At 62.2% G+C, this 115,343-nt stretch carries 94 protein-coding genes and 1 pseudogene (1 of these 95 running past the window's edge); 70 read left to right on the forward strand and 25 right to left on the reverse strand.

The features are described 5' to 3' along the window. The 4 genes and pseudogenes from ACYVL5_RS10735 to ACYVL5_RS10750 all read left to right on the forward strand — a co-directional run. Window positions 1-119: pseudogene (locus ACYVL5_RS10735) on the forward strand (IS30 family transposase); the annotation flags it as partial. A 411-nt stretch (window positions 120-530) separates the two neighbouring features. Continuing rightward, on the forward strand, window positions 531-980 hold the full coding sequence (locus ACYVL5_RS10740) for a hypothetical protein (protein ID WP_460595569.1): 450 nt from the start codon (window positions 531-533) through the stop codon (window positions 978-980). Window positions 981-1,263: 283 nt separating this feature from the next. Next, a complete protein-coding gene (locus ACYVL5_RS10745; protein WP_460595570.1) occupies window positions 1,264-1,692 on the forward strand; it encodes a hypothetical protein in 429 nt (142 codons plus the stop codon). A gap of 128 nt (window positions 1,693-1,820) precedes the next feature. Further along, window positions 1,821-2,723 carry a DUF4384 domain-containing protein gene (locus ACYVL5_RS10750; RefSeq protein WP_460595571.1) on the forward strand — a complete coding sequence of 301 codons (903 nt, stop codon included), beginning with the start codon at window positions 1,821-1,823 and terminating at the stop codon, window positions 2,721-2,723. A gap of 72 nt (window positions 2,724-2,795) precedes the next feature. On the opposite strand, the gene ACYVL5_RS10755 is transcribed toward ACYVL5_RS10750, so the two are convergent. After that, the gene (locus ACYVL5_RS10755) at window positions 2,796-4,427 is read right to left on the reverse strand and encodes a SecDF P1 head subdomain-containing protein (RefSeq protein ID WP_460595572.1); all 1,632 of its coding nucleotides are present in this window, start codon (window positions 4,425-4,427) and stop codon (window positions 2,796-2,798) included. A gap of 248 nt (window positions 4,428-4,675) precedes the next feature. Here ACYVL5_RS10755 and ACYVL5_RS10760 point away from each other — a divergent pair, with 248 nt between their 5' ends. From ACYVL5_RS10760 to ACYVL5_RS10795, 8 genes are all read left to right on the forward strand, one after another. Next, a complete protein-coding gene (locus ACYVL5_RS10760; protein ID WP_460595573.1) occupies window positions 4,676-6,694 on the forward strand; it encodes a sensor histidine kinase in 2,019 nt (672 codons plus the stop codon). Further along, window positions 6,684-8,036 (forward strand): sigma-54-dependent transcriptional regulator, encoded by a 1,353-nt coding sequence (locus tag ACYVL5_RS10765; RefSeq protein WP_460595574.1) that lies wholly within the window; start codon window positions 6,684-6,686, stop codon window positions 8,034-8,036. Before ACYVL5_RS10760 ends, ACYVL5_RS10765 begins: the two co-directional genes overlap by 11 nt. 178 nt (window positions 8,037-8,214) lie before the next feature. Further along, window positions 8,215-8,418 (forward strand): hypothetical protein, encoded by a 204-nt coding sequence (locus ACYVL5_RS10770; RefSeq protein WP_460595575.1) that lies wholly within the window; start codon window positions 8,215-8,217, stop codon window positions 8,416-8,418. Between the two features lie 49 nt (window positions 8,419-8,467). Further along, window positions 8,468-8,653, forward strand: a complete 186-nt coding sequence (locus ACYVL5_RS10775) for a hypothetical protein (protein ID WP_460595576.1) — start codon at window positions 8,468-8,470, stop codon at window positions 8,651-8,653. Then, the gene (locus ACYVL5_RS10780; protein WP_460595577.1) at window positions 8,643-10,058 is read left to right on the forward strand and encodes a class I SAM-dependent methyltransferase; all 1,416 of its coding nucleotides are present in this window, start codon (window positions 8,643-8,645) and stop codon (window positions 10,056-10,058) included. The genes ACYVL5_RS10775 and ACYVL5_RS10780 overlap by 11 nt, the downstream gene beginning before the upstream one ends. After that, on the forward strand, window positions 10,030-11,622 hold the full coding sequence (locus ACYVL5_RS10785; RefSeq protein WP_460595578.1) for an alkaline phosphatase family protein: 1,593 nt from the start codon (window positions 10,030-10,032) through the stop codon (window positions 11,620-11,622). Before ACYVL5_RS10780 ends, ACYVL5_RS10785 begins: the two co-directional genes overlap by 29 nt. Window positions 11,623-11,718: 96 nt before the next feature. Continuing rightward, window positions 11,719-12,177, forward strand: a complete 459-nt coding sequence (locus tag ACYVL5_RS10790; protein WP_460595579.1) for a ferritin family protein — start codon at window positions 11,719-11,721, stop codon at window positions 12,175-12,177. Next, window positions 12,167-12,961 (forward strand): inositol monophosphatase family protein, encoded by a 795-nt coding sequence (locus ACYVL5_RS10795; RefSeq protein ID WP_460595580.1) that lies wholly within the window; start codon window positions 12,167-12,169, stop codon window positions 12,959-12,961. Before ACYVL5_RS10790 ends, ACYVL5_RS10795 begins: the two co-directional genes overlap by 11 nt. Before the next feature lie 281 nt (window positions 12,962-13,242). On the opposite strand, the gene ald is transcribed toward ACYVL5_RS10795, so the two are convergent. Continuing rightward, a complete protein-coding gene (gene ald / locus ACYVL5_RS10800; protein WP_460595581.1) occupies window positions 13,243-14,367 on the reverse strand; it encodes an alanine dehydrogenase in 1,125 nt (374 codons plus the stop codon). A gap of 247 nt (window positions 14,368-14,614) precedes the next feature. Between ald and ACYVL5_RS10805 the strand changes: the two genes are divergently transcribed. After that, window positions 14,615-15,070 carry a universal stress protein gene (locus ACYVL5_RS10805; RefSeq protein WP_460595582.1) on the forward strand — a complete coding sequence of 152 codons (456 nt, stop codon included), beginning with the start codon at window positions 14,615-14,617 and terminating at the stop codon, window positions 15,068-15,070. On the opposite strand, the gene ACYVL5_RS10810 is transcribed toward ACYVL5_RS10805, so the two are convergent. The 12 genes from ACYVL5_RS10810 to ACYVL5_RS10865 form a co-directional block, all read right to left on the reverse strand. Then, on the reverse strand, window positions 15,060-15,854 hold the full coding sequence (locus ACYVL5_RS10810) for a sugar phosphate isomerase/epimerase family protein (protein ID WP_460595583.1): 795 nt from the start codon (window positions 15,852-15,854) through the stop codon (window positions 15,060-15,062). The two genes, ACYVL5_RS10805 and ACYVL5_RS10810, sit on opposite strands and share 11 nt — an antisense overlap. Before the next feature lie 3 nt (window positions 15,855-15,857). Further along, the gene (locus ACYVL5_RS10815) at window positions 15,858-17,105 is read right to left on the reverse strand and encodes a putative nucleotidyltransferase substrate binding domain-containing protein (RefSeq protein ID WP_460595584.1); all 1,248 of its coding nucleotides are present in this window, start codon (window positions 17,103-17,105) and stop codon (window positions 15,858-15,860) included. Window positions 17,106-17,253: 148 nt separating this feature from the next. Then, window positions 17,254-18,765 carry an SLC5/6 family protein gene (locus ACYVL5_RS10820; protein ID WP_460595585.1) on the reverse strand — a complete coding sequence of 504 codons (1,512 nt, stop codon included), beginning with the start codon at window positions 18,763-18,765 and terminating at the stop codon, window positions 17,254-17,256. Continuing rightward, a complete protein-coding gene (locus ACYVL5_RS10825) occupies window positions 18,758-19,078 on the reverse strand; it encodes a DUF4212 domain-containing protein (RefSeq protein ID WP_460595586.1) in 321 nt (106 codons plus the stop codon). Before ACYVL5_RS10825 ends, ACYVL5_RS10820 begins: the two co-directional genes overlap by 8 nt. Before the next feature lie 38 nt (window positions 19,079-19,116). Beyond that, entirely contained in the window at window positions 19,117-20,331 is a 1,215-nt protein-coding gene (locus tag ACYVL5_RS10830) for a putative nucleotidyltransferase substrate binding domain-containing protein (RefSeq protein ID WP_460595587.1), read from the reverse strand. A gap of 180 nt (window positions 20,332-20,511) precedes the next feature. Then, complete coding sequence (locus ACYVL5_RS10835) at window positions 20,512-22,503, reverse strand: solute symporter family protein (RefSeq protein ID WP_460595588.1); 1,992 nt, start codon at window positions 22,501-22,503, stop codon at window positions 20,512-20,514. A 23-nt stretch (window positions 22,504-22,526) separates the two neighbouring features. Then, window positions 22,527-22,838 (reverse strand): DUF485 domain-containing protein, encoded by a 312-nt coding sequence (locus ACYVL5_RS10840; protein WP_250680279.1) that lies wholly within the window; start codon window positions 22,836-22,838, stop codon window positions 22,527-22,529. Window positions 22,839-23,702: 864 nt separating this feature from the next. Beyond that, window positions 23,703-24,752 (reverse strand): hypothetical protein, encoded by a 1,050-nt coding sequence (locus tag ACYVL5_RS10845; protein ID WP_460595589.1) that lies wholly within the window; start codon window positions 24,750-24,752, stop codon window positions 23,703-23,705. Window positions 24,753-24,812: 60 nt separating this feature from the next. Further along, window positions 24,813-25,064, reverse strand: coding sequence for a hypothetical protein (locus tag ACYVL5_RS10850; protein WP_250680277.1), 252 nt, complete (start codon window positions 25,062-25,064; stop codon window positions 24,813-24,815). A gap of 67 nt (window positions 25,065-25,131) precedes the next feature. Beyond that, complete coding sequence (locus ACYVL5_RS10855; protein ID WP_460595590.1) at window positions 25,132-25,332, reverse strand: hypothetical protein; 201 nt, start codon at window positions 25,330-25,332, stop codon at window positions 25,132-25,134. A gap of 468 nt (window positions 25,333-25,800) precedes the next feature. Then, complete coding sequence (locus ACYVL5_RS10860; RefSeq protein WP_460595591.1) at window positions 25,801-27,189, reverse strand: sigma-54-dependent transcriptional regulator; 1,389 nt, start codon at window positions 27,187-27,189, stop codon at window positions 25,801-25,803. A 110-nt stretch (window positions 27,190-27,299) separates the two neighbouring features. Next, the gene (locus tag ACYVL5_RS10865; protein ID WP_460595592.1) at window positions 27,300-29,276 is read right to left on the reverse strand and encodes a cache domain-containing protein; all 1,977 of its coding nucleotides are present in this window, start codon (window positions 29,274-29,276) and stop codon (window positions 27,300-27,302) included. A 322-nt stretch (window positions 29,277-29,598) separates the two neighbouring features. Here ACYVL5_RS10865 and ACYVL5_RS10870 point away from each other — a divergent pair, with 322 nt between their 5' ends. Next, the gene (locus ACYVL5_RS10870; protein ID WP_460595593.1) at window positions 29,599-30,477 is read left to right on the forward strand and encodes a DUF2156 domain-containing protein; all 879 of its coding nucleotides are present in this window, start codon (window positions 29,599-29,601) and stop codon (window positions 30,475-30,477) included. 242 nt (window positions 30,478-30,719) lie between these two features. Here ACYVL5_RS10870 and mnmH read toward each other — a convergent pair whose 3' ends face one another. Beyond that, complete coding sequence (gene mnmH / locus ACYVL5_RS10875) at window positions 30,720-31,763, reverse strand: tRNA 2-selenouridine(34) synthase MnmH (protein WP_460595594.1); 1,044 nt, start codon at window positions 31,761-31,763, stop codon at window positions 30,720-30,722. Window positions 31,764-32,005: 242 nt separating this feature from the next. Here mnmH and secA point away from each other — a divergent pair, with 242 nt between their 5' ends. From secA to ACYVL5_RS11075, 40 genes are all read left to right on the forward strand, one after another. Further along, window positions 32,006-34,888 carry a preprotein translocase subunit SecA gene (gene secA, locus ACYVL5_RS10880; RefSeq protein ID WP_460595595.1) on the forward strand — a complete coding sequence of 961 codons (2,883 nt, stop codon included), beginning with the start codon at window positions 32,006-32,008 and terminating at the stop codon, window positions 34,886-34,888. 255 nt (window positions 34,889-35,143) lie between these two features. Next, on the forward strand, window positions 35,144-36,325 hold the full coding sequence (argJ, locus tag ACYVL5_RS10885; protein ID WP_460595596.1) for a bifunctional ornithine acetyltransferase/N-acetylglutamate synthase: 1,182 nt from the start codon (window positions 35,144-35,146) through the stop codon (window positions 36,323-36,325). 31 nt (window positions 36,326-36,356) lie between these two features. Continuing rightward, window positions 36,357-36,764, forward strand: a complete 408-nt coding sequence (locus ACYVL5_RS10890) for a DUF2914 domain-containing protein (RefSeq protein ID WP_460595597.1) — start codon at window positions 36,357-36,359, stop codon at window positions 36,762-36,764. A gap of 19 nt (window positions 36,765-36,783) precedes the next feature. Further along, window positions 36,784-37,953: a serine hydrolase domain-containing protein gene (locus ACYVL5_RS10895; RefSeq protein WP_460595598.1), complete on the forward strand. Its 1,170-nt coding sequence runs from the start codon at window positions 36,784-36,786 to the stop codon at window positions 37,951-37,953. A 228-nt stretch (window positions 37,954-38,181) separates the two neighbouring features. After that, window positions 38,182-39,516 (forward strand): response regulator, encoded by a 1,335-nt coding sequence (locus ACYVL5_RS10900; RefSeq protein ID WP_460595599.1) that lies wholly within the window; start codon window positions 38,182-38,184, stop codon window positions 39,514-39,516. A 145-nt stretch (window positions 39,517-39,661) separates the two neighbouring features. After that, on the forward strand, window positions 39,662-42,325 hold the full coding sequence (locus ACYVL5_RS10905; protein ID WP_460595600.1) for a valine--tRNA ligase: 2,664 nt from the start codon (window positions 39,662-39,664) through the stop codon (window positions 42,323-42,325). 914 nt (window positions 42,326-43,239) lie between these two features. Next, entirely contained in the window at window positions 43,240-44,043 is an 804-nt protein-coding gene (locus ACYVL5_RS10910; protein ID WP_460595601.1) for a prepilin peptidase, read from the forward strand. Window positions 44,044-44,155: 112 nt separating this feature from the next. Then, window positions 44,156-45,592, forward strand: coding sequence for a sensor histidine kinase (locus ACYVL5_RS10915; RefSeq protein ID WP_460595602.1), 1,437 nt, complete (start codon window positions 44,156-44,158; stop codon window positions 45,590-45,592). A gap of 148 nt (window positions 45,593-45,740) precedes the next feature. After that, a complete protein-coding gene (locus tag ACYVL5_RS10920; protein ID WP_460595603.1) occupies window positions 45,741-47,114 on the forward strand; it encodes a sigma-54-dependent transcriptional regulator in 1,374 nt (457 codons plus the stop codon). Window positions 47,115-47,320: 206 nt separating this feature from the next. Continuing rightward, window positions 47,321-48,094, forward strand: a complete 774-nt coding sequence (locus ACYVL5_RS10925; RefSeq protein WP_460595604.1) for a DsbC family protein — start codon at window positions 47,321-47,323, stop codon at window positions 48,092-48,094. A gap of 110 nt (window positions 48,095-48,204) precedes the next feature. Then, a complete protein-coding gene (locus tag ACYVL5_RS10930) occupies window positions 48,205-48,945 on the forward strand; it encodes a DsbC family protein (RefSeq protein WP_460595605.1) in 741 nt (246 codons plus the stop codon). Between the two features lie 45 nt (window positions 48,946-48,990). Further along, on the forward strand, window positions 48,991-56,745 hold the full coding sequence (locus ACYVL5_RS10935) for a hypothetical protein (RefSeq protein ID WP_460595606.1): 7,755 nt from the start codon (window positions 48,991-48,993) through the stop codon (window positions 56,743-56,745). An 8-nt stretch (window positions 56,746-56,753) separates the two neighbouring features. Then, window positions 56,754-57,284 (forward strand): prepilin-type N-terminal cleavage/methylation domain-containing protein, encoded by a 531-nt coding sequence (locus ACYVL5_RS10940; RefSeq protein ID WP_460595607.1) that lies wholly within the window; start codon window positions 56,754-56,756, stop codon window positions 57,282-57,284. Further along, on the forward strand, window positions 57,271-57,669 hold the full coding sequence (locus ACYVL5_RS10945; RefSeq protein ID WP_460595608.1) for a type IV pilus modification PilV family protein: 399 nt from the start codon (window positions 57,271-57,273) through the stop codon (window positions 57,667-57,669). Before ACYVL5_RS10940 ends, ACYVL5_RS10945 begins: the two co-directional genes overlap by 14 nt. A 41-nt stretch (window positions 57,670-57,710) precedes the next feature. Next, entirely contained in the window at window positions 57,711-59,009 is a 1,299-nt protein-coding gene (locus tag ACYVL5_RS10950; RefSeq protein ID WP_460595609.1) for a PilW family protein, read from the forward strand. 40 nt (window positions 59,010-59,049) lie between these two features. Then, window positions 59,050-59,805 carry a hypothetical protein gene (locus ACYVL5_RS10955; protein WP_460595610.1) on the forward strand — a complete coding sequence of 252 codons (756 nt, stop codon included), beginning with the start codon at window positions 59,050-59,052 and terminating at the stop codon, window positions 59,803-59,805. A 41-nt stretch (window positions 59,806-59,846) separates the two neighbouring features. Continuing rightward, complete coding sequence (locus tag ACYVL5_RS10960) at window positions 59,847-60,272, forward strand: hypothetical protein (protein WP_460595611.1); 426 nt, start codon at window positions 59,847-59,849, stop codon at window positions 60,270-60,272. Window positions 60,273-60,606: 334 nt separating this feature from the next. After that, window positions 60,607-61,086, forward strand: a complete 480-nt coding sequence (locus ACYVL5_RS10965) for a pilus assembly FimT family protein (RefSeq protein WP_460595612.1) — start codon at window positions 60,607-60,609, stop codon at window positions 61,084-61,086. Continuing rightward, complete coding sequence (locus ACYVL5_RS10970; protein ID WP_460595613.1) at window positions 61,061-61,441, forward strand: type IV pilus modification PilV family protein; 381 nt, start codon at window positions 61,061-61,063, stop codon at window positions 61,439-61,441. The genes ACYVL5_RS10965 and ACYVL5_RS10970 overlap by 26 nt, the downstream gene beginning before the upstream one ends. 4 nt (window positions 61,442-61,445) lie before the next feature. Further along, window positions 61,446-62,681, forward strand: coding sequence for a PulJ/GspJ family protein (locus ACYVL5_RS10975; RefSeq protein WP_460595614.1), 1,236 nt, complete (start codon window positions 61,446-61,448; stop codon window positions 62,679-62,681). Window positions 62,682-62,690: 9 nt separating this feature from the next. Beyond that, window positions 62,691-63,314: a pilus assembly protein PilX gene (locus ACYVL5_RS10980; RefSeq protein ID WP_460595615.1), complete on the forward strand. Its 624-nt coding sequence runs from the start codon at window positions 62,691-62,693 to the stop codon at window positions 63,312-63,314. 178 nt (window positions 63,315-63,492) lie between these two features. Continuing rightward, complete coding sequence (locus ACYVL5_RS10985) at window positions 63,493-63,690, forward strand: helix-turn-helix transcriptional regulator (RefSeq protein ID WP_460595616.1); 198 nt, start codon at window positions 63,493-63,495, stop codon at window positions 63,688-63,690. A 19-nt stretch (window positions 63,691-63,709) separates the two neighbouring features. Then, on the forward strand, window positions 63,710-64,762 hold the full coding sequence (gene pilM, locus ACYVL5_RS10990) for a type IV pilus biogenesis protein PilM (RefSeq protein WP_460595617.1): 1,053 nt from the start codon (window positions 63,710-63,712) through the stop codon (window positions 64,760-64,762). Then, on the forward strand, window positions 64,759-65,370 hold the full coding sequence (locus ACYVL5_RS10995; protein WP_460595618.1) for a PilN domain-containing protein: 612 nt from the start codon (window positions 64,759-64,761) through the stop codon (window positions 65,368-65,370). The genes pilM and ACYVL5_RS10995 overlap by 4 nt, the downstream gene beginning before the upstream one ends. 17 nt (window positions 65,371-65,387) lie before the next feature. Then, window positions 65,388-65,984: a type IV pilus inner membrane component PilO gene (locus ACYVL5_RS11000; protein ID WP_460595619.1), complete on the forward strand. Its 597-nt coding sequence runs from the start codon at window positions 65,388-65,390 to the stop codon at window positions 65,982-65,984. Then, on the forward strand, window positions 65,968-66,519 hold the full coding sequence (locus ACYVL5_RS11005) for a pilus assembly protein PilP (RefSeq protein ID WP_460595620.1): 552 nt from the start codon (window positions 65,968-65,970) through the stop codon (window positions 66,517-66,519). Before ACYVL5_RS11000 ends, ACYVL5_RS11005 begins: the two co-directional genes overlap by 17 nt. Before the next feature lie 10 nt (window positions 66,520-66,529). Next, entirely contained in the window at window positions 66,530-69,652 is a 3,123-nt protein-coding gene (pilQ, locus tag ACYVL5_RS11010) for a type IV pilus secretin PilQ (protein WP_460595621.1), read from the forward strand. A 9-nt stretch (window positions 69,653-69,661) separates the two neighbouring features. Continuing rightward, window positions 69,662-70,285 (forward strand): hypothetical protein, encoded by a 624-nt coding sequence (locus tag ACYVL5_RS11015; protein WP_460595622.1) that lies wholly within the window; start codon window positions 69,662-69,664, stop codon window positions 70,283-70,285. Between the two features lie 158 nt (window positions 70,286-70,443). Continuing rightward, window positions 70,444-75,660 (forward strand): beta strand repeat-containing protein, encoded by a 5,217-nt coding sequence (locus ACYVL5_RS11020; RefSeq protein ID WP_460595623.1) that lies wholly within the window; start codon window positions 70,444-70,446, stop codon window positions 75,658-75,660. A 96-nt stretch (window positions 75,661-75,756) separates the two neighbouring features. Beyond that, window positions 75,757-76,065 (forward strand): disulfide isomerase DsbC N-terminal domain-containing protein, encoded by a 309-nt coding sequence (locus ACYVL5_RS11025; RefSeq protein WP_460595624.1) that lies wholly within the window; start codon window positions 75,757-75,759, stop codon window positions 76,063-76,065. A 232-nt stretch (window positions 76,066-76,297) separates the two neighbouring features. Next, entirely contained in the window at window positions 76,298-77,479 is a 1,182-nt protein-coding gene (gene aroC, locus ACYVL5_RS11030) for a chorismate synthase (RefSeq protein ID WP_460595625.1), read from the forward strand. 111 nt (window positions 77,480-77,590) lie between these two features. Next, complete coding sequence (gene aroB / locus ACYVL5_RS11035) at window positions 77,591-78,679, forward strand: 3-dehydroquinate synthase family protein (RefSeq protein ID WP_460595626.1); 1,089 nt, start codon at window positions 77,591-77,593, stop codon at window positions 78,677-78,679. A 1-nt stretch (window position 78,680) separates the two neighbouring features. After that, window positions 78,681-79,838 (forward strand): tetratricopeptide repeat protein, encoded by a 1,158-nt coding sequence (locus tag ACYVL5_RS11040; RefSeq protein ID WP_460595627.1) that lies wholly within the window; start codon window positions 78,681-78,683, stop codon window positions 79,836-79,838. Beyond that, entirely contained in the window at window positions 79,828-80,190 is a 363-nt protein-coding gene (locus ACYVL5_RS11045) for a roadblock/LC7 domain-containing protein (RefSeq protein WP_460595628.1), read from the forward strand. The genes ACYVL5_RS11040 and ACYVL5_RS11045 overlap by 11 nt, the downstream gene beginning before the upstream one ends. A gap of 2 nt (window positions 80,191-80,192) precedes the next feature. Further along, complete coding sequence (aroQ, locus tag ACYVL5_RS11050; RefSeq protein WP_460595682.1) at window positions 80,193-80,633, forward strand: type II 3-dehydroquinate dehydratase; 441 nt, start codon at window positions 80,193-80,195, stop codon at window positions 80,631-80,633. A gap of 19 nt (window positions 80,634-80,652) precedes the next feature. Further along, window positions 80,653-81,726: an aminopeptidase P family protein gene (locus ACYVL5_RS11055; RefSeq protein ID WP_460595629.1), complete on the forward strand. Its 1,074-nt coding sequence runs from the start codon at window positions 80,653-80,655 to the stop codon at window positions 81,724-81,726. A gap of 152 nt (window positions 81,727-81,878) precedes the next feature. Further along, a complete protein-coding gene (gene accB, locus ACYVL5_RS11060; RefSeq protein WP_460595630.1) occupies window positions 81,879-82,355 on the forward strand; it encodes an acetyl-CoA carboxylase biotin carboxyl carrier protein in 477 nt (158 codons plus the stop codon). 4 nt (window positions 82,356-82,359) lie between these two features. Continuing rightward, window positions 82,360-83,700 carry an acetyl-CoA carboxylase biotin carboxylase subunit gene (accC, locus tag ACYVL5_RS11065; RefSeq protein WP_460595631.1) on the forward strand — a complete coding sequence of 447 codons (1,341 nt, stop codon included), beginning with the start codon at window positions 82,360-82,362 and terminating at the stop codon, window positions 83,698-83,700. Window positions 83,701-83,703: 3 nt separating this feature from the next. Continuing rightward, a complete protein-coding gene (gene gcvH, locus ACYVL5_RS11070; protein WP_460595632.1) occupies window positions 83,704-84,102 on the forward strand; it encodes a glycine cleavage system protein H in 399 nt (132 codons plus the stop codon). A 205-nt stretch (window positions 84,103-84,307) separates the two neighbouring features. Next, entirely contained in the window at window positions 84,308-85,138 is an 831-nt protein-coding gene (locus ACYVL5_RS11075) for a menaquinone biosynthetic enzyme MqnA/MqnD family protein (protein ID WP_460595633.1), read from the forward strand. A gap of 107 nt (window positions 85,139-85,245) precedes the next feature. Here the strand turns inward: ACYVL5_RS11075 and ACYVL5_RS11080 are convergent, their stop codons facing one another. Then, on the reverse strand, window positions 85,246-85,698 hold the full coding sequence (locus ACYVL5_RS11080) for an NUDIX hydrolase (RefSeq protein WP_460595634.1): 453 nt from the start codon (window positions 85,696-85,698) through the stop codon (window positions 85,246-85,248). A gap of 216 nt (window positions 85,699-85,914) precedes the next feature. Further along, entirely contained in the window at window positions 85,915-86,208 is a 294-nt protein-coding gene (locus ACYVL5_RS11085; protein WP_460595635.1) for a PxxKW family cysteine-rich protein, read from the reverse strand. A gap of 217 nt (window positions 86,209-86,425) precedes the next feature. On the opposite strand from ACYVL5_RS11085, the gene ACYVL5_RS11090 reads away from it, so the two are divergent. The 4 genes from ACYVL5_RS11090 (at window position 86,426) to ACYVL5_RS11105 (ending at window position 91,003) form a co-directional block, all read left to right on the forward strand. Beyond that, window positions 86,426-87,844, forward strand: coding sequence for a phosphoglucomutase/phosphomannomutase family protein (locus ACYVL5_RS11090; protein ID WP_460595636.1), 1,419 nt, complete (start codon window positions 86,426-86,428; stop codon window positions 87,842-87,844). 377 nt (window positions 87,845-88,221) lie between these two features. Beyond that, window positions 88,222-89,085: a Fe-S cluster assembly protein NifU gene (gene nifU, locus ACYVL5_RS11095; RefSeq protein WP_460595637.1), complete on the forward strand. Its 864-nt coding sequence runs from the start codon at window positions 88,222-88,224 to the stop codon at window positions 89,083-89,085. After that, window positions 89,082-90,254, forward strand: coding sequence for a cysteine desulfurase (gene nifS / locus ACYVL5_RS11100; protein ID WP_460595638.1), 1,173 nt, complete (start codon window positions 89,082-89,084; stop codon window positions 90,252-90,254). The genes nifU and nifS overlap by 4 nt, the downstream gene beginning before the upstream one ends. Before the next feature lie 476 nt (window positions 90,255-90,730). Then, a complete protein-coding gene (locus tag ACYVL5_RS11105) occupies window positions 90,731-91,003 on the forward strand; it encodes a hypothetical protein (RefSeq protein ID WP_460595639.1) in 273 nt (90 codons plus the stop codon). Window positions 91,004-91,105: 102 nt separating this feature from the next. On the opposite strand, the gene ACYVL5_RS11110 is transcribed toward ACYVL5_RS11105, so the two are convergent. Continuing rightward, window positions 91,106-91,726, reverse strand: a complete 621-nt coding sequence (locus ACYVL5_RS11110; protein ID WP_460595640.1) for an HdeD family acid-resistance protein — start codon at window positions 91,724-91,726, stop codon at window positions 91,106-91,108. A 45-nt stretch (window positions 91,727-91,771) separates the two neighbouring features. Further along, on the reverse strand, window positions 91,772-96,250 hold the full coding sequence (locus ACYVL5_RS11115) for a DEAD/DEAH box helicase (protein ID WP_460595641.1): 4,479 nt from the start codon (window positions 96,248-96,250) through the stop codon (window positions 91,772-91,774). A gap of 453 nt (window positions 96,251-96,703) precedes the next feature. Between ACYVL5_RS11115 and ACYVL5_RS11120 the strand changes: the two genes are divergently transcribed. Continuing rightward, complete coding sequence (locus ACYVL5_RS11120; protein WP_460595642.1) at window positions 96,704-98,017, forward strand: aminotransferase class I/II-fold pyridoxal phosphate-dependent enzyme; 1,314 nt, start codon at window positions 96,704-96,706, stop codon at window positions 98,015-98,017. A 289-nt stretch (window positions 98,018-98,306) separates the two neighbouring features. Here ACYVL5_RS11120 and lepB read toward each other — a convergent pair whose 3' ends face one another. Further along, window positions 98,307-98,987 carry a S26 family signal peptidase gene (gene lepB / locus ACYVL5_RS11125; RefSeq protein ID WP_460595643.1) on the reverse strand — a complete coding sequence of 227 codons (681 nt, stop codon included), beginning with the start codon at window positions 98,985-98,987 and terminating at the stop codon, window positions 98,307-98,309. Between the two features lie 49 nt (window positions 98,988-99,036). Then, window positions 99,037-100,836, reverse strand: coding sequence for an elongation factor 4 (gene lepA / locus ACYVL5_RS11130; protein ID WP_460595644.1), 1,800 nt, complete (start codon window positions 100,834-100,836; stop codon window positions 99,037-99,039). 217 nt (window positions 100,837-101,053) lie between these two features. On the opposite strand from lepA, the gene ACYVL5_RS11135 reads away from it, so the two are divergent. The 4 genes from ACYVL5_RS11135 to ACYVL5_RS11150 all read left to right on the forward strand — a co-directional run bounded on the left by ACYVL5_RS11135 (window position 101,054) and on the right by ACYVL5_RS11150 (window position 103,827). Then, window positions 101,054-102,181 carry a putative NPN-dependent ornithine cyclodeaminase gene (locus tag ACYVL5_RS11135; RefSeq protein WP_460595645.1) on the forward strand — a complete coding sequence of 376 codons (1,128 nt, stop codon included), beginning with the start codon at window positions 101,054-101,056 and terminating at the stop codon, window positions 102,179-102,181. A 143-nt stretch (window positions 102,182-102,324) separates the two neighbouring features. Continuing rightward, entirely contained in the window at window positions 102,325-103,215 is an 891-nt protein-coding gene (rocF, locus tag ACYVL5_RS11140) for an arginase (RefSeq protein ID WP_460595646.1), read from the forward strand. Window positions 103,216-103,321: 106 nt separating this feature from the next. Further along, a complete protein-coding gene (locus ACYVL5_RS11145) occupies window positions 103,322-103,576 on the forward strand; it encodes a type II toxin-antitoxin system Phd/YefM family antitoxin (protein WP_460595647.1) in 255 nt (84 codons plus the stop codon). Continuing rightward, window positions 103,573-103,827 (forward strand): Txe/YoeB family addiction module toxin, encoded by a 255-nt coding sequence (locus ACYVL5_RS11150; protein WP_460595648.1) that lies wholly within the window; start codon window positions 103,573-103,575, stop codon window positions 103,825-103,827. Before ACYVL5_RS11145 ends, ACYVL5_RS11150 begins: the two co-directional genes overlap by 4 nt. A gap of 10 nt (window positions 103,828-103,837) precedes the next feature. On the opposite strand, the gene ACYVL5_RS11155 is transcribed toward ACYVL5_RS11150, so the two are convergent. From ACYVL5_RS11155 to rsmD, 3 genes are all read right to left on the reverse strand, one after another. Further along, complete coding sequence (locus tag ACYVL5_RS11155; RefSeq protein WP_460595649.1) at window positions 103,838-104,032, reverse strand: DUF1858 domain-containing protein; 195 nt, start codon at window positions 104,030-104,032, stop codon at window positions 103,838-103,840. A 161-nt stretch (window positions 104,033-104,193) separates the two neighbouring features. Next, a complete protein-coding gene (gene coaD / locus ACYVL5_RS11160; RefSeq protein WP_460595650.1) occupies window positions 104,194-104,679 on the reverse strand; it encodes a pantetheine-phosphate adenylyltransferase in 486 nt (161 codons plus the stop codon). After that, window positions 104,670-105,251, reverse strand: coding sequence for an RsmD family RNA methyltransferase (gene rsmD / locus ACYVL5_RS11165; RefSeq protein ID WP_460595651.1), 582 nt, complete (start codon window positions 105,249-105,251; stop codon window positions 104,670-104,672). Before rsmD ends, coaD begins: the two co-directional genes overlap by 10 nt. Window positions 105,252-105,539: 288 nt before the next feature. On the opposite strand from rsmD, the gene ACYVL5_RS11170 reads away from it, so the two are divergent. Beyond that, on the forward strand, window positions 105,540-106,688 hold the full coding sequence (locus tag ACYVL5_RS11170; protein WP_460595652.1) for a deoxyguanosinetriphosphate triphosphohydrolase family protein: 1,149 nt from the start codon (window positions 105,540-105,542) through the stop codon (window positions 106,686-106,688). A gap of 103 nt (window positions 106,689-106,791) precedes the next feature. On the opposite strand, the gene yhbY is transcribed toward ACYVL5_RS11170, so the two are convergent. Then, entirely contained in the window at window positions 106,792-107,085 is a 294-nt protein-coding gene (yhbY, locus tag ACYVL5_RS11175; RefSeq protein WP_460595653.1) for a ribosome assembly RNA-binding protein YhbY, read from the reverse strand. A 437-nt stretch (window positions 107,086-107,522) separates the two neighbouring features. On the opposite strand from yhbY, the gene pyrR reads away from it, so the two are divergent. The 6 genes from pyrR to carB form a co-directional block, all read left to right on the forward strand. Next, window positions 107,523-108,056 carry a bifunctional pyr operon transcriptional regulator/uracil phosphoribosyltransferase gene (pyrR, locus tag ACYVL5_RS11180; protein ID WP_460595654.1) on the forward strand — a complete coding sequence of 178 codons (534 nt, stop codon included), beginning with the start codon at window positions 107,523-107,525 and terminating at the stop codon, window positions 108,054-108,056. 60 nt (window positions 108,057-108,116) lie between these two features. Next, complete coding sequence (locus ACYVL5_RS11185; protein ID WP_460595655.1) at window positions 108,117-109,052, forward strand: aspartate carbamoyltransferase catalytic subunit; 936 nt, start codon at window positions 108,117-108,119, stop codon at window positions 109,050-109,052. Window positions 109,053-109,218: 166 nt separating this feature from the next. Beyond that, entirely contained in the window at window positions 109,219-110,493 is a 1,275-nt protein-coding gene (locus tag ACYVL5_RS11190; protein ID WP_460595656.1) for a dihydroorotase, read from the forward strand. Between the two features lie 81 nt (window positions 110,494-110,574). Further along, window positions 110,575-111,699: a carbamoyl-phosphate synthase small subunit gene (gene carA / locus ACYVL5_RS11195; RefSeq protein ID WP_460595657.1), complete on the forward strand. Its 1,125-nt coding sequence runs from the start codon at window positions 110,575-110,577 to the stop codon at window positions 111,697-111,699. A gap of 174 nt (window positions 111,700-111,873) precedes the next feature. After that, entirely contained in the window at window positions 111,874-112,788 is a 915-nt protein-coding gene (locus ACYVL5_RS11200) for a radical SAM protein (RefSeq protein WP_460595683.1), read from the forward strand. 219 nt (window positions 112,789-113,007) lie between these two features. Further along, on the forward strand, window positions 113,008-115,343 hold the 5' portion of the coding sequence (gene carB / locus ACYVL5_RS11205; protein ID WP_460595658.1) for a carbamoyl phosphate synthase large subunit. Its footprint extends 913 nt past the window's final position; the window shows 2,336 of its 3,249 coding nt (coding positions 1-2,336); its start codon is at window positions 113,008-113,010; its stop codon lies beyond the right edge, outside the window.

Here is a 115,343-nt window from a genome sequence, read left to right on the forward strand (position 1 = left end):
AAGAAGAGGCGGTACAGAAGGCAGTCGATCGGCTAAATAACCGCCCCCGCAAGTGTTTAGACTACCGGACGCCCGCTGAGGTCTTTGCTACTGCCCTCGCTGGTGCATTTGCAACTTGAATTGACAGGGGGCGGCAATGGGACATGTATTCATAAATTGATAATATCGGAAGAAAGAAGTCCCAACCAACGCGTGGACCAGGTCTCCGCGGTTTATGAAAGCCAGTGAAAGCTTGAAGGAGCCAGGCGCTCCGCCGGTCACGCTGGCGTTGCATAAGGCGCTGGCGTGGCAGTAGTGAACCATTTAAGGGCGGTCTCTCCGCAGGAGGCCGCCTTTTGATTGCCCGGGCCTGCTCTTTCCTTGGCGCCATTAAGAGGGCCGACCGGGGTAACCCCAAGAAAAGAAAATGCGCCATGGCGCTTGCATTCCCTACGGCACTCAGTAGGCTTGTGAATATTGGTGGTTGCTAATGTCACGGGCGCCAAGCGGCACCCCACCCACTTCGATGGCCGAGGTGAAGGAGGCGAGCCATGGTTACGCAGAGCCGTAGAATCTTGCGCAATTACCGTTATTGGAAGTGCAGCAAGCTCCACGGGTTGACCCAGAGGGTCAGGAAAGCCCTGACCGACAACCCGAACATCCCGTTGTCGGTGTGGCTGAATCACCCGGAACTGTTGGGGCTGTTTTTCGCGGCAGCAGACAAGCTGGACACCGTGTACCACGAAGCCCTTATGCGCGGGATTCTCTCGATTGCCGCCCGCGAGGCGCTCGAGAGGGAGGTGGTCGGCTACCTGGATCTGATCGCGTCCCTTCTTGAGGCGGCGGCGGTCCTCACTCCGGACATCCTTCTTTCCTCCGGGTTCGATGTTGCCAGGGAACGCCGGACCAGCGGTCGGGCCAAGCCGGCTCCGGCTGCACTGCAGCTGAATGCCAAGAGTGCCAACGAAGAGGTCCAAACCGAAGAACCGAACCCGGCGTAAAAGGCCGGCTCGAAAGATTTGTCAGCGGCACCGGCACATAGCGAGACTGTGGGGTTACCTTCAGGGTAACCCCTTTTTTTGTCCCTTGTATCTCAGCAAACCATGCCTCCTTCCGCCAAGCCCCCCCCGGTATCAATTATCCTGTCATATCGGCGCAAGCCCTCCCCATGCGAGCCATAACCTACCCCTTCCACGCGTTGCCTTGCCCCCATCGGCCGAAAAGTAAGGAAAATGGCTCAAAGTAACTTACTCCGAGCACGAAGTAAGTTACTCCGAGCATGAAGTGATTTACTTCACGCAAGAAGTAACTTACTTCGAGCAAAAAGTAATTTACACCGAGCGCGAAGTAACTTACTTCGAGCATGAAGTGATTTACTCCGAGCGTGATGTAATTTACTTCGAGCACGAAGTAACTTACTCGGAGCACGAAGTAATTTACATCGAGCGAGAAGTAATTAACATCGAGCATGAAGTAATTAACATCGAGCGAAAAGTAATTTACTCCGAGCGTGAAGTAAGTTACTCCGACCGCTGCCGGGCGCCGGTCCCGCTCCCCCCCGGCGCTATTTTCGCCGGTACCGCAATCGCTGCCCCGGCGGGAGGAGTCGAGAGCCGCATGGGCTTGGGGAGCGCCCACCCCGCGAGCCGGCGGGCATTAGGCCGGCGGAACTGGGATATATTTGAATTGATATGCGCTAACTGCGCATGCTAATCTGCACCGCCCGGAGGTGGCGGCGGTAACCGCTGAGGTGGCCGGCTTCAGGCTGGACGCGGCAGGGTAGGCAATGGGGGGGAGGCCCGGGGAGCATGTGGGGAGGGGTGAATAATCGGGAGGTGCCGGTGCACACGGTCAACAACACGGGGCGCTTCGGCAAACCGGCAGCCCTTTGGGGCAGGGGTATCATCACCGGCATATGTTTCTGGTCGGTTTTTTCCTTGGCGTCACCGCGAGCGACCAGTGCCGCCCAGGCCGCCGACCAGGCCGCCGACCAACCGGTCGTGGTCGAAGCGGTGGGGGAAGCGGTCGGCAGCGACCTGGAGGCTCCCGTCGAGGTATTCCAACGGGCCAAGGTGGAAGCGGAACGGGCTGCCGTGGAGAGTGCGACCGGAGTCTTTCTCCGCTCTCACACCCTGGTCAGTAACGGTCAGCTCGCCGAAGACCTGATCTTCGCCAGGGTCCGGGGCTGGATCGAGAAGGTCGAGGTGCTTGAACAGGAGCGTGACCGAATCGACCCGAACCGGTACCGTGTCAAGATCAGGGCCCTCATCAGGCCGTTCTATCCCGAAGGCTCCGAAGGAATACGCATCAAGGGGGCGCTCTCCCGTGAAAGCCTGCAGGAAGGCGAAGCGGTCGAAATCCATTACCAGGTCAGCAGGGACAGTTATGTCTACCTTTTCGTGGTCGGAGCCGACAACTCGGTAACGCAGTTGTTGCCCAACTCGAAAATCCGCGACAATTTCATCCGCGCCAACCAACTGGCGACCTTTCCGCCACCGGAGACGGGGATCCGGCTCAAAGCGATGCTTTTGCCCGCATTCAAGCGCACCGGGGCAGTGGAGAGGATCAAGATCATCGCGACCAGGGAGGAAGAGCCCCTGCTGGACAGCGGGTTTCAGGAGGGATTCAGGGTGTACGACGCGAAATCCACCGGCCTGGTGAGCGACCTGCTGAAACGTCTCATGCAGATAGATCCCGCCGACTGGGGAGAATACACACTGAACTACCAGATCATGCCCCGGTGACACGCCCCACCACCGCTTGCCGCCCGGGGGAATCGGTGGGAGCATCTCCCATCGGACGGCTCTCGGAAGCGGTCAGCGCAGGCGCAGGTTCCCTATTTCCTTGAGGTTTGCCAAAGACGGCGTGATGACCGGTGTCTGTTCGACGTTCTGCAACCGGGCTCTCTTTTCTACCCGGGGAAGAAGGTACCGGTACAGCCCTTCCACGGTGATGGACCCCTCCTTTCCCGCCGCGGCTTCTCCCTTCAACCCTTTGAGCAGATAGTAGGTGAATAGTCCATGGCTGCCCTTGTCGTACGAGGTGCTGATCTGGCTCCCGCCGGCGGCGGCCAGCACCACCATGTTCTCCTTCAAGGCGAAAGGAGCCTCTGCCGACATGACCAGCGGGCGCGCACCTTTGGCCAGCACCGACCGGCCTCCGGAGCCGGAGAAGCATGAATCGAGCACGACCACAATCTGCTTGGCCGAAAGCTTGGCAAGCCCTGCATAGAGGGTTTTCAGCGGGTAGGCGGTGGTTTCCAGATAGTTGGGGTCGCCGTCATAGGGGACCAGGTACGGTTCTCCGCTGGCCGGATTGGGGGCGCCGTGACCTGCGTAATAGATGAAAACGGTGCTCTGCGGGGTGACCCGGTTCTTAAGCCAGGCGCCCAGGTATTTTTCCAGATCCGACTTGGTGGCCCTTTCGTTGGGGAGAAAGGCGACGTTCTCCTCCGGATAACCCATGAGTCTCGTCAGGTACAGTTGCACCGTCTTCGCGTCGTGCACGGCAAAATCGACCCCTTTGATATCCCGATAGGTTTCGATCCCGATCACGACCGCAAAGTTGTCGGTGCGGGGCGCTACCCGGGCATCGGCTACCTCGTCCACATTGATTTCGGCGCCGGTCGGGGGCTCTTCGCCCGATCCGGCCTCGCGCCGGTCCGCCACGCGGATCGATGCCGGCAGCACCCCCGATTTGATGGCCTTGGCGAGATCGCTGGCCTCCTCGGCGGTGAAACCGCCGGTTACCTGCAGCCTCCCCCCGGTAATCGGTGCGCGGATCACGGGGGCGGAGACCACGTTGCCGTCGACGACGATGGCAATTTTCTCCCCGACCGATGCCTCGGTCACCTGGGCAAAAAGGTCGCTCCCCTTCTTGTTCAAAGCGAGATCGATGACCGGTATTCCTGCGCCGGCGATCTCGGTGAAGGTCACCTCGGCACTCTCCACGACGTCTCCGGACAAAAGCGGCTTTTTCTCCACGAGATAAGGGACTTCCTCCACCTTCCCCTCTCCATCCAGTCTTGACTCGTAAAGGGTTTCCGTACCGTCTGCCGCACCCTCCCCGGCGTTGGCGTCCTTGACCTGCCTGAATTCCAGCCGGGACGGTCTGATGAGAAACCCGATGATGGAGTCCAGTTCGGAACCGGTCCGTCCCACGCGGAGGGTGATCCATCGCTCCCCCCTCTGCTCGACGGAGCCGTCGGTAATGCCGATCGATTCCAGACGGTTTTTCATCACCTCAACGGAGCGGCGGGTGATCTCCTTGTCGATCAACCCTTTCCCCGTGGAAGAGATCTCCAGGGTGATGACGCTCTGCTTGCCAGCTGCTGCTGCGCCCGATGGTTGTACTGTCATGACCACCAGCAGTACCAGGAGTGCCATCGGGCAAAGATGCCAACAACGTAACGACTGTCCCGTCAGGACCTTGAAAAGCCTCGCTATCATCTGCCAATCTCCCTTGGGCGCCACCTTCAGCTGCGGATTGCCGTTACCTTAATCTGCTTGAACTGGAATAGCAATAGCTGCATCTGGGCCAAAGAAAAATCATTGTGTGAGTCCGTTACACCGGGCGGGACATGGACAGTAGTTCCTCCCCCTTCGCCCAGGACAAGCGGACGGGGAGTGCGAAAAGAATTGGCAAAACCGCCGGGAGATATTAGACTGCCGCTGTCCCCTTGCTTAAGAGACGCCGCATGATCGACTCCTTCTACAGGTTTTTCCTTTCCCGCTCACTCAGGACGCACCTCGTGCTGATGGTGCTCCTTTTGTCGCTGCCCGCCGTCGCCCTCATCCTGTATTCCGGCTGGCAGCAGCGCCGGGCGTCCCTCAACGAGGGGCTCACCGAGGCCAATCTCCTGGCCCGCGGCATCCTTTCCGAACAGTACAACCTGACCGGCGACGCCGAACAGCTCGCCATGGCGCTCGCCCAGCTCTCGGACGTGAAGCTGCACCGTGCCGATGCGGTCAACCGCGTCCTCGCCGACATCATGCGGGTTACCCACGAGTACAGCAACATCGTCATCACCGACCGTTCCGGAGAGATCTGGGCTTCCGCGCTCCCCTTCACCAAGACCGTCTCGCTCCGGGGCAACCGGGCTTTCGAAAGCGCCTGCCAAAGCCGCCGCTTCTCGTCCGGAGAAGCGGGGCTCGGCAGGATCTCCGGCAAGCCCAACATCGGCTTCGGCTACCCCGTGCTGGGCACGGGAGGAGAGGTGGATGCCGTCATCATCATCAGCATCGACTTCGGCCATCTCAACCAGCTCCTCCTCGACTCCGGGCTTCCCGCCGGAACCTCGTTCCTGTTGGCCGACCATCGGGGGGTGGTGATCTACCGTAACCGCGAGGCCGGACTCCCGCTGGGGAGCCCACTTCCGAAGCGGGAATTCGCCATGCTGCAGGGGGAGGCCGGCGGAACCATCCGCACCGAGGACGACACCCTCGTTTCCCACGGCAACCTTAAGCTGCGCTGGGAGCGGACCCCGTATCTTTACCTGAGGACGGTGGTCCCGATCCAGCAGACCCTGGCGAATGCCCGCCGGGCCGAGCTCGCCAGCGTTGCGATCCTCTCCCCGGTGCTCCTGGTGGCGGTGATCCTGGCCATCCTGATCGGGAAGTTCGGCCTGGTCAATCGGATCAGGTCGCTGCAGCAGGCCTCCCACCGGCTGGCGGGAGGCGATCTCGGAGCCCGGGTCTCGCAATCGGTCAGGGGGGGCGAACTCGGCGAGCTGGGGCAGGCGTTCGATGACATGGCGTCGCGATTGGCCGCCCGTGACCGCGAACTGGTGGCGCTTAACCAGGGGCTTTCCCAGCGGGTCGAGGAGGAGACCGAGCGCCGCCTGCAGCACGAGCGCCTGCTCGCCCGCCACGCCCGGCTGGCGGCCATGGGGGAGATGATCGGAGCGATAGCGCATCAGTGGCGCCAGCCGCTGGCCACCCTGGGGGCGGTGATCCAGAGCCTGCGGATGGCGTCCGAGCGCGGCATGCTCGACGAGCGCTTCCTCGAGCGGGCCGAGGCCGACGCCCAGAAGCAGCTCTACTACATGTCCGACACCATCGAGGACTTCAGGAACTTCTTTTCGCCGGACAAGGTGGAGGAGAACTTCGACGTGAGGGAGAAGATCCAGGAGGTCATGCTGCTGGTCTCGGCCCAGTTCGCCAACTCCGGGATCGCCCTGAGGCTTAGGGACCGGGCCGAAGGGAGGCCGCTCGTCATCCGCGGCTACCACAACGAGTTCAAGCAATCGGTGCTGAACCTGGTCAGTAACGCCTTCGACGCGGTGGCGGCCAGGTGGGGGAGGGGAGACTCCTCCTCGGGAGAGGGGACGGTCGTGATTTCGCTGGATTGGGGCGAGGAGGTGGCGGTCATCGAGGTGGCCGACAACGGCTGCGGCATTCCCCCCGAGATTGCGGACAAGGTCTGGGAGCCATACTTCACCAGCAAGCCGGAAGGGACGGGGACCGGTATCGGCCTCTACATGGCCAAGCTGATCGTCGAGGAGAGCATGGGGGGAGAGATCTCCTTCCGCTGCGGCGAGGACGGCACCGTGTTTCGGGTGCTGCTCCCTAAACAGTCGCAAAGGACAATCGGGGGCGGTGGCGCTGCGGAGGGGGCTCCGGAGGGGGCTCCGGAGGGGGAGGGGGGAGGCGGCGGGGTGATGCGACGTGCGGTCCGGGTAGTGCCGGAAGGAGAGAGGAGTGGAGATGGCCAGTGAAACCAACGAAAAGAGCGCCTTGAAGATCCTCTACGTGGAGGACGAGCCGGACCTGCGGGGGCGGATCGGCATCGTCTTGGAGATGTACTTCGACCGGGTGCTCACCGCCGCCAACGGCGCCGAGGCGGTCGACCTTTTCACCAGCCAGCGCCCCGACGTCGTGGTCTCCGACATCATGATGCCGGTCATGGACGGGCTGGAACTCGCCCGGCGCCTGCGCGAAATCGCCCCGGGGCTCCCGATCATCTTCAGCACCGCCTTCACCGAGACCGGCTACCTCTTGAAGGCCATCGAGCTCGGCATCGCCGCCTACGTCAGGAAACCTCTCGACTGCCGCGAGCTGGTCGCCGCCATCAACCGGGCGGGCGCCCCCATCCTCCAGGAGCGCGAGCTTTCCCGCCTGCGGAGCCGGGAGCAGGCCGCCCTGGAGCTCTTCCTGGGGGAGAGCCCCGCCATGCAGGAGGTGGTCGCCAAGGCCCGCCGCATCGCCGGCACCGGCTTCTCCCTGGTCATCCAGGGGGAGACCGGGGTGGGGAAGTCACACCTCGCCTCGCTGATCCACTCGCTGAGCGAGCGGCGCCACCACCCCTTCGTCCCGGTCACCGTCAGCTCCCTCGCCGATACCCTGGTGGAAAGCCAGCTCTTCGGGCACGTGAAGGGGGCCTTCACCGGCGCCGGCACCGCCCGCAGCGGCCTCTTCGAGGAGGGGAGCGGGGGGACCATCTTCCTCGACGACATCGACTGCGCCTCCCCCTCCCTGCAGGCGAAGATCCTCCAGGTGGTGGAACAGAAGTGGTTCTTCCCGGTCGGGGGGACCAAGCCGGTGACGGCGGACGTCCGCATCATCGCCGCCACCAACCGGGACCTCTTGGCCGAGGTCAGGGAGGGACGCTTCCGCGAGGACCTCTACTACCGGCTGGCCGACCTGGTCATCGTCGTTCCCCCGCTCCGGGAGAGGGGAGGGGACATCCCCGTTCTCGGGCGCACCTTCTTGAACGAGATCTGCTCGGAGTTGCGGCGGGTCCCACCCCGCCTCGCCCCCGAGGCGCTCCTGATGCTGACCCGCCACTCCTGGCCGGGAAACGTCCGGGAGTTGAAGAGCGTCATGAAGCGCGCCGCCCTCTTCGCCGGGGAGACCCTCGCCCCCGAGGAACTCTCCCGCCTGCTCTCCACCGCCCCCGATGCCGCGCCCGGCTCTCCTCTCCAGACCCTGGAGGAGATCAAGCGGCAGGCCGTTCGCCAGGCGCTGGAAGCGACCGGGGGTAAAAAGATGGAGGCCGCCCGCCTGTTGGACGTCGAGTACGGGAGCTTCAAACGGATGCTGGAGCGTTACGGCCTCTAGCACTCCTCATTTTGCCCACCCCGGGGAGTCCGCCACTCCTCACTTTGCCTACCCCCTCCTCCCCGGCAACCCGCCGAAAACCAGTCATTGCGGCCTCTTGAAGCGCTGGCACCCTGTTTGCTAACCATTTTGCATCACCAGCAACGGGGTTTCCCCTTTCGCCGAGGCTCAACCGGACATGACCACCGCCGAACAGACTCTTCCCAGGATCGACACCGCCAGGACCCGCATGGTCTGCGACTACCTTCCCAGGCCCTTTCCCGACTGTTACTGCATGAACATCTCCAGCTCCACCATCGGCAAGATGCTCACTTACTGTATTGGCAACTTCCCTTCCTGCCCCGTGTACCAGGAGCACCGGCAGCCGGAGGGGAAGCCGTGATGATTGTGGCGGCCGTCGAGGCCCATTCCTTTATCCCAAGGAGTATCCCGTGAAGCGTTTACTTGCCGTACTGTACCTCTGCCTGCTTTTTCCCAGCTATGCCCATGCCTATTCCGATCCCGGCTCGGGCCTCATGCTCTGGCAGCTCATCGTCTCCTTCTTCATCGGGGCCATGTTCTACTTCAGAAGGATATGGGGCTTCCTCGTCAAGGCCGTGAAACGGAATGAAGAGTAGAGCCCGCTCGTTCCGCGACCCCGCCGGGCGTCTCCATTTCGTGGGGGACTCGCCGGTCCGCCAGGTCTACGCCGAAGCGGCCGAGGAGTGCCGGGCGCTGGTGGGAGGGGAGTTCTTCCAGGGGATGATGAAAACGGGTGAGCTGGTGCGCACCCGCGTCCTCGACAAGCCTCCCGGGCAGCTCGCCTCGGTCACCCGGCCGGGAGAGCTCCTTTTGGCCCACGAGTCGATCCCGTTTCCTTCCTTCCCCGCCGAGTGGTGCGGGGAGATGCTGAAGGCCGCCGCGCTGCTTACCCTGGAGATGGCGGAACGGGGGCTCTCCCGGGGGGTGGGACTCAAGGACGCCACCCCCTACAACGTCCTTTTCAAGGGGAGCCGCCCGATCTTCGTGGACGTTCTCTCCTTCGAGAGGCGGGACCCATGCGACCCGGTCTGGCTCGCCCACGGGCAGTTCATGCGCACCTTCCTGCTCCCGCTTTTGGCCGCCTCGCACCTGGGGCTCCCGCTCTCCTCGCTCTTCATTATCCGTCGCGACGGGGTGGAGCCCGAGCAGCTGTACCGGATGCTCGGCCCCCTCGACAGGGTCCGCCCCCGTTTCCTCTCCCCGGTCTCCCTTCCGGTCTGGCTCTCCGGCCGGGCCGAGCGGGAGGGGGAAGCGGTCTACCGCCCGCGCCGGCTCAAGAGTGGAGAGCAGGCGGAGTTCGTGCTGAGAACCCAGCTCAAGGGGCTCCGTCGCCAGGTGGAACGCTCCTGGCGCCCCCCGGCACGCTCCACCTGGAGCGACTACTCGAAGAGCTGCAGCTACGAGAAAGAGGCCTTCGATCAGAAGAGCTCCTTCGTGGAGGAGTTTCTCCGCCAGACGCGCCCCGGCCGGGTGCTGGACATCGGGTGCAACTCGGGGCACTTCTCCCGGCTGGCGGCCGTGGCCGGCTCCGAGGTGGTGGCCCTCGACCAGGATCCCGTGGTGGTGGGAGAGCTCTACCAAAAGAGCGCGGAAAAAGGGATGAATATCCTCCCCCTGGTGGTCGACTTCGCCCGTCCCACCCCGTCCGCCGGGTGGAACAACGAGGAGACCCCCTCCTTCCTGGCAAGGGCCCGCGGGCGCTTCGACGCGCTCTTCATGCTGGCTCTCGTCCATCACCTGTCGGTCACCGACCAGATCCCCCTCGAGGAGGTGCTGGCCCTGGCCGCCCGGATCACTAACCGGCACCTGGTGATCGAGTATGTCCCCCCGGAGGACCCCCAGTTCAAAAGGCTGACGCGGGGGCGCGATTCCCTGTATCGCCACCTGACCCGGGAGCACTTCGAGCGGACCGCCGCCCAACACTTCACCATCCGCAAAAGGACCCAGGTGATCGACCAGGAGCGCTGGCTGTATGTCATGGAAAAAAATCCTCTGGTCTAAGGGGAGCCGCCGCGAGGTGATCGCCTCCCTCTCGGTGGCCAACCTCTGGCTGGTCAGGCTGTGGCTGAAGATCCTCCCCTACCACCGGGGGAGCGGCTTCTTCCTGGCCGCCTCCCCGCTCAACAGCTACCTGGCCGCCATGGCCAACGTCCTTTTGGTTGGCGGTCTCCTCTACCTCCTCATCCGGCTGGTGAAGGGGGAGCGGCGCCTCTTCCCCTGGCTGGTGCTGGCGGTCATCTGCGCGACTACGGTCATCGTCGCCTACGGCATCGGGGTCGCCTTCATCTCGTTCGCCCGCTTCGTCTTCCTCTTCGGAGTGCGGGGCGCCTTCTGGTTCTCGGTCGCCTGCTGGGGGGGAGGCGCTCTCCTCTTGGGGCTCCTGGTCCGCTACCGGGGGTGGCTCGCCCGGCACTACACCGTGCTCCCCCTGCTGTTCTCCCCCTATCTCCTCATCACCTTCGGCGAGTCCCTGCAGGCGGTGTACCTGGTGGAGCCCTCCGCCCATTTCCGTCCCCATGCGATCGATCCTTCCCGGCCGCTGGTCAATCCCCTGAAGAGGCGGGTGGTCTGGGTCATCTTCGACGAGACCGACTACCGGCTGGCCTTTGCCAAGCGACCGGCATCGCTGTCGCTTCCTGCCTTCGACCGGCTGAAAAGGGAGGCCTTCTTCGCCACCCGCGCCTACTCGCCCAACGACAACACCCAGACCTCCCTTCCCTCCCTCATCACCGGGATCCCGCTGGTGAGGACGGTGCCGCAGGGGGCCGCGAGCCTGGAGCTGGAGCGGCAGGGTGGCCTTCCCCCCTGCGACTTTGCCGCCCAGGAGAGCGTCTTCAGCGAGGTGAAGAGGCGAGGGGGGAGCACCGCGCTTCTCGGGTGGTACATCCCCTACGCGAGGACCATGAAGGGGGTCGATTTCTGCCGCGACTACCCCCGGTTCAATTTCTACACCTCGGAAAGCTTCCTCGATGTCCTCGTGCACCAGTGGCGGGAGGTGGTGGATTTCCGCTTCCTGCCCGGTAGCAGCACCATGCTGGCCGACAACCAGATCGGGATGGTGACCTCGATGGGGCGGGACGTGGCGGCGGCCATCCGCACCCAGGACCCGACCCTCACCTTCCTCCACTTCTCGGTGCCGCACTCCCCCAACGTCTACGACCGAACGAGCGGGCGGCTGGCGTTCAACCGCAACAAGCGGGAGGGGTACCTCGACAACCTGGCCCTGGCCGACCGCTGCCTCGGGGAGCTCCGCCGCTCGCTCGAGGAAAAAGGGATCTGGGACTCGACCCTGCTGGTGGTCTCCTCCGACCACCACTGGCGGACCAACACCTACGACCAGGTCCTCGACCGCCAGCACGTCCCCTACCTGGTGAAGCTTCCGGGGGAGCGCGCGGGCTTTACCTACGGCGGCCGCTTCAACACCATCCTCACCAAGGAGATGGTCCTGAGCGTGCTGGACGGTAAGGTGGGGACCCCGGCCGAGCTCGCCTCCTGGCTGGACGCCCAGACGGCCGGCGGCTCGCTGCCGGTCAGGATCTCGAAAGAAGAGCCCGATGCGGACTGATTATCGGCAAAAAGCCAGGGATTTTGCCCCCCTTTGCTATTTCCCCATTTTCTGCTACTGTTTTCCAGCTGGCAGCCTACAGAAACGGAGGGGGAAATGACGCCGAAGGACGTGGTACTCAGCAAGGAGGAGGTCGGGAAGGGGCGGTACGAGCGCTTCAGCGCGCTGTCTCCCAACCCGGACGTGAGCAGGATCTTCACCATGATTTCCGAGGACGAGGCACGGCACGCCGAGGCCCTGCGGGCCCTCGAGGCTGCGGGGAAGGTGGATCTTCCCACCTCCGCCACCCTCGAATGGGCTCGCCCGCTGCTCCACAGCCTGAGGAGCGGCAAACGCCAGCGGTTCCGCTACGAGACGGCGGAGTACCTGGCGGCCCTCGACTTCGAGGCCTCGAGCGCCCGGCATCTCTGGGAGCTGGCCCGCGAAGCGACCCATCTCTGGGAGCGGGAGCTTTTGATGAGGATGGCCGAGGAAGACGAGGTCCATTTCACCCTGCTGGAGCAGCTCGGCGAAATCCTGGCTCAGCCCGAGAACGGGGTACGCGATGTCCAGTGAGCGGGAAATCGCGCGCTACCTGGAAGAGGCGACCGCCGCCGCCCGCGAGGCGGGAAGCGTGCAGCGTGAGGAACTCTACCGGGAGCACGACGTGACCTTGAAGGGGGCGGTGGACCTGGTGACCGAGGTCGACCGCCGCTGTGAAGAACTCATCGTAGCGAGACTCAAGAAGGCCTTTCCCGATCACCGCTTCCTGGCCGAGGAGAACACCTACCGGACCGGTTCGGCCCCCTTCACCTGGGTGATCGATCCTCTCGACGGCACCACCAACTACGCCCACGGTTTTCCCTGGTTCTGCGTATCCATCGGGCTCGAGCACGACGGCCAGGTCATCCTCGGCGTGGTCTACCACACCATGATGGACGAGCTCTTCACCGCCGTGAAAGGGAAGGGGGCCTTCCTCAACGGCCAGTCGATCCACGTCTCCGATAAGGCCCCCCTGGGCGGGACCCTGCTCGCCACCGGGTTTCCCTACGACCGGACCCGCGACAACGAGAACAATTTCCGGCACTTCATCGATTTCCACCTGGAGTGCCGCGGCGTGCGCCGGGCCGGGGCCGCCGCCCTCGACCTCGCCTACGTGGCGGCCGGGCGCCTGGACGGCTACTGGGAATGCAAGCTCAAACCGTGGGACGTGGCGGCCGGCTCGCTCATCGTGGCCGAGGCCGGAGGGACCGTGACCGACTATGCCGGCCACCCCTACTCGATCCACGACCACCGTATCCTTGCCTCCAACGGAGCGATCCACCAGGAGATGATCGAGGTATTGAAGCGGGGGGAGTAGCGAGGGCGGGCGGAGGAAGCCGTACTGCAGCAAAAAGTAAGGGGGGCCGAACAGCCCCCCTTTTTTGTACCCTCGCGCCTTCTTCAGAAGGCATCACTAAATATACCCTCGCCCCCTTGGGGGAGAGGGTGGCCGAAGGCCGGGTGAGGGAAGATTTTAAAACCTCCCTCACCCCTGCCCCTCTCCCCTAAAGGGGCGAGGGAATAGGGAAGTGCTGCCCCTCTCCCCTAAAGGGGCGAGGGAATAGGGAAGTGCTGCCCCTTTCCGCGACGGCGAAGGGGTTATGGAATCGAGATCAGCAGGTTCTCCACCGGGGTGTATTCCAGGCCGAAGGCCTCCGCCACTCCCCGGTAGGTGACCTTGCCGAGCGCCACGTTGATGCCGGCGCGGATGCCCGGGTCCTTCCGGGCCACCTCCCGCCAGTCCTCGCCCGCGAGCGCGACCGCGTAGGGGAGGGTGGCGTTGGTCAAGGCCACCGTGGAGGTGAGCGGGACCGCACCCGGCATGTTGGTCACGCAGTAGTGCAGGATTCCCTCCTCCTCGAAGGTGGGGGCCTTGTGGGTGGTGGGGCGCGAGCTCTCGAAACAGCCCCCCTGGTCGATGGCGACGTCCACCAGCACCGCCCCTTTCTTCATGCTCTTCAGCATCTCCCGGGTCACCAGCCGGGGCGCCTTGGCTCCCCTCACCAGTACCGCCCCGATCACCACGTCCGCCGCCTTGACGAGCTCCCGGATGGTGGCCGGCGACGACATCAGCGGGAAACAGTTCTTGGGCATCACCTCGGAGAGGTGCCGCAGCCGGTTGAGATCGGCCTCCACCAGGTAGACCTTGGCCCCCAGCCCGCAGGCCATCTGGGCCGCGTGGGTCCCGACCACCCCGCCCCCCAAGACCACCACGGTGGCGGGCGGGACCCCCGGAACACCTCCCAGGAGGATCCCGCGCCCTCCCTGGGCCCGTTCCGAGTACTTGGCCGCCTCCTGGGCCGCCATGCGGCCGGCCACCTCGCTCATCGGGGTGAGTAGCGGGAGGTTGTTGCTGGCGTCGGTGATGGTCTCGTAGGCGATGGCGACCGCCCGGGAGCTCATCATGGCCGCGGTCAGCTCGCGGGAGGCCGCGAAATGGAAGTAGGTGAAGATGAGCTGCCCCTCGCGGATCAGCTCGTACTCGGAGGGCTGGGGCTCCTTCACGTGCATCACCAGCTGGGCGCGCCGGTAGACCTCCTGGGCGGTGGTCACCACGGTGGCTCCCGCGTCGCGATAGGCGTCGTCGCTAAAGCCGCTCCCCACCCCGGCCAGGCTCTCCACCAGCACCTGGTGGCCGTGGCCGGTCATCACCTCCACCCCGGCCGGCGTCATGGAAACCCGGTTCTCCTCGGTCTTGATCTCCTTCAAAACGCCGACGATCATGCCGCACCCCCTGGAATTGTCATGGCAGCGCCCCATCAATGACTGAACGTTGCCCCTACCGCTACTGATATTCTCACGGGGGGAGCCGGTGCTGTCAACCAGCACACCCTGATTGTGTCGGCAGGGGGGAGGAAAGGGTGAGCCGGCCGGCGGTTAACCCCCTAAAATAGCTTTTGAAAAACCTCAATCAATGAATTATAGTTGCACAACCGTTCCCGACTGGATGACGGCAAATCGGAGGAAGTATATGCTCAACCTGCGCAAGAAGATCCTGGTGGCCATCGATGGCTCTCCCCTTTCCGACAAGGCTGCCGAGGAGGCGGTGAGACTGGCGGCCGGCAACCCGAGCCAGTTCAAGAGCAAGGTGTACGGCCTCCTGGTGCTCCCCAACACCACCCGCAACACCTTTACCGATTTCGTCCCCACCAAGCCGGTCACCGAGCAGGACGGCTGGGCCGAGTTAAAGGAGCGGATCTTCTACGTGATCGAGAAGAACGCGGCCGAGATGGAGGTGCCGCTCGAGATCGCGGTGGTCTACGGCGACCCGGCCGAGGAGCTTTTACGCTATGCCGACAAGGAAGAGATCGACGTCATCGTGATCGGGAGTACCGGGAAAGGATTTCTGAAGAGGAAGCTTTTGGGGAGCGTCTCCCACAAGGTGGTGAAAGACGCCAAGTGCTCGGTGTACGTGGTCAGGGGGTAGTCTTGGCGGTCTCCCGCCTCAGGTAGTCGAGGATCTCCTTGAGGCTTTGCACGATGATCTTCTCGTCGCGCGGGAATTCGTGCGGGGAGAGCTCCAGGGTGACGATGTCGTTGTAGGCGGTGTTTCGCAGGTGGTTCAAGAAACGGGTGAGCGGCAGGATGCCGTGGCCGGGCAACAGGTGCTGGCGGCCGTGCCCGTAGTCGGAGAAGTGGATGTTCCTGATCCTTCCCGAGTTGTAGCAGAGGTAGAAGTCGTTGATGAAGTTGGCCTTGCCGCTCCCCATGTGGGTGCAGTCGAAGGTCAGGTAGAGGTTTCTCTCCTTCAGGAAGTCGATCATCTTCTGGGTTTCCGACAGGATGTAGCCGTTGATCCGGTACTTCCCGGTCCACGGCATGTTCTCCAGGGTGAGCGCCACCTTGTCCCCGCCGATCTCCCGCTGGAAGTCGTTGATCTTGTACAGCCAGCGCCAGTAGCCGATCTCGCAGCCGAGCCAGGAAGGGGGGTGAAAGTTCACCAGCCCGATCCCGCAGTCCCCGGCGATCTCCACGCACCTCTTGACCGAGTCGATCTGGTTCCCCCAGCCGTCCAGCGCCATGAACGGGGCGTGGATGGAGAGGACCGGGATGCTCTCGGCGAGCTTATTGATCAGCCGGCGCGAGTTCACCTTCTGGAACTCCTGGTTGATCACCAGCTCGACGCCGTCGAAACCGACCTCGGCGGCGATCTCGAAGACCCTCTCCAGCGGGAAGATGTACAGCGTGCCTGCCGAGATGGAGATCCGCATCCGCTACGCCATCCCCACCAGGCGCTGGTAGGAGATCTTCTGCAGGCTGAGCACCGTATCCAGCACCCCCCGCAGCCGTTCGTCCTCCTCGCTTCCCAGTTCTTCGGTGTTGAGGTACGCCCCCCTTTCGCCGGTGGTCACTTCCCACTGGATCTTCATCTGCATGAGGAGCTGGTAGGCCTTCAACAGCCGGTCCGATAGATCCACGCTGAGCGCCCCCCGCTCCAGGAGCGCCTGGACCCGCTCCACCGTCCCCCCCGGTGCGATCCCCGCCTGCACCGCCAAAACCCGCACCGTCATGACCAGCGGCGAAAGCGCCAGCTGCTGCAGGTCGAGCTCGCCGCGATGGTCCCCCTCCTTCTCCAGCCGCCACCTCCCGAAACGCCCCAGGGCGAGCGGGAGGGTGATGATCCGCCGGGCGAGCTGCATGAACGCGGCCCGGTAGCGCTCCTCGAGAAGGGCGGCGCGGGCGGCCTCCAGGGCGGTGGCGGCAAGCTTCTGGTCGCCGCCGGCGAAGGCCAGGTCGCAGATCGCCTCCAGACGCCACTCCCATTCCGGGAACTCGTGGGGGGCGTCCACCAGCGGGGAGCGGGGGAAGTCGTCGTCGGAGATGGAAGGGGAGCTTCCCTCCACGATGACCCGCCAGCGGGAGAGGGGGCCGTGCCAGAAGAGGTGGTCGCCGGTCAGGATCCCGGACTCCTTGAGCGCCTCGGTCAGTTGCCGGCTGAAAAGCAGGGCGCGGGGGGAGTCCTCCTGGTAGAGGAGGAGGTAGCGGTTGTCGCTCACCAGGGTTTGCTCGCAGCGGCCGCGGTCGCCGGAGACCAGCAGCGCGTAGGTGGGAGGCTCCCCCTGCCCGAGCGAGGCCATCCGGCTGCGGGCCAGCGCGGTCGCGCGGGCGAGGACGCGGTCGTGGAACCGGTTGCAGCTCCCGGTCATGGCCAAAACGGAACCACGGCGGCGGAAGTAGGCGGAGACCAGTTCCTGGTGGCGCCGCAGGAGCGCGCGCAGTTCCGGGGACCCTGGTGCGTCGTCGGCGGCATCGTTGAGGGCGGCGAGCTCCCGGGCGAACTCCTCCTCGAAGGCGAGCTCCCCGTCCAAGAGGGCGAGGTATTCCCTGATCACCCCCTCGGCCTTGCGGGTCGAACTCCTCCCCCACCGGCGCTCCAGGCTCTCCCTGATCCCGTCGATCAGCTCGTTGCTGGCGCGCCATTCCAGGATGTCTTTTCCCTTAGTTCCCAACAGCAAAGGCATGGGCTGCTCCTGACGAGGCCTCTTAAGCCGTTAACCTAGAACGTAGAACATAGAACGTAGAACCGCAGTTAGAGCATGGGCTGCTCCTGACGAGGCCTCTTAAGCCGTTAACCTAGAACGTAGAACATAGAACGTAGAACCGTTGTTTTTAGTCCAGATGCCCGTGCACCTCTTTCTCCAGGAACCGTCGCATCTCCTCGGGCGGGGGAGGGGTGATCAGCGAAACCACGATCATCACGCAGATCACCAGCGGGGCTCCGAACAGCGACGAGGAGGTGAGCGGGAACCAGACGGCGGCCTGGGGGAAGACGGTGCCGAAGAACGGCTCGGCGAAGGTGCAGACCACCCCGGCCAGCATCCCGGCGATGGCCCCTTCGCCGTTGGCCCGCTCCCACCAGATCCCGAGCAGAAAGAGCGGGAAGATGGTGTTCCCCGCCAGGGCGAAGGCGATCGCGGTGATCTCGGCGATCATGCCGGAAGTGTTGAGGGCGATCAAAAGGACCAGCCCGGCCAAGGCCAGCGTTCCACCCTTGGCTACCCGCATGCGGGAGCTCGCGCTCGCGCCGGGATGGAGGATGGAATAGAAGATGTCGTAGGAGATGGAGGCCGCGCCGGTCATCAGGAGTCCCGCCACCGTGAAGAAGGCGGCGCAGAGCGGCCCGGCGGCCAAAACGCCGATCACCCAACCCGGGAGCCCCGCCACCACCGCGGTCTTGAGGACCACCAGGTCGGCCATCGCCTTGATCGGCTGGGTCTGCCCGCCGTTTGCCTCGATGAGCCTCCCGAATACCGCGTAGGCGGGGGCCGACCAGTAGATGAGCGCGATGAAAAAGAGCCCCCACACCACGCTCCAGCGCGCCTCCCTCAGGTTGGGGACCGTGTAGAAGCGGGAGAGGACGTGGGGAAGCCCGGCGGTGCCGACCATCAATGTGAAGCAGAGGGCGCACCATTGAAAGAGGGTCCCCTGGGCGAAGGGGGTGGACATGTCGATCCCGAAGCGGGTGGCGAGGTCCCCCATGGCGTCGCCGTAGCCGAACTGGGGGAGGAGCCAGAAGTAGCCGAGCTTCCTGGCGAGCCACATGAGCGGCAGGATGAAGGAGACGATGATCACGAAGTACTGCAGCTGCTGGTTGCGGGGGACCCCGAGGATGCCGCACAGCACCAGGTAGGAGACCACCGCGGCCGCGCCGTAGATCACCCCGTGGGCGTAGTCGATCCCCAGCATGAAGGAGAAGATCAGGCCGATCCCCTTGAACTGGGCAACACAGTAGATGATGGAGATCATCACCGAGATCCCCGCCGCCATCAGGCGCGCGGCCGGGGAGGCGTAGCGCTCGCCGACGAAGTCGGGGGCGGTGAACTTGCCGAAACGGCGGATCTGGCCGGCCAGAAGCACCAGCAGCAGCACGTAGCCGCCGGTCCAGCCGATCACGTAGGCGAGCGCCTGGTACCCCTTGAGGTAGATGAGGCCGGCGAGCCCCATGAGGCTTGCCGCGCTCATCCAGTTGCTCGCGATGGCGGCCCCGCCGCCGATGCGGCCGGTGAAACGTCCGCCGAAGCCGTACTCGATGCTTTCCCGCGACTTCTGCTTGAGCCCCACCACGATGAAGGAGAGGAGGGCGATGGTGGCGACCACCAGGGTCCAGGAGGCGTCAGTCATAGTTGCGGTCTCTCCTGCGGCTGTGGAATTCGGAGATGCGGTCGATGTAGAGGTTGAAGAAGATGCAGAGGACGATGAACCATAGCGGGAGGAACTGCCCGGTGAACCAGAAATGGAGCGGGAGCCCGAAGAGCGACAGGCGGGTCAAGAGGCTCCCGAGCCCGGTGCCGCTGCTCACCGCCAATACGATCTGGAAGCCGAAGGTGCAGACGGCCCAGCCGAAGAGGATGGCGCAGATGATGATCACCTCGTCCCGCATGTGGCCGGTCTTCGGGCGGAACAGGTTGACCTGGTAGCGTTGCTGGCGGTTCATGGCGGACTCCCGAGCCCCCTGGTAAAGAAGGGCTAACGTTACATGATCGAGAAATTGGTGTGGATGATCTTTTGCAGATCCTCGATCAATAAAAGCGCGTGCCTCATCTGCTCCCGCTCGTCGCTTGCCAGCGAGTACGGGTTCAGGTAGTAGGCGTCGCTCTGGATCCCCTTGATCACCTTGATCTGCAGCAGGATGCGGTGCTTGGTGAGGATGCGGTACGCCTCGATCAGCCCGCGCGCGGTGTTGGGTGAGAAGCTCCGCTCCTTCTCCAAAAGCTCGATCCGCCGCACGGTCGAGGTGGCCGGGATCCCCTGGTTGATGGCGAGGATCCTGACGTTCATCACCAGCGGCGCCCAGGCGAGAAGCTTCAAGTTGAACTCACCCTTGTGCTCGCCGCTCCCCTCGGTCCAGAAACGTTTCAGAAAACCGAGCGCGAGCTTCATCTCGGTGGCCGCCTTGGCCATCCCCCAAAGGGCCTGGAAATAGTCCTGTTCGAGCGCCCTGATGCGGGTCACCAGCTCCCCGGCCAGTTCCCGGTCCCCGGCCACGTAGCGCGCGTCGGAGATGACGATCAGGTCCATCAGGTTCTTGCCGTAGTCCTCGCATTCGTAGCGGGCGATGGAGAGGAGCCGGCGCATCCACTGCGACAGCGACCCGCGCCACTTCTCGTTGGAGGGCATGATGTCGCCGGTGCATTTCTTGAAGCCCGCCTCGGCCAGCCGCTCGACCAGGATCAGCGAGAGCTCCCGGAAGTAGTGGTCGGCCTCCTCGGCGCCGCCGTCCGCGTAGACGATCAGGTAGTCCTGGTCGGTGATGAGGGTCTGTTCCTCCCGGCCGTCGCTCCCCATGCTGATGAGCGCGAAGGGGAGGGGAGGGGGCGTGGGCATCTCGTCCTGCACGAGCTCCAGGGCCCGGCGGGCCAGGGCGTCACGGTAATCGGTGCAGTTTTCGTGCAGGGCGGGAACGGAGTAGAACTTGAGGAAGCGCTCCATCTCCACCTGGTTCAGGAGCTGGTGAAGATGGTTGAGACCTTCGTAATCGGCGGCGGGGATGGAGTCGAGCAGTTCCTGCTGGCGGCGGGTGAAGCGCGAGAGCTCGTCGAGCTCCTCCTGGGCGGAGAGTTTGAGCCCCCTCAACATGGCCGGGATCTCGTCCCCCTCCAGAAGCGGCAAAAAGCTCTGCACCCGCCCCATCAATTCTTTCAGGAGCTCCTCGTCGGTCATTTCGGCGGGGTAGATCTGGTGGGGCATTGCAGCTTTTCCGTTCTTGAGAGTGGATGGGGACTGCTTGAATGATTCTACAGAAAAATTGCGTTTTGTAAAACTCTTTGTATAACCGTGCCGTTATTGCTGATCGGCATCGAGGACACTAATAAAAAAAATGGGGAAGGTTTCCCTTCCCCATTTTCCTGTTACTTAGCCGGCCAGATCCTAGTGGTCGATGGCCTTTGCCATGCCTATACCGGTGTTCTGACGTACGTAGACCTCGTCGAACATCTCCTCGGAGCGGCGGTTCGGGAAGGCCAGGGCGCCGATGATGGCGGCCAGGAAGCCGAGCGGGATGGAGACGATGCCCGGGTTCTTCAGGGTGAAGAGCGGCTTGTCGAGGCCGACGATGGAGGTGCCGTCCTGCTTGGCATCCTCACGGGCCTTGGCGAGAGCCTTGGCGTCTTTCTCGGAGAGGGTTGCGCCTGCCGGCAGGGCAGCCTGCTTCTTCTCCATGGCGGCGACCACCTTCTTGGCACCGGCGGCGGTCACCTTCGGGTAGGTCATGTTCGGGGAGACCAGCACCAGCGCGATGGAGCAGACGGTGCCGACCACGAGGCCGGAGATGACGCCGGCGGTGTTGAACTTCCTCCAGAAGAGCGAGAGGACGACGACCGGGAGGTTGCCGGAGGAGGCGACCGCGAAGGCCAGTGCCACCAGGTGGGCAACGTTCTGCTTCTCGGCGGCGATACCGATCAGGATGCCGCAGGCGCCGACCACGAAGGAGGTGACGCGGGCAGCGAAGACCTGCTCGTGCTGGTCGGCGTGGCCGTCCTTGATCACGTTCACGTAGATGTCGTGGGCGATGGCGGCGGAGGCGGCGAGCACCAGGCCGGAGACCACGGCGAGGATGGTGGCGAAGGCGACGGCGCAGAGGAAGGCCAGGAAGAGGTCGCCGATGACCGGAGCGATGTCGGCACCCATGACCTGGGCCAGCATCAGGGTAGCCATGTTGCCGCCGGCGTCGACCGCGGTGATCGCCTGCGGGGTCAGGTTGATGGCGGCGCCGAAGCCCAGGAGGGTGGTCAGCACGTAGAAGCCGCCGATGATGAACATGGCGATGATGACCGACTTACGGGCGGCCTGGGCGGTCGGGACGGTGAAGAAGCGCATGAGGATGTGCGGCATGCCGGCGGTACCGAACACGAGGGCCATACCGAGCGAGATCTGGTCAAGCGGGTTCTTCATGTAGAGGCCGGGCTCGAGGAAGCGCTGGCCGGCATCGATACCGGAGAGGATGACGCCGTCTTTCAGGACCAGCTTGGAGACGTGATCCTGGATGTTCGGGTTGTTGACGATGATGTCGAAGAAGCCGATCGGGTTGAAGCCTGCCTTGGCCATGACCAGGATGGAGAGGAGGATCGCGCCGGACATGAGGAGGCCTGCCTTGATGATCTGGACCCAGGTGGTGGCGGTCATGCCGCCGAAGACGACGTAGCCGACCATCAGGATGCCGACGCCGATGATGGACATCTTGTAGGGGATGCCGACCAAAAGGGCCATCAGCTTACCGGCACCGACCATCTGGGCGGTGAGGTAGAAGGTGGAGACCGATACGGTGGAGATGGCGGCGAAGGCGCGGACCGGCTTGGGGGAGGTACGGAAGGAGAGGATGTCCCCCAGGGTGTACTTGCCGGCGTTACGGCAGGGCTCGGCGACGATCAGGAGCACGGTGATGTAAGCCACCAGCCAGCCGACCGAGTACATGAACCCGTCATAGCCGTAAAGCGAGATGAGGCCGGAGATACCTAAGAAGGAGGCTGCCGACATGTAGTCGCCGGCGATCGCCCAACCGTTCTGGGTACCGGTGATGCCGCCGCCTGCGGCGTAGAAGTCTGCCGCGGTCTTGGTCTGCTTGGCGGCCCAAACGACGACGCCCATGGTGATGGCGATGATGATAGCGAACAGGCCGATGGTGATGGTCCTGTTGGTCTTGAGCTCGTGCTTCTTCTCGGGCTGGGCCGGAGCGGGTGCGGCTACCGCGGATTTCTCGACGGCGGCCCCGGGGGCGGCGGCGGTGGCGGCCGGAGCGGCTCCCTGGGCAGCGGGAGCGGTTGCTGCGGCGGGGGCGGCTGCGGGTGCCTTGGCGGGCTCTTCAGCAAAGGCGGCACCGGCGATAGAGAGTGCCAGCGTGGCGGCGATGAATATCTTCTTCATGGTCATGTGTCGTTCCTCCTTTCCTAAAGATGCAGTTCGTCGATCAGTTCCCTGGTCAGCCGGTCGAAGTCCTTGTTGGCGACGTGGGAGTAGTAGAGCGCGATCCCCCAGGATACGAAGAACTGGGAAAGAGCGAACATGTACCCGAAGTTGATGACGCCGATGATCTTCACCTTGAAGATGCCGGGGGTGTAGGCTGCACCCAGGGGGAGCAGGAAGTAGTACACGCAGCTGAAGATCCACCAGCCGAACAGGAAGGCGGTCTTTTTGTGGTGAAGTTCCACGAATTTTGGATTCTTTGCGATTGCGGCCCAGTCGTACTTTTTCTCTGCCATGGTTGTCACTCCTTTCTTGATAAATGCACTGTTGTGGTGGCGGCGTCCCGCCCCGTGTTCGTCAGGTTTCGATAACTCCTCCTTTTTTGAAAAATTTTGTGATCCCGTTTCAGCTAAGCGCTGCTTCTATTCTGGAGCCAAAAATGTTCAGCCGTTTTACTCGCGTTGCCTGTTGCTAACTTGTTGAAAAACCGACCGTTCCAATGTTGTTGAGATGCCGGGAGGTTGGTGTTGGTTCTGAAACACCGTCTCATTTTCCAACCCTTTGCGTCACTTTTACCACATGATTTTAAAATGTACAATAAAAATAAACGCCGTTTTAAATCTTGCAAGTAACAAAAATGAAGGGGCTGAAGCCCCTGGTTCGCACTAAATATTCAAAATCACGACAGTAAATGAAAAAATTGGGGGTAAATTATTTTTTATTTTTGTTGGGGGCCATCCCGGTGCGTCGTTGTGACGCCGTTTCCTTGGGGTGCCGCTGCGATTCCTGAAACGGTGTCGCATTTTATTTCCGGCTTTTGCCCGCATGCTTTCTCGCCTCGGCAGGGTAGCGAAGATTGACTATCTGCCTGGGTGTACGCTCTCACTATGCTGGAATTTAACCGGATATCGCGTCTTTGGCGACCAAGGTTTCCGCCTTTTAAAGAGAGCGCGGATGGCCTGTGCGAGTATCGCACTGTCATAGCCAAGTACGGGCCATCATCAATAACAGCAACTTAATTTTCTTATGATGCCAGCTCCCTTAATGACCAAGGATAGGTTGTTTCATTAGGATGTCAACGGCGTGAAGTAATAAAAAAAGGGAGGGCCTTTTTCGGCCCTCCCTTTTACAGGAGTCTCTCATATTTCGGTTAAAACTGTTCAGCGTTTGAGCATACCCAGTGACTTCGACGGTCCATTCATCCGGATGGCCGCCGAAAATTCCATCCAGAAGATGAGATAGATTGAAATCATCAGCGACAGTCCGATGTTGGCGTTTTCCGGACCCAGTGTATTCGAAAGGATGGGGGAGGCGAAGCCGGCTCCCAGGGTGCCGGTGGCCCGCTCGAGGAGGTAGAATACCGGCAGCGTGAAGAGGGTGCCGGCCACCATGATGCCGATCCCGCGTCCCCGTTTGACCCAGTACTTCGGGGAGAAGCCGTACATCCGCATGAAGATCACCACCAGGATGATCCAGACCGAGTAATCGACGGCGGCGTCGGGGAGGGCGAGCTTGTTCTTGACCAGCGCCACCTCGAGGATGGTCACCGCGAAGAGGAGTACGAACATCCAGTTGAACTTCTCGTTGGCCTGGGTCTGCCAGTTCCTGCTGTCCGGCGCCGCGGTCTCGCGGGCGCTGTGGTTGGGGGTCCCCAGGGCGGAGAAGAGGATGGCGAACCAGATGCCGGCGTTATGGAACAGCAGCGAGGCGTGGTTTCCGGCCACGTTGGCGATCCGGGACATGGGATCGCGGGCGAAGTCGGCGGCGATCCGCATCAGGAAGAGATTGACGATGATCGAGCACATGGCGATCACCGCCAGGGTGAAGATCCTTCTGGGGAGGAGGTAGGGATCGATCCGGTCCGGGAAGCCCAGGATGAAGGCCAGCCAGATCAGGTACATGATGAGGGGGATGCCGAGGCAGATCCCGTACACGGAGTTCCCGGCGAAGTCCCCGGCCTGGGCGTAGATCAGGTACTTCTCCCGGGCGTTGGGATCGGTGTTGACCGCCTTGACGATCTCTTTGGAAACCTTGTTCACGTGGGGCAAAAGCCCCATGGCGTACCAGCCGTTGTCCCCCTTGGTGGTGTCGACCACCCAGTACTGGTCTCCCATCATTTCGTCCAGACCCTGGAAGACCCTGAGTGAGAAGGTCGCGCAGATGACAACCACCACGAGAAGGAGTATGGCGTTCGATATTTTCATCGGCATCTCGTGATCCTCCCGAACATGCGGGCGGCGCCCCCGGGGGAGCGCCGTCTGAAGTCCCTGCTATTCCTTGTGAGTGGTCCAGAACATCGAAACGGCGTTGGCGGCGAACAGGCCATAGAGCCACATGGTGTTCCAGGCGGGGCCGGACCAGTGGCTCCCGCGCCCGCCTCCCACTACACCGGAGGCGATCACGATACCGATCATTGCGGTGAAGGCAACCATGGCCACTGCGCGAAGGATGGCGCTGTTGCGCCAGGTATGCCGCTCAAGTTCCTCGATCCTTGAAAGCAGTTCCAGTTCTCTTTCGCTCATTGCCTTGCTCCTTTTCAGGTTGATACCGGCGCGGTCCGTCGACCTGCCGTACAAGCGGAGTGGGTGCCTAAACGGCGCAGAGGCCGCCGTCCAGAAGCTCGGCCGGGACCCGTTCGGAGAGTTCCCGGTACTTGAGGCATTCCTGGTAGCGGCAGCTGCAGAAGCGGATGATCTGGTTGACGTCATAGGGCGAAATGTAATCGCACCCGACGTCGCAGTAATCATCGTTCTTGCCGTAGAAAGGGCACACGCTGTTTTGCTGCTGCATAGATCCTCGAATGCCTGACACATGGTGACAGATCAAGAAAGGTGACATCGCTGATTAAGCAACCACCGTACCAAGTGGCCGCTTGGGAACGGTACTTTTAAAAACAACGTAATTACGGGTAATTGCCGCGGCGGGTTGCCGCTTACCCTTCCGTGAGCGTCAAGTGTGCATTTGCAAAAGCGCAAACAATATTAAAGTGTTCTATCGACAAGGGGGCGGGGAGCCGGTCGCGTGTATACACGGCGGTGAGGTGAAATGTTCAACGGTTACAGGTTGTTATCGTGAAAAACGAGGAGGGAATTGCTGGTTTTTGCAGAAGTGCAAACGGCGACGCCCCCTTTTGCATCGGTGCAAAAGGGGGCGTCGCATTTTAAAGGCTGCCCTCACCCGGCCTTCGGCCACCCTCTCCCCCATGGGGGAGAGGGGATTTATATGGCCAGGTTATTGGGAGGGCGGTATGAGAGGGAATCAGGCGTTGTACTCGTCCTTGCGGATGCCGTACTTCTTTATCTTGCGGTAAATGGTGGCCATGTTGGTGCCCGCCTCGCGGGCGGCGGCCTCCACGTTGCCGTGATTCTTCCTCAAAAGGCCACGCAGGTATTCGGTCTCGAAGCGGGTGAGCGCCTTGTTGTATTCCCCCTCCTCGACGGGCCCCTCGGCTTCCACCGGCTCGGCGGGGGCGAGCTCGACGAACTGGGAGAGCACGGGGAGGGTGATGTAGTCGCTGTCCTCCAGGGCGATGCAGGCCTCGATGACGTTCTTTAACTGGCGGATATTGCCGGGCCAGGTGAATTCCACCGCCGCCTCCAGGGCGTCGTGGGCGAGCCCCTTGATGTGGGTGCCGAACTTCTTGTTCTGGAGGCGGATGAAATGGGCCGCCAGCAGGGCGATGTCCCCCTTGCGCTCCCTCAAGGGAGGGAGGTGGAGGTTGATCACGTTGAGGCGGTAATAGAGGTCCTCCCGGAATTCGCCTGCCTTGATGCCCGCCTTCATGTCGGCGTTGGTCGCGGATATGATCCGCACGTCCACCTTGATCGGGTTTGGGTCCCCGATGCGGTGGAATTCCTGTTCCTGGAGGAAGCGCAGCAGGGTCTTCTGCACCTCCATGGGAAGGTTCCCTGCCTCGTCGAGGAAGAGGGTGCCGCCGTCGGCGGTCTCCAAGAGGCCGCGCCGGTTTTCGGTGGCTCCCGTGAAGGCCCCTTTCTTGTAGCCGAAGAGTTCGCTCTCCAAAAGCGAGGCGGGGAGGGCGCCGCAGTTGATGGCGACGAACTTCTTGTCTTTTCGCGGGGAGTTGTAGTGGATAGCCTGGGCGATCAGCTCCTTGCCGGTTCCCGACTCGCCGGTAATGAGGACCGAGGTGTCGCGGACGGCGAGCTTTTCCACCTTCTCCAGCACTTCTTTCAGCGAAGAGGAGGCCCCGATGATGTGGTCGAACTGGAAGCGTCCCACCAGCTCCTCCCTAAGCTCCCGGTTCTCCTCGAGGAGTTTGGTATGGGAGAGGGCGTTTTTGACCCGGTAGAGGAGCTCCTCCGGTTCGAACGGCTTGGTGAGCATGTCGTAGGCCCCCTTTCTCAGGGCCTGGATGGACATCTCGACGGTGGCGTAGGCGGTCACCATGATCACCGGGATGGCGGGATCCTTCTGTTTCACCTTCTGGAGGAGCTCCAGGCCGTCCATGCCCGGCATCTTGATATCGGTGACGACCAGGTCCCACTGCCCGGGCTGGAAGGTTTCCGCCGCCTCGAAGGAGCGGGTATAGGCGGTCACCGCGTAGCCGTTGTCGGAGAGGACCGCCTCCATCATGCGGCAAAGCCCCTCCTCGTTATCGACCAACATGATCCTTTTTTCCGCAGTCACGGGTTACACCTCTATCGGTACATTTTCTCCCGAGCCCCTTGGGGGGGGAGGGTGGTGAAGGCGGTGCCCAATATACCCTCGCCTAAAGGGGAGAGGGAACATGAATTTACTTAGAGTGCGTCGTACTCGTCCCGGTTGACCGGGAGGCGCACCTCGACGGTGGTGCCGATGCCGAGCTCGCTGTCGATGCCGATCTTGCCGTGATGCTGCTCCACGATCTGCTTGGTGATGGCGAGCCCCAGGCCGGTACCCTTCACCTTGGTGGTAAAGAACGGTTCGAAGATCTTCTCGATATTCTCCTGCGGTATACCGGCGCCGTTGTCGCTGAACTTGAGAGATACCGATCCATCCTCGGTCATCCCGGTGGAAACCACCAGCCTTCCTCCCTTCTGCATGGCGGCGCCGGCATTGAGGATCAGGTTGATGGCCACCTGCCGCAACTGGTCGCCGTCCACCATGACCTCGGGGAGGGAGAGATCGAACTCCTTCTGGACCGTCACATGGTGCATGTCGGTGTGGTTGGCGGCGAAATCGACGATCTGCCCCAAAAGGGCGTTGATGTCGGTCTGTTCGAGGACCGGTTTCGGGGTGCGGGCGTAACTCAGGAGGTCCTGGACGATCTTCTTGCAGCGTTTGCTCTCCCGCTTGATCTCGTGGATGTACTTGTAGTTGGGGTCCTCGGGGGTGAGTTTCCCTTCGAGATAGGCGGCGTAGCCGAGGATGACGCCGAGCGGGTTGTTGATCTCGTGGGCGACGCCGGAGGAGAGCACCCCCAGCGAGGCCATCTTTCCCTGCTGGGCGAGGTTCGCCTCCAACTCCTTGTTGTGCTTGATGATCTGGGTCATCCGGTTGAAGGCGGCCGCCAGTTCGCCGAGCTCGTCGTTGCTCTCCACCGCGATCCGCTCGTCCAGGCGCCCCTGCTTGACCTTGCGGATCACCGACATCATCCGGCTGATGGGATCGGTCATCACCCGCGCCGCCACGAAGACCAGCAGCACCGAGATGATGCTGACCAGGATGGTGAGCACGACCATGCTCTCCATGATGCGTCCCTTGATGGCGTTGGCCTCCTGGTAGAACTCGTCCTCGTAGGAGCCGACCGCCACGATCCAGTTCCACGGTTTGAAGTACTCGTAGCGGACGATCTTCATCCGCGGTTCCTTGTCCCCGGCGTTTTTCCACGGATAGCGGATCCAGCCGCTTTTTCGCTCGCACATCTCGCGGATGAAATGCTCGCCGCTGGAGTCGGTGGCATCGATGAAGTTCTTTCCCTCGCCGGTCGGGTGGATCATGAAGTTCCCGGAGCCGTCCAGGCAGAAGACGTAGCCGGTCTTCCCCACCTTCTTGCTCTTGATCTTCTCCTTGAGGGCGGCAAAGGAGCGGCGCTCGAAGTCGACGTCGTCGTAGGTCTCCTCCAGGTAGCCGCCGGCGGCGATGATCCAGTCCCAGTCCTTGAAGTAGCGGTAGGCGACCACCTTTTTCCTGAGCTTCTTGTCGCCCAGGGTGGCGTTTTTCCAGGGATAGACGATATAGAGGACCTCGCCCGGCTTGGATTTGACCGCCTTCTCGCACATCTCCCGGATGAAGTAGTGCCCCTTCTCGTCCCGGCTGTTGAAGACGTTGGCGCCTTCCTGGGCGACGTGGACCTTGAGCTCCCCTTTGCTGGTCATCACGTAGATGTAGCCGGTCTTGCCGACGTTCACCTTGGAGAGGGCGTTGTGGGCTTCGCGTTTGGCGGTGACCAGGTCGATCTTTCCCAGCAGGTATTGGCGCTGCTGGGTCCGGACCACGTTGTAGGCGAGCTCGGTGAGGGTCGCGAGGTCCTTGTTGAAGCTGTTCTCTTTGTCTTCCTTGTAGACCTGGAACTGCTGGTAGTGGGAGTTGAGGAGGTCGACCGTGTAGGCCGCCATGTGCTCCAGGTCGTCCTTGCTGGTCTGGGTGATGCCGAGGTAGGCCTGTTTGGTGGAGATGTAGCCGATGACCCCGCCGACGATGAAAATCGGGATGATCACCAGCGGGAGCACCAGCACCACCATCTTCCAGCGGAGCTTCAGGTTGTTTATGAATGCGAAGATGTATTTCTGCATGTTCTCGCCTGGAATGAGTCGAAACAGGGTTTTGCGGATATTAGCGTATACGGTAAGAGAAAGGCCAGAAATTTTTGCAGAATTGCGAAAAAAGGAAAAGCCAAAGGCGAACCGGGAACGCGGATGACGCGGATTGGACGGATTAACGCGGATTAAACTCAAAAGCTGTCGCAGTAACCTTTTTAAAAGTTTACAGACTTTGAAGTATCCGCGGCAATCCGCTCAATCCGCGTTCCCGGTTTTTGTATTGTCTCTTAATGCGCCAGACGACCTGTGCTATACTTCCCCTTCGCCGCTATACTAGTTACCCATGGAGCCCATCTTGGAAATACCCTCCTACCCGGAGTCCCGGCCGATCGCCCTCGAGGACAAGCCGCATCTGGACGCGCTTTTCTCCGCACTTAAGCCCCGCATCTCGGAGCTTACCTTCGCAAACCTCTTCCTCTTCAGGAAGGTGCACAACTACCGTCTCTCCATGGTGCGGGACTCGGTGGTCGCCTTGGGGTGCGGCTATGACCGCCGGCCCTATTTTCTCCCACCGTTCTCGGGTGACGTGATCTCCTCTGCGGTGGAACTGATCGGCCAGGGGCTCACCCTCTACGGTGCCGACGATCCCTTCCTCGAGCGGCTGGGCTCCCTCGACGGCCTGGAGGTGACCCCGGACCGCGACAACTTCGACTATCTCCACGTGAAGGAAGAGATGGCCCAGCTAAACGGCAAGGCCTACCACCGGAAGAAAAACCGGGTGAATTACTTCATGGTCCGTCACCGCCACCAGGTCGAGATGTACGGCGAGGAGCACCGGGAAGGGGCGCTGGCCCTTTTGGAGGAGTGGCGGAGGATCCGGAGCGAGCAGGGGCCGGGGTCGGCAGACCAGGAGGCCGCCGGGGCGGCGGAGGCGCTCACCCTGTACAAGGAGTTGGGGCTGTCGGGGCTGGTGATCCTGGTGGAAGGGGTGGTGAAGGGATTCGCCCTGGGCGAGTGCCTGAACGACACCACCGCGGTCTGTCACTTCGAAAAAGGGGACCTCTTCATGGAGGGGCTCTACCAGCTATTGGACCGGGAGTTCAGCAGGCTCCTCTTCACCGGCTGTACCTATCTCAACCGGGAACAGGATCTCGGGGTGGAATCGCTCAGGCAGGCGAAGCTCTCGTACCGGCCGTTGGAACTCATAAAGAAGTACCGGATCAGGAAGGGGTAACGAGTGCCTATTGCACAGGGTTCCTTCTCCTTCAAGGAGAGGGTAGGTCGCGTTGAACAGCCTCACTGTGAAACGCGACAATCATCTTCGCCACCTGCCGGGGATGTCGCGTTTCGTTCCTCAACACGACCTACTGTTGCTACCCTCGGATATTGCCAAATGAATTTAGGATGCTGTGGAAGTGTGGTTCCCCCCTTTCCGAAGGGGGGACAGGGGGGGGTGAGGTGGCGGTGGGAAGATGGTTACCGACAGATCGGCGACACCTTGAGCCGCTCTTCCAGGTATCCGCAGAGGGTGTCGGCGGCCTGGCCGAAATCTTCCATGCTTAAATCGAAGTCGGCCACCCACTCGCGGTTTTTGTAGTAGACCTTGTCGTAGTAGTCCTTGATGAGCCCTTCCATGAACGGCTCCATCTCCCAGCGCTCCAGGTTGCCCGCCAACTCGTCGCACCGCTTGCCGCCGAGCTTCTTCCTGATCCGTTCGAGGGCCTGGCCCATATCCAGCTTGTACTCCGGCCGCCCGTACTCGTCGATCAGCCGTTTCACGCGGGTCTCGATGGACGCCGAGCACCAGACCCTGATGCCGGCGGCCATCTTCTGGTAGAAGTCCCCCGGGAGACGGACCTTCCCGATCCGTTCGCTTTCCCCTTCGAGGATCACCGGCACCCCCTTCGGCGCGGTCCGCATAGCGTCCCACAACAGGGTCTCGAAGCGCTTCTGGCTGAGGGTCTGGTTAAGCCCCAGCTGCCCGAACGCCGAGCCGCGGTGGCAGGCGAGCCCCTCCAGGTCGACCACCGAGCACCCCTTATCCTTTAAGTGGGTGAGCAGGGTGGTTTTGCCGATGCCGGTCATCCCGTGCAGGACCACCAGCGGAAGCTCGGAGGTGTACGGCTCGAAGAACTCCGATACCCTGGCGCGAAAATCCTTGTATCCCCCGACGAGCTGCACGGCCTCGTGCCCGGTCAGGTCGAGGATCGAGGTCACCGTCTTGCTGCGAAGCCCCCCGCGCCAGCAGTAGACGAGCAGCGGTCTGCCGCCGGCTTTGCCGGCGATCTCCTCGACCATGGCGGGGAAGCGGTGGGCGGTAAGGGCGAGCCCGCGCTGGCGGGCGGGGTAGGGCCCCTGCTCTTTGTACATGGTCCCGATCTCCACCCGCTCCTCGTTGGTCAAAAGCGGAACGTTGATGGCGCCGGGAAGGTGGTCCTCCTCGAACTCGAGAGGGGTGCGGACATCCACCGGGAGGTGGGTGTCGAGAAGGCTTTCCGTGAAGTGAATCGTCTGAGGCAAGGCTTGCTCCGTATCTGTATACCGATTCTGCCGGCTTTTCCGGCCGGTGCCGGGGCCTCCCGGTGAGGTGCCGGACTGCCGCAACCGGTGCATTATAGGGAGATGGGGAGCGCATTGCAAGGCGGTCGTCAGGGGAGGGGAGAGAGGGGCTAAGGCGCCTTTTCTGTTGAGACCTTCTCACTAATATGGTAGCGTAACCTGTTTTTACATCCCTTTATGCAGATAGCAAGGAGATCCCATAGATGTTTGGAGCGCTGATCAAGAAGTTTGTTGGGAGTAAGAACGAGCGGGAACTCAAGCGCATGTGGCCCGTCGTAGAACGCATAAATCAGCTGGAAAACGAGATGGTCAAGCTGAGCGACGAACAGCTCAGGGCTAAGACTTTTGAATTCAAGGAGCGCTACGGCAAAGGCGAGAGCCTCGACAACATGCTCCCCGAGGCCTTCGCCGTCTGCCGCGAGGCGGGCAAGCGCGTCCTCGGCATGCGTCACTTCGACGTGCAGCTGATCGGCGGCATGGTCCTTCACTCCGGCAAGATCGCCGAGATGAAGACCGGTGAAGGTAAGACACTGGTGGCCACCCTTCCTTCCTACCTGAACGGCATCAGCGGCAAGGGTGTCCACGTGGTCACCGTCAACGATTACCTGGCCCGCCGCGACGCCGACTGGATGGGGCGCATCCACAAGTTCCTGGGGCTCTCCGTAGGGGTCATCGTGCACGGGCTGGACGACGACGAGCGCCGTGAGGCCTACGCCGCCGACATCACCTACGGCACCAACAACGAATTCGGCTTCGACTACCTCAGGGACAACATGAAGTTCGACCTGGCCGACTACGTCCAGCGCCCCTTCAACTTCGCGGTCGTCGACGAGGTCGACTCCATCCTCATCGACGAGGCGAGGACTCCGCTCATCATCTCCGGGCCGACCGAGGACTCCACCGACAAGTACTACATCATCGACCGCATCATCCCGCTCCTTAAGAAGGGGGAGATGATCGAGGTCGAGGCCAATACCCTCTCCGGCAAGAGGAAGACCTACACCGGCGACTACACCGTCGACGAGAAATCCAAGCAGGCCACCCTGACCGAGGAAGGGGTCCTGAAGGTCGAGAAGCTCTTGAAGATCGAGAACCTCTACGATCCCCGCAACATGGAGATCCTCCATCACACCCAGCAGGCGCTGCGCGCCCACGCCCTCTTCAAGCGGGACGTCGATTACGTGGTGCGCGAGAACGAGGTCATCATCGTCGACGAGTTCACCGGCCGCCTCATGCCGGGGCGCCGCTGGTCCGACGGCCTGCACCAGGCCATCGAGGCGAAGGAAGGGGTGAAGATCGAGAACGAGAACCAGACGCTCGCCACCATCACCTTCCAGAACTACTTCAGGATGTACGACAGGCTCTCCGGCATGACCGGTACCGCCGACACCGAGGCGGAGGAGTTCCACAAGATCTACAAGCTCGACGTCGTGGTCATCCCGACCAACCGCCCGCTTCTGCGCCCGGACTTCCCGGACGTCATCTACAAGACCGAGCGCGAGAAGTTCGGCGCGGTCATCGCCGAGATCAAGGAGCTGCACGAGAAGGGGCAGCCGGTGCTGGTCGGTACCATCTCCATCGAGAAGTCCGAGCAGCTCTCCGAGCTTTTGAAGAAGGAGCGGATCCCGCACTTCGTCCTCAACGCCAAGCAGCACGACCGCGAGGCGGAGATCGTCGCCCAGGCGGGGCGCAAGGGGATGGTCACCATCGCCACCAACATGGCAGGCCGCGGTACCGACATCCTCCTGGGCGGTAACCCCGACGGCATGGCCCGCCAGGAGTTCGGCGGCACCCCCGAGTCGCGGATGCGCGAGTTCATGGAAGCCTTCGACGCCGCGACCGACCAGGATCTCGCCGAGGACGAGCTGATCGCCACCCTCGCCCAGTCCTTCCCGGCCCTGGAAAAGGTGGTGGCCGGCTACGTGAGGGGGCGCGACACCTACGAGTTCGACGTGCTGGAGGAGCTGGTGCTGGCCGAGTACCAGAAACAGTTCGACCAGCTGGTGGAGAAGTTCAAGCCGATCTGCGCGGCCGAGCACGACGAGGTCATCAAGCTGGGCGGCCTCCACATCCTCGGCACCGAGCGCCACGAATCCCGCCGTATCGACAACCAGCTGCGTGGCCGTTCCGGCCGCCAGGGTGACCCCGGCTCCTCGCGCTTCTACCTGTCGCTGCAGGACGACCTCCTGCGCATCTTCGGCTCCGAGCGCGTCTCCATGATCATGGACAAGCTCGGCATCGAGGAAGGGGAGGCGATCACCCACGGGCTCATCACCAAGGCCATCGAGAACGCCCAGAAGAAGGTCGAGGCCCACAACTTCGAGATCCGCAAGCACCTGATCGAGTACGACGACGTCATGAACAAGCAGCGCGAGGTGATCTACACCCAGCGCAAGGAGATCCTGGCCGGTAACGAGATCCGCGAGAGCTTCATGGGGATGGTCGACGAGACGGTGCGCGACATCATCGCCGTCTACGCCATCGACAAGGTCCCCGCCCGCGAGTGGGACTGGAGCGGGGTCCAGGACACCATCTTCAAGGTCTTCGGCTACCAGCTCGACCTTCCCCCCGAGACCATCGAGCGTCTCACGGTGGTGAACTTCGAGGAGTTCCTGAGAAACGAGGCCCGTACCCGTTTCACCGCCCGTCTGGAGGAGTTCGGCGAGGAGCTTATGGACCACCTGATCAAGGTGATCATGCTCCAGGTCATCGACGCCCAGTGGAAGGACCACCTCCTCGGCATCGACCACTTGAAGGAGGGGATCGGCCTCAGGGGCTACGGCCAGAAGGATCCCAAGCAGGAGTACAAGCGCGAGGCCTACCAGCTCTTCATGGACATGATGGCCAGGATTCGCGAAGAGGTGGTGGAGAAGATCTTCTGGGTCCAGGTGGCCCGCGAAGAGGATCTCGTGCCGGACGAGGAGGGGGATGTCGCCCCGGTCGAGGTCCCGCAGCGGAGGACCTTCAACCTCGCCGAGGAGCGCACCGTCCTCCAGGTTCCCGCCAAGGGGGCCAAGACCGCCGGCAGAAACGATCCCTGCCCCTGCGGCAGCGGGAAGAAGTACAAGAAGTGCTGCGGGAAATAATCGCGGCAGCTTATATAATTAATTAAAGGATAGGCGGATAAGAGCCGATCCCAGTAAAAGCATCAGCCGTCTTCTCCATCCGCTCTCCCCCTCCCCTTGAGGAAGGGGCAGGGGGGGGGAGTTGGTGCGATCAAATCATAATCCCCCCTAGCCCCCCTTTTACCAAGGGGGGAACAGTTGCTGCCCGGCGAGCTACCTTCCACAAGGGGGGAAGCTCGGTTCGAGTCGAGGCGTGGGGGGAGGCAAGGGGTACACATGAAGCTCAAAGGTTTCAAGTTTTCCGCCGTCGAGGCGGCCATCAAGAAGCCGGGGCGGCTCGACCTCGCCCTGATCTTCTCCGAACTTCCGGCCCAGGTCTCGGCGGTCTTCACCACCAACAAGGTGGTGGCGGCCCCGGTGGTCATCTCCCGCGACCGGGTGAAAAGCGGCAGCTGCCGGGCCCTGCTGGTCAACAGCGGCAACGCCAACGCCTGTACCGGCGAGCAGGGGATGGCCGACGCGCTTTCCTGCGGCCGCAGGACCTCCGAGGCGCTCGGTATCTCCGACGAGGAGCTCCTCATCGCCTCCACCGGCGTCATCGGGCAGCCGCTCCCCATGGATCGCTTCAAGAAAGGGATCCAGCCCCTGGTGGACGGGCTCTCCATGGGGACCCTCGAGCAGGTCTCCGAGGCCATCATGACCACCGACACCTTCCCGAAACTCGAGAGAAGGAGCGGGGAGGCCGGTGGCGTTTCCTACGAGCTGCAGGGGGTGGCCAAGGGGGCCGGCATGATCGAGCCCAACATGGCCACCATGCTCTCCTTCCTGGTCACCGACGCCGCCGTCGATCCCGCCTTCCTGCGTGAGGCCTTCGTCGGCGCGGTGGACGGCTCCTTCAACGCCATCACCGTCGACGGCGACACCTCCACCAACGATACCGCGCTCATCATGGCCAACGGCGCCGCCGGCAACCCGGTCATCAAGGCGGGAACCCCCGAAGCGGCCGCCTTCAAGGCGCTCCTTGACGAGATCCTCCTCTCCCTGGCCAAGCAGATCGTCAAGGACGGGGAGGGGGCGACCAAGTTCGTCCAGATCAGGGTCAAGGGGGCCAAGAGCCAGGCCGAGGCCAAGAAGGCCGCCAAGTCGGTGGCCAACTCGCTGCTGGTCAAGACCGCCTTCTTCGGGCAGGACGCCAACTGGGGGAGGATCATCGCGGCGGTCGGCTACTCCGGCGTGGAGGTCGATCCCAACCGGGTCGGGATCCTCTTCGACGACGTGGTCATGGTCGCCAACGGGGTCTTTAGCGGCGGCGACGCCGAGGCGGCCGGCAGCGAAGTATTGAAGCAGAAGGAATTCAACGTCACCATCGATCTGCGGCTGGGGAGCGGGGAGGCGGTGGTCTATACCAGCGATCTCTCCTACGACTACGTCCGCATCAACGCGGATTACCGGACCTGATATTCAATAGCGTTTTTCCCGCGGAGGCATAATGACTCTCAACAGGTTTTTGGGCACCGTGGCTGCGGCCTTGCTGTTTTCCCTCTCCTTTTGGGCCCCGTCGGAGGCGAGCGACCTCAAGATCACCGAGATGACGGTGACCACCAAGATCGTCAGGGGAAACCCCATCGACTCCGTCTGGCGGATCTCCTCCTCCTCGGTGAAGGCGCTCTACTGCTTCACCCGCATCGTCGCCCCCAAGGGGACCGATACCACCATCAAGCATGTCTGGTACCGGGACGACGAGTCGGTGAGCGAGGACGAGATGCCGGTCAAAGGCTCGCACTGGCGCACCTACAGCAGGATCAGCGTCGAGAAGGGCGAGTCGGGGCAGTGGCGCTGCGAGGCCCAGGACAGCGAAGGAAACGTGATCAAGTCGGTCAGCTTCAAAATGAACTAGCGGAGAACCCAACGAGATTATGCGATCGTTCAGACCACTGCGGGTGGTCCTCCTCCTGACAGCACTGATCCTTTGGACGGTACTGCTCCTTGCCTCCAACGCCTCGGCGGCCCAACCGTCGGCCCGCATCGACGCCCTCGTCCAGGATGCCATCTCCAGGAACCTGATCGCCGGCGGCGTGGTGCTGATCGGCAGCCACGACCGGGTCCTCTTCGAAGGGGCCTACGGCCGGGTATCGCCGCTTCCCCAGGCGCGGCCGATGACCGCCGACACGGTCTTCGACCTGGCCTCCCTCACCAAGGTGATCGCCACCACCCCGGCGGTCCTCAAGCTCGCGGAGGAAGGACGACTATCCCTGCTGGATCCGGTGGTCAAGTGGTTCCCGGAACTGGCCCACCACGGCAAGGATGCCATCCTCATCTTCAACCTCCTCACCCACACCTCGGGTCTCGACGACCTCCCCCTCGCCAACGAAAATGCCCTGAAAAGCGCCATCGATGGTGCCGCCAACCAGCGCCTCAAGGGTGACGTCGGCTACCGCTTCAAGTATGCCGACCTGAACTTCATCCTGCTGGCCGAGCTGGTCCGGCGGGTCACCGGTGAGACGCTCGACGTCTACACGCGGGAGGCCTTCTACCAGCCGCTGGGGATGAACGACACGGCCTTCAATCCCAAAAACCGTGAGCGCTGCTCCGCCACCATCTACGACGACCGGCTCATGCAGGGAGACGCCCAGGATCACCTGTGCCGTCAGCTGGGCGGCGTGGCCGGCCATGCCGGGCTCTTCTCCACCGCCTTCGATCTGGCCAGGTTCTGCCAGATGATGCTCTACGGCGGAACGCTGGATGGCAAGACCGTGCTGGCACGAAGGACGGTGGAGCAGATGACCGCTCCCTACTTCGCCCGGGGAGGGGACGTGGTCCGCGGTCTCGGGTGGGACATCTCCTCGCCGTACTCCGCCCCCCGCGGTGGCTTCTCGCCGGTTTCCTTCGGGCACACCGGCTACTCGGGCTCCTCGGTCTGGATCGATCCGGTCTCCGATACCTTCGTGATCTTTCTCACCGCACGGCTCGACTACAAGAAGGTGCACGAGTTCAACAAGTTGCGGGGTGATCTCTCCACGCTCGCCTCCCGGATCTTCGGTCTTCCACCCCAGGGAGGGAAGTTCGCCGGTTTGCATGATCGGTGATTAATCAGAAAGGGCAAAAACCTTGACACTCGGCGGCCCTTTGTGCTAGTTTTTTTTACCTTTTTTCCTCCCTAAACCGGCCAATGCAGAGACATTTTCAGCCGGCAGGGGATAGTAGCTGGGACATCCATCCGTACCGTAGGGTGGGCACCCCGTGCCCATGCGGCCCTTTGGATCGCTCCGCTCCCACCCGCATCCAGATTACCGTTAGCAGTAGAGGGGGACTAGATGGGCAACAGATTGCTCCTCGCCGATGACAGCATCACCATCCAGAAAGTCGTGGCGATCATCTTTGCCAACGAGGAGTTCGAGCTGACCGTGGTTGACAACGGTAACGCCGCCCTCGAGAAGGCCAAGGAGATCCGGCCCGACCTGATGCTGGTCGACGCCCTGATGCCCGGGAGGAACGGCTACGAGGTCTGTGCGGAAATCCGCCGCGACCCGAAGCTCAACTCGGTGCCGTTGCTGCTTTTGATCGGTGCCTTCGAGCCGCTCGACGAGGAGAAGGCCCGCAGCTGTGGGGCCGACGCCACCATCACCAAGCCGTTCGAGTCCCAGCAACTGATCGACAAGGTCAAGGAACTGCTGGTCCTTGGCAAGACCAGGGCTGCGGCCCCCGCGCCGCAGCCGGCAGCTGCCGCCGTGCCGGAGCCGGCCTTCTCCAACGCCGAAGACGTCTGGGGGGATCTCTCCGACCTCGATACCATGGCTGAGCCCGCTCCCCAGCTTGCGCCCGTGTTCCAGGCTCCCCCGGCCGCTCCCGCCGCACCGGCTGCCCAACCTGCTCCCCAACCGGCCGCGGCCCAGCCGGCACCGGCTTCCTTCGCCGCTCCGGCGGCCCCGGCCGCACCTGCCGCACCGGCTGCCCCTGAGGAGATCATGGAGGCGACCCTGGAGGATGATCTGTGGGGAGCTTTCGAGATGGAGGCTCCCGGCGCCCCTGCCGTTGCCGAGACCTTCGGAGTGGTCGAGGAGGACGTCGAGTACGAGGCCGAGGAGTTCTTCACGTTCGAAGAGGAGGGCGAAGACGTCGAGGAGACCGGACCCGCTCTCGAACTGGTGGAAGAGCCGTACCAGCCTGCCGCCGAGGAGGTCTTTGGCTTCGACGAAGTGGCAGTTGCTGCCGAGCCCGAGGTTGCTGCCGAGGCCGTGATCGAGCCGATGCCGCTTCCTGAGTACGAGCCGTTTTCCCTTGAAGAGGAGAACGTCACCCCGGTTGAGCCGGAACCTGCCCCGTCCTTCTTCGAGCAGCCTGCCTCCGCTGCCACCTTCTTCGAGGAGGCCGCGCTGGAGCCGCAGGCGCCCCCGGTCTTCGAGGCACCGCCCGTCCAGCCGCCGCCTGCCTCCGCTGCCCAAGCGCCGGTTGCCGCGCCTGTTCCCGCCGCTCCCCTGGCCCCGGCCCAGCCGGTCGTGACCGGGATCACCGAGGCGGATATCCAGGCCGCGATCGCCCGCATCTCCCGGGAGGTCATCGAAAGGATCGTCTGGGAAGTGGTCCCCGATCTGGCCGAGGTGCTGATAAAGGAAGAGATCAAGAAACTCAGGGCGGGCGTCAAGGGATAACCACCCCGGCCGCCCGGATCAATCACCCGCACGTACCGCAAGAGGGGATTTCACGATCCCCTTTTTGCATGTTAAACGGCGATATAAAAACTCGTCACCAATAGCCATGTCAATTTGCAGTGAATTACATACGAGGTAGCGTAGAATGGCAAAACGAGAGCTGGAAAAGGTATACGAGCCGCAGAGCGTAGAACAGAGATGGTACCAGGAGTGGGAAGGGAAGGGATACTTCCATGCCACCGTTCCTTCCGACAAACCGGGCTACAGCATCGTCATACCTCCCCCGAACATCACCGGTGTCCTCCACATGGGGCACGCGCTGAACAACACCCTGCAGGACATCCTCTGCCGCTGGAAGCGGATGAGCGGCTACAACGTCCTCTGGATGCCGGGGACCGACCACGCCGGTATCGCCACCCAGAACGTGGTGGAGCGCCAGCTGGCCGCCGAAGGGAAGGACCGCTTCGAGCTCGGGCGCGAAGGGTTCATCGAGCGGGTCTGGAAGTGGAAGGGGGAGTCCGGCGGGCAGATCATCGGCCAGCTCAAAAGGCTCGGCGCCTCCTGCGACTGGGATCGCGAGCGGTTCACCATGGACGCCGGGCTTTCCAAGGCCGTGCGCGAGGTCTTCGTCCGCCTCTACGACGAGGGGCTCATCTACCGCGACAACCGGCTGATCAACTGGTGCCCGCGCTGCCACACCGCGCTTTCCGACATCGAGGTCGAGCACGAGGATAAGGCCGGGAACCTCTGGCACCTCCGCTACCCGGTGGTGGGGAGCGACGAGTACGTGGTGGTGGCCACCACCCGTCCGGAGACCATGCTGGGCGACACCGCGGTGGCCGTCAACCCGGCCGACGACCGCTACAAGCACCTCATCGGGAAGAAGGTGCTCCTGCCGCTCGTGAACCGCGAGATCCCGGTGGTGGCCGACGACTACGTCGACATGGAGTTCGGGACCGGCGTGGTGAAGATCACCCCGGCCCACGACTTCAACGACTTCGAGGTGGGCTTGAGGCACAACCTCGACAAGATCAACGTCTTCGACGAGTCCGGCGTCGTCAACGCCGCCGGCAAGCAGTACGAAGGGATGGACCGTTTCGCCGCCCGCAAGCAGGTGGTGGCCGACCTCGAGGCCGGCGGCCTGCTCGAGAAGATCCAGGACCATGCGCTGTCGGTGGGGGGGTGCTACCGTTGCAAAACGGTCGTCGAGCCGTACCTCTCCCTGCAGTGGTACGTGAAGGTGGGGCCCCTGGCCGAGCGTGCGCTCGCCGCGGTCAAGGAAGGAAAGACCAAGATCGTCCCGCAGCAGTGGGAGAACACCTACTACGACTGGATGGAGAACATCCGCGACTGGTGCATCTCCCGCCAGATCTGGTGGGGGCACCGGATCCCCGCCTGGTTCTGCGACCACTGCGGCCACGTCACCGTCGCCAAGGAGGATCCGGCCTGCTGCTCGAAGTGCGGCTCCGATGAGATCCGCCAGGAGACCGACGTCCTCGATACCTGGTTCTCCTCGGCCCTCTGGCCGTTCTCGACCATGGGATGGCCGGAGAAGACCCCGGAGCTCTCGGCCTTCTACCCGACCTCCACGCTGGTCACCGGCTTCGACATCCTCTTCTTCTGGGTGGCCCGCATGATGATGATGGGGCTTCACTTCATGGACGAGGTCCCCTTCAAGGACGTCTACATCCACGCCCTGGTGCGCGATGCCCAGGGGCAGAAGATGAGCAAGTCCAAGGGGAACGTGATCGATCCCTTGACCGTGATCGACGCCTACGGCACCGACGCCTTCCGCTTCACCCTGGCCGCCTTCGCCGCCCAGGGGCGCGACATCAAGCTCGCCGAGGAGCGCATCGCCGGCTACCGCAACTTCGCCAACAAGATCTGGAACGCCTCCCGCTTCGCCCTCATGAACCTGGAAGGGTTCGACCCGAAGGCGATCGATCCGGCCACGCTGGAGCTCACCAACGCCGACAAGTGGATCCTCTTCCGGCTGAACGAGGCGGCCGCCTCGGTCGACGACGCGCTCACCAACTTCCGCTTCAACGAGGCGGCGAACGAGCTGTACCGCTTCACCTGGAGTGAGTTCTGCGACTGGTACATCGAGCTCGCCAAGGACGACCTCTACAAGGGCGATCCCGCCCGCCAGGCCACCGCCAAGTACGTACTTTGGATGGTGCTGGAGAACCTCCTCCGTCTGCTCCACCCGTTCATGCCGTTCATCACCGAGGAGATCTGGCAGGCCCTTCCGAGGACCTCGGAGGAGGAGAGCGTGATGATCGCGAGCTACCCGACGCCGCGCGAAGAGTGGAAAGCGTTTGCCGCCGCCGCAGGCGAGATGGAGCTGGTGATGGACGTCATCAAGGGGATCAGGAACATCAGGGGCGAAATGGAGGTGGCGCCGAGCAAGCAGATCGCGGCGCTGCTCGACTGCAAGTCCGCCGAGAGCCTCGCCCTCTTGAAGCGCAACGAGGTCTACGTGATGAGCCTCGCCCGTCTCTCCGATCTCGCCATCGGGCAGGGTGTCGAGCGTCCGGCCGAGGCCTCTCTGCAGGTGGCCGGAGACGTGGAGATCATCGTGCCGCTCAAGGGGCTGGTGAACGTCGAGGAGGAGGAGAAGCGTCTCAACAAGGAGATCGCCAAGATCGAGAAGGACATCGAGTTCCTCTCGAAGAAGCTCGAGAACCCGAGCTTCGTGGAGCGCGCCCCCGCCGACGTGGTCGAGAAGGAGCGCGAGAAGGTCACCGAGTTCGCCAACAAGAAGAAGCTCCTCGAAGAGAACCTGGTCAAGATCCAGCGCCTCAAGTAACGCCGCAACTCTACCGTGCGGTGGGCACTCGGTGCCCACCGTATCGGTGGTTCCATCAATCCCCTTGACCAGCCGGTGATGACGGTGCAAAGACCGCGCATGCACAGGGCGCCCCCCTACCGAACGAGCGGCAAGACCACGCTGTTGCGTATTTGGTCTTGCGAAGGCGACGGTTAGTCCTGCGAAAGCGATGGGCAGTCTTGCGAAGGCGATGGTCAGTCCTGCGAAAGCGATGGGCAGTCTTGCGAAGGCGATGGTCAGTCTTGTGAAGGCGATGGCTAGTCTTATGAAGGCCATAGTTGGTCTTGTGAAAGGTACCTAGCGTCTCACCTGCTTTGCCCCTCACCGAAATGTCGACCATCTTCACCTTCACCATCGCAATCGGCAAACCTGAGATTGCCATTGGTGGAGGCCACCGCCCCCATCGCAGGACTAAGTGCCCACCTCAAAGTACCAAAGATCCCCTTGCCCGCACGAAAATGTCGTCTTCGGACGACCAACGATCCCTTTCACGGGACCGAGCACGCCTTTGAATGACCGAAGCGTCTACTTCGCAAGCCCCAAGAAGCCCTTCGTAGGACCAACCATCCCCTTCGTAGGACCAACCATCGCTTTCGCAGGACCAACCATCGCTTTCGCAGGACCAACCATCGCTTTCGCAGGACCAACCATCCTGTTGGCAGGCGGAACCATTCCGACCGCAGGCTTAACGATGCCGTTCGCAGGTCCAGACATCCTCTTCGCAGGACCGAGGATGCCTTTGCCGCGGCCGAGCATCTCCTGCCCAAGACCAGGTATCCCGTCCGTAGGACGATGAGTCCTCTCCCGCGGAACGACAAGCATTTTCTTTGAAACCGACAGCTCTTTCTGTCATACTACGCGAGTTTTCTCATTTGAATGCCAAGAGGTCTTCTTTGCAACTTCCCCTTGCCCTGTTAGCCAGCTCGCAGTTTGCCGTCGGTGCCACTATTGCGTTTGTCCTCGGCGCGGTGGTTGGATCCTTTCTCAACGTTTGCATCTATCGTCTTCCCAACCACGAGTCGGTGGTTTTTCCCCCCTCCCACTGCCCCAACTGCGACTACCAGATCCGCTGGTACGATAACGTTCCCATCGTGAGTTATCTCCTCTTGAGGGGGCGCTGCCGCGGATGCGGGGAGCATATCTCGCTCCAGTACCCGATCGTCGAGTTGCTGAACGGCCTTTTGACGGTGGCTCTTTTCTGGAAGTTCGGGCTGGGGCTGATCTTCGCCATTTTCTTCGTATATACCTGCACGATGGTGGTGCTGACCTTCATAGACCTCGAGCACCAGATCCTTCCCGACATCATTACCCTTCCCGGCATCGTCGCCGGATTCGGCATCTCTTTCCTCTTCCCGGGGTTTGGCTGGCTCAACTCGCTGATCGGCATCCTGGCCGGGGGAGGGAGCCTGCTGCTCATCGCCTTTGGCTACCAGCTGATCACCAAAAAGGATGGCATGGGGGGAGGGGACATCAAGTTGCTGGCCATGATGGGCGCCTTCTTCGGCTGGCAGGGGGTACTCTTCATCATCTTCGTGGCCTCCCTTCTCGGTTCGGTCATCGGCATCAGCGTAATGCTGGCCCAGAAGAAGGATTCCAATCTGGCCATACCCTTCGGCCCGTTCCTGGCCGGGGCGTCGCTCATTTTCGTCTTCTTTGGGAAAAGGATCATCTACTGGTACCTGCACATAGGCAGCTAGTCTGCCGATGGATCGTCTCCGGTGCTGACCAGGCACCGGCACAACGGGCTCAATGAAACCTTTTCGCTTTACCCTCACGTTTCACATCCTTGCCTCTTTGAGTGCCCTTTTGGTGCTCACCTGGATACTTCTCTCCCTTATCTCGTTCAAGACCGCGGAGAACGACCTTTACCTCATGAAAGGGGAGGAGGGTAAGTCCCTGCTCGCCTCGGTAGGCGATCTTCTCCCCCGCCCGTTGACGGCCCCTCCTCCCGGTTCGGCGGCGGACCGCTACCTGGCCCAGCTCACCAAGTGGAAAGGGTACGACGGGCTGCTGGTCGTGCGCGACAACGGAGAGACGGTGCTCTCCATCAAGGATAAGCGCGGCGGGGATCCGCAGCTTTACAGTGTCCTCCAGGGCGGGCGCCCCGGCTTCCAGGTCTCCCGGGACGGGCGCTACGGCCGCTGCTATGCGGCGATCATCGACGGAGGAAAGATCGTCGGGGCCGGCCGGCTTACCTTTTCCCTGGCGACCGAACAGCAGCGGTTGAAGGAGCAGCGCCAACTGCTCCTGACCTATTTCGCGCTCGACTTCCTGTTGTTGCTGCTGTTCGGCAGCTACCTCTTATCACGCAGCGTGGTGGTCCCCATCCGCAGGCTGCTTTCCGCTACCGGCCGGATCGCCGCCGGGGACCTCCAGGGAACGGTCAATGTCCCCGGGAGCTCCGAGGTGGCCGAACTCTCCAGTTCCTTCAACCTGATGGTCATGGCCCTGAGGGAAAAGCAGGAGGAGGTCGAGGAAAAGGTCACCTCCCTCAACCGGGCCAACGCGGAACTGCTGGAGGCCCGCAACGAAACGATTCGCTCCGAAAAGATGGCCTCGGTCGGCCTATTGGCAGCGGGGATGGCCCACGAAATCGGGACTCCCCTTGCCGCTGTGATGGGATACACCGACATCTTGGCGGAGGAGCTCTCAGGCGATGAGGAGAAGTCGGATTACCTGAGGCGGATAGGGGAGGAGGCCAGGAGGATCGACCGCATCGTGCGAGGCCTTCTCGATTTCTCGCGGCCGCGCCCGGCCGTGCACGAAGAGGTTGAGGTCCGGCCGCTTTTTGAGAACATCGTCGAGCTGTTGGAAAACCAGGGGGTGCTCAAGCAGCTCGAGGTGAACGTCGAGGCGGGAGCGGCACTCCCTGCCATCCGGGCCGATCGCCACCAGTTGGAGCAACTGCTCATCAACCTGATCATGAACGCGAGAGACGCCATGCCGCAGGGGGGGACGCTTTCGCTGGTTGGTCGTAACGAGGGGGACGAAGTCCTCATGGAGGTGCGTGACACCGGAGTGGGGATGCCGCCGGAGCATTTGCCGCTGGTATTCGATCCCTTCTTCACCACCAAGGAACCGGGGAAGGGGACCGGGCTCGGGTTGGCCATTGCCGCCCGCATCGCCGAGTCGTGCGGTGGGAGGATCACCGTGCATAGCGAGCTCGGCAAAGGGAGCAGCTTCGTTTTGAGGATACCGGTGAACCAATGGAACACGGATAAATCTTTTCAGAGACATAAAAACTAGAACGCGGATCAAATCTGATTGAGCGGATTTACGCGGATAAATCTTTTAAGAGACAATGTCTTTAACCTTAAGTGTTTTTGCCTGATCCGCCTTTATCCGCGTCATCCGTCTTCCATTGTTTGGGTTCATTATCATCGGAGTACAAGAAATGCCTGATAAGAAGAGAATACTCGTCGTGGATGACGAGGAGAACCTTCGCCATATGCTTCAGGTGATGCTGAAGAAGCAGGGTTACCTGGTCGATACTGCCGCCAACGGGGCCGACGCCCTCGAGAGGCTGCGGGAGACCGCGTACGATTTCACCCTCTGCGATATCAAGATGCCGGTCATGGACGGCCGACGCTTTCTCACCTCCTGCGCTGAGGCGGACCTCGCCGGAACCACGATCATCATGATGTCCGCCTACGGCTCAATCGACGACGCCATCGAATGCATGAAGCTCGGCGCCTACGATTACATCTCCAAACCGTTCAACAGCGACGAGATCTCTCTGGTTTTGAAGAAGGCCGAAGAGCGCGAGCGCCTGAAGGCGGAGAACCGGCGCCTGCGTGAGCAGGTGGAGGCAGGGAAGGGCTTCAACGGCTTGATCAGCCGTAACGACGAGATGGCCGAGGTCTTCCAACTGATTCAAAAGCTGGCCAGCCACAAGACCACCGTCCTCATCGAGGGGGAGTCCGGCACCGGGAAGGAACTGGTGGCGCGTGCCCTGCACTATCATGGCGCCCGCTGCGACGGGCCCTTCGTCGCGGTCAACTGCGGCGCCATTCCCGCCGCTCTTTTGGAAAGTGAACTCTTCGGCCACGTGAAGGGCGCCTTCACCGACGCCTCCCATGACCAGTCCGGACTCTTCGAGCAGGCCGACGGCGGAACCCTCTTCTTGGACGAGATCGCCGAGATGCCGCTTCCTTTGCAGGTCAAACTCCTGCGCGTCCTCCAGGAGGAGGAGATCCGGCGGGTGGGCGCCTCGACCTCTCAGCGGGTGAACGTGCGGGTGGTCTCGGCCACGTCGCGGAACATGGCCGATGAGGTCGCCGAGGGGCGCTTCCGCGAGGACCTCTTTTTCAGGCTGAACGTCTTCACCATCTCCATCCCTCCCCTGAGGGAGCGGATCGAGGACGTGGAGCTGCTGGTCGAGCATTTCCTCAACAAGTACGGTACCGCCATGAACCGGCCCGGCGTCCGTCCCTCCGATGAGGCGCTCCAGGCGCTGAAGCGGTACCAGTGGCCGGGTAACGTGCGGGAGCTCGAGAACTGCATCGAACGCGGCCTCGTGCTTTGCGAGTCAAAGGAGCTGGGTCTTTCCTGTCTCCCCGAAAGCGTCCGCCGCTCGGCCGGCATGGGGCGGCGGACCACCGACTACGTGAGTTCTCTCTCCATCAAGAAAGGTGCCGAGGCACTGGAGCGGGATCTCATTGCGAAGGCCTTGGAGCAGACGGGAGGTAACCGCACCCACGCGGCGAGGCTTTTGGAAATCAGCCACCGCGCGTTGCTGTACAAGCTTAAAGAGTACGGCATGGGGTAGGTCACCACTTTTTGCGTAACGCGTCACCTGTTGTGAAAAGATTTCATAGTAATATTTCCTCCCGCTGTGGTACCCTTTTGCCACAACTATCTGTTTCTACGATCATTACCCCTCGATAAAACTCGGAGTTTTAGGTGGCATAGAAGTTGCTGCCAAACTGACAGCCCGAAAAACGGCACCTTTATGCCGTAAGGAGAACGCATCACATGTTGTTTCGGTTTCGTCTCGTCATTTTAGCCGCCCTCGCTCTTGTCGCCCTCGCTTCCCCGTCCTTTGCCATGTCGCAAGGATGCAGTGGAGATTGCGCATCCTGCCATTCCATTACCCTCGACGAGGCCAAAGGGGTCATGAAGGGGATCGCCACGGTCAAGGAAGTCAAGCCTTCCGCCGTAAGGGGTCTCTATGAACTGACCCTGGAGAAGGACGGTACCACCGGCGTTGCCTACCTCGACTACTCCAAGAAATACCTGATTGGCGGGCAGATCTATGACATCGCAGCCCGCCAGCTCGTCAGCGGAGCTCCCCCGGCCAAGAAACCGGCGGAGCACCTCGATCCCTCCACGCTGACTACCGACCATACCGTCATCCTGGGAAATCCCAAAGGGTCCAAGAAGCTCTTCGTCTTCACCGATCCCGAGTGCCCCTTCTGCTCCAAGATGCACGAGGAGCTCAAGAAGCTGGTGACGATAGAGCCGGACCTCACCATCTATATCAAGCTCCTCCCGCTCAAGATCCATCCGCACGCCTACGACAAGGCGAGGCTGATTATCGCGAAGAGATCCCTGAAGCTCCTCGAGCTGTCCTATGCCGGCAAGAGCCTGCCCACCCCCGGCGCCCATGAGGGAAAGGCCGCGGTGGATGAGAACATCCGCTATGCCGAATCGGTTGGCATCTTCGCCACCCCGACCCTGGTATTCGCCGACGGTCGCGTGAAGCCCGGCGTTTTGGACGCCAAGAGCATCAAGGCCCTGTTGCAGTAAGTCGACCCCCTGTTGCCAACTCCCCTCCCCTTCAAGGGAGGAACTGGGTGAGGATGGGATGGGGAGTTTGATTCGTACACAAGGCGCCGGCGGCGCCTGAGGAGGCAGTGTTGAAGTATCTGGTGGGCCTGATGGCTCTTTTGCTGTTTTCAGCTTCGGTCACCCTGGCGGGAGCCGAGACCCTCGCAGTGAGCGAGGCGAATACTCTTCTGTCCGGGCTTGGCGTGAGCGTCAAGGAAGTTCACGATGCTCCGGTCTCCGGCATGTGGGAGCTCATCCTGGAAAAGGGTGGAGAGCGCTCGGTGGCCTACCTCGATCACGCGAAGAAGCACCTGATGCCGGGACCGGTTTTCGATCTCACCACGAGATCGCTCGTGGGGGCGCAGGTCAGGCGGCCCCCCTTGAGCCCGACCAAGGTCGATGTCTCGTCGCTTCCCAAGGAAGATTCCATCGTCCTCGGCAACCCGGCAGGTGCGAAAAAGATGTTCGTCTTCACCGACCCAGATTGCCCCTACTGCAAGCAGTTGCACTGGGAATTGGTCAAGCTGGTCGGGATGGAGCCGGACCTCGCCATCTACGTAAAGATGTTCCCGCTCAAGATGCACCCGAAGGCGTACGACAAGGCGCGGGTGATCCTGGCCAAGAACTCCCCGAAGCTGCTCGACAAGGCTTTTGCCGGCGAAGCGATCCCGGCCCCCGGGGCGAACGATCCGAGCGCTCCGGTGGACGCTTCGCTTGAATTGGGCGAGAAGCTCGGCGTAAGCGGGACCCCGACCATGGTGCTCCCCGACGGGCGGGTGCTGACCGGGGTAAAGAGCGCGGTAGAGTTGAAGAAACTAATTTCCCTGTAGCTTTCACGAGTGGGTTGGATTGCTGAAGTCAAGGCGAGGACTGATATGAAGAATACGATAAGGTTGCTGGTAACGATGGTTCTGGTGGCGGTTGCCCTGGGCATTCTTGGAACCGCACCGGCTGAGGCGACAACCTACAACTTTACCTATTCCATAGATCCCGGAAGCGATTACGGTTCAAGCCAGATCGCTGGTACCGCCAGCTACTCGGGTAATCACACCGCGTCCGTCAACGTGGTCATTGCCAAGGGGTACGCAATTTACGACATAAAGTTGAACGGGACCTCCATGTTCAACAGTACGAAAATCACCAACAACAGCGACGGTTCTTCCTCCTATACCGATGCCTACACGGCTTCGGTCACCGACAACACCGTCGTCGCCTACATCAAGCCCACCACCGTGACGGTCAATGCCGTTGTGGCATCGGGGGCGCCGTCCGGGGCGGGAATCTCTCCCACCTCCAAGACCATCAACTACAACACGACCACCACCTTTACCGTCAACCCGATCACCAATTACATTGTTTCCTTCTCGGGGTCGTACGGCTGTGGAAGCGGCACCTTCGCCTCCAACACCTACACTACCGGCAACATCACCGGCACCTGTACCGTCACCGCGACCTACGTCAGGGTCTATACCATCTCCGCCCAGACGGACGGTTCGTCGGGGAGCTCCGTCAGCCCGACGTCGGTGCAGATTCCAACTACCGGCTCCCAGACCTTCACCGCCTCGACCACAAATGCCTGCTACACCTTCAACAACTTCACCGAAGGGGGCAACGTCCTGACCACCGGCGGCAACTACACGGTCAGCGGTAACTCGGTCACGGTCGCCAACCCCACCTCCGACCACACCGTTCAGGCCAACTTTTCCCAGAACCACTACGCGGTCACTGAGAACACCTCCGCGGGGACCAGCGGCTGCTCCGCGACCTTCAACAATACCCCGGCCTCCTTCTCCTCCATCGCCTGCGGGACCAGCGGCACCTTCACGGTCACCCCTTCCACCGGGTGCCAGGTGAACTCTGTTACCCAGAGTACCGGCTGCGGGCTGACCGGCCCCACGGGCGGGGCCTACAGCGTTACGCCGACCCAGAACTGCACGGTGACCGCCAACCTCGGGGTGCAGACCTTCACGGTCAGCTCCGCCCTCGGGGCCGGGGCTCCCACCGGAGCGAGCATCTCGGCGACTAAGACCAACGTGGCCTACAACTCGACCGTTTCGTTCACCTCCCCGGTGGTGTCCGGTTACACGGTAACCTTTACCGGGACCGCCGGCGGGTGCGACGCCGGCACCACCTCCGGACCGACCAGCGGCAACTACACTTACACGACCGGGAAAATTACCGGGGCCTGTACGGTGACAGCCTTATACTCCCACGGTACCAACACGGTTACCATCAACCAGGTCGGCGGGACCGGCACCGTCACCTGCTGCGGCTCTGGGTGCACGAACACCTGGCCGGACAGCGGGATCGCCTCCTACACCATCACCCCTCCCAACGGGCAGGTGCTTTCCTCCGTCTCCCTTTCCCCCGGTACGTTTACGACCAACAACAGCTCGTCGACCGGGGCCGCCTGCGGGGCGATCACCTTCCCGATGAACTCCGCGAACCAGACGCTGACGGTGAACTGGGGACATGGTACCACGGTCACCCAGACCACCTACACCAACGGCGTCGCCGATAACCCAGCCGGTTCCGGCGGGGGGACCATTTCCGCCTGCCCGGCCGGAAGCAGCAGCGACACCTGGCCGGATAACGCCACCGCCCAATATGCCATCACCCCCGCCAGCGGCTATGCGCTCACCACCGTCTCGGCAGGTCCGACCGGCGGCCCGTACACCTCGATGCTGAACCCGTCAGCAGGCGGCTACACCTGCGCCAGTCCGTACACCTTCAGCGTGGGGACGAGCGCCCAGTCGCTGACCGCCTACTTCGCCTCCGCGCTGACCGTCACCCCCAGGATATGGACCAACGGCGTGTTCACCCCCACGGGGGGGACGGTGACCAGCTGCAACGGCTCGAATACCTGGGGGCAGAATACCACCGCCTCCTACGCCGTCACCCCGGCTTCCGGCTATACGGTCCAGTGGCTGGGGGTCAATCCCTCCACAAGCTACACTCCCCTCAACCCTGGTGGGTATTCCTGCACAGGTGTTTCCTACCAATTCCCGATGGGGAGCAGCAACCAGACCTTGGTGGTCAGCTTCATACCGGCTAACAGCGTGCGGATCGTCGGCTCCACGGTGGGGGGGGGCGACATCACCGTAGGCGCCTACAACGGCCAGAGTATCGTGTCGACCAGCTTCAACGCCGGGTTTAACACCTCACAGACCTTCTATTTCATCCCACCCTCCGGAAAGGGGATCAGTTCGGTTTCATTCGACGGCAATGTTGTCACCGGAAGCGTGGCCTGCCCCAACGGCGACTTCACCGTCAGCGGTAACTCCAACACCAACGCCTGCACCTACACGGTTCCCAATGTCGGGACCACCGGGCACACCCTTTCGGTCACCTACGACACCGTCTATCAAGTAACCGTCAATACCTCCACGAGCGGGTGCAACCAGAGTTCGGGGGGCGGGTTCATCGGCACCTCCGCTCCCGGGGTGACCCAGCAGGTGATCAACGTGGTCAACGGAAAGCCGGTCTCCTTCACCGTTTCACCCAACTCAGGCTTCGTGGTCAACGGGCTCGACTTCGGCGGGGTGGCCGAAATATCCACTCCGCAGTTCACGAGCTACACCTTCACCAGTCCTCCGATCCGCGCGAACGTGACGGCGATGGCCACCTTCACCCCGTTCTACACGATCTCGTCCCAGATCGTCAGCGCTACCGGGACCACGGCCACCGGCACGGTCACTCCGCCGACCGCACAGGTGGTTTGCGGCAACAGCAGCCCGACCTTCACCTTCACTCCGACCGCTCCCGCTTCCATAAGCGACGTCTCGGTCACCGTCGGAAGCAACGGCGCGCAGTCCCAGGGGGTGATAAGCAGCTATACGTTCTCCAACGTGACGTCGAATGCGTCGGTGACGGTTACCTTCACCCAGGAGGTTTTCCAGCTCAGCAACTACTCGATCATTCCCCCCTTCGTCCAGTCGCCGGTGCTCCCCAACCTGCTGCTGATGATCGACAACTCCGCCAGCCAGTACGATCTCCAGTACGACTCGACCGGGCAGTGCTACGACAACAACGCCTACAACGACACGGTGACCTATTACGGATATTTCTCCAAGGACACCTACTACAGCTACAACACGGCCAGCGGCCGGTTCGAGGCCATTCCTGCCGGCGATACCATGCCGTCGAGCTGCACGTTCAGGACCCCCTTCTTCTGCGTACAGATGTCCGGCGGGGCAGGGGCCACTCCGGTCAGCCAGGGCGGGACCAGGACCATCGCCTCGGTCACCCTTGGCGACGGGACAGTGGTCAACGGATTCATCGCCCGGGGTAATTTCGTCAACTACCTGGTAACCTCCAAGTTCGACCTCCAGAAGATGATCCTCACCGGGGGCAAGTTCGACGTCCCCTCCAACAGCCTGGTGGCGGAATCGCGCGGCTGCATGGGCAAGCGCTTCGTGAAGGTCCTCTCCAGCACCCAGGGGCAAAACACTCTCGAGTCGGTGGCCAACATCACCTTCGTTGTCCGCGGCCCCAACGCCTCCGATCCCGACTACGTCAACCCGGTCGTGCAAAACGGAACCAGCCGGATCGATATCTACGACGGCGCTTACAACATCACCGCCTGCACGTCGGCCTTCACCAACTCGAGCTCGGTTGACACCTGTCTTGCCGCTCCGGTGGGTGGGACCAACCTCAAGGCCAACTCGGTCATCCATGCCCTGCATGTCTGTATCAAGGGGTCCGGTAACGGCAACATGAACTCCCTCGAGATGGACTGCAATAGCGACTGGACCACCAACTACGGCTCCAACCCCTCCATCGCCTCCACGCTGATTGTCAACGACCAGGGAGGGGATGCCATCTGCTCCTCGGTCATCAAACATCCGCTCATCAACGGCAGGGATACCGGTTACCTCGGATTCTGCTGCAACCCCGGGGTGACCGACTGCTCCAAGTCAAGGAACTGGGATGCCACCTGCGAGGCCAACCAGATGGCTGACTTCTGCGGACAGATGCAGAGCCAGCAGGTTGTCGACCCGAGCGGGACCACCTCGACCACCGGCTCCAACTATCTTCCCTCCTTCGTCATCGATGCCGGCGTCGACGCCCTTGGCCCGGCGGTCGCCGATTATCTCGCCAAGGCTTACCAGCAGCAGGCGCCCACCGGCCTCATCCAGGAGTTCCAGAACTACATCGGCTTCGGTGTACTCGCGTTCAACTACGACGGGGCCGGAAGCGAGTGTAACGACGGGGTCACCAACACCTCGAGTCCCATCCCCTGCACCAAGGTCTGCTCCGACACCGGCAAGGCCTGCTACATCAACTCGGACTGCGCCTCCAACTCCTGCAACGTGATCGTGAAGACCGACGGCGGGAAGATCCCCGCAGGGGGCTACATCGGCGACCCGATAGGCGACCATTCCACCGGTCTTATCAACGTGATCGACAACCTCCAGGGGACTTCCTGGACTCCGTTTGCGGAGACCTTCTACGAGGGGCTCGCCTACCTGATCAACAGCACCAACACCTCGCTGGCCGACACCAAGCCGACCCGGCTCCAGACCAACGACTTCGACGCCACCAGGCAGCCGCCGTCCGCGAGCTGCTACCTCAACAACGTCCTGATCATCACTGACGGTGCTTCCACCGCCGACCAGAACGCACACGTGAACACCCTGGCCACCAACAGTACGCTCAACCCGACCGGCTCGAGGTACGCGAGCTTCTGTTCCAACTTCAAGGGGAGCACCAACGTGGCCGCCCTGGCCTCCATGGCCTACAACCGCAACATCTGGGATCTCACCAAGGCTGCCGACCACAGCATCAACAACGAGTACGTCACCACCTACGTCACCTACAGCGGGCCCGACTCGACCTCGACCAGCGCCTGCGATCCGAAAAACCTGATGTTGAACACGGCCAACTATGGCAGCGGCGGAAAGATCCCGATGTACTGGGCGTCTGATTATCCGTCGATGGTCTCCAACATGCGCGACGCCTTCAAGAAGATCGCGACCTCGTCGGCCTCCGGTACCGCGGCCTCCATCCTCAACAACAGCCAGGGTAGCGGGGCGAACCTCTTGCAGGCGGTGTTCTTCCCGAAGAAGATCTATACCTGGAAAGACAGTAACAATCAGGAACAGCAGGACGTGGCCTCCTGGATCGGCGAGTTGCAGAACCTCTGGTTCTACGTGGACCCGTACCTGGGGAACAGTACGGTCAGGGAAGACACCAACCAAGACTACAAGCTCTCGCTCACCCAGGACTACGTGGTGAACTTCGGGTACACCCAGAACCAGGCGACGGTAACGCTGCTGCAAGACGTCCTCGGCAACGGCTCAAGCCTCCTGACCCAGTCGAGCAACGCATCGCTCGACACCCTGAACAGCCTCTGGAAAGCCGGACGCAAGCTGTGGGACCGGAACCTGACCACGGACCCCCGCCAGATCTTTACCTTGATCGGCACGGCAAACACCGATGGCGTCGTGGTAGGCAGCGGAGTCGATTCGGTCAACGGCAAGGCATTCTCCAGGTTCATCAGCGGCGGCACCTTCACCAACGACGCCACCGTCCAAAAGTATCTGCAGGTGTCGTCGCAGGGGGACGCCAACACCCTCGTGGACTACATCTCCGGTATCGACCAGACCAACTACCGCAGCCGCAAAGTGACCATCCCCGGTTGCCTCTGGACCGATGCGGAAGGGTGCAAGCGTGAATGGAAGCTCGGGGACATCGTGAGCTCCACCCCGAAACTCGACTCCAACCTCGCGCTCAACACCTACGCCGCCTCCTGGCCCCAGGGGTTCAACGACTCATCGTACGCGCTATTTACCGGGTCCCAGAACTATCTCAACCGCGGGATGGTCTTCGTGGGGGGCAACGACGGGATGCTCCACGCCTTCCGGCTGGGGGTACTCGACGTCTCCAACCAGTTCACCGCGACCGGTGCGATCGACAACGACAAGAAGGCGCGGATGCTGTACAACGGGTCGCTGGCGACCTACCCCTCCGGCGGCAGCCTCGGGAGCGACCTCGGCCGTGAGGAGTGGGCCTACATCCCGATGAACGCCCTGCCGTACCTGAGGTACCTGGGTGATCCCAACTACATCCATATTTACTACGTCGACAACACGGTAAGCCTCTTCGACGCGAGCATCGGTGTATCCAGCACCAGCAGTTCGACCTGCAGCTCGACCAACTACGAGCAGTGCCAGAAGATGACCACCCTGGATGGCTCGGGGAACCTGGACATGGACAAGACGAGCTGGCGGACCGTCCTCATCGGCGGTATGGGGCTTGGGGGCGCTTCGCGTGACCAGACCGCCACCTGCACCGACAACGTCGCCACCGGCACCTGCGTCAAGACCCCGGTCTCCGGGATCGGCTACTCCTCCTACTTCGCTCTCGATGTCACCAACCCCGCCATACCGCCGGGGAGCAGCGACCCCGGGGCCGTCAAACCTCTCTGGGAGTTCAATGCCGGCGGGGAGCTCGGCTACTCGCTCACCGGGCCGGCGGTGGTCAGGATCGGCGTTGCGGGAGACACCCGGGCGACCAAGAATGGGAAGTGGTTCGCCGTCTTTGGCTCCGGCCCCACCGGTCCGATCGAATCGACCACCCACACCTTCTATGGCAAGTCCGACCAGAACCTTACCCTCTTCGTGGTGGATATCGGGACCGGGCAACTGGCGGGCAAGATCGTCACCAATGTTCCGTATGCCTTCGCGGGGACGCTGACCACCGCCGTCATCGATACCGACCGTAACTACAGCGACGATGCCTTCTATGTCGGCTACGTCCAGGCCGATAGCACCCAGACCAACTGGAACAAGGGTGGGGTGCTGCGCGTTTTGACCCACCAGGACCCCAACCCCAGCCACTGGACGGTCAGCGACCTGGTCACCGGGATCGGGCCGGTGACCACCTCGGTGACCAAGCTGCAGGATACCGCCGCGCGCTGGGGTGCCAACGGTACCGGCGCGGTCGGTAAGCTCTGGCTGTACTTCGGGTCCGGCCGTTTCTTCTACAAGAACGACATGGCCTCGGTGTCGGAGCCGTTCAGGATCTACGGGGTGACCGATCCCTGCTACTCCGCGCACACGGCGGGCCCCGACTTCACCCCGACCGGGCCGTCCAACGCCTTCCTTTCGACCTGCACCGCCTCGGTCGACCTCTCGACCTTGCAGAACCAGACCGGGGACGCGTCGACGGCTCCGGCCTCCACGCTGGGATCGACCAAGACTGGGTGGTACGTCAACCTGGCCACCACCGAGAACGTGGTGCAGAACAACTCGACCATCACCTACAACGCGGAGAGGGTCATCACCAACCCGAACGCGAACACCAACGGAACGGTCTTCTTCAGTACCCTGATGCCGACTGCCGATCCGTGCGGGGTGGGAGGCCAGACCTACATCTGGGCCTTTAAGTACGACACGGGCGCCCAGCCGCTGGCGGCCACCATGAAGGGGAGCATCCTCTTGCAGGTCTCCACCGGGGACCTTAAGCAGATCCAGCTCGCCACCGCGTTCCAGAACCCGACCAACCAGGGGTACAACATGCGCAGGCTGGCCAGCCCGATCTCGGGCGTCCCGCCGACCGGCTCCGGCATGGTCGGTATGAACCGCCCCGGGCCGACCAAAAAACTGTTGCACATGCAGGAGAAGTGATGTTTCTTATGAGATCGCCCAGAGTTCTCCATCGCAGCGACGGCTTCACGCTCTTGGAACTGGTGATTGTCATCACCATCGCCGGCATCCTTTTGGCGATCGTCACCATGAACTTCAACAGCATGAACAAGAAGTACCAGATCGAGTCGCAGGTGAAACAGATGCAGGCGGACGTGGATAACATCCGCATCAAGGCGGTGACCACCAAGAAGAGATACACGGTCACCGTCAACCCCACCGGCTATGCCTTCAGGTGCTACAGCTCCGACGCCGACCTGGTGGGGGTCGTCCAGGAGAGCAAGACCGTGAAGTTCCCCATGCAGCAGTACCTCTCCGGCGGTTCGGGATCGTACAACGCGCTGAGCGACTACGTGCTCAGCATCGACCAGCGGGGCTGCATGAGCTGCCTGGCATCGCCTTCGCCTTTCTATCTCGCGGTGTCGCCGGACGTGAACGGTCCCTCGGTCAACGTGGTCGCCGTCCAGGCCGCCAAGACTAATATCGGGGTAATCCAGGGAGGGACCTGTGTCCTCAAGTGAAAAAGGGTTCACCATGATCGAGCTGCTGGTCGCGGTCCTCATCCTTTCCGTGGGGCTCCTCGGCCTGTTCCAGTCGGTGTACGTGGCCATCGGCAACGGCATGAAGGATAACCTCCGGGCCGAGGGGATGACCTTCGGCGATGAGCTGATGGCCCACGAGGTGAACCAGCCATTCACGAACATCTCTGTCAGCCAGACCCAGCCCTGGAGCCGGAGCGGTAGCCAGTCCCGCTCTATCAACAACGGGATGGCGCAGGCCACCTATTCCTTTGTACGCACCCATGTCTACGTATCCCCCAGTTCCACCGATCTCCAAATCCAGGTCAGTTGGTGGTACAAAGGGGCACAATACAGCCAGAACCTGGCCACCATGGTGAGCAAATGATGGGAAACCGGAGCCAGCTGTTGAAAACGAGGTTTTTGCGGATGAGGCTTAGCTCGGAAAAGGGCTTTTCGCTGATCGAGATGGTGATGACCATGGCCATCTTCTCGGTGGTCATCATGATCGTGGGGAACTCCTTCGCCACCTTGCTGAAGTTCTCTTCCAAGTTGATGAAGAGCGAGGAGAGCAACATTTCGGGGATCGTCGGGCTGGAGATGATGCGGCACGATCTCTCGGCGGCCGGGTTCGGCCTACCCACTTCCTACAACATCAGCGGAACCCCGATCTATACGGAGGTTGACGGCGCCCACGCCCTCGCCGCCGCCCTCAACGACAGCGCAACGGCAAGCAAGATCCCCCGCGCGCTGGTGGGGACCGCCAACGCCGGGATCGCCACCGATCTGGGCAGCGACAATGTCAGTTACCAGACCCTTGGCAACAGCGACTACCTCGCCCTCAAGGGGACCTCCCTCGGTACCCAACCGGCAGCGCAGAACTGGTCGTATCTCAACTACACCTCGGCTCCGCCCAAAGCCCCCAAGATGTGGCCCACGGTCGGAAGCAACCTCAACGCCGGCGACGCTGTCATCGCACTGGACCGTTCGATCAGCTCGACCACGGGGGGCTACGACCTCCTGAAGGATTCCACCGGAAAGTTCTGGACCACCTATTCCCCCAGCGGTCTTTCGGCTTCCTTCAGCCCGATGACCCCCCAGGACGTCGTCTATATCTACGGTCTGGCCGGCGGCGGCACCATCCCCCGCATGCCTTTCAACCGGGTCGACTACGTGGTGGCGACTCCGACCACCGCCGGCAAGCTTCCCGCCTACTGCGCCCCCAATACCGGTATCCTCTACCGTGGCCTGGTGCGGCACGATCCGCAGGGGGGGAATCTGGAATACCAGCCGGTCCTCGACTGCGTGGCGGCCATGCGGGTGGTGCTCGGCTGGAACATGCTCGATTCCTCGGGAACGGTGGTGACCGATCCTACCAAGACCGGTTCCGGCATGGTAGACACCTGGACGAACCTGGCGGGGAGCAACATCAGCAGCTCCGGCTCGACGGCCCCCACCTCCCTCCAGATGCAGGCCGCGGTCGGCGACCCGGCGCAGATCCGGACCAAGCTCAAGGTGATAAAGGTCTACATCCTCGCCCAGGACGGCAACAAGGACCAGGGCTACACCAGTCCCTCGACCCCCATCAACCTTTACTCAAGCGAGGAGGGGGCTACGCCGCTTGGTTCGGCGCTGGCGACCTATACGCTCCCCCCCGAGATGATTCATTACCGCTGGAAGGTTTACAAGCTTGTCGTCCGTCCGAAGAACCTGGTCTCCAACCAGTAAACCCTTTCGATACGTCCGTGGTCTTGCAAGAGGGAACACCATGAAGGCTGTGAAGAAACTACAAGAGGAGCAGGGCATCGCCCTCGTCACGTCGCTCATGCTCACCTTCCTGGCGCTGGTGGTGATCCTGTGCGCCCTCTACATCATGACGGTCGCCACCAAACAAAGTGGCATGGTCAAGAGTTACAAGTCCGCCCTCCAGGCCTCCTACGGCGGGAGTGACATGATCATGAAGGACCTGATCCCTCAGATGCTCATGAGCGGCGACGTCATCAACCAGGCAATCGCCAGCGGGAGCACCGCCACCATCGCCCAGACCTTCCAGACCATCGCCTCCAATTTCAGCGGTCTGAACGACCTCACCTTCGGCCCCGGCTACGGTTCGGCGACGGTCGCTGCTCAGTGTCTGAGTGCCAAGCTGACCAGTTCGCCCAGCGGGCAGCTGGTCACCGGGGGGATGGGGAGCGGTTACGGGCCGGCCTGGAGCACCGTCTGTCCCAGCCCGGGAGGTTCGGTGAGCGCGACCTCGCTCAAGCCGAAGGATCTTCCCGACTTCAAGTTCACGGTACCGGGGGCCACCGGTGCTCCCGCCTTCACCGTCTTCTCCAAGATCGTGGACACCGTCCCCGGGAACTCAGACATGAGCGGGACGAGCCTCATGGGCTCCGGGGTGGCGGAGACCCAGAGCAACATCGCACCCCAGCATATCCCGTATGTCTTCAGGATCGAAGTCCAGGCGGAACGGTCGAACAACCCCAGCGAGACCGCCAACCTCTCCTTCCTCTACGCGTACTGAGGTGGCGCCACTTCGTCCTTTCTCAAGGAGCATCACCCTTTTTGGCCCTTCTTCCGTTCGACAAAAATCTGCGTGAATTCCTCGTCTGGTCGCTGATCTTTCACGCAGCCGTCGGTGCCTATTTCTGGCGGCACCGTAACGACAATCCGCCCTACCATGACATGGTCATCGAGGCCGGGAGCTACACTCTCGGTCCTCCCGGGGCAGTCGGCCCGGCCAACATGCAGCAGGCGGCTCCTCCTCCCCCGGCGCCCGTGCCGGTTCCCACCCCTCTACCGGTACCGGCTCCCACCCCGAGGCCTGCGCCGCGGTACATCTACCGCCAAAGCGTGCAGTCGTTCGGTGCCTCGAACGGGTCGGGCAGCGCAGGGATTGGCTCCGGCGGGGGAGGAATGGCGGCCCCCCTGCCGGCGCCTTATCCGCAGAAAAGAAGGTTGGGGTGGGGTGCCTACAGCAGCTCGCAGTAACGTAGGGCGCCCCTCACCGCCCTCTGGGATCTCGCCTCACCCAGCTGGCCTCTCGCTGAATCTGCCACCAATCCCCGGCAAAGTTTCCCTCACCCCGGCTCCTTTCCCCTGAAATGGGGAGGCGCCCCCTCCTTTCGTCCTCGCGGCTTCGTGGTATTATTAGTCATTGTTAACCTTTCGATCTCTCCTATTCATTTCCTGTTTCGTCAAATCAGCCGGCGACCCGAGCCGCCCACTTTCTTTCGGGAAGGGGAGGGGAGGGGGGGCGCCTTTAACACGGTACGGCACCTGCCGCGGTCGGCCAGCAGGTGTGGTGCGCAGTCGGGGTGTCGGTATGGACCATCGCGGCTATTCGCTGGTCGAGATGACGGCGGTGATCGGCATCATGGCGATTCTCCTCGCGGTGGGGACCCTCCGGTTCAGGGACTACTTTCGAAACTACCAGGTCGAATCGCAGGCGAGGGGGATCCAGGCGGACATCATGCGGGGCAAGGCCGCCGCCATCTACCAGCGCCGGCCGGTCCGGGTCAAGGTTTACCCGACGCGACTGGAGACCTACTCGACCACCACCGACCGCGACGGCGGCGCCGAGCCGGTCGCGGCCAGGGTGCTTAGCTATCCGGTGGTGCAGAGCAAGAGCGGCAACGTGGTCGATTTCGACGAGACCGGCACCACCGAGAACGAACGGACCATCTGCACGACGGGAGGGGAGGGGGCGGCGGTGGACAGCGTGGTGGTGGGAAACATCAGGGTGAGGATCGGCAAACTCGCTTCGGGAAGTGACTGCCATGGCGAAAACGTCACCTCGCGCTGACCGGGGCTTCACCCTGGTGGAGCTGATGATGGCCATCCTGATCCTGACGGTCGGGCTTTTGGGGCTGTTGCAGTCCATCGTGGTGGCCTTCCAGCACAACACCCGTAACCGGCTGCGGGAAGAGGCCATGATGGTGGCGGAGGAGCAGATGAACACCATCAAGGCCAGCAGCGGATTTTCTTCCATGACGGTGGCCAGAAAGAGCGTGAACGGCGTCGGCCACCCCTTCACCGTGCTGAGGGACCAGACCCCGATGAACGGCACGAGTGACGACTACCGCCTGACGGTGACGGTGACCTGGGGGTTCCATAACGTGAGCAGTTCCCACCAGATCTACTCCTTCCAGAAACGGTGACGGCATGAAAGCCGACGGGCGCGGATACACGCTGGTGGAGCTGGTGGTGGCCATGCTGATCTTTTCGGTGGTCATGACCGTCATCTCGGTCTCCTTCAACCGGATCGTCACCAGCTCGGCGCAGGCCACCAAGAGTGCGGAGACCGACATCGGCGGGTTGATCGGCCTGGAAGTGCTCCGCACCGACCTGGAAACCGCAGGGATGGGGCTTCCCTGGTCGCTTCCCGACGGGATCGCCTACCGCGAGACCTGCCTCGGGAAGGTCATGGTGGACGGCTGCCCGGGCACCAAGGTCGACATTTACGAGGACGCCGATCCGGTGACCAAGGTACCGAGGCCGCCGCGGGCGGTGGCAAGCGGCGATAACGTCGGGACGAACGGATCGGACTACCTGGTCCTGAAGGGTAGTGCCCTCGGCATGTCGACCGCCTCGCAGGGGTGGAGTTACCTGACCTGGGGAGCGGGCGGGGCGGTGGTGAAGCCGAGCAAGTCCCCCATCGAGCTGGTACCTGGAAACGGCGACCGGGCGGTGGTCTTGAGAAGCGAGGTGACCACCCGGGGCCCCACCCGGACGCTGGTCGCCACCAGCGTCTCTACCGGGGGAGCTACCTCTTCGAGCGCCTCCCCGTCGGCCTTCACCCTCCACTTCAACAACCCGATCCCGCAGGATTTCACCCCCGCCACCCCGGAGGAGCGCTTTCTCGTCTACGGCATCGCCAGACGGGACGACTCGGGAAAGCTCGTTCCCCTGAGCTATCCGTACAACCGGGCCGATTACTTCATCAAACGCTCGTCTTTGAGCGAGGGGGGCTCCCCGGTCTGCGCAAGCGGTACCGGCACCCTCTACAAGGCCGTCATCAGCCAGAACAGCGACCGCCCGGTCTATTACCCGCTGCTCGACTGCGTGGCCGACCTCCAGGTTATCTACCTGCTCGATACCGGCTACCACGTAAGCGACCTCGGCCAGGGGCTGCAGGATGCGACCTCGGCGGAGGAGGTCCGGGACAGGGTGAAGGAGATCCGCCTCTATCTCCTCGCCCAGCAGGGGAAAAAGGAGTCGGGGTACCTCTACCCGCTGGGGGATCTTCCCGTGGTGGTAGGGGACCCGGCGCTCGACCGCGGCGTGGGGAAGGTGATGGGAAGCCGCTGGGGGCAAACGGCCTTCACCGCCCTCACTGCCGACTGGCGCCACTACCACTGGAAGGTCTACTCCATCGTGGTCCAGCCCAAGAACTTCTAAGGAGGCACCATGTCCCTCTCCCGCCCGACATCCCAGCGGGGGGCCGCCCTGGTGACGGCGCTCATGCTGACCACCCTCGCGCTGGTGATCTCCCTCTCGCTTCTCTACGTGGTCATCACCGGGACGAGGCTTTCGGCCGGGCAGAAGCGGTACCGGACCGCGCTGGCGGCGGCGAGGGGAGGGGTAAGCCTGATGACCGAGGAGCTCATCCCGCGGCTTTTCAACTCCGCCTCGGCCGGGGATCTGGAGACTGAGTTCGCCCTGGTCGACCTGAAGGTCCCCCAGTTCGACTGCCTCAGGCAGAAGATAGACCACGCAAGCGACCGGTGGAACTTATGCACCCCCGCCCAGGTCTCCGCCGACCCGGAAGAGTACCCCGACGCAGTCTTCCGCCTCAAAGGGGGGCTCGACACCACCGGGTTCCGGGTCTCCTCCAAGATCGTCGACACCGTGGTCGGCAACACCGACCAAAGCGGCATCGACTTCCTCGACACCGGAGGAGCGGCGAGCTCCAAGGACGACATCGTCCACCCGCGCCACGTCCCCATCCTCTACTCGATCGCCGTTTCGGGCACCCGTTCGGGCGGCCCGGTCCGGGAGAAGGCGAAACTTTCCCTGCTTTACGCCTACTGACTTTCACCACTACATGTTGTGTTCGATATTACTCTGATGCACTATTTCCGATTATTTCTCTTTAACCGGGCTCAATAAGGCACATAATTATGCATAATTTGAAGTAATTTCTTGACATTCTTTGTAATTAGGCTTAAATGGCACGAAAATCGTGCAAACTCTCTAGCGGGTCCCATCTATGATCATGAACAGTGTCAAGAAGTTGCGTGAAGAGCGGCTGATGAGCAAGGCCGAGTTGGCGCGTATCGCCGGGGTGTCGCCGATCACCATCGACCGGATCGAGCGGGGCGAGGACTGCCGGATGGAGACCAAGCGCAAGATCCTCCTTGCCCTGGGCTTTTCCCTGGCCGAAAAAGAGAAGGTATTTCAGGACTAACCGTCCATAGGACCAAGCCATGCTTTTCGCCAAGAAGAAGGACATAGTCGGTGTCGATATCGGGTCTAACTCGGTGAAGCTCGTGCAACTGCGCGAGTCGAAGGGGAGCTACCAGCTCATGAGCGTGGGGATCCTCCCGCTTCCTCCCGAGGCGATCGTCGACAACACCCTCATGGACAGCTCCTCCATCGTGGAGACCATCCGCACCCTTTTGGCCAACCTGGACATCAAGGCCAAGGAGGCGACCTGCTCCATTTCCGGCAATGCGGTCATCATCAGGAAGATCTCGCTGCCGGTGATGCCGGTCGAGGAGCTCGAGGACCAGATTCACTGGGAGGCCGAACAGTACATCCCGTTCGACATAAACGACGTCAACGTCGACTTCCAGATCCTCTCCCCCGACGAGCAGGACCCCTCCAAGATGAACGTCCTTTTGGTTGCCAGCAAGAAGGACATCATCAACGACTACCTGGCGGTCTTCGCCGAGTCGGGGCTCAAGCTGATCGTGGTGGACGTGGACGCCTTCGCCGTCCAGACCGCCTTCGAGGTCAACTACAACATCGATCCCAACGACGTGGTGGCCCTCATCAATATCGGCGCCAACATCATGAACCTCAACGTGGTGAGAGACGGGATCTCCCTTTTCACCCGCGACGTCCAGATGGGGGGGAACCTCTACACCGAGGAGATCCAGAAACAGTTCGGTCTCGACAGCAAGAGCGCGGAGATGAAGAAGCTGACCGCGGCCGCCAACGACGATGCGAGGCTCCAGGAGATCCTGCAGCGGGTCAACGACACCATCGCGCTGGAGATGCGCCGCTCGCTCGATTTCTACAACACGACGGCCGGAGAAGGGAAGATCTCCCGGGCCCTGTTGAGCGGCGGGGGGGCGAGGACGCCGCAGCTGGTCGAAGCGGTCCAGCAGCGGCTCCAGATCCCGACGGAGGTCCTCAACCCGCTTTTGAACGTGGCGGTGAGCGAGAAGGAGTTCGACAAGGAGTACCTTGACGAGGTCGCTCCCTCGCTGGCGGTCGCCGTGGGGCTCGCGACCAGGAGGTTAGGCGACAAATGATACGGATAAACCTCCTTCCCGTCAGGGCCTCCAAGAAGAAAGAGACCATCAGGCAGCAGATCTCGGTGCTGGTCATCTCCATGGTCGGCGTGCTGCTGGTCGGGATCACCATGTACTTCATCATGCTCGGCAAGGTCAACGTGGCCAAGAACCGGATCGACTCCGCCGACGCCGAGCTCAAGTCCCTCAAGGCCAAGATCGGCGCCATCGACAACATCAAGAAGCTGCAGGCCGACGTCAAGAAGAAGCTCGACGTGCTGGCCCAACTGCGGCGCGGCAAGACCGGCCCCTCCTCCCGCTGGGCCGCGCTTTCCGCCGCGGTCCCCGACCAGCTCTGGGTGACCAAGTACACCGAGAGCGGTTCGGCGGTGGCCCTGGGGGGCTACGCCATGAGCGAGGACCTGATCGCCCAGTTCATGAGAAACCTCCAGGCCTCGGGCTCCTTCACCAACGTGGAGCTCCAGGTCTCTGAGCAGGCCGACCAGGGCGGGCTCAAGGCCAAGCGCTTCGACCTCACCTTCCAGATCAAGGACAAACCCGACCAGGTACCTCCCGGCACGCCGGGTAAACCCGCGCCCACGCCCGCACCGCCTGCCGGTAAGCCGTAACGCCCAAAGGGACAACCATGGATCCTCGCGTAGAAAAGATACTCAAGCTCCCAACCAGGCAGAAGATTGCCGTCCTGGCGCTGATCCTGCTCCTGGAAGGGGCGGCCCTGTTCAATTTCCTGTACCGGCCCCAGATGGTCGCCCTCAAGGAACTGCAGACGAAGGTCGACGACATGGAGCGGCAGATCCATGAGAACCGCTCCATCGCCAACAACCTTCCCCGCTATAAGGCGGAGTACGAGCAGTTGAAGAAGGATCTCGACACGGCGCTAACCGAGCTTCCCAACCAGAAGGAGATTCCCTCCCTTTTGACCAGCATCTCCTCGGCCGGCAAGAACGCGGGGCTCGACTTCCTCCTCTTCCGCCCCCGGTCGGAGGTTCCCAAGGAGTTTTACGCGGAGGTCCCGGTCGACATCGCGGTCTCGGGAACCTACAACAACGTGGCCGATTTCTTTGTCGCGGTGGGGAACCTCCCCCGTATCGTCAATATCAACAACGTCAACGTGAGTGACATCAAAAACGCCAACGGGCGGATAACCCTCAAGGTGACCTGTCTCGCCACTACCTTCCGGTTCCTCGAGAAAAACGAGATCAAGAATGATAAGAAAAAATAGCCTCGCGCTCTGCCTGCTCCTGTCAGTGGCCCTGGCCGCCGGGTGCAAGAAAAAGGAAGAGGGGCCGCCTCCCCCGAAGGCGCCCGCCCTCCCCAGGCCCAAAGCTCAGCCGGTCGCCCCGGTGCAAAAGCCGATCTCCAGCGCCACGGTGAAGCAGACCCCCCAGCTGGACTTCAACTCCCGGCGCGACCCGTTCCGCCCCTATGCCCCTCCTGCACCCCAGGCGCCGGTGGTCGCCTCCCCCGCCTCTCCCCAGGCCCCCGTGGCGGCGAACCCCGACCTCCTTCCGATCCAGAGCTTCGAGGTCGCCAAGTTCAAGGTGGTCGGCATCGTGGCCGGACTCAGGGAGAACCGGGCGCTGGTGGTGGACCCCAACGGCAAGGGATACGTGGTCTCGCCGGGTATGGAGATCGGGAACAGGAATGGTCGGATCACGAGGATCACCTCGTCGGCCGTCGAGGTGGTGGAGCGATACAAGGAAGGGCGGCAGATGCGGCAGAAGAAGACCGTGCTGACCCTGGCCAAGAAAAGGTAAGGAGCAATCGATGAGAATACGCACAAGCCGCATCCTCTGTCATTTGATGGCGTTCGCCGCCCTGATGACCGTTCCCACCGGCTGCGTCAAACGGATGTCCGCCGCGAACGAGACGGCACCCGCGGAGGTCTCCGCCTTTGCCGCTTTGCAATCGGTCACCGTCTCGCCAGACGCCAACCGGATCGAGATCGTCAGCGACCGGCCGCTTACCTATACGTCCTACAAGGCGGGTGAGCCGTTTAGGGTGGTGATCGACATCTCCCAGACCGAGCCGGGTGCGGTGAGCTCCCCGATGGAGGTCAACCGCGGAAACGTGCGCCGGATCGACGTGGTCAAGCAGCCGGTCGGGGGAGGGATGCTGACCCGGGTGGAGATCGCCCTCGTGAAGGACCGCGAGTTCGTGGCCTCCACCGATCCCAACGACCGCAAGCGCCTGGTGGTCAATCTGCAGCCGATCGACGAAGGGAAGTCGGCCCAGGCCGAGCCGCTGGAGGCACCCGCCGCCGAGGCCAAGGAAGCCCCGGCCGCCGCTGCCAAGGCCGAGGAGAAGCCGGGCGCCCCCAAGGTCGAGGATAAGCCTGCTGCCGCCGAGGCCAAGGCGGAAGCTCCCCAGCCTGCCGCCGTGGAAGCGCCGGCCCCCGCGCCGGTCGTGGCCGCGGCCTCGCCGGTGGAGGTCAAGCCCACCGAGGTGAAGGCAACCGACCTAAAGGGGAGCGAGACGAAGGGGCCCGAGCTCAAGGGCATCGACATGAACGTGGCCGAGATGAAGCCCTCGGAAGTCAAGGTTGCCGAAGTTGCCCCGGTGGCCGCCGCGGCCGACGGGGCCGGCGGCGGTGCGGTCAAGGCCGAGGCCAAGGAAGCTCCGGCGAAGCCCGCCCCCAAGGCATCCAAGCAGGCCGGTCCCAAGATCAACGCGGTGCTCCCGTCCGCCGACGGGGTGGAGCTCTCCATCGAGGGTGGGACCGTTCAGACCTTCAACACCTTCAAGCTCAGCAAGCCCGACAGGATCGTGCTCGACATCTTCGGGGTCGGGAGCGTGCTCGACAAGAAGGTGTATCCCATCAACTCCCTCGGGGTGGCCAGCGCCCGCGTGGGCACCACCCCCGACAAGGCCCGGGTGGTGCTCGATGCCTCCGGCGCGACCCTTCCCCGTTACGAGGTGGTCAAGACCGACCTCGGCCTGAAGATCAGGCTGATGCCGGAGGGGGCGGAGAAGGCCAGGATCGCCGCGGCGCCGGCACCCCGCTCTTTTGCTCCCGCTGCCGAAGCTGCCCCGGCCCCGGCCCCGGCCCCGGCCCCGGCCCCGGCTGTCGAGGCGCCCGCTCCGGTCGCGAAGGCCGAGGTGCCGGAGGCTCCCAAGGCACCCAAGGCACCGGCCCCCAAGGCGGCCGAACCTCCGGTACCGGCCGGCGAAAGCCTCAGGACGGAAGTCCCACCGGCCCGCCTCGCCAAACCCACGCTGGAGTCGGTCGACTTCAAGATCGTCGACGGCTTCTCCCGCATCACCATGAAGCTCCACGGGAGCTGCCAGCCGGGCCAGCCGCTCCACGGTCCCCAGGGGATCTCGCTGTCCATCCACAACTGCCTGGTTCCCAAGCCGCTCCAGCGTGCCATGGACACCACCAAGTTCGGCTCCCCGGTCCTCTCGATTACCCCCTACCAGGTGAGGCTCAAAGGTCTTCCGGTCGCCAAGCTCCTGGTCCGTCTCCGTGGCAACCCCCGCTTCTCGATGGCCAGGAAGGGTGACGTGCTGGTCCTCGACGTGGTCAATCCCGCTCCCGCGGTGGCCGCCAAGCTCCCCACCGCTCCCGTGGTGGAGCCGAGCCGCCACGCCGTTCCCAAAGCCGCCGAGAGCGAGGTCGCCGAGGAACTGGCCGGCGCACCCCGCGACGAATCGGTGACCGAGCTCCCGCGTCCGGAAAGCGTGCGCCCGCTCAAGAAGGTCTACAAGGGGAGGAGGGTCACCCTCGAGTTCTCCGACGCCGACATCAGGAAGATCTTCCAGCTGATCGCCGAGGTGAGTAACCTGAACTTCCTGATCTCCGACGACGTCTCCGGCACCATCAGCCTCAAGCTCGTCAACGTCCCCTGGGACCAGGCGCTCGACGTCATCCTCGATGCCAAGGGGCTCGGGATGCAGCGCGAGGGGAACATCGTACAGATCAAGCCGCGCTCCAAGATGCAGACCCAGGCCGAGGAGGAGTTGGCCGCCAAGAAGGCCGCCGAGCGGAACATGGAGCTTAGGACCGTGGTCTTCGAGATCAACTACGCCGCGGTGGGGGAGGTCGCGACCCAGTTCAACGCGCTTAAAAGCGAGCGGGGGACCATCATCCAGGATGCCCGTACCAACCGGGTCATCGTCACCGACATCCAGCCGGCCCTCGAGCGGATGAAGCAGCTTTTGAAGACCCTGGACGCCCCCGAGAAGCAGGTCATGATCGAGGCCCGCATCGTGGAAGCCACCTCCACCTTCACCCGCGACCTCGGGGTGCAGTGGGGGCTCAACTACAAGGACGGCTCCGCCTCCATCGCCGGGATCAACACCCTCGATTCCTCCTTCGGTGGCGTCGTTTCCGCTTCCGGCCCCACCTCCACGGGGGCGGGCGGGATCGGGATGGGGATGTCCTTCGGCAAGCTCAACTCCAACATCCAGCTCGACATGAGGCTTTCGGCGGCCGCCACCATCGGCGAGGTGAAGATCATCTCCACGCCGAAGGTGGTGACCCTCAACAACAAGGCGGCCAAGATATCCCAGGGGCAGTCGATCCCGTACCAGACCACCTCCGCGGAAGGGACCAAGACCGAGTTCGTGGAGGCGGCGCTGACCCTCGAGGTGACCCCTCACATCACCGCCGACGGCTCGGTCAGCATGAAGATCAAGGCGAGTAACAACTCCCCGGGAGCCGGTTCCCCACCACCGATCAACAAGAAGGAAGCGACCACCGAGCTGGTGGTCAGCAACGGCGAAACCACCGTCATCGGCGGCATCTACGTGGACAGCGACACCGAGTCGGATACCGGGGTTCCCTTCCTGTCCGACATCCCGCTTTTGGGGTGGCTTTTCAAATCAAACTCGAAAACCAAGACCAAGACCGAACTGCTCATCTTCATCACGCCCAAGGTGGTCATTTAAGGAGTTAGTATGTTGAAAAAGTTTCTGGCCACGCTTTTTATCGGTACCTTGGCCGCCATCGCCTTGACCTCGTGTGGGGATTCCAAAGCGGCCGGAGTCGGCCAGTTCGCCACCGTCTACGCCACGGCGACCTCTCCCGGGGTGCCACTGGACTCGGACGTAGCCAGCTGGGTTGACGCCACCAGCGGCAGCAAGGCGCAGCCTTGCCTTACCAACAGCGTCCCGCATTTCCTTCCCGACGACGTGAACTACAACGTAACCAGTACCGCCTGGTCAAGCGGCAATACCGGCCAGGCCAACCCGACGGCGGCCTCGGACCTGCTGATCCAGAAGATCATCCTGACCCTGACCCCCGACGACAGCACCACTCCGGCGTTGCCGGCCGTTTACCAGACCCAGTACATGACCAGCGGTTTCCTGGTGGCGGCTGGGAGCACGGTCTCCATTCCGGTGAGGCTCGTGTCGCAGGAGTTGAAGATTTTCCTCTCCAATGACCTCCTCTGCACCGGTCTCATGTACAAATACCGTGCGACGGTCTCGTTCGAGGCGGTCGAAGTTAATACCAACAAGGTGGCGACCATCACCGCGCCTGGATTTGTCCTGGTCCGGTTGACCGACTTTACCGACAAGTAAGCCGCAATCGACATGGTGGCACTTCCTCGGGTGAGGGGGCCATGTAACGTCCGAGTTGACGAGGGGGCAGCAGCACCCGCCGCCGGCCATAGCGGTCACCGCGGTGACCCACGATGTGTCACTATCTTAGAGTTTTTGAAACAAAGAGGAATCGAGAGATGAGTCTCAAAGGGAAAATACGGTTGCCGCTTTTCAAGAAGATGTGGTGGATGATGCTGCTGCTGGCCTGCATGGTCTCCCTGAGCTGCTCCGGCAGCAAGCCCGGCGGCGCCAACGCCACCACCCCGGCCAGGGCGAAGGGGGAGGTCCTGTCCAGCGACTTCCAGGTCTCCAACAGCACCTTCGACGAGTCCGCCCCGGCGGTCGCCTACGACGCCACCAGCGGCGGGAAGAAATATCTCACGGTCTGGGTGGACAACCGCAGCGGCAGCCAGATCTACGGCGCCATCTGCACCGGTAACGACAACCCTGGGCAGGGACAGCCGGGGAACGTCACCACCATCGCCAAGACGGTCGCCGACTTCGCCATCACCAGCGCGGCCGGCAACAAGGCGCAACCCAAGGTCGCCTTTTACCAGGATACGGTCACCCCGACTAACAGCCGCTACCTCGTGATCTGGACCGATTCCCGCGACGCTACCGCGACCTATGGCGGCCGGATCTACGGGCAGTTCATCGGGACGGACGGCTCCCTCATCGGTTCCAATTTCGCAATCACTACGCTGAGTGCTTCTAATAAGAGTCAGAGTGACCCCGACCTCATCTACAACCCGGTCACCGGCAAGTTTGTGGTGGCCTGGATCGACACGAGTACGGACGACACCGCCATGAGCAGGACGTACCAGGCTCTGGGAGCGGTCAACTCTATAACCGTAACCATCATTCCGACCCCCTTCGTCGATTACAACATGGTGAAGACCGCCACCATCGATCCTGTTGCCGGCACCGTCACCAATATCACCGATGTTTCCAAGGCGGTCACCAACAACGACCTGGCCGACAGCGGTTCCGCGATCACCGAAAGTTACAATGTGCAGTTCCATGAATCGCATCCGAGGCTTGCCTTCAGCCCCATCACCGGCGAAGTTTTCACCTCGTGGATCGGCAGCACCAGCAAGGTCACGGTGACCCTGCCGTACACCACCACCTCCGACACCAGCACCCCCCCGATTGTCACTGCAACTTACGGCGCCCCTGCCTTTGCCATCGTGGACCTGGACGCCGGGCTGTCGAAGGTCAAGATCCGGCGGTTCCAGACCGGCCTGATCACCGATTACAGCTACGGTACCACCGCCGATGCGGTAAGTATGGCTGTGGATCCCAACACCAACCGGCTTCTCCTTGCCTGGGAGGACAACAACGGCGGGCTGACCACCGGTAAGAACATCCTCGGCCAGCTGATCGACCTGACGAGCTTCGCCGCCTACGGCAACCAGATCCTGATTTCCAACGCCACCGGAGACCAGACCTCGCCGGTAGCCGCCTTCGACAACGTCAACCAGCGCTTCTTCGTGGCCTGGGAGGACGCCAGGAACCAGAGTGCCAACCTGAGCAACATCGACATCTACTCGCAGTTCATCGATCCGCAGGGGAACCTCTCCGGCGGCAACCAGCCGGTAACGGTAGCCACCGCCAACCAGCTGGCTCCTGCGGTAGCGTTCGGTGACGTCAACTTCCGGAAGTTCTTCGTGGTCTGGAAGGATGGCCGGAAGCTTTCCTACTCGAACATCTTCGGGCAGCTCCTCGAGTTCTCCACTGCGCCGCAGCTGGTCGTAGAGGACAGTACCCAGATTCCTATCCTCAGCGGGTCGATCGACTTTGGTACCACCCCGACGGGTACTCCGGTCGATAAGCAGATCTACATCGCCAACGAAGGTAACAGCCAGCTTACCATCAGCAGCATGTCGACCCCGGATTCTCCGTTCTCCTTCGTGACGCCGGCCCCGGTTACCATCAGCCCGGGCACCAGCTATGCCATGACCATCCGGTTCAACCCGCTGGCCGCCGGGAGCTTCGCTGGGAACTCTTCCAACAACTACAAAACCACCATCGTCTCCGACGGCGGTACCCTCACCCTGTACTTCACCGGCACCGCGTCGGGGATCAACCCGTTGACCATCACCAACTCGTCTCTGCCCGACGCCAACACCGGGGTCCCGTACACGGCGACCATGGCTGCCGCGGGCGGCGTCTTCCCCTACAGCTGGAGCGCCACCGGGCTGTCGGGGAATGGTCTCAGCATCGATTCGTCCACCGGCGTTATCAGCGGCACCCCCAATTTCTCCGGTAGCAAAACGGTTACCGTTACCGTCACAGACAACAACTCCCCTAAGAGTTCGGTTTCCAGGACCTACACCCTGAAGGCCGGTGTGCTTAGCATCTCCACCACTACCTTGAAACCCTGGACGCAAACCGTTGAGTACTCCAACGCCCCCATCCAGAGCATCGTTGCCACCGGAGGCACCGGTCCCTACACCTTCACAGTAGCCAACGGAAGCCTCCCCGCCGGGATCTCGCTCTCCGCAAGCGGTGTGCTTTCGGGAGTGGCGACCACAAGCGGTACTTTCTCCTTTACCGTCCAGGCGACTGACTCGCTGGGGAATACTTCCACCCAGCCGCTCAGCATCACGATCAACCCGAAACCGGCGATCCTGACCACGAGTCTCCCCGATGGCGGGGTAGGGGCGGCCTACAACCAGACCATCCATTCCTCCGGCGGCACCGTCCCGAACACCTGGGCCATCACCTCGGGCGCCCTTCCCGGCGGCCTTACCTTCGATACCGGCAACGGCATCATCAGCGGCACCCCGACCGCACCGGGGAGCTACCCGCTGACCTTCTCGCTGACAGATTCCACCGGCGCAACCGACTCCAAGTCGCTGACCATCAAGATCAACTCGGTCCTCGACATCACCACCCCGACCTCCGGGACCGACGCGCCGACGACCGCCGTGGTCGGTGCCCCCTATACCTTCACCTTTGGCGGAACCGGCGGGACCGCGCCCTACAGCTGGTCGGTCGTCGGCGGCAGCCTCCCGATTGGAGTCGCCCTCAACCCCTTCACCGGTGTCGCCTCCGGCACTCCGACCACCCCCGGAACGTTCACCTATACTATCCAGGTCGGCGATACGAGCGGCTCCACGGTGGTGAAGACCTTCTCCACCAACGTTCTCAACCCGGTGACCATCACCACCACCGCCCTTGCCAACCCGGCCTGGACCCGGAACGTTGCCCTCCCTTCGCAAACCCTGGCCGCCACCGGTGGTACTGGCGGTACCAACTACACCTGGTCGATTGCCAGCGGGTCGCTGCCGCACAATGTCTCACTGAGCGCGGCGGGTGTACTATCCGGGACCCCCGATACCGCCGGCACCTCCACCTTCACCGTACAGGTCGCCGATACCAACAATCCGACCGCCATCGCGACTAAATCGTTCACGATGGTGATCAACGCGGCTCCGGCAATTCAGGCGGCTACCTTTGGCGCCGCCACCGTCGGTACTCTGTACAACCAGGCCGAGGTCTCCACCGGCGGCACCGCTCCGCTGACCTGGACCTGGACCTCCTTGTCCGCGCCTCCCGGCCTCTCCATCGATCCGGTGACCGGGGCCATTACCGGTCTGCCCACGACTGCCGGTAAATACGATTTCACCGTCACGCTCACCGATGCTTCCGGCGCCACCGTCTCGGCGGCGAGGACCATCAACGTTGCCGACCCGCTGAGCATCTCTACCACCCAGGCCGACCTCGGGTCGCTCACCCTGAACGCCCTGTACAACAAGGCGCTGGTCGCTACCGGTGGCCGCATGCCCTACACCTGGTCGGTCACCCAGGGAGCTCTTCCGGCCGGGCTTACCCTCAACCCCTCCACCGGGGTTATCAGCGGTACTCCCACCGCCAGCGGCACCTCGTCCTTCGTCATCACCGTGACCGACGCCGACCTCAGGACCGCTACTTCTTCAACCTATTCGCTGGCCACCCCCGCCCCGGGAACCCCCACCATCTCCGGTACCCTTAACGCCGGGACCGTCGGGACCGCTTATTCGCAGACCCTGACCGCAAGCGGCGCTACCGCCCCGTACACCTGGTCGATCGTGGCGGGTACCCTCCCGGACGGCCTTACCCTGGCGAGCGCCACCGGCGTCATTTCCGGTACGCCTACCGCGGCCGGTGATTTCAGCTTTATGGTCCAACTGGTCGATGCCAACAAGGCCGTCGCCACCAAGACTTTCACCATCTCCGTCATCAGCACCTCGGGCGGAGGCACTTCCGGCACCGTGTCGTTCGCCGCTGCCACCGATCCGAACACCCCGATCACCTTCTACAGCTTCGGCAATGTGCTGCTCGGGAACTCGCTCAGCAAGAACTTCGTGCTGAAAAACGGCGGCGCATCGCCTATCACCCTGCACTCCTTCACCACGAGCGATTCGTCGTTCACCGCCATGCTGCCGGCCGATACGCCGGTTGCCGCCAACTCGTCGGTGACCATCCCGATTGCCTTCTCGCCGACCAGCTCCAAGTCGTACTCGGCGACCTTCACCATCACCGCCGTCTCCGGTGCGACCTACCAATTGTCGCTCTCCGGCACCGGCTCCATCGCGGTGGCAGGCCTCAACCCGACCAACCCTGGTAACACCATCCCCGGCACCACCACGGTTTCCTCCTTCGTGGTCCCGGTTTCCTCCCCGGTGTTGAGCACTTCCAGCCGGCCGGCCGACTTCACCCCGGCCGAGGCGATCTCCGTGGTGGTCAACAACATGACACCATCCGGCACGGTCAACGTCGACGTCACCTTCGTGGCGCTGCCGACCAACCCGGTCTACTACAAGCTCACCAACGACGTCTGGACGCAGGTCACCCCGGTCGCCACCAACGGCAACGTGGTCACCTTCGCCCTCACCGACAACAACGTGCTGCAGGATTCCGACACCACCCTGGGGAGCATCCAGGATCCGATCGTGGTGGGAACCACCGCCGGCGGTGGCGGCAACGGCGGGAACACGGGTGGCACCGGCACCACCAACCCGGTTTCCTCCCCGGGCGGCAAGAGCGGCTGCTTCATCGCCACCGCCGCTTACGGCAGCTACCTCGACCCGCAGGTCGTCGTGCTCAGGCACTTCCGCGACAACGTGCTCTTAAAGAGCGGTCCGGGTACCGCCTTCGTCCGCTTCTACTACACCTACAGCCCGCCGGTCGCCGACTTCATCCGCGAGCACGTTGTGCTGAGGCTCCTGACCCGCTGGGCCCTCACTCCGCTCATCTTCGCGGTCAAGTACCCGGTGACCCTGATCGCTCTGCCGCTGCTGGCCCTTGCTGCCCTGCTCCGCAGGGTCCGTGCCTGGGGCGGGGCACGCATGAGCAAAGCGGTACGCTAACCTTGATCCGTTACCGCCTCCCTCTCGCCGGGTGGCGGTAACGGCCGATTCTAATCGCAACGAAAGTCCGCCGGACCAGGCGGGCGTGGAGATATCATGTTCAGGAAATTTTTGGCCGCTGCCGTCCTATCCCTTTCCCTGGTTGCCTGCTCCCAGGCGCCCACCAATGAGCAGGTGGCGGGCGCCATCAAGAAGATCATCCCGTCGAAGTTCGACGTCCTCCAGGTGAGCCAGTTGAAGGAGATCCCTTCTCTGTACCAGGTGGTGATCCGTGTCAACAACCAGCCGATCGTGCTCTATGTCGATAGCAAGGCACAGTACATCGTTTCCGGGAGCGTACTGGCCCTCGACAAGAAGGTGAACCTCACCGCCGAGGTTCAGAAACAGTATCTGCAGAAGCATTAAGAGCGCTCCCCGGTTCGCCGGGAGTGTTTCTTATTTTTGTCGATTAGACGAAAGCCAGGGTCATCCTGGCTTTCGTTTATCGGCTCCATGGAGAGCCGCGGTGGATGACAGAGAGGGGAGGGCGGGCTAATTGCTTTGATTCGCGGCCCCTTTCTGCTATTATCCACACCTTCCCGTGGGACATTGTCTCCAGGGAGCTTATTTTGAGATTGTAGTGACGCAAGGAGAGTGCATGTTCAGGTACCTGACCGCGGGCGAGTCACACGGCCCGCAGTTGACTGCTATTGTTGAAGGGCTGCCCGCCGGCCTCGAGATTGACGAGGAGACCATCAACCGCGACCTCAAGCGCAGGCAGGGTGGCTACGGGCGCGGCGGCAGGATGTTGATCGAGACCGACAAGGCATACATCCGTTCCGGCGTCCGCTGGGGGGAGACCCTCGGGTCCCCGGTGACCCTGGTGGTGGTAAACGCCGACTGGGTGAACTGGGAAAAGAAGATGTCCCCCTTCGCCGAGCATGACGGCGAGTGCGCAAGCGTCACCCGCGCAAGGCCCGGCCATGCCGACCTCCCCGGCGCCCTCAAGTACGGCCATCACGACGTCCGTAATATCCTCGAGCGCTCGAGCGCCCGCGAGACCGCGGTCCGCGTCGCGGTCGGGGCGGTCGCCAAGATCTACCTCTCCCATTTCGGCATCACCGTCAATGGCTGCGTCATCGAACTGGGGGGCGTGAGGGCCACCCGGCCGGAGGCGAGCCTTAAGGAACTGCAAGACCGCATCAACCGCTCTCCCGTCTACACCTACGACACCGAGGCCGAGCTGGAGATGATCAACGCCATCGACCGCGCCAAGGCTGCCGGCGATTCGCTGGGCGGCGTGGTCGAGGTGCGCGTGAACGGGGTCCCTGCCGGGCTGGGAAGCCACGTCCAGTGGGACCGGAGGCTCGACGCCCGCCTGGCCGGTGCCGTCATGAGCATCCAGGCCTTCAAGGGGGTGGAAATCGGGGCCGGTTTCCAGGCCGCCCGGGTGCCGGGCTCCCAGGTGCACGACGAGATCTTCTTCGACCCCTCCCGGATTGGGGAAGGGGCCGCAACCGGCTTCTACCGGACCACCAACCGCGCCGGCGGTCTCGAGGGGGGGATCACCAACGGCGAGGAGATCGTGGTCTGCGGCGCCATGAAGCCGATCCCGACCCTTTACACCCCGCTTCGCTCGGTCGATATTGTCAGTAAGGAGGCCTTCGAGGCCACCGTGGAGCGCTCCGACGTCTGTGCGGTCCCCGCCGCCTCGGTGGTCGCCGAAGCAGTGGTCGCCATCGAGATCGCCAACGCCTTCATGGACAAGTTCGGCGGCGACTCGGTTGCCGAGACGCAGAGAAACTACCGGGGGTACCTGGAGTATCTGAAGTCGTTCTGAGTCGAGAAGGGGAAAACCTCCCTCACCCGCCCCTGCGGGGCACCCTCTCCCCTGAAGGGGCGAGGGGATTATGATGCACCAGGGGGAGTTCGCTCCACACCGAGGTCGTTAATGACGGTTGACAACATCCACGTCTCTCTGGGTGAGAGAAGTTACGATATCAGGATCGGGGCCGGTAATCTCGGCAGCCTGGGGGCTCTTTGCCGCGAGGCCGGGCTTTCCGGCATCGCCGCCGTGGTCTCCAATACCACGGTCGCCCCCCTTTACGGGGAAAGGGTCGCCGACTCCCTGCGGGAGGCGGGCTTCCGCCCCGTGATCATCTCGCTTCCCGATGGCGAATCCTACAAGAACAGCCGCACCCTCGACCTCATCTACGACGGGCTCATGGCAGCGGGGCTCGACCGCGGCTCCTTCATCGTTGCGCTCGGCGGCGGGGTGATCGGGGACATGGCGGGCTTCGCGGCGGCGAGCTACCTGCGCGGGATCCCCTTCGTCCAGGTCCCCACCACGCTCCTCTCCCAGGTCGATTCCAGCGTGGGGGGGAAGACCGGCATCAACCACCCCAAGGGGAAGAACATGATCGGGGCCTTCTACCAGCCCCGCGCCGTCCTCATCGATGTCACCACCCTCGAGACCCTTCCCGATCGCGAGTTCCTCTGCGGGTTGGGGGAGATCATCAAGTACGGTGTGGTGCTCGACCCAAACTTCTTCACCTTCCTTGAAGAAAAGGCCGATCTGCTGCTTGCTCGCGACCGTGACGCGCTCATCCACGCGGTCGGCCGCTCCTGCGCGATCAAGGGGAGGGTGGTGGAGACCGACGAAAGGGAAGGGGGGCTCAGGGCGGTCCTCAACTACGGACACACCCTCGGGCACGCCGTGGAGACCCTCACCGGCTACACCCGCTACTTGCACGGAGAAGCGGTCGCCATCGGCATGGTCCAGGCGGCCCTCATCTCGGAAAAGTTCGGCTTCTGCAGCCGCGAGGATCGGGAACGGGTCGTCGCCCTCATCAAGCGGCTCGGCCTGCCGACCTCGCTCCCGGATTTCCCGCCCGCCGCATACGTGGAGGCGCTCTCGCACGACAAGAAGGTCCGTGAAAACGGCCTCCTCTTCATCTGCAACCAGGGGATCGGCGATCACCGGATGGAGAGGGTGAAAGACCTTAATGCACTTCTGGAGATCTGCCGCATAGGAGAGTGACATGATCGAAGATGCCATCTCGTTCTGGACGGACATCCAGCGTTTCGAAAACATGCTGGCAGCGGACCCCCGCTCCTACTGTTTCGTACCGCTGTCCGAGCTGTACCGCAAACTGGGGCTTTTGGACGACGCCATCATGGTCGCCTCCCGAGGGTGTGGTCTGCATGCCGATTACCCCGGCGGGTTCTTCGCTTTAGGTGCCGCCTACGCGGCCAAAGGTGAGACGGCTGCCGCCATGGAGGCGCTCGAGAAGGTCGTCGAACTCAAACCCGATCATGTCGAAGCACTGAAGCTGCTGGGGCAGATCTACGTCGAGGAGGGGCTCCTGGAACAGGCCGAGCGGGTCCTCGTCCAGGCGCTCAACGAGCATCCCGATGACACTGAAACCTCCATGCTGCTTCATTCCATCGCCCCCCAGCTGAAAGGGGGAGCCGCCGCGGCCGCCGCTGCCGGGGCTGCCGCAAAAGGCCCCGCCGCCGCGCCGGTCGAGCCTGAACTCGGCGACGAGGAAATAATTGAGGACATCGACCTCATCGAGGATCTGACCGAGATCGAGGAGCTCGAGGAGGAGCCTGTCGCCTTGCAGCCTGCCGCTCCCCAGGCTGCTCCCCGCGCCGCGGTTTCCGACGAGGAAGACTTCAGGGCCTTCGATGACGGTGACGATTTCTGGGCCGTCGAACCCGAGACCGAAGCGGTCGAGGAGGGCGAGGTCGAGGAGCTTCACGAAGGCGCCTCCTTCGGTTCCTTCGAGGAGGGCGGGAAGCCGGCCGCCTCCGTGGCGCCGCCGGTGCAGCCGACGGCTGCCGAACCGGCGCGCAAGGATCCCCTCACCACGGCGACCCTTGCGGAGCTGTACGTCTCCCAGGGCTTCGTGGAGAAGGCGATCGGCGTCTACCGCGAGCTGTTGACCACCGATCCCGGCAACATCGGCTACCGGGAGCGGGTGACCCAGCTGGAAAGGGCCGCCGTGCCGCAGCCGGCCCAGGAGGTGGCCCCGCCACCTCAGCCCCCCCGCGAACCCGCCTCCCAGGCGGCTGGGCGGGAAACCGTTGCCCCGGCGGAAGCGGTCACCGGGGAGGGGGTGGCGACCCCCGCCGATCTGGAGGCGGCATTGAACCTCTGGCTTGAAAACATCAGGAGGAGAAGAGATGGGGTTTAAGGCCATACTGAAGGGGATTATTGACGATTGCGGCGGTGGGCTCGGTGCCATCGTCATGGGATACGACGGGATCTCCATCGACGAGTACATCAAGCCTTCGGCCGGGGTGGACGTGCAGATCCTGGCGGTGGAATACGCCTCGGTGATCAAGGAGATCAAGGAGACCGTCGGCGTGCTGAAGACCGGCGAGCTCCAGGAGGTCGCCATCCTCTCCGACAACTGCTCGGTGGTGGTCCGCGGGATCAACAACGACTTCTTCCTCGCCCTCGTGCTCGCCCCGGACGGCAACTTCGGCAAGGCCCGCTACCTCATGAAACGCGAGGCGGCCCGTCTCGGGGAGGAGCTGCAATGACCATGAAGAAGCGGGTGCTGGTGCTGCACGGTCCCAACCTGAACCTCCTCGGTGTCCGCGAGCCGGGGATCTACGGGAGCACCACGCTGGAGGAGATCAACCGCTCCCTCGCCGTACTGGCCGCCGAATTCGGAGTGGAGATCAGGACGCTGCAGTCCAACAGCGAAGGGGCCCTGGTGGATGCCATCCAGGGAGCCATGGACGATTGCCAGGGGATCCTCATCAACCCGGCCGCCTACACCCACACGAGCGTCGCCCTGAGGGACGCCATCGCCGCCACCGGTCTTCCCGCCGTGGAGGTCCACCTCTCTAATATTCACTCCCGCGAGGCCTTCCGGCAGCACAGCTACATCGCTCCCGTAGCGGTAGGACAGATCAGCGGTTTCGGCCCGGACAGCTATCTTTTAGGGTTGAGAGCGCTCATTAAGCGGCTGGAAAAATAGTTGTCAGACGGAGGTTATTATGTTACACGATAGAATCTCCGCGGCCAGGGGGTGCCTCCAGCAGGTCGGAGGCGACCTGCTCCTGGTCACCAACCTCAGCAATATCAGATATCTAACCGGCTTCACCGGGAGCGAGGCGCTGCTTTTGGTCTCCCCGTCTGAAGCCTGGTTTTTGACCGACTCCCGCTACACCTCCCAGGCCGGCGCCGAGGTCAAGGGCGCCCAGGTGGTGGAGTTCTCGGTCCGGCTCGAATCGCTGGCCCAGGTGATCAAGGACGCCGGTGCCGCCAAGGTCGCCTTCGAGGCCGGCCACCTTACCGTCCAGACCTACCAGGAAATCCGCCAGAAGCTCCCCGGCGTGGCGTTCATCGAAGCCGACGCCGAGATGATCTCTCTTCGCACCGTGAAGGACGCGCAAGAGCTGGAGATCCTGGAGAAGGCGGCGGCCATCGCCTCCGAATCGCTTCTGGAGATCGTTACCGGCCTGAAGCCGGGGATGGTCGAGAGCGAGGTGGCCTGGGAGCTCGAGAAGGCCATGAGGGGGAGGGGAGCGGACGGCAACTCCTTCGACTTCATCATCGCCTCCGGAGAGCGGGGGGCGCTTCCCCACGGGAAGGCCTCCGGCAAGAAGATCCAGGCGGGCGAGCTGATCACCTTCGACTACGGGATCGTCTACCAGGGATACTGCTCGGACGAGACCGTCACCGTGGCGCTCGGCGAGCCCGACGAGAAGCAGCGAGATGTCTACGAAACGGTCCGCGAGGCGCAGCGGCTGGCCATCGAGGCGGCCCGCCCCGGGATGGCCTTCAACGAGCTCGACGCCATCGCCCGCGAGTACATCGGTTCCAAGGGATACGGCCAGTACTTCGGCCACGGCCTGGGCCACGGGGTCGGCATCGACATTCACGAACATCCGACCGTCTCTCCCCGGAGCACCCACACCATCAGGGAGGGGATGGTCTTCACCGTCGAACCGGGCATCTACATCCCCGGGTGGGGCGGGGTGCGGATAGAAGATACCGTGGTCATGGAGCCGGGCGGTTCCCGCAGGCTGACCAAGGTTCCCAAGGCGTTGATCGTCCTGAAACCGTAGCCGCCGTTTCGGGATTCCATACGAAGCAATCAGCCGTTCATTCCGGCCCTGCACGTGGGCACGGAGGTGGGCGGTTACTTTTACGTACACGTAGGTTCAGAGCAGTAGTCGCAAAGGCTGCCATCACGCTGCAATGCAAAGGAGAAAGAGACGTGGATATAAAAGACCTTAAGACCCTTATCAAGATGGTTACCGAGACCGACATCACCGAGTTCGAGCTGGAGAACGCCGAAGACAAGGTGGTGATCAAGAGGGGTTGCACCGTCGCCGCACCGCAGTTCCAGATGCCGCAGGTTGCCTACCAGATGCCCGCCATGGCCCCGGCCGCTCCGGCTGCCGCTCCCGCCGCTGCCGCTGCCGCCGCCGCTCCGGCTGCCGCCAAACCGGCCGGCGATGCCATCACCTCTCCCATCGTCGGTACCTTCTACCGCGCTCCCGCTCCGGACGCCGCTCCCTACGTCGAAGTGGGCCAGATCGTGGAAAAGGGCCAGGTCCTCTGCATCGTGGAGGCCATGAAGCTCATGAACGAGATCGAGGCCGAGTTCCGCTGCAAGATCGTCCAGATCTGCAAGGAGAACGCCCAGCCGGTCGAGTTCGGCGACGACCTGTTCATCGTCGAGAAGGCCTAAGCCTATGTTCCATAAAATTCTCATTGCCAACAGGGGCGAGATCGCCCTCAGGGTCATCAGGGCCTGCAAGGAGATGGGGATCAAGACGGTAGCCGTCTACTCCACCGCCGACGCCGAGTCCCTGCACGTAAAGCTCGCCGACGAGAGCGTCTGCATCGGCCCCGCTCCCAGCCACGCGAGCTACCTGAACATCAACGCCATCATCTCCGCCGCCGAGCTGACCGATGCCGAAGCCATCCACCCGGGCTACGGCTTTCTCTCCGAGAACCCGGTCTTCGCCGAGATCTGCGAGAAGTGCGGCATCACCTTCATCGGACCTACCGCCGAGAGCATGCGGATCATGGGGGACAAGATCAGCGCCCGCCAGGCCGTCATCAAGGTGGGGGTGCCCATTCTCCCCGGCACCAAGGAAGGCGTCCACGACGTCAACGAGGCGATCAAGGTCGCCAAGCAGATCGGCTTCCCGGTCATCATCAAGGCTACCGCCGGTGGCGGCGGCCGCGGCATGAAGATCGTCCACTCCCCGGCCGCTCTCCCCAACGCTTTTGCCACTGCCAGGGCCGAGGCGCAGGCGGGCTTCGGCAATCCGGAAGTCTACATCGAACGCTACTGCGAGTCCCCGCGCCACGTCGAGATCCAGATCCTGGCCGACAAGCACGGCAACGTCATTCACCTGGGCGAGCGCGACTGCTCGATCCAGCGCCGCCACCAGAAGGTGATCGAGGAGGCCCCCTCCACCGTCACCACTCCCGAGCTGCGCGAGGCCATGGGTAAAGCCGCCGTCGCCGCCGCCAAGGCCGTGAAGTACAACAGCGTCGGGACCATGGAGTTCCTGGTCGACAAGAACAACAACTTCTACTTCATGGAGATGAACACCAGGGTCCAGGTGGAGCACCCGGTCACCGAGATGGTCACCGGCGTCGACGTCGTGAAGGAGCAGATCCGTTCCGCCTACGGCCTGCCGCTGCGGTTCAAGCAGAAGGACATCACCATCAAGGGGCATGCCATCGAGTGCCGCATCAATGCCGAGGACTCGGTGAAATTCACCCCGTCTCCGGGCCGCATCACCGACTACCACACCCCCGGCGGCCTCGGCGTCAGGGTCGATTCCTTCGTGTACACCAACTACACCGTGGTGCCGCACTACGACTCCCTGATCGCCAAGCTGATCGTCCACGCCGATACCAGGGAAGAGGCCATCCGCCGCATGGCGCGTGCCCTCGACGAGTACATCGTGGAAGGGATCAAGACCACCATCCCGTTCCACAAGAGGATCATGGCCAACAAGGACTTCATCGAAGGGAACATCGACACCGGCTTCATCGAAAGGCTGGTAATGGAGTAAGGTATGGATTTTCCTGAGGAGCTTAAGTACAGCAAGGAACACGTCTGGGTCCGCCTGGAAGGTGGGCGCGCCGTCTTCGGGCTCACCGACTACGCCCAGAAGGAACTGGGAACCATCGCCTCCGTCGACCTTCCCGAGCAGGGCGACGACCTGGAGCAGGAAGACTCCTTCGGCTCCATCGAGGCGCGTAAAACCGTCGCTGAACTGTACGCGCCCCTCTCGGGGACCGTCCTCGAGGTGAACTCGGAACTTCACAACACCCCCGAGTTCATCAACGACGATCCGTATGACGCCGGGTGGCTGGTAATCATCGAGATGGCGGACGATGAGGAAGCCAACCTGCTGATGACCGCGGAGGCATACGAGGAGTATGTTTCCGTGTCGGATGAGGACGAGGACTGACGGACCTCGCAGATCCAACTGCATAACAACAAGGCGAGATGACCTCTCGCCTTGTTCTTTTCTATCCTCGCCCCTTTACCCTCGCCCCGAACCTCCCCCTCACCCTGACCCTCTCCCCGATGGGGGCGAGGGAATATGAAAAAGGGTTGAGGGTGGCCGAAGGCCGGGTGGAGGAGGTTGTTACATTTTCGGTAGAGGCTCTCCCGTGACTATCAATATCGGACACATCCAGTATGCCAACTGCACCCCCATCTTCACCTCCCTGGAATCAAATTTCGACTGCTCCGGCTACCGCTTCGTGGACGGGGTGCCGTCGCACCTGAATGCGATGCTGAGGGGAGGGGAGCTCGATGTAAGCCCGTCCTCCTCGATCGAGTACGCCCAGGCCCACGAGCAGTACTGCCTGCTGAGGGAGCTTTCCATCAGCGCCGTCGGTCCGGTCAAGAGCGTCTTCCTCTTCTCGACGGTGCCGGTGGAGGAGCTGAACGGCTGCACCATCGGGCTCAGCACCGAGTCCGACACTTCGGTGAACCTCACCCGGGTGCTTTTGGCCCGGATGTACAACTTCGAGAACAGGTTCGAGCGGACCTCGCTTCCGCTTGACGAGGCGCTGGGGAAGTATCCCGCCCAGGTGGTAATCGGAGACAAGGCCCTCAAAGGGGCTGCCGCCGGCGGTGGGTACCGGATCTACGATCTCGGCGAGCTCTGGCACCGCTTTACCGGGCTTCCCTTCGTGTTCGCCCTCTGGATCGTGACCCGGAAAGCGGCGCGCGATAAGCGGGCCGAGTTGGCGGCCCTGGGGCGCGACCTGGTGGCCGCCAAGGAACTCGCCTACCGGAGCTACGCCGAGATCGCGCGCAGCTGTGCGGAGCGCGAGTGGCTGAGCGAGGAGGACCTGGTGGACTATTGGCAGACCATCTCCTACGAGCTCACCCCGGCCCACCTGGATGGAGCCCGCCTTTTCTTCCGCCACTGTTACGAGATGGGGATCATCCCATCCCTCCCCGATATCCGCTTCTTCGACGAGATCGACTAAAAAGCGGGGCCCGGTTTCACCGGTGCCCCGCTTTTCTTATGGTTCTCTTCTCCCCTTCATCCCTGCTCTCCCTCCCCTTCAAGGGGAGGGTTGGGGTCAGGATGGGGTTAGATGGTCCCGGCAAGTTTCCTGGCCGCGTAGTCCGCGAGAATCTTTGCATGATCGAAGCAGAGCGGCTGCGGCAGTCCATCGAGCGCAAACACCGCCAGCCCCGCCGCATCGTCGCCCGCCTGCGGCTTTCCTGTGGCGGTGGCGACGAAGACCGTGGAAATGTTATGGCTCCGCTTGTCCCGGGCGGGGTCCGAGTAGACCCCGAGCAGCCGCAGGTTTTTCACCTCGAGCCCCGTCTCCTCCAGGCTCTCCCTTACCGCCGCCGTCTCCAGAGATTCACCGTAATCGACGAAGCCTCCCGGAACGGCCCATCCGTAGGGCTCGTTTTTGCGCTCAATGAGGACGATACCCTCGGGAAGCTCGATAATGACGTCCACGGTGGGGAAGGGATTCCTATAGGCTTTGATCTTGTGCCCGCAGTTGGGGCAGGCGAGGGAATCGTAGGGCATGGTACCTCCTGAACGGCATAATGGGGCCTGGGGCCTTGGGTTGTACGTTAAAAGCAGGGATGATACAAGAGTTCCTCGCCCAAGAATGGATGGAGGGGTGGCGTGGGGCGTACCGCTCCGACGCGGCGAGAAGCCATCCTGCGGCTGCCGCGGGGCAAAAAAAGGGAGGACCTTGTGAGTCCTCCCTTTTTTGCGTCGCCGCAGTCGGTGAAACGGTTACTTCTTCTTCTTGGAGCCGGCTGCCTTTTTGGAGGCTTTGAGCGGGTTGATCTTCGCGTCGTCGGTCTTGATCTCGACTTTGACATGGGTAGCGAAGTTGCAGATGCCGGCAGCCCACTTCTTCTCCGGAGCCGGGTAAGCGCTGCAGACCTTGCCGATGGTGGAGTCGACTACACGGTCGCATCCTTCGCAGTTTTCCACAATGTTCTGACAAGCCCCATTCGTAAAGACGCAACCCTGTTTACCCTGAAAAGTACACTCGGCACCAGGAAGTACGGTTTGACATTGCATGGTTGAAGCCTCCTCTAATCCTTCGAAATTGTTGATAGAGGTTACTCTATCAATTTCAAAAGAATAATGTCAACCCAAAAAGCCGCAAGTTTTTTGTGTGAAACTTGACTCTCACAGGAGAATCGATTAATCTTTAAAACTTCGACCAAATCTGCACTGGACGGGGTTTTACGGGTTATGACCCAGCCTCGTCAACTCATATCTCGGGAGGATTTTTATGCAGCGTATCACCTTCGGCACTTCTGGCTGGCGCGGCATCATGTGTGAGGATTTCATCTTTGAAAATGTGAAGGTGGTAACTCAGGCCATCGCGGACAATGTCAAGGAATCGGGCGAGGCTGACAAGGGTATCATCGTCGGATACGACTCCCGGTTCATGGGCGAGGCCTTCGCCCGCGAGGCGGTCCGTGTGCTGGCGGGCGCAGGCATCAAGAGCTTTCTCTGCGTGCGCGATACCCCGACTCCGGTAATTTCCTTCGAGATTTTAAGGCGCCGCACCGCCGGGGCCATCAATTTCACCGCCAGCCACAATCCCCCCGAATACAACGGCATCAAATGGTCCCCGTCCTCCGGCGGGCCCGCACTTCCCGAAACCACCCGCGATATCGAGCGCCGGGCCAACGAGATGGCTGGAGAGATCTGCTACCAGGAGGTCTCCCTCGAGGAGGCCAAGCGGAGAGGACTCCTCGAAGAGATCGATCCGATGCAGGCCTACCTGGAAGACATCTCGAAGAAGGTGGACTTCAAGGAGATCGCCAAGCTTGGGACCCTCGCCGTCAATCCCCTCTACGGCACCGGCCGCGGTTACCTGGCCGAACCGCTCAAGGCGCACGGCGTGCAGGTCGTGCAGATGAATGCCCATCGCGATCCCTACTTCGGCGGCTTCCCCCCCGAGCCGTCGGAGAAATATATCCAGGACTTCATCCGTCTCGTCCAGCAGGATCCCGAGATCCACCTCGGCATCTCCACCGACGGCGACGCCGACCGCTTCGGTATCGTCGACCGTGACGGAAGCTTCATCGAGCCGAACTATATAATTGCCCTGCTGCTCGATTACCTGGTCCGGGTGAAGGGGATGACCGGCGGGGTAGGGCGCTCGGTGGCGACTTCGCACCTCATCGACGCGGTGGCCAAGATGCACGGCATCCCTGTCTACGAGACGCCGGTCGGCTTCAAGTACATAGGCGAATTGATCGGGCAGGACAAGATCATCATCGGCGGCGAAGAGAGCGCCGGTCTCACCATCAAGGGGCATGTTCCCGAGAAGGACGGCATCCTCGCCTGCCTGCTGACCGCCGAGATGGTGGCCCACGAAGGGGCACCCGTCAAGGAGCTCCTGGAGCGGCTCTACGAAAAGGTCGGCCGCTACCTTACCAAGAGGGTCAACCTGGAGCTCTCCCCTGAGCTCGAGTCGGCCTTCCCCGAGCGCATCGCCGCCACTCCCGACAGCTTCGCGGGCGTCAAGGTGAAGGAGCGGATCACCGTGGACGGCAACAAGTTCCTCCTGGAGGACGGCAGCTGGCTCTTGTTCCGCAAGTCGGGCACCGAGCCGGTGGTTCGCCTCTACTGCGAAGCGTCCAGCGAGGATCGCCTGCAGTCCCTGGTCAAAGCCGGGCGCGAGTTCATCCTGGGCTAGGCAAGGGACCATTCCCCCAAGGTGGTATTCCAGTGTAGATTGCCGGATAAATGGGCATGCCTGCGACTATTGGCCGCAGCGCATGCCCGTTTCGTTACTGAGGCGATGCTGCCGGCGAGACGTTCCCTCTCCATCAAGGAGAAGGACTGGATGAGGATTCTTCAGCGGGTGATCCTCGTCCGCACCGCCCCTCACTCAGAAATACCCATTTCTAACGGCGCTAGCGCCGCAGTCGGGAGCGGGAATTGCAGTAATGTTGATGTAGGTCAACCAATAGGTGTTACCAGACCGTTATGCTGTAGATCAATGGAACTTTTGGGTTTCAATTTAAACCAGCTTTGCGCTATGATACCGGGACTATCTAAACAGGAGGGTCTATGTGGGACTATACTGATAAGGTTAAAGATCACTTCCTCAACCCGAGGAATGTTGGTGAGATAGAAGATGCCGATGCGGTCGGCGAGGTAGGAAGCCTGGCCTGCGGCGACGCTCTCAAGCTGTTCATCAAGCTGGATGAAAAGAAAGAGCGGATCGTCGATGCCAAGTTTCAGACCTTCGGCTGCGGCAGTGCTATCGCCTCTTCCTCGGCTCTTACCGAAATGGTGAAGGGAAAAACCCTCGACGAGGCGCTCCAGGTGACCAACCAGGAGATCGCCGACTTCCTGGGCGGGCTTCCCGAAGAGAAAATGCACTGCTCCGTGATGGGGCAGGAGGCCCTCGAAGCGGCCATCGCCAAGTACCGCGGCGTGGAAGCTCCCGCCCATGGGCACGGCCATGACCACGTCGAAAACGAAGGCGAGATCGTCTGCAAATGCTTCGGCCTGACCGACGGTTTCCTTAAGAAGGTCATCGCCGCCAACAAGCTGCACACCGCCGAGCAGGTGACTCACTTCACCAAGGCCGGCGGCGCCTGCGGCGGCTGCATCCCGAAGATCAAAGAGATCATCGCCGAGGTTATGGGCGAGGAGAAGAAGGCTGCCGCTGCCAAGCCGGCCGCCAAGCTTACCAACCTGAAAAAGATGCAGCTCATCCAGGAAGTCCTCGAAAACGAGGTCCGGCCCCAGCTGTGGGCTGACGGTGGCGATCTCGAGCTGATCGACATCGATGGCGCCAACGTCCAAGTCGCCTTCCGCAAGGCCTGCGCCGGCTGCGCCTCCTCCGGCTACACCGCCAAGTTCGTCGAGCAGAAGCTTCGCGAACTGGTTGCTCCCGACATCAACGTCCAGGAGGTCCAGGGATGAAGGAGATCTATCTCGACAACAACGCCACCACCAAGGTAGACGAGCTGGTCTTCGAGGAGATGCGCCCTTACTTCTGCGAGCTGTACGGCAACCCGAGCTCCATGCACTTCTTCGGTGGCCAGGTGCAGAAGAAGGTCGACCAGGCGCGCGCCCGCGTGGCGGCACTTTTGGGGGCCAACCCCGACGAGATCGTCTTCACCGCCTGCGGAACCGAGAGCGACAATGCCGCCATCCGTTCCGCGCTGGAGGTATTCCCGGAGAAGCGCCACATCATCACGAGCCGCGTCGAGCACCCGGCCGTGCTGACCCAGTGCCGCAACCTGACCAAGCGCGGCTACCGCGTCACCGAGTTGAACGTCGATGGCGAGGGGCGTCTCGACATGGCCGAGCTGGAAGCGGCCCTCGACGACGATACCGCGCTGGTCACCCTCATGTACGCCAACAACGAGACCGGGGTCATCTTCCCGATCGAGGAGTCCGCCAAGCTCGTCAAGGCCAAGGGGGCGCTCTTCCACACCGACGCCGTGCAGGCCGTAGGGAAGATCCCGCTCGACATGGCGACCTCTTCCATCGATCTCCTCTCCATCTCCGGCCACAAGCTGCACGCCCCCAAGGGGGTCGGGGTTCTCTATGTCCGCCGTGGGACTCCTTTCCGTCCGCTGCTGGTCGGCGGCCACCAGGAGCGCGGCCGCAGGGCCGGCACCGAGAACACCGCCTCCATCATCGCCATGGGGAAGGCATGCGAGCTGGCCATGGCCCACATGGACGATGAGAACACCCGCGTGCGCGCCATGCGCGACCGCCTGGAGCGCGAGCTTAGCGCCCTGATCCCCAACACCCGGATCAACGGCGGCGGCGCCGAAAGGCTCCCGAACACCCTTTCCATCGCGATGGAATTCGTGGAAGGGGAGGGGATCCTGCTGCTCCTCTCGGAAAAGGGAATCTGCGCCTCCTCCGGCAGCGCCTGCACCTCGGGGTCGCTCGAGCCTTCCCACGTGCTCCGCGCCATGGGGGTTCCCTTCACCTGCGCCCACGGCTCGATCCGCTTCTCGCTCTCCCGCTTTACCACCGACGCGGAGATCGATACCGTGATCAAGGAACTGCCGCCGATCATCCACCGCCTGCGTCAGATGTCGCCCTTTGGCAGAGAGTTCCTGAACAAGAAGTAGACCTTCCCTCGCGGGAGATAGACCATCCATAAAAAGGGACGGGCTTCGGCTCGTCCCTTTTTGTTGGTGCGCATCTCCCCGTCCTCACTTTGCTTCGACGGGGTAAACTGTCACCTTCGTAGGGTGGGCAGTCCCCTGCCCACCATTCCCTTTCAGGACTCTTCCGGAACCCTTCCATCTCTCCCTCCCCTTCAAGGGGAGGGCGGGGGTGAGGATGGGGGACCCTTAGCCTGAAAACCGGCGGAGCATTTACCTTTTGCGGTATGAAATTTCCTGGGCGCAGTCCGGAGTTCCTTTCCGACCCTTTGCTCCTCTTCCTTGAGGAGCAAAGGGTCTCTTCTAACTTACCTAAAAGACAGCCACATCCTCACCCTGTCCTTTTCCTCGAAGGGAAAGGTTCCTTTGGCGAGATGTTGGTACGCCGTATGCTAGGTCCAGGGTAATGGAAGTTAACCACGCAACTCAGGAGGCTGACCATGAAACGAGTTCTTACCGTTATCGCCAGTGCCCTGGTAGCCCTTTCCTTTGCCGCCCTCGTGTCGGCAGCCGAAACGACCACCACGACGACCACCACCCAGGAACCTGCGGCCACCAGCGCCCCGGCCGGCGGTGAAACCAAGGCTCCCGTGAAGCACCACAAGAAGCATCACCAGAAAAAACACCACAAAAAACACCACAAAAAGGTGATGAAGAAAGAGACCACCACAACGACCACCACCGAACAGCAGGTTCCCCCGCCGCCCAAGTAACGACAAGGCCTGCGGTTTTCATAGAGACAAAAAAGCCGTTCCCTCTCGGGAGCGGCTTTTTTGCGTTCGGCGGTCATGGTAACCGCCTCGGTTTTGGGGGCGCTACAGCATCCGTTTCGTCGGCGGCGTGGTACCCTCCATCGCCAAGCCCAGGGCTGAGGCACCGTGGAAAATCATCTCCAGCGATACGAAGAGACCGATCACCCAGAGTCCGGTAACCGGCCACTGCGCGATGATCAGGAAGCCGAGCATTATCGAGATGAGGCCCGAAATGATCGACCAGAGCCAGTACCGGTGAGATCGGTGCTGGATCCAGAAGCCGATACGAACCGCGCCGAGGGCGATCAAGGCTCCGGCGAGGAAGAGCGTCAGGCTGAGCGAAGCGGCGACCGGGTTGCTGACGATCAGCAGCCCGGCAATGACGTAGAGGACACCGAGCAAGGCGCCGCCTATCACGTACCGCTGTCCGTGATAGGAGAAGCTCTGCACCAGTTGGATGATGCCGCCGGCAATGGCCAGGGCTCCGAAGAAGATCACGCTGGCGACGGTCATGGCGGCCGCCATGAAGAACCCGATGATCCCGAAGAGGATGAAGAGTATCCCCGAGATGGCCAGCCATCCGCGGTGAACGCCGACGTCGTCGTAGATGTCGTGGGCGAACCAGCTGTGCTGGAAGAACCCGTGGTGGAAGAGGTCATGCCCGTGAGGGGTCGAGAACTGCATACAATACCACCTCCCTGTGGAGTTAAAGCCGCTAATCCACTACTGTTATTGTACCTCGTACCTCCTCCACAATTCCAGGCCGTCGTACGACTCCTCGAAGCCGAATTCCCTGAGCGGCCTCCCGTACGGGGAGGAGGCGGCGGCTTTGCCGTTGATGCTTAGCACCGACACACGCTTGAGCGGGTTGAACTCCCGGGTCAGGAGGATCTTGAAGAACGCGAGGTATTCCGGCAGGCGCGGGTCGTCGGGGGGGACTTTGAAGTCGATCTCCTTTCCGTAGCGCTTGGAGATCAGCACCAGCTGCGCGTCCCGGTACACCAGGTGGGTGGAAGGGAGGCGGGAGGGGAGCTCTCCACGGATGCCGTCCAGCCCGCTTCCGCAGAGGGAGGCCGGGTCGGTGGCGTTCATCCAGTACACCATCTCCCGCGGAAGCCCGTTCTTGAGTTCCCTGAACGCCTCGTGGGAGACGAACTGGAGACCGGGAAGCCCCGCGAAGAAGTTCCCGGAGAGGATCTCCCCCGACATCTCCATGATGCGCAGGGTGCGGAAGAGCCTGCTCCACTGCAGGGAAGGGAGCTCCCGCATGAGGAGTTCCTTGAAGAGGATGCCGTAGCGCTCCAACAGCACCCGCACGCGGTCCTTGTTCCGCTCCTCCCGCTCGAGGATGTCCGGCGAGGGGGCCGTGCCGGGGAGGAGGTACCAGTTCCCGGCGTGTTCCTGGCCGCGGTTCCAGCGGCTGGGGAGCGGGGGGCGGCGGTAGTCCCTGCGCTGCTCCGGTTCTTTGGAGGTGAAGCGGTTGAGGATCCCCTTGCGGACGGACGCGAAGGAGTCGTTACTGACCTTTCCGCGCCAGGCCAGATTCCAGAGGTCGCTGGCGACGGTCGCCGACGGAAGTCCCGTGGTGAGGCAGATCGCGGGAAGGGAATAGTGCCCCTTCGGGTCCGGGATCAGGCGGCCGATGGTTTCCTCGTCGGCGCCTGGGCTCTCGGCAGCTTCCTGGAAGAGGTCGAGGTCCTCGGGAAAAGCGAAGGAAAGCTTCTTTTCGCCGCAGCCGAACCAGAGGAGGTCGCTCGACTGCATGAGACTGTCGAGCCACGGGTTGAAGTACGGGTGGAGGCGGGCGGGGAGTACCTCCTCCTCCCAGGCGGCCGCGGAAAGCGGCGTGCCGAGCAACTGCTCAAGCCTCCTGGCCAGATCGTCAACCGTATCCCCCCGGCGGACGACTCCCTGGTGGAGAGCCAGGAAAAGGGGGAGCTCGGAGAGTTCCAGCGCCTCGAAAGGCGCCCGGCGGGAGCGGCGGAGCATCCTCAAGAGCGATTCCAGATTGGCGGCGTCGCAGACCTGCCTGGTTTCGCCGGCCCCTTCGGTGAACGAGTCGACAATGACCTGGCTACTCTCCTCGAGATCGTCGATGGCCTCCTGGAAGGCGGGACCCGGCATCCCGAGCGCCGCCTGCAGACGGCTCAGGTCCACCGGACCGTAGTAGGCGAGCCACTTCCCGAGGAGGGGGGAGGGGCCGGTCTCCTCCTCGCTCCCCTCGACGGTGGCCGCCTTGCCCGCTCGATCCATCATGGTGCGGGCAAGATCCTCCAGCCGCGGACGGAGCTGCTCCTCGCCGGTCACGGGCTCCAGGGGCAGCTCCTGCCACTTACGGCCGAGCCCCCGTTCGACTTCCGGCAGCATTTCCACCGCCGAAACGAGAGGCGCGGCGGCTCCCGGTATCGCCACCAGGCAAACCCGCTCCCTCACCTCCCGGGCCACCTCTTCGGGGATAAGCCCGCTATCGCGCTCCATGGCGCCCAAAAGATCCCGCCATTCGCTGAGCGGGATCAGCAGCCGCTCCTTCACCCAATCGATCAGCTCCCGCGGCGAATCGGGTGCGTAGCCGGGCGCGGTGCGGTGCTGCTTGGCCTCGAAGAGCGCGACCAACTCCCTGGGGAGGCGGGGGCGCAGGTGCGAGGAGAAGGCGAGTTCCTTGAGGAGGTCCTGCCCCAGTGCCGAGGTACGGGTGGCAAGCGGGGTGTCGTCCTCGTAGACGTACTTGTTGGTCTGGAGCCAGATGAGGTCACGGGCGAACGGGGTGGCGGAGGTGGTGCGTATCTCGGTAACCCGGATCTCGCCGTCATGGAGCTCCTCCAGCATCCGCCTGAGATCGCCCAAGTCGAAGTCGTCCTGCAAAGCGGACCGCCAGGTCTCCAAAAGGACCGGGAAGTCGCGGTACTTGAGCACGGAGGCGAGAAGTTTCTTCGAGCGGAGGCGGTTCAACCAGAGCGGCATCCGGCGTTTGAAGTTCGTGCGCGACAGAAGGAGCGCGCGGCCGGCGTTCTCCCTGAACCGTGCACCGAAATAACCGGTTCCTTCCAGGGAGGCCCGCAACAGCGACTCGGGGTTCTCCGGCGCCACCAGGGAGAGGATCTCGTCCAGTTCGACCTCGTGCGGTACCAGGATGGCGACCCCGTCGTTGTTGTAGAAAGTCTGGAGCGCGTAGCCGTAGCGCTTCTCCCAGGCGGCGCAGAGGGCGAAGGTGAAGGGGCGGTTGAGACTGTTTCCCCAAAGGGTGTGCAGGATGATCTGCCGGGCGTGGCCTTCGGCCAGGGGATCGTGGAAGTGCTCCACCAGGAGGTGGTGCCGGTGGGGAAGTTCCGTTCCGCTCGCCTCGCGCTGCCTGCGCAGGAAGGTCCTAAGCGCCTCGGCCGCGGTCTCGTCCATAAAGTGGCGATCGCGCATGTCATCGAGGAAGCCACCGCTTTCCAGGTGGTCGGCGCAGTACTCGAGGAAGGTCGAGACCTTCTCGGAGTAGAAGAAATCGCGGTCGAGCTCCTCCGCCCGCCAGAAGGGGATGATCTGTTGAGGCTTGTGGGCGGCGACGACCTGGACGGTGCTGTGGGTGATCTCGGTGATCTGCCAGACCTGGGCCCCCAACGCGAAGGTATCCCCGAGCTTTCTTTCCCAGACGAACTCCTCGTCGAGCTCGCCGATCTTGGCACCGCTCTCTTTGACCCGAAGCTCGAAGTACCCTCGTTCCGGGATGGTGCCTCCCTCCAGGTAAATCAGCATGGAGAGTCCCGGCTTGGTAGAGATGGTGTCCTCCAGCCGGTCCACGGTGGCCCTCGGCTTGAGCTCGATCACCCGGGAGTCGGCGTACTTTCCTTCCAGCATCCCCACCACCAGGTCGAACTGCTGGCGGGAGAGGTTGCGGTACGGGTAGCTGCACCTCAGAAACTCGTACAGCTCCTCCAGGTTCCACTGTTCGGGGAGGGCCATGGAGAGGATGATCTGGGCCAGGAGGTCGAGCGGGGCCTCGATGGGATGCAGCTCCTCGATTTCACCCTCGGCGATGGCGCGTGAGATGACGGCGGCGGAGATGAAGTCCATCCCGTTGGTGGGGAAGAGAAGACCGGAGCTGATTTCGCCGACCCCGTGGCCCGAGCGGCCGATCCGCTGGATGGCCGAGGATATGGAGCGCGGGGTCTGGATCAGCACCACGCTGTCCAGCTTCCCGATGTCGATCCCGAGCTCCAGCGATTTTGTCGCCACGATGGCCTTCAGGTCCCCCCGCTTGAGCCCTTCCTCCACGGCCAGCCGGATCTCCCGCGACAGCGAGCCGTGGTGCGAGTAGGCCACCTCCTCCCCGGTCACCTCGTTGATGAGGCGGGTGATCTTTTCGGTGGTCCTCCTGCTGTTGGCGAAGAAGAGGGTGGAGCGGTGCTCCCGGATGATCTCGGCGAAGCGGCGGGCCAGCGGGAGCCAGAACTCGTCCTCCGGGCCCCGCTCGCTCTCCTCCGGGGCGGTGATCTGGAGATTGAAACGTTTGGTCCGCTCCCCTCTCACCAGGGCGACCGGGCGCCGTTGGAAATCCCGCCCGACCAGGCGCTGCCCCCCGACGAATTCGGCGACGGTCTCCAGGGGGCGGACCGTGGCGGAGAGGGCGATGCGCTGGAACTCTCCGCTTAGCAGGGTGAGGCGTTCAACGCCGGTCATGAGGTGGGTTCCGCGCTTGCTGCCGGCGACGGCGTGGATCTCGTCGAGGATGACGGTCGACACGGCGGTGAGGGTGGCACGGCTTCCCTTGGAGGTGAGGAGGATGTTGAGGCTTTCCGGGGTGGTGATCAGGATCTCGGGAGGATGGCGGAGCATCCTGCGGCGTTCGCTGCCCGCGGTGTCCCCGCTACGGGTCTGGACCCCGATGGCAGGGAAGGTGGCCCCCGCGTTGCGGAAGTACTGCCTGAGCTCCTCAAGTGGCGCGAGCAGGTTGCGCCGGACGTCGTTGTTGAGGGCCTTGAGGGGGGAGATGTACAAAACGCGGGTCTCTCCCGAAGGCCAGGCGCCGGTGACCAGCTGGTTGATCGCCCAGAGAAAGGCGGCCAGCGTCTTGCCGCTTCCGGTCGGGGCCGTGACCAGCACGTGGCGCTCGCGCATTATCTCCGCCCAGGTGCGAAGCTGCACATCGGTCGGCTCTCCCACTGTTTCGGTGAACCAGCGGGCGATGAGCGGATGGAAGTGACTGAGGACGTTGGGCGGCATAAGGGCTCGTAGTCATTGGGGGGATGAGTACTCATTATAGCATGGACGGGGGATACTCTCATCATGGCCTCTGTGGGGACGGTGAAGATCGTCTCGAAGGGAGCCCCTGCCGGTCTTCCCGGTCCCCCGGCAGCAGTGATCCGCTTAAAACTCCTCCTGGGTGGCAGCGGAACCGGCGGGCGGCGGTTTGGGTCGGGTAGGGGACATGCAGGCGCTCCATGATAAGGTGCTGCTAATGATCGATGCAGTTGCCAGCCCACGTGTGTGTCGTGCAACTCAAAGTACACAGTCTCATTACCGGCTGAAGTAGCTGGATCAATTTTCCTCTTTGCTGACATTGAAGTGACATAACCATTGACAACAAGGGCGTGATGCTGATTAAATGGTTTTTTCAGTAATCTCCAGGGCTATGAGCCCGGAAGACATCAACATAAAAAGATCCAGGAGGAACTGATGAACCCATTGGCCGCTGAATTGAACGAGCAGTTAGCGCAGCACAGCCCGCACGTTTTGGAGATGCTCTCCGATCTCGGCAAGAATCTCTTCTTCCCGAAGGGCATCCTGACCCAGTCGGCAGAAGCCAAGGAAAAAGCTCATAAGTTCAACGCCACCATCGGCATCGCCACCGAAAACGGCGGCCCGATGTACCTCTCCTGCATTCAGGATAAACTCTCCTCCTTCGATCCGAAGGACATCTTCCCGTACGCTCCTCCCGCAGGCAAGCCTGAACTGCGCTCCCTCTGGCGGGAGAAGATGCTGCGTGAGAACCCGAGCCAGGTAGGAAAGCACTTCTCTAACCCGATCGTCACCAACGCGCTGACCCATGGCCTCTCCATCGTATCCGACATGTTCGTCGACAAGGGTGACCACCTCATCCTTCCGGACATGCTCTGGGGGAACTACAACCTGACCTTCGGTACCTGCTCCGGCGCCATCGTCAAGAAGCACCCGACCTTCACCGCGACCGGCGGTTATGACATCGACGCCTTCAAGGCCGTTCTCCAGAACTCCGCGGAGGAGAAGGGGAAGGTCATCGTGCTTTTGAACTTCCCGAACAACCCCTCCGGGTACACCCCGACCGTGGAAGAGGGTGACGCCCTGGTGGCCGCCATCAAGGAAGTCGCCGAGGGTGGCTGCAACGTCGTTGCCATCACCGATGACGCCTACTTCGGCCTCTTCTACGAGAACAGCATGAAGGAGTCGCTGTTCGGCAAGCTGGCCAACCTGCACCCGCGCATCCTGGCCATCAAACTCGACGGCGCCACCAAGGAAGAGTTCGTCTGGGGCTTCCGTACCGGCTTCGTCACCTTCGCCGACGGCAACGACTACGAGAACGCTCCGGTCATCAATGCCCTCGAGAAGAAGGCGATGGGCATCATCCGTGCCCGCATCTCCAACTGCCCGCACCCCTCCCAGACCTTCGTCATCGAGGCGCTCCGCTCCCCGGACTTCCTGGCCCAGAAGGAAGAGAAGTTCCAGATCATGAAAGGGCGTGCCCTCAAGACCAAGGAAGTGCTCAACAGCGGCAAGTACGAGAAGGCCTGGGATTACTACCCGTTCAATTCCGGCTACTTCATGTGCCTGAAGCTGAAGACCGTGGAAGCCGAGAAGCTGAGGGTTCACCTGCTCGACAAGTACGGCGTGGGCGCCATCTCCACCACCAAGACCGACCTCCGTATCGCCTTCTCCTGCATCGCCGAGAAGGACATCCCGGAGCTCTTCGATATCGTCTACAAGGGCGTACAGGACCTCACTCCGGGGATGTAAGCCACCGAAGTTGACAGGATGAACAAAGAGGCCCACCGGTTTTCCCGGTGGGCCTCTCTTTTTGTAAACCCCATCCTCACCCTGTCCCTCCCTGAGGAGAGGGTACCTTATTCCAGCGTCGCCCCATTGGGCCGTAGGTTCCGCGTGGGCACAAGGTGCCCACCCTACAGATACCAATAAAAAGGCGGACCTTCCATTCGGTAGATCCGCCTTTTACTGTTCGGTTATGGGGATTGATCCGCGGTTATCCGCTCAATCCGCGTCATCCGCGTTCCATGGCCTTTAAGCCTTAGTTGATCAGCTTCCCGATGCTGCCGAAGCGGACGCGCATCTTGGTGCTGTCCCAGGACCAGTACTTGATGAACGCGAGCCCCTTGATCTTGTCCATGGTCACGAAGCCCCAGAAGCGGCTGTCGTAGGAGCGGTCCCGGTTGTCACCCATCACGAAGTAGGAGTTGGGCGGAACCTTGACCGGGTCCTTGAAGTCGCGCGGGTTCATCTCCTTGGGGATGACGTCGCTCTCCTTGTGGACCTCGTGCGGGTTCGCGTAGATCTTGCCGTTCACATAGACGTGCTTGTCCTTGATCTCGACGGTGTCCCCCGGAGTGCCGATGACGCGCTTGATGAAGTCCTTGGAGGGGTCTTCGGGGTACTCGAAGACGATGACGTCTCCCTGGCGGGGATCCCTGATCTTGAGAAGGCGGGTGTTGGTGAAGGGGATCTTGGCCCCATAGATGAATTTGTTAACCAGGATGTGGTCGCCGATGGCGAGGGTGTCTTCCATGGAGCCGGAGGGAATTTTGAAGGCCTGCACGACGAAGGTTCGAATCACCATCGCCAGCAGGACCGCGATCAGGATGGACTCGACGTACTCCCTGACGATGTGTTTGCCCTTGTAGGGTTTGACCTCCGGTTTGGCGGGATCGGCCTCCACCGGTTTGTCGGCTACCACATTCTTGTAATCTTCCATAAAAGTCTTTTCCCCTTTTGGTTGCGCGGAGATCCTTCGCTGCCGGCGGCTAACCCTCGACCTTGAGAATGGCCAGGAACGCCTCCTGCGGCAGTTCCACGTTACCGACGTTCTTCATCCGCTTCTTGCCTTCCTTCTGTTTCTCCAGGAGCTTCCTCTTCCTGGTGATGTCTCCGCCGTAGCACTTGGCGAGTACGTCTTTCCGCAGGGCCTTCACGGTTTCCCGGGCGATGACCTTGGTGCCGACCGCCGCCTGGATGGCGATCTCGAACATCTGGCGCGGGATCAGCTCCTTCATCTTGGAGACCAGCTCCCGTCCGCGGTAGTACGCCTTGTCCTTGTGGATGATCAGGGAGAGGGCATCCACCACCTCGCCGTTGATCATGATGTTGAGGCGCACGAGTTCGCTCTGCCGGTAGTCGAGTATCTCGTAATCCAGCGAGGCGTACCCCTTGGTGATCGATTTCAGGCGGTCGTAGAAGTCGAGCACCACTTCGTTCAAGGGGAGCTCGTAGACTACCATGACCCTGGTCGGGGTGAGGTACTTGATCTCCCGCTGCACGCCGCGCTTTTCCTCGCAAAGGGCCAGGATCCCGCCGACGAAGTCGTTGGGGACGTGGATGGAGGCGAGGATGAACGGCTCCTCGACGTAGGCGATCTCCTGGGTGGGAGGAAGCTGGTTGGCGCTTTGGATGGTGATCATGCTCCCGTCGGTCCGGTGGACCCGGTAGACGACGGTCGGGGCGGTGGTGATCAGCTCGAGGTTGAACTCACGCTCGAGCCGCTCCTGGATGATCTCCATGTGGAGAAGCCCAAGGAAGCCGCAGCGGAAACCGAAGCCGAGCGCTATGGAGGTCTCCGGATCGTAGGAGAAGGAGGAGTCGTTCAGCTTGAGCTTGGCGAGCGCGTCGCGCAGTTGCTCGTACTGCGAGGTGTCGATCGGGTAGAGCCCCGAGAAGACCATCGGCTTCACTTCCTTGTAGCCGGGGAGCGGGGCGTCGCAGGGGTTGTGCAGGGTGGTGACGGTATCGCCTACCTTGGCGTCGGCCACTTCCTTGATCCCGGCGATGACGAAACCGACCTCACCCGAGGTGAGGGAGGCCACCTCCCGCATGTCCGGGGAGAAGACGCCTACCTTCAGCACCTCGTGGGTCTTCCTGGTGGACATCAGCTGGATCTTGTCCCCCTTCTTGACGACGCCGTCGATGATCCTCACCAGGATGATGACCCCCTGGTACTGGTCGTACCACGAATCGAAGAGGAGCGCCTTCAAGGGCTTCCCGGGATCCCCGTGCGGAGGCGGGATCTTCTTGACGATCTCTTCGAGGATATCCTTGGTGCCGATCCCCTCCTTGGCGCTGGCCAGGACCGCGTCGTGGGTGTCGAGGCCGATGATGTCCTCGATCTCCTGCTTGACGCGCTCCGGCTCGGCGGCCGGGAGGTCGATCTTGTTGAGCACCACGAAGACTTCGAGGTCGGCATCGAGCGCCAGGTAGACGTTGGCGAGCGTCTGCGCCTCGACCCCCTGGGAGGCGTCCACCACCAAAAGCCCACCTTCGCAGGCGGTCAGGGAGCGCGAGACTTCGTAGCTGAAGTCCACGTGTCCCGGGGTGTCGATCAGGTTGAGGATGTAATCCTTCCCGTCGTCCGCCTTGTACCGCAGGCGTACCGTCTGGGCCTTGATGGTGATTCCACGCTCGCGCTCCAGATCCATCTTGTCGAGGAACTGGTCTTGCTTTTCCCGTTGAGAGAGGGTGCCGGTGAATTCGAGGAGGCGGTCTGCGAGGGTGGATTTCCCGTGATCGATATGGGCGATTATGGAAAAGTTGCGAATATGCTCAATTACCATACTGTCCTTTATCCGGTCGAGGTTAACTAATGAATAGTATAGAACTGCCCGTTGATTGTAAAGGGATTTCTCCCTGTGTATACCCATGAAGGTGCGCCGCTGGCGGCTTGGCAAAATTGTAAGTTTTACCCCCCGTGTTACAGTTTTAAATGAGAAGAAAAGCGGTGGGCCGCCAATGGCAATCCGGCCGCGGCTTTACTCACCGGAGGTGCCATCCATGTCGATCATTCCAGCGTATGTCCCGCCCGATTTCTCCTCCCCGGGACTCTCGCATGCCCCGGTGGTCCGGGTCTCCCCCGCCCCTGCTGATGGAATCCTTCCCGACAACTACCACGGAACCTCGAATTTCCCCGAATACGTGCACCTGGGCGACGGCGGGTGGCTGCTCGCCGCCGAGAGCAGGATGGATTGCGTCCTGGTGCTGAAGGGGAGGAGCCTGGAAGTGGTCGAACCCCGCCGGGTGAAAAAGGGGGACCCGGTGGTGGTGGGGAGGACCGAGAACGGGGAGGAGGGGATCTTCATCCACGTCGGCGGCTTCCACTCCTTCGGCGAAGGGGCTCCCGACAAGTTCTCGTTCCGCAGCCGCGGCACCCGCGAGACCCCGTTTTCCCGCTCCTATGACGAGCTCTACAAGGTGCTCAGGGAGGACCGGGAAACCGGCTTCATCGCCTGGGTGCTGGGGCCCGCGGTCGCTTTCGACAAGGACAGCCGGAGCGCCATGCAGGGGCTCGTGGAAAGCGGTTTCTGCCATGCCCTTTTGGCCGGCAACGCGCTCGCCACCCACGACCTCGAGGCGGCGCGCTTTAGGACGGGCCTTGGCCAGGACATCTACACCCAGGTCTCCCAGCCCCTTGGCCATTACAACCACCTGGACATCATCAACGAGGTGAGAAAGAGGGGATCGATGGCCGCCGCCATCGAGGAGTTGGGACTGGCCGACGGGATCATGTTCGCCTGCCACCGCAAGCGGATCCCGGTCGTCCTCGCCGGCTCCATCCGGGACGACGGGCCGCTCCCCGAGGTGATCGGCGACGCTTACCTGGCGCAGGACGCCATGCGGACCATCGCGAGAAAGGCCACCACGGTCATCGCCGTCGCCACCCAGTTGCACTCGATCGCCTTCGGAAACATGGTGCCGAGCTACCAGGTGCGGCAGGACGGCACGGTGCGGCCGGTCTTCTTTTACGTGGTCGACATGACCGAGTTCTGCGCCGACAAGCTCGCTAACCGCGGCTCCGCGCAGGCAATGGCCATCCTGACCAACGCCCAGGACTTCATGGTGAACCTCTGGAACAGCCTGAAGCTCACGGAGGGAAATGGCGGTGAGGCAGGGGATCTGGAGTAGGGTGGGCACCCCCGTGCCCACGCGGGGCAAAGGACAATGGTGGGCAGGGGGCTGCCCACCCTGCGAAGGTGCTGCTTGATTGCCGTAGCAAGGGGAAGCCGCGAGGCAACCGGCGCGCAGGTGGACAGGGTGAGGATGGGGTAATGCGGGACAGTATCAGGATAATCGGCGTACCGATCGATCTAGGCCAGGCCCAGCGCGGTGTCGATCTCGGCCCGGGCGCCCTCCGCTACGCGGGGATCGCCGCCCACCTCTCCGCCCTCGGCTTCGATGTCGAGGATGCGGGCAACATCGTGGTCCCGGTGCGCGACGTGCTCGTTCATGAGCGCGAGGTACACTACCTCCCTTCGATCAGCAAGATCTGCCAAGCGGCCTACGACGCCGGACGAGCCGCCATCGATGAGAAGTTCATTCCCCTCTTCATGGGGGGCGACCATTCCCTCGCCATCGGCTCCATCGGTGGGATCACCCATGAGGAGCCGGCGGGGATCATCTGGATCGACGCCCACGGCGACTTCAACACGCCCCAAAGCTCCATCACCGGCAATATCCACGGCATGTGCGTGGCGGCCCTTCTGGGGGAAGGGTACCCGGAACTGGTCAACGTGGGAAGGCCGGGCCCCAAGGTGAGGCCCGAAGATGTGGTGATGATCGGCCTGCGTGAGCTCGACCCTCAGGAAAAGAGCAGGTTGAGGCAGAGCGGGGTGGCGGTCTACACCATGCGGGACATCGACGAGCGCGGGATGGGGAGGGTTGCGCGCGAGGCGCTCGCGAGGCTTGGGCACCTCGACCGGCTTCATGTGAGCCTCGATCTCGATGCCCTCGATCCCCTCGAAGTGCCCGGGGTGGGGACCACCTCGCCGGGCGGGCTCAACTACCGCGAGGCCCAGCTTCTCATGGAGATCATCGCCGACAGCCGAAAGCTCGTTTCCTTCGACATCGTAGAGATCAACCCGATCCTCGATCACCGGAACAAGACCGCCAAGATCGCCGTCGAACTCGCCGCCTCGGTGTTCGGGAAGAGCATTATTTGACAGGCTTGCTTCGTTTCACGTGCGAGGACTAGAGCAGGATTACTGGCCTTGCTAATCGGTGAGTCGCATGCTATTGTACAACATCTTGTCATTTGGAGGTGGACGCATGCAGGCGATTACATACAGCGAAGCCCGCCATGATCTCAAAAACGTCATGGACGCGGCTTGCAGTAACCACGAACCAATTCTCATTACCCGCCGGAAAGGAGAGAGTGTGGTGATGCTGAGTTTGGAAGACTATGAGTCCATAATGGAGAGCGAGTACCTGCTTTCCAACCCGGTAAATGCCTCAAGGTTGATGCAGTCGCTGGAAGAGGCTCGCAGTGGGAAAAGAACCTCGTTGGATGCATTGGGATTATGAATGTCTCTTTGACTCCGACCGCCTTAGACGATCTGCGATACTGGCTGCAGACGGATAAGCGCCATGCAGAGAAAATCCTTGGGCTGCTTGAGGAAATTCGTCGCACACCATTCACAGGAGCCGGAAAGCCTGAGCCATTGCGGTTTCAACTTGCCGGTTGCTGGTCCCGTAGAATAGACCGTGAACACCGTCTAGTGTACAAGGTGGAGGAGGATGAGGTTGTAGTGATAGGCTGCCGCTATCACTACTAGGGATTTCAGGTCAATTTCTGATCTTCCCGTTCAACTCGCTGAGCAAGGAGTCGAGATCGAGGTTGTGGACCGAGGCGCCGTGTTCGAGCTCTTCGAAGTCGGCGATCTGGCAGTCGAAGCAGTCCAGTCCGTGGCGCTTAAAGACGGGGAGGGTCTCGGGGTAACGTCTCAGGATGCTGGTGATGGTCATTTCCTTGGTGATCATGGCCTTGCCCCCCGATCGGGGTCCGGCTTCGCAGGCGCCTTCCCCTCGTTCCTAATCACATCGTTAAAGGCGCCCGTTGACACAGGCGCCTTTAACATTAGCAGAGACTCTCTCTAGCGGCAACTTGGAGCAAGTTGTCAGCTCTCATGCTTCCCTCCGCCCTATCTTCCGAACTTCCTGTCCAAAGCCGCCTTGACCACGGGCGGAACCAGCTTCTCTACCGGGCCGTTCAGCGAGCTTACTTCCTTCACGATGGAGGACGAGAGGTAGCTGTAGGGAACCGACGTCATCATGAAGAGCGTTTCCACGTCCTTGGTGATGCTCCGGTTCATCTGCGCCAGCTGGAACTCGTACTCGAAATCGGAAACGGCGCGCAGACCGCGGACGATGACGCTGGCATCGCGCTCACGGACGAAATCGACCAAGAGGCCGTCGAAGGTTTCAATTCTTGCCTGTGGACGGTCGGCCAGGATCTCGCTCAGCAGCTCGATCCGTTCCCTGACGGTGAAGAGGGCGTTCTTTTCGGAGTTTCTGGCCACGGCGACGATGACGCCGTCGAAAATCTTAAGGGCACGCTCGATGATGTCGAGGTGACCGTAGGTAACGGGATCGAAGGAGCCGGGGTAGACTGCGAGTTTCAGGGGCACTGTTCACCTCTGCCGGTTAGGGTTAGGAAAGAGAGGGCGGTGTCGCCATAAACGCGGCGTTCATATTCCTGCAAGGGGCCAAACTCGACGGGTATCCGCTCCTTCGCCGAAAACTCCGCGACGACCGTGGTTCCGCCGTCGACCAGCGGGGAGTGGGAGAGCAACTCAAGGAGCCTTTCGGTGTGCCCTTCGCTGTACGGCGGATCGAGGAACACCAGGTGAAACGGGGCTTCGTTTCGCTCGAGGCTCTTGAGGGCGAGGGCTGCTTCCTGAACCAGCACTTTCGCTTTCCCTGCAAAATGGGTGAGTTCCAGGTTCTTCCGGACCATCTCGGCCGACTCCCGGTGGGAATCGACGAAGACCGCGTATTGCGCGCCCCTGCTGAGGGCTTCGATCCCCAGGTTGCCGGTGCCGGCGAAGATGTCGAGCACCCTCATGCCGTCAAACTCTCCCAGGCGGCTCATGAGCATGCTGAAAAGGGCTTCCTTCACCCGGTCGGCGGTCGGCCGGACCCGCATGCTCTTGGGCGCGTGGAGAGTGCGTCCCCTGGCTTCGCCAGCGATTATCCGCATTAGGTTGGCCTCTATACCTCATCCCTCGTCCCGTCCCTGCTCTTTGCCTTCGGTGCGGCAGGCTTTGAATGGAGGGTGTCTTAGCGATGGAGGGAAACTGTTATAAATCAGTCGGAAGCAGCACTACTTACAATACTGCTTCCCTTTTATGAGACAATATTTGTAAACACAGTTATTATCATGACGGGTGAGATGCCGTCAATGCCAACTTTGCTGTTGACAGTGTCATTTCCCGGGATATAAATACGTTACTTTGGAAAACCATCATTAAGGCCGAGGTGCATACGGATGAGAGACGGGCAGTCCATGGAACGTGCCGATCTGGCGGGATACGCCGCCCGAAGCAACACCTCCCGCGGGCGTAAGTACCATGAGGAGTTTCGCGACAACCGCCCCGCCTTCGAGCGCGACCGCGACCGCATCATTCACTGCGCCGCCTTCCGGCGCCTCGAATACAAGACCCAGGTTTTCGTCAACCACGAGGGCGATTACTATCGCACCAGGCTCACCCACTCCCTGGAGGTTGCCCAGATAGGGAAGGGGATCGCGAGGCGGCTGGGGCTTAACGAGGAGCTGACGGAGACGCTGGCCTTGGCCCACGACCTCGGGCACACCCCGTTCGGGCATACCGGCGAGGAGGTGCTGAACCGGCTCATGCAGGGAGCGGGCGGCTTCGAGCACAACCTGCAGTCTCTGCGGGTGGTCGACGAGCTGGAGGAGCGCCACCCCAACTTCAACGGGCTGAACCTGTCGTGGGAAGTGCGGGAAGGGATCGCCAAGCATTCCTCGCAGTACGACACGCCGCTGCACCCCTATGCCGAGTTCCTCCCCGGCGTCGTTCCCACCGTCGAGGCGCAGCTCATCAACCTGGCCGACGAGATCGCGTACAACAACCACGACATAGACGACGGGCTCAAGTCCGGCTATATCAATCTCGCCCAGTTGAAGAAGGTGTCGCTATGGGAAGAGGTACACGAGGGGATACTCAGGAAGTACCCCAGCATCGACGTTGAGCGTGGGGTGTGCCAGACCGTCAGTGCCCTGATCGGCGTGCTGATCAACGACCTGGTGGTCACCACCGCCGCCAATATCGAGCGGCTGGGAATCAAGACCCAGGAAGACGTCCGGCGGGTCAACAAGCAGCTCGTTTTCTTCAGTGACACCATGGCCGAGCGCAACGCCGAGTTGAAGCGCTTCCTCTTTCAGAACCTCTACCGCCACTACAAGGTGGAGAGGATGCGGGTCAAGGCGGAGCGCTACCTGGGGGAGCTGTTCGAGACCTACGTGAAGCATCCGACCCTGCTTCCCTCCAAGCACCAGGCGAAAATGGAGCGGGACGGGCGGGAGCGGGTGATCTGCGACTACATCGCCGGCATGACCGACCGCTTCGCGCTGGACGAGTTCAAGAGGCTGTTCGAGCCGTACGAGAGGGTGTAGAAGTGGGGGGCTTTGGCATGGTAGGGTGGGCATCCTGTGCCCACGCGGTTTTGAAAGGGAAATGGTGGGCAGAGGGCTGCCCACCCTACGGTGTGTCTGAAGGCTACCCTTTCGGCAGCTCCAGCTTCGGCTCCTTGGCCGGGCGATAGATGAGGAGCGTCCTCCCCAGCACCTGGGCCAGATCGGCGCCGGTCGCCTCACAAAGCTGCTCGGCCACCTCGTGGCGGTCCATGAAGCAGCTCTCCAGTATCTTCACCTTGATGAGCTCGTGGCTCTCCAGCGCCTCGTTGGTGGTGGCCAAGACCGCCTCGCTGATGTCGCTTTTTCCCACCGTCACCACCGGCTTCAGCGAGTGTCCCAACCCCCGCAAAAATCTCTTCTGTTTACCAGTCAACATGCCTTTCGTTCCTTTTCCCTCTGCACCATCCGGCTCACTGCCGAATCGGCACGTCGCGGTCTTGAGCAAAAGTCCTTTTAATAGAAAATCCGCCTCGCGTTATAGCATTGCGGGGCAAGCAAGGTCAAGCCGCGTGCACAACGGGAGGCGGAGGGAAGGGGTAAAATCCTGCCCGCAAAGGGTAAAAAAATATTAATGTAAATCAATACCTTCACCCGCTCATTGGTCTTGACTCCGCCTGGCCCCGGTGCTAATCTAGCGAAAATTTGCCGAACGACTGCCTTTTAATTTAGCCCTGTGAGGTTAGCAAAGGTGACGCAAGAGTCCTTCTTTCAAGTTATATCGGAAGAGCCTTACGCCTTTGTGCGCGTGAAGGCTCTTTTTCATTGTTAAGTGCGTGGAATCAACTGTTTACGATCTAATACCAGGGGGTCCAAATGGCTGAAAACACTGTAATTCTGGACGGCAACGGGGTAAAGCGGGCGCTCACCAGGATCGCCCACGAAGTGCTGGAGAGGAACAAGGGTGTCGATGGGGTCGTCCTGGTCGGAATCCGGACCGGAGGCGTTCACCTGGCCCACGAGCTGGCCCGCCGCCTCCTGGAGATCGAAGGGGTCGAGGTCCCGGTCGGCGCGGTGGATATCACCATGTACCGCGACGACATCAAGGGGCACTCCGAGCACCTGCCGGTCGGCAAGACCGAGCTCCCCTTCGGCATCGAAGGGAAGAAGGTCGTCCTGGTGGACGACGTGCTCTTCACCGGGAGGACCATCCGCGCCGCCATGGACGCGCTGATGGACCAGGGGCGCCCCTCCTGCATCCAGCTGGCCGTACTGGTCGATCGCGGGCACCGCGACCTGCCGATCCGGGCCGATTTCGTCGGGCGCAACGTTCCGACCAGCAGGAGCGAGAACATCGCCGTCGACTTCGACGCCGAAAACCACCCCACGGAAGTCATCTTACAGAAATAAGAGTCACTCTCATAACCGCGAACGTCTAACCACGAACATCTGTCTATGTCAGGGGGGGGTATGGGTTTCAGGCACAAAGACATCATCGGACTCAAGGATCTGACCAAGGAAGAAATCGAGCTGCTGCTCGACACTGCCGACAGCCTCAACGAAGTGAACAGCCGCGACATCAAGAAGGTCCCCACTTTGCGCGGCAAGACGGTGGTCAACCTTTTTTACGAGGCATCCACCAGGACCCGCACCTCCTTCGAAATTGCAGCAAAACGTCTCTCCGCCGATACCATCAACATCTCGGCGTCCACCAGCTCGGTCACCAAAGGCGAAACCCTCCTCGATACCGCCAGAAACGTGCTGGCCATGAAACCCGACATCATCGTCATGCGCCACGCGGTCTCCGGCGCGCACGAGTACCTTGCCAAAAGGGTCTCCTGCTCGGTGATCAACGCCGGCGACGGCGCCCACGAGCACCCCTCCCAGGGGCTTCTCGACATGCTGACCATGCGCCAGAAGTTCGGGAAGCTGGAAGGGCTCAAAGTCGCCATCGTCGGGGACATCACCCACAGCCGCGTGGCCCGCTCCGACATCTACGGCCTGACCAAGATGGGGGCCTCGATTTTCGTGGCCGGCCCGCCGACCATGATGCCGATCGGCATCGAACGGCTGGGGAACGTCACCGTCTGCAAGGACATGCGCGAGGCGGTGCACAAGGCCGACGTGGTCATGATGCTCAGGATCCAGCTCGAGCGCCAGGGGAAGACCCTGCTTCCGAGCATGCGCGAATACTCCCGCTACTACGGCTTGAACCCCGATGTCCTGGCCCTTGCCAAGAAGGACGCCATGGTGATGCATCCGGGCCCGATCAACCGCGGTGTGGAGCTCGCCTCCTCGGTGGCCGACTGCGACCAGTCCTACATCTTGAAGCAGGTGGAAAACGGCGTCGCCATCAGGATGGCCATGCTCTACCACGTCTGCGGCGGCGAGCCGACCGAAGGGTAGGGGAAGAGGGGCATGCTTCGTCAGCTGCCTTTCTTCTCGGTTTATGCCCATTTCGGCCGGCCGGAATCCGGGGTTAACCCTCCGGTATCGTCGAGGAAAGGGCGAAAAATTGGTCACGAATCTAATGAGACATCAACCCATTTGCTTCTCTAAAGAGGTGCTGAATATGAATCTGTTGATCAAAGGCGGGCACGTGATTGACCCCTCCCAGGGGATTGACGAAGTGATGGATATCCTGATCGCCGACGGCGTGATTCTCGAGCTCGGCCAGGGGCTGACCGCTCCGGAGGAGACCGAGTCGGTTGACGCTACCGGGCTGATCGTCACCCCGGGACTCATCGACATGCACGTCCACCTGCGCGATCCGGGTCTGGAATACAAGGAAGACATCGCCACCGGTTCCCGTTCGGCCGCGGCCGGCGGGTTCACCTCGGTGGCCTGCATGCCGAACACCTCCCCGGTCAACGACAACAAGGCCGTCACCTCCTACATCGTCAACAAGGCGAGGCAGGAAGCGATGGTCAACGTCTTCCCGGTCGGTGCCATCACCAAGGGGAGCAAAGGGGAGAGCCTGGCCGAGATGGGCGATCTCAAGGAAGCCGGCTGCGTAGCCGTTTCCGACGACGGCAAGCCGGTCGGAAGCTCCGAGCTGATGCGCCGCGCCCTCGAGTACGCCAAGGGGATCGGCATCACCGTGATCACCCACTCCGAGGACCTGTCGCTGGTCGGCGAGGGGGTCATGAACGAAGGCCCGGTAGCCACCGAGCTCGGGTTGAAGGGGATCCCCTGGGTGGCCGAAGACGCCGCCGTGGCCCGCGAGGTCTACCTCGCCGAGTTCTGCAACGCCCCGGTGCATATCGCCCACATCTCGACCGCCGGCTCCTGCCGGATCATCCGCAACGCCAAGGCCCGCGGCGTCAAGGTCACCTGCGAGACCGCGCCCCACTACTTCACCCTCACGGATGAGGCCGTGCTCGGCTACGACACCAACGCCAAGATGAACCCGCCCCTGAGAAGCGCCGCCGACCGCGACGCCATCAAGGCCGCGCTTGCCGACGGGACCATCGACGCCATCGCCACCGACCATGCCCCGCATCACCCGGACGAAAAGGAAGTCGAATTCAACCTCGCCTACAACGGCATCGTCGGGCTCGAGACCTCGCTCCCCCTTTCGCTCAAGCTTGTGGAGGATGGGGTGGTCGACATGAAGAAGCTGGTATCGCTCATGTCCTGCAACCCGGCCAAGATCCTCGGCGTCGAGCGGGGGACCCTGAAGCGCGGAGCGGTCGCCGACGTCACCATCATCGACCCGAACCGGAAGTGGAAGGTGGTGGCCGAGAAACTGGAGTCCAAGTCGAAGAACAGCCCGTTCATCGGCTGGGAGATGAAAGGCGCCGCCGCCTACACCATCGTGAAGGGGCAGGTAGTCAACAAGAAGTAAACTCACCATCCTCACCCCGACCTTCCCCTTGAACGGGGTCGGGATAAGAATACGCAGCAATAAACACAGAATGGAGAAGATATGAAAGCAGTGCTTGCTCTGGCGGACGGCCGGATCTTCACCGGTAAGGCCTTCGGCGCAACGGGCGAAACCAGCGGCGAGGTAGTCTTCAACACCGCCATGTCCGGCTACCAGGAGGTCCTTACCGACCCCTCCTACAAGGGGCAGATGGTCACCATGACCTACACCCAGATCGGTAACACCGGCATCAACCCGGAAGACATCGAAAGTAACCAGCTCTACCTCTCCGGCTTCATCGTGAGGGAGTACCTGGACTGCTACTCGAACTGGCGCGCCACCATGAGCCTGGACGCCTACCTCAAGGAGAACGGCATCGTCGGCATCCAGGGGATCGACACCCGCGCACTGACCCGTCACCTCCGCGACAAGGGTGCCCAGAACGGCATCATCTCCACCGTCGACTTCGATCCGGAGAGCCTGGTCAGAAAGGCCCGCGCGATTCCTTCCATGAGCGGCCTCGACCTCGCCACCGGCGTCACCTGCGACAAGCCCTACCACTGGACCCAGGGGCTCTGGGACCTCGACAGCGGCTACCCCGAGATCGACAAGCGGGATCTCAAGTTCAAGGTGGTCGCCTACGACTTCGGCATCAAGCTGAACATCCTTCGCTGCCTGGTCTCCGCCGGTTGTGACGTGACCGTCGTCCCGGCCACCTTCCCGGCCGAATCCGCCCTGGCCATGAACCCGGACGGGATCTTCCTCTCCAATGGCCCGGGCGACCCGGAGCCGATGAAAGAGGTCATCGAGAACATCAAGAAGTTCGTCGGCAAAAAGCCGATCTTCGGGATCTGCCTCGGGCACCAGCTCCTCGGCCTGGCCCTGGGCGGCCGGACCATGAAGCTCAAGTTCGGCAACCACGGCTCCAACCTCCCGGTCATGGACATGAAGACCCGGAAGGTCGAGATCACCGCCCAGAACCACGGCTTCTCGGTGGATATCATCTCGCTCTCCCACGCCTGCGAGCTCGGTCACGAAAACCTGAACGACCAGACCGTGGAGGGGATGATCCACAAGAACCTCCCGATCTTCTCGGTCCAGCACCACCCGGAAGCCTCCCCCGGTCCCCACGACTCCCACTACCTGTTCAGCAGGTTCGTGGAGATGATGGAGAACCACAAGGGGTAGCAAATCAATATCCCCTCGCCCCTTCAGGGGAGAGGGGCAGGGGTGAGGGAAGCTTTTAATTTCTGCCCTCACCCGCCCTTCGGGCACCCTCTCCCCTGAAGGGGCGAGGGGATAACGTTGTGGCCCTTCGGGGCCAGCTGCCTGAAGGCAAAGGAATTGAGCTTTAGAAAGAACATGAACTACCTCGATCTTTACAACTCGGGTGAGCTGAGCCGGCGGATCCGCGAAGGGTACCGCCGACTCGCGGGGTGCGACCTCTGCCCGCACAACTGCGGGGTGAACCGGCTCGCCGGCCAGGTGGGGCGCTGCGGCGCAGGCAAGATGCCGCGCATCGCTTCGGCCAATATCCACCGCGGAGAGGAACCGCCGATCTCAGGCACCAAAGGGTCCGGCACCATCTTCCTCTCCGGCTGCACGCTCAGCTGCAAATTCTGCCAGAACTTCCCGATCAGCCAGCTGAGAAACGGTACCGACCTGACGGTCGCGGAACTGGCGGACAAGATGGTGGGGCTCCAGAAGCGGGGCGCACACAACATCAACTTCGTCACCCCGACCCACTACACGCCGCAGATCATGGCGGCCCTCTTCGTCGCCATCCGCAAAGGGTTCCGGATACCGATCGTCTGGAACACGAGCGGCTACGAAAAGGTGGACACGCTGAAGCACTTGGACGGCGTCGTCGACATCTACCTCCCCGACATGAAGTACGTCGACGACGAGGAGGCGGCGAGGCTCTCGGGGGCACCGGGGTACCGGGAAATCAACCGCGCGGCGGTGATCGAGATGCTCCGCCAGGTAGGGCATCTCGAGTGCGATGATAACGGGATCGGGAAAAGGGGTCTCATCATCCGGCACCTGGTCCTTCCGGAGGGGAGAGCAGGGAGCACGGAGACGCTTCCCTGGATTGCCGAGCACCTGGGAGAAGAGACGCACATCGCGCTTATGAGCCAGTACTTCCCGGCCCACGCCGCCACCTCCACCCCCGGCATCGAGCGGCGGGTGAACGCGGAAGAGTACGGCGAGGCGGTGGAAGCGCTCGAGGACGCCGGACTGGAAAACGGGTGGGTTCAGGACGAACCGGCCGAGTAAAGGCTTTCAATTCTCCCTCTCCCCCCGGGAGAGGGTGGCCGAAGGCCGGGTAAGGGAAGATGTTAGAGGCTCCCTCCCCCCTGCCCCTCTCCCGGAGGGCGAGGGAATAAATGAGTCCTGCCCCTCTCCCCTGAAGGGGCGAGGGGATAACGAAAAGCGATTATCGGTAAACGATTTACCTACAGAGATACGACCAGAGAAGATTGGAGATGATTTACCATGCCTAAACGTACAGACATCAAGAAGATCCTCATCATCGGCGCCGGCCCGATCGTCATCGGCCAGGCGTGCGAGTTCGACTACTCCGGCACCCAGGCCTGCAAGGCGCTGAAGGAGGAGGGCTTCGAGGTCGTGCTTCTGAACAGCAACCCGGCGACCATCATGACCGACCCGGATTTCGCCGATTCCACCTACATCGAGCCGGTCACCCCGGAGATCCTGGCCGCCATCATCGAGAAGGAGCGTCCGGACGCGCTGCTCCCGACCCTCGGCGGGCAGACCGCCCTCAACACCGCGGTGGCGGTCGCCGAGAACGGCACCCTGGAGAAGTTCGGGGTCGAGCTGATCGGTGCCAAGCTCCCGGCCATCAAGAAGGCGGAGGACCGCACCCTCTTCAAAGAGGCGATGATCCGCATCGGGCTGGACATCCCGCGCTCGGGTCTTGCCCACAACTACCAGGAGTCGATGGACGTCATCAAGCACGTCGGCTTCCCGGCCATCATCCGCCCCTCCTTCACCCTGGGCGGCACCGGCGGCGGCATCGCCTACAACATGGAAGAGTATGAGCGTATGTCCATGGCCGGCATCGAGGCCTCCCCGACCAACGAGATCCTGGTCGAGGAGTCGCTGATCGGCTGGAAGGAGTACGAACTCGAGGTCATGAGGGACACCGCCGACAACGTGGTGATCATCTGCTCCATCGAGAACCTCGACCCGATGGGGGTCCACACCGGCGACTCCATCACCGTGGCACCGGCCCAGACCCTGACCGACAAGGAATACCAGATCCTACGCGACGCCTCTTTGAAGATCATCCGCGAGATCGGCGTCGATACCGGCGGCTCCAACATCCAGTTCGGCGTGAGCCCCAAGACCGGCCGCCTGGTCGTCATCGAGATGAACCCGCGCGTTTCCCGCTCCTCGGCGCTCGCCTCCAAGGCCACCGGTTTCCCGATCGCCAAGATCGCCGCCAAGCTCGCCGTCGGCTACACCCTCGACGAGATCACCAACGACATCACCCGCGAGACCCCGGCCTGTTTCGAGCCGACCATCGACTACGTGGTCACCAAGATCCCGCGCTTCACCTTCGAGAAGTTCCCGGCCGCCGACGCCACCCTCACCACCCAGATGAAATCGGTGGGCGAGGTCATGTCCATCGGCAGGACCTTCAAGGAATCCTTCCAGAAGGCGCTCCGCTCGCTGGAGATCGGCTCCTGCGGCTTCGAGTCCCGCTTCTTCGGCGTAGGCGGCGATACCCGCCGGGCCCTTACCGACAAGGAGCGCGCGAAGCTCACCGAGAAGCTGACCATCCCCAACTGCGACCGCATCTGGTACGTGGGAGACGCCTTCCGGGCCGGCATGGAGGTCGAGGAGATCTACAAGCTGACCGGGATCGACCCCTGGTTCCTCCACAACATCCGCCAGATCATCGAGAAGGAAGAGGAGCTCAAGCCGCTCAACGTACTGGCCGAGTCGAAGGAGAACCTGAAGGAGGTCCTCTGGGACGCCAAACGCTTCGGCTTTTCCGACAAGTACCTCGGGATGCTGTGGAAGATGACGGAACTGGACGTGCGCAGCCTGCGCCTTGCCGCCGGTGTCAAGCCGGTCTTCAAAAGGGTCGACACCTGCGCCGCCGAGTTCGTCGCCCACACCCCGTACCTCTACTCCACCTACGAGGAAGAGTGCGAGGCCGAGCCGACCGACAAGAAGAAGATCATCATCCTGGGCGGCGGACCCAACAGGATCGGCCAGGGGATCGAGTTCGACTACTGCTGCGTGCACGGCGTCTTCGCCCTCGCCGAGGACGGCTACGAGACCATCATGGTCAACTGCAACCCGGAGACGGTCTCCACCGACTACGACACCTCCGACCGTCTCTACTTCGAGCCGCTCACCTACGAGGACGTGCTGAACATCGTCGACGTCGAGAAGCCCAACGGGGTGATCGTGCAGTTCGGCGGCCAGACCCCGCTGAAACTCGCCGTGGCCCTCGAAAAGGCCGGGGTGCCCATCATCGGCACCACCCCGGACGCCATCGACCGCGCCGAGGACCGCGAGCGCTTCCAGGAGATGCTCCAGAAGCTCAACCTCAGGCAGCCGGAAAACGGCACCGCCCGCTCCTTCGAGGAGGCCGAAGCGGTGGCCGACCGGATCGGCTACCCGGTGGTGGTCCGCCCCTCCTACGTGCTCGGCGGGCGCGCCATGGAGATCGTCTACGACGTCGACAACCTCCGCCGCTACATGCACACCGCGGTGCAGGCTTCCCCTGAGCACCCGATCCTGATCGACAAGTTCCTCGACGAGGCGGTCGAGATCGACGTCGACGCCCTGTGCGA

Source organism: Geomonas sp. Red276 (assembly GCF_054784495.1).

Excerpts from the sequence above, each read along its gene's own strand:
- ACYVL5_RS10740 (WP_460595569.1), top strand. The coding sequence starts at position 531 with ATGGTTACGCAGAGCCGTAGAATCTTGCGCAATTACCGTTATTGGAAG.
- ACYVL5_RS10755 (WP_460595572.1), bottom strand. The coding sequence starts at position 4,427 with ATGATAGCGAGGCTTTTCAAGGTCCTGACGGGACAGTCGTTACGTTGT.
- ACYVL5_RS10760 (WP_460595573.1), top strand. The coding sequence starts at position 4,676 with ATGATCGACTCCTTCTACAGGTTTTTCCTTTCCCGCTCACTCAGGACG.
- ACYVL5_RS10765 (WP_460595574.1), top strand. The coding sequence starts at position 6,684 with ATGGCCAGTGAAACCAACGAAAAGAGCGCCTTGAAGATCCTCTACGTG.
- ACYVL5_RS10770 (WP_460595575.1), top strand. The coding sequence starts at position 8,215 with ATGACCACCGCCGAACAGACTCTTCCCAGGATCGACACCGCCAGGACC.
- ACYVL5_RS10780 (WP_460595577.1), top strand. The coding sequence starts at position 8,643 with ATGAAGAGTAGAGCCCGCTCGTTCCGCGACCCCGCCGGGCGTCTCCAT.
- ACYVL5_RS10785 (WP_460595578.1), top strand. The coding sequence starts at position 10,030 with ATGTCATGGAAAAAAATCCTCTGGTCTAAGGGGAGCCGCCGCGAGGTG.
- ACYVL5_RS10790 (WP_460595579.1), top strand. The coding sequence starts at position 11,719 with ATGACGCCGAAGGACGTGGTACTCAGCAAGGAGGAGGTCGGGAAGGGG.
- ACYVL5_RS10795 (WP_460595580.1), top strand. The coding sequence starts at position 12,167 with ATGTCCAGTGAGCGGGAAATCGCGCGCTACCTGGAAGAGGCGACCGCC.
- ald (WP_460595581.1), bottom strand. The coding sequence starts at position 14,367 with ATGATCGTCGGCGTTTTGAAGGAGATCAAGACCGAGGAGAACCGGGTT.
- ACYVL5_RS10805 (WP_460595582.1), top strand. The coding sequence starts at position 14,615 with ATGCTCAACCTGCGCAAGAAGATCCTGGTGGCCATCGATGGCTCTCCC.
- ACYVL5_RS10810 (WP_460595583.1), bottom strand. The coding sequence starts at position 15,854 with ATGCGGATCTCCATCTCGGCAGGCACGCTGTACATCTTCCCGCTGGAG.
- ACYVL5_RS10815 (WP_460595584.1), bottom strand. The coding sequence starts at position 17,105 with ATGCCTTTGCTGTTGGGAACTAAGGGAAAAGACATCCTGGAATGGCGC.
- ACYVL5_RS10820 (WP_460595585.1), bottom strand. The coding sequence starts at position 18,765 with ATGACTGACGCCTCCTGGACCCTGGTGGTCGCCACCATCGCCCTCCTC.
- ACYVL5_RS10825 (WP_460595586.1), bottom strand. The coding sequence starts at position 19,078 with ATGAACCGCCAGCAACGCTACCAGGTCAACCTGTTCCGCCCGAAGACC.
- ACYVL5_RS10830 (WP_460595587.1), bottom strand. The coding sequence starts at position 20,331 with ATGCCCCACCAGATCTACCCCGCCGAAATGACCGACGAGGAGCTCCTG.
- ACYVL5_RS10835 (WP_460595588.1), bottom strand. The coding sequence starts at position 22,503 with ATGAAGAAGATATTCATCGCCGCCACGCTGGCACTCTCTATCGCCGGT.
- ACYVL5_RS10840 (WP_250680279.1), bottom strand. The coding sequence starts at position 22,838 with ATGGCAGAGAAAAAGTACGACTGGGCCGCAATCGCAAAGAATCCAAAA.
- ACYVL5_RS10845 (WP_460595589.1), bottom strand. The coding sequence starts at position 24,752 with ATGCCGATGAAAATATCGAACGCCATACTCCTTCTCGTGGTGGTTGTC.
- ACYVL5_RS10850 (WP_250680277.1), bottom strand. The coding sequence starts at position 25,064 with ATGAGCGAAAGAGAACTGGAACTGCTTTCAAGGATCGAGGAACTTGAG.
- ACYVL5_RS10855 (WP_460595590.1), bottom strand. The coding sequence starts at position 25,332 with ATGCAGCAGCAAAACAGCGTGTGCCCTTTCTACGGCAAGAACGATGAT.
- ACYVL5_RS10865 (WP_460595592.1), bottom strand. The coding sequence starts at position 29,276 with ATGCAGAAATACATCTTCGCATTCATAAACAACCTGAAGCTCCGCTGG.
- secA (WP_460595595.1), top strand. The coding sequence starts at position 32,006 with ATGTTTGGAGCGCTGATCAAGAAGTTTGTTGGGAGTAAGAACGAGCGG.
- argJ (WP_460595596.1), top strand. The coding sequence starts at position 35,144 with ATGAAGCTCAAAGGTTTCAAGTTTTCCGCCGTCGAGGCGGCCATCAAG.
- ACYVL5_RS10890 (WP_460595597.1), top strand. The coding sequence starts at position 36,357 with ATGACTCTCAACAGGTTTTTGGGCACCGTGGCTGCGGCCTTGCTGTTT.
- ACYVL5_RS10895 (WP_460595598.1), top strand. The coding sequence starts at position 36,784 with ATGCGATCGTTCAGACCACTGCGGGTGGTCCTCCTCCTGACAGCACTG.
- ACYVL5_RS10900 (WP_460595599.1), top strand. The coding sequence starts at position 38,182 with ATGGGCAACAGATTGCTCCTCGCCGATGACAGCATCACCATCCAGAAA.
- ACYVL5_RS10905 (WP_460595600.1), top strand. The coding sequence starts at position 39,662 with ATGGCAAAACGAGAGCTGGAAAAGGTATACGAGCCGCAGAGCGTAGAA.
- ACYVL5_RS10920 (WP_460595603.1), top strand. The coding sequence starts at position 45,741 with ATGCCTGATAAGAAGAGAATACTCGTCGTGGATGACGAGGAGAACCTT.
- ACYVL5_RS10925 (WP_460595604.1), top strand. The coding sequence starts at position 47,321 with ATGTTGTTTCGGTTTCGTCTCGTCATTTTAGCCGCCCTCGCTCTTGTC.
- ACYVL5_RS10935 (WP_460595606.1), top strand. The coding sequence starts at position 48,991 with ATGAAGAATACGATAAGGTTGCTGGTAACGATGGTTCTGGTGGCGGTT.
- ACYVL5_RS10940 (WP_460595607.1), top strand. The coding sequence starts at position 56,754 with ATGAGATCGCCCAGAGTTCTCCATCGCAGCGACGGCTTCACGCTCTTG.
- ACYVL5_RS10950 (WP_460595609.1), top strand. The coding sequence starts at position 57,711 with ATGAGGCTTAGCTCGGAAAAGGGCTTTTCGCTGATCGAGATGGTGATG.
- ACYVL5_RS10955 (WP_460595610.1), top strand. The coding sequence starts at position 59,050 with ATGAAGGCTGTGAAGAAACTACAAGAGGAGCAGGGCATCGCCCTCGTC.
- ACYVL5_RS10965 (WP_460595612.1), top strand. The coding sequence starts at position 60,607 with ATGGACCATCGCGGCTATTCGCTGGTCGAGATGACGGCGGTGATCGGC.
- ACYVL5_RS10970 (WP_460595613.1), top strand. The coding sequence starts at position 61,061 with ATGGCGAAAACGTCACCTCGCGCTGACCGGGGCTTCACCCTGGTGGAG.
- ACYVL5_RS10975 (WP_460595614.1), top strand. The coding sequence starts at position 61,446 with ATGAAAGCCGACGGGCGCGGATACACGCTGGTGGAGCTGGTGGTGGCC.
- ACYVL5_RS10980 (WP_460595615.1), top strand. The coding sequence starts at position 62,691 with ATGTCCCTCTCCCGCCCGACATCCCAGCGGGGGGCCGCCCTGGTGACG.
- ACYVL5_RS10985 (WP_460595616.1), top strand. The coding sequence starts at position 63,493 with ATGATCATGAACAGTGTCAAGAAGTTGCGTGAAGAGCGGCTGATGAGC.
- pilM (WP_460595617.1), top strand. The coding sequence starts at position 63,710 with ATGCTTTTCGCCAAGAAGAAGGACATAGTCGGTGTCGATATCGGGTCT.
- ACYVL5_RS10995 (WP_460595618.1), top strand. The coding sequence starts at position 64,759 with ATGATACGGATAAACCTCCTTCCCGTCAGGGCCTCCAAGAAGAAAGAG.
- ACYVL5_RS11000 (WP_460595619.1), top strand. The coding sequence starts at position 65,388 with ATGGATCCTCGCGTAGAAAAGATACTCAAGCTCCCAACCAGGCAGAAG.
- ACYVL5_RS11005 (WP_460595620.1), top strand. The coding sequence starts at position 65,968 with ATGATAAGAAAAAATAGCCTCGCGCTCTGCCTGCTCCTGTCAGTGGCC.
- pilQ (WP_460595621.1), top strand. The coding sequence starts at position 66,530 with ATGAGAATACGCACAAGCCGCATCCTCTGTCATTTGATGGCGTTCGCC.
- ACYVL5_RS11015 (WP_460595622.1), top strand. The coding sequence starts at position 69,662 with ATGTTGAAAAAGTTTCTGGCCACGCTTTTTATCGGTACCTTGGCCGCC.
- ACYVL5_RS11020 (WP_460595623.1), top strand. The coding sequence starts at position 70,444 with ATGAGTCTCAAAGGGAAAATACGGTTGCCGCTTTTCAAGAAGATGTGG.
- ACYVL5_RS11025 (WP_460595624.1), top strand. The coding sequence starts at position 75,757 with ATGTTCAGGAAATTTTTGGCCGCTGCCGTCCTATCCCTTTCCCTGGTT.
- aroC (WP_460595625.1), top strand. The coding sequence starts at position 76,298 with ATGTTCAGGTACCTGACCGCGGGCGAGTCACACGGCCCGCAGTTGACT.
- aroB (WP_460595626.1), top strand. The coding sequence starts at position 77,591 with ATGACGGTTGACAACATCCACGTCTCTCTGGGTGAGAGAAGTTACGAT.
- ACYVL5_RS11040 (WP_460595627.1), top strand. The coding sequence starts at position 78,681 with ATGATCGAAGATGCCATCTCGTTCTGGACGGACATCCAGCGTTTCGAA.
- ACYVL5_RS11045 (WP_460595628.1), top strand. The coding sequence starts at position 79,828 with ATGGGGTTTAAGGCCATACTGAAGGGGATTATTGACGATTGCGGCGGT.
- aroQ (WP_460595682.1), top strand. The coding sequence starts at position 80,193 with ATGAAGAAGCGGGTGCTGGTGCTGCACGGTCCCAACCTGAACCTCCTC.
- ACYVL5_RS11055 (WP_460595629.1), top strand. The coding sequence starts at position 80,653 with ATGTTACACGATAGAATCTCCGCGGCCAGGGGGTGCCTCCAGCAGGTC.
- accC (WP_460595631.1), top strand. The coding sequence starts at position 82,360 with ATGTTCCATAAAATTCTCATTGCCAACAGGGGCGAGATCGCCCTCAGG.
- gcvH (WP_460595632.1), top strand. The coding sequence starts at position 83,704 with ATGGATTTTCCTGAGGAGCTTAAGTACAGCAAGGAACACGTCTGGGTC.
- ACYVL5_RS11080 (WP_460595634.1), bottom strand. The coding sequence starts at position 85,698 with ATGCCCTACGATTCCCTCGCCTGCCCCAACTGCGGGCACAAGATCAAA.
- ACYVL5_RS11085 (WP_460595635.1), bottom strand. The coding sequence starts at position 86,208 with ATGCAATGTCAAACCGTACTTCCTGGTGCCGAGTGTACTTTTCAGGGT.
- ACYVL5_RS11090 (WP_460595636.1), top strand. The coding sequence starts at position 86,426 with ATGCAGCGTATCACCTTCGGCACTTCTGGCTGGCGCGGCATCATGTGT.
- nifU (WP_460595637.1), top strand. The coding sequence starts at position 88,222 with ATGTGGGACTATACTGATAAGGTTAAAGATCACTTCCTCAACCCGAGG.
- nifS (WP_460595638.1), top strand. The coding sequence starts at position 89,082 with ATGAAGGAGATCTATCTCGACAACAACGCCACCACCAAGGTAGACGAG.
- ACYVL5_RS11105 (WP_460595639.1), top strand. The coding sequence starts at position 90,731 with ATGAAACGAGTTCTTACCGTTATCGCCAGTGCCCTGGTAGCCCTTTCC.
- ACYVL5_RS11110 (WP_460595640.1), bottom strand. The coding sequence starts at position 91,726 with ATGCAGTTCTCGACCCCTCACGGGCATGACCTCTTCCACCACGGGTTC.
- ACYVL5_RS11115 (WP_460595641.1), bottom strand. The coding sequence starts at position 96,250 with ATGCCGCCCAACGTCCTCAGTCACTTCCATCCGCTCATCGCCCGCTGG.
- ACYVL5_RS11120 (WP_460595642.1), top strand. The coding sequence starts at position 96,704 with ATGAACCCATTGGCCGCTGAATTGAACGAGCAGTTAGCGCAGCACAGC.
- lepB (WP_460595643.1), bottom strand. The coding sequence starts at position 98,987 with ATGGAAGATTACAAGAATGTGGTAGCCGACAAACCGGTGGAGGCCGAT.
- lepA (WP_460595644.1), bottom strand. The coding sequence starts at position 100,836 with ATGGTAATTGAGCATATTCGCAACTTTTCCATAATCGCCCATATCGAT.
- ACYVL5_RS11135 (WP_460595645.1), top strand. The coding sequence starts at position 101,054 with ATGTCGATCATTCCAGCGTATGTCCCGCCCGATTTCTCCTCCCCGGGA.
- rocF (WP_460595646.1), top strand. The coding sequence starts at position 102,325 with ATGCGGGACAGTATCAGGATAATCGGCGTACCGATCGATCTAGGCCAG.
- ACYVL5_RS11145 (WP_460595647.1), top strand. The coding sequence starts at position 103,322 with ATGCAGGCGATTACATACAGCGAAGCCCGCCATGATCTCAAAAACGTC.
- ACYVL5_RS11150 (WP_460595648.1), top strand. The coding sequence starts at position 103,573 with ATGAATGTCTCTTTGACTCCGACCGCCTTAGACGATCTGCGATACTGG.
- ACYVL5_RS11155 (WP_460595649.1), bottom strand. The coding sequence starts at position 104,032 with ATGATCACCAAGGAAATGACCATCACCAGCATCCTGAGACGTTACCCC.
- rsmD (WP_460595651.1), bottom strand. The coding sequence starts at position 105,251 with ATGCGGATAATCGCTGGCGAAGCCAGGGGACGCACTCTCCACGCGCCC.
- ACYVL5_RS11170 (WP_460595652.1), top strand. The coding sequence starts at position 105,540 with ATGAGAGACGGGCAGTCCATGGAACGTGCCGATCTGGCGGGATACGCC.
- yhbY (WP_460595653.1), bottom strand. The coding sequence starts at position 107,085 with ATGTTGACTGGTAAACAGAAGAGATTTTTGCGGGGGTTGGGACACTCG.
- pyrR (WP_460595654.1), top strand. The coding sequence starts at position 107,523 with ATGGCTGAAAACACTGTAATTCTGGACGGCAACGGGGTAAAGCGGGCG.
- ACYVL5_RS11185 (WP_460595655.1), top strand. The coding sequence starts at position 108,117 with ATGGGTTTCAGGCACAAAGACATCATCGGACTCAAGGATCTGACCAAG.
- ACYVL5_RS11190 (WP_460595656.1), top strand. The coding sequence starts at position 109,219 with ATGAATCTGTTGATCAAAGGCGGGCACGTGATTGACCCCTCCCAGGGG.
- carA (WP_460595657.1), top strand. The coding sequence starts at position 110,575 with ATGAAAGCAGTGCTTGCTCTGGCGGACGGCCGGATCTTCACCGGTAAG.
- ACYVL5_RS11200 (WP_460595683.1), top strand. The coding sequence starts at position 111,874 with ATGAACTACCTCGATCTTTACAACTCGGGTGAGCTGAGCCGGCGGATC.